Origin of the sequence: Prochlorococcus marinus str. MIT 0918 (genome assembly GCF_027359415.1) — a bacterium.
GTDB classification, from domain to species: Bacteria; Cyanobacteriota; Cyanobacteriia; order PCC-6307; family Cyanobiaceae; genus Prochlorococcus_E; species Prochlorococcus_E marinus_C.
This window is the reverse complement of sequence record NZ_CP114780.1, coordinates 1,025,734-1,140,414: the sequence shown is the minus strand read 5'-3', so window position 1 is coordinate 1,140,414 and position 114,681 is coordinate 1,025,734. Positions and strand designations below refer to the sequence as shown.

Annotated in this window: 124 protein-coding genes, 5 tRNA genes, 1 other RNA gene and 1 riboswitch (1 of these 131 only partly in view); of the genes, 92 read left to right on the top strand and 38 right to left on the bottom strand. The window is 37.1% G+C overall.

Features of this window, described 5'->3' with window-relative positions:
* On the bottom strand, nt 1-405 hold the 5' portion of the coding sequence (locus O5636_RS06320) for an alpha/beta fold hydrolase (protein WP_269621966.1). 507 nt of this gene lie to the left of the window's left edge; 405 of the gene's 912 nt are visible here — the first part of the coding sequence; the start codon lies at nt 403-405; its stop codon lies beyond the left edge, outside the window.
* On the opposite strand from O5636_RS06320, the gene mutT reads away from it, so the two are divergent.
* Together mutT and O5636_RS06310 are read left to right on the top strand one after the other, a co-directional pair.
* On the top strand, nt 385-1,566 hold the full coding sequence (gene mutT / locus O5636_RS06315; RefSeq protein WP_269621965.1) for an 8-oxo-dGTP diphosphatase MutT: 1,182 nt from the start codon (nt 385-387) through the stop codon (nt 1,564-1,566). The genes O5636_RS06320 and mutT overlap by 21 nt on opposite strands.
* A gap of 67 nt (nt 1,567-1,633) precedes the next feature.
* Complete coding sequence (locus tag O5636_RS06310; RefSeq protein WP_269621964.1) at nt 1,634-2,635, top strand: carbohydrate kinase family protein; 1,002 nt, start codon at nt 1,634-1,636, stop codon at nt 2,633-2,635.
* Here O5636_RS06310 and tsaE read toward each other — a convergent pair.
* Nucleotides 2,599-3,105, bottom strand: coding sequence for a tRNA (adenosine(37)-N6)-threonylcarbamoyltransferase complex ATPase subunit type 1 TsaE (tsaE, locus tag O5636_RS06305; protein WP_269621963.1), 507 nt, complete (start codon nt 3,103-3,105; stop codon nt 2,599-2,601). The two genes, O5636_RS06310 and tsaE, sit on opposite strands and share 37 nt — an antisense overlap.
* 35 nt (nt 3,106-3,140) lie before the next feature.
* On the opposite strand from tsaE, the gene ahcY reads away from it, so the two are divergent.
* Together ahcY and O5636_RS06295 are read left to right on the top strand one after the other, a co-directional pair.
* Complete coding sequence (gene ahcY, locus O5636_RS06300; protein WP_269621962.1) at nt 3,141-4,571, top strand: adenosylhomocysteinase; 1,431 nt, start codon at nt 3,141-3,143, stop codon at nt 4,569-4,571.
* Between the two features lie 37 nt (nt 4,572-4,608).
* Nucleotides 4,609-5,265, top strand: coding sequence for a DedA family protein (locus O5636_RS06295; protein WP_269621961.1), 657 nt, complete (start codon nt 4,609-4,611; stop codon nt 5,263-5,265).
* On the opposite strand, the gene O5636_RS06290 is transcribed toward O5636_RS06295, so the two are convergent.
* Entirely contained in the window at nt 5,262-5,651 is a 390-nt protein-coding gene (locus O5636_RS06290; protein WP_269621960.1) for a single-stranded DNA-binding protein, read from the bottom strand. The two genes, O5636_RS06295 and O5636_RS06290, sit on opposite strands and share 4 nt — an antisense overlap.
* 129 nt (nt 5,652-5,780) lie before the next feature.
* Between O5636_RS06290 and O5636_RS06285 the strand changes: the two genes are divergently transcribed.
* The 6 genes from O5636_RS06285 to O5636_RS06260 all read left to right on the top strand — a co-directional run bounded on the left by O5636_RS06285 (nt 5,781) and on the right by O5636_RS06260 (nt 11,052).
* Nucleotides 5,781-6,833: a rod shape-determining protein gene (locus O5636_RS06285; protein WP_269621959.1), complete on the top strand. Its 1,053-nt coding sequence runs from the start codon at nt 5,781-5,783 to the stop codon at nt 6,831-6,833.
* Between the two features lie 4 nt (nt 6,834-6,837).
* The gene (mreC, locus tag O5636_RS06280) at nt 6,838-7,581 is read left to right on the top strand and encodes a rod shape-determining protein MreC (protein ID WP_269621958.1); all 744 of its coding nucleotides are present in this window, start codon (nt 6,838-6,840) and stop codon (nt 7,579-7,581) included.
* Entirely contained in the window at nt 7,581-8,114 is a 534-nt protein-coding gene (locus O5636_RS06275) for a rod shape-determining protein MreD (RefSeq protein WP_269621957.1), read from the top strand. The genes mreC and O5636_RS06275 overlap by 1 nt, the downstream gene beginning before the upstream one ends.
* Nucleotides 8,115-8,388: 274 nt before the next feature.
* Nucleotides 8,389-9,150 carry a response regulator transcription factor RpaB gene (gene rpaB, locus O5636_RS06270; RefSeq protein ID WP_269623539.1) on the top strand — a complete coding sequence of 254 codons (762 nt, stop codon included), beginning with the start codon at nt 8,389-8,391 and terminating at the stop codon, nt 9,148-9,150.
* A gap of 71 nt (nt 9,151-9,221) precedes the next feature.
* Nucleotides 9,222-10,733 (top strand): lysine--tRNA ligase, encoded by a 1,512-nt coding sequence (gene lysS / locus O5636_RS06265; protein ID WP_269621956.1) that lies wholly within the window; start codon nt 9,222-9,224, stop codon nt 10,731-10,733.
* A 55-nt stretch (nt 10,734-10,788) separates the two neighbouring features.
* Nucleotides 10,789-11,052, top strand: a complete 264-nt coding sequence (locus tag O5636_RS06260) for a hypothetical protein (RefSeq protein ID WP_269621955.1) — start codon at nt 10,789-10,791, stop codon at nt 11,050-11,052.
* A gap of 135 nt (nt 11,053-11,187) precedes the next feature.
* Here O5636_RS06260 and O5636_RS06255 read toward each other — a convergent pair whose 3' ends face one another.
* Nucleotides 11,188-11,430 carry a hercynine metabolism small protein gene (locus O5636_RS06255; RefSeq protein ID WP_269621954.1) on the bottom strand — a complete coding sequence of 81 codons (243 nt, stop codon included), beginning with the start codon at nt 11,428-11,430 and terminating at the stop codon, nt 11,188-11,190.
* Between the two features lie 30 nt (nt 11,431-11,460).
* Nucleotides 11,461-11,958, bottom strand: a complete 498-nt coding sequence (gene smpB, locus O5636_RS06250) for an SsrA-binding protein SmpB (protein ID WP_269621953.1) — start codon at nt 11,956-11,958, stop codon at nt 11,461-11,463.
* Between the two features lie 51 nt (nt 11,959-12,009).
* On the opposite strand from smpB, the gene ruvB reads away from it, so the two are divergent.
* From ruvB to thiC, 5 genes are all read left to right on the top strand, one after another.
* Nucleotides 12,010-13,077, top strand: a complete 1,068-nt coding sequence (gene ruvB / locus O5636_RS06245; RefSeq protein WP_269621952.1) for a Holliday junction branch migration DNA helicase RuvB — start codon at nt 12,010-12,012, stop codon at nt 13,075-13,077.
* Entirely contained in the window at nt 13,058-13,867 is an 810-nt protein-coding gene (locus O5636_RS06240) for a tetratricopeptide repeat protein (RefSeq protein ID WP_269621951.1), read from the top strand. Before ruvB ends, O5636_RS06240 begins: the two co-directional genes overlap by 20 nt.
* Nucleotides 13,864-15,051 carry an amidohydrolase gene (locus O5636_RS06235; protein ID WP_269621950.1) on the top strand — a complete coding sequence of 396 codons (1,188 nt, stop codon included), beginning with the start codon at nt 13,864-13,866 and terminating at the stop codon, nt 15,049-15,051. Before O5636_RS06240 ends, O5636_RS06235 begins: the two co-directional genes overlap by 4 nt.
* 6 nt (nt 15,052-15,057) lie before the next feature.
* Entirely contained in the window at nt 15,058-15,276 is a 219-nt protein-coding gene (locus O5636_RS06230; RefSeq protein ID WP_269621949.1) for a DUF3188 domain-containing protein, read from the top strand.
* 52 nt (nt 15,277-15,328) lie between these two features.
* Nucleotides 15,329-15,430: riboswitch (TPP riboswitch) on the top strand.
* Nucleotides 15,431-15,477: 47 nt separating this feature from the next.
* A complete protein-coding gene (thiC, locus tag O5636_RS06225; protein ID WP_269621948.1) occupies nt 15,478-16,857 on the top strand; it encodes a phosphomethylpyrimidine synthase ThiC in 1,380 nt (459 codons plus the stop codon).
* A 34-nt stretch (nt 16,858-16,891) separates the two neighbouring features.
* Here thiC and tkt read toward each other — a convergent pair whose 3' ends face one another.
* Genes tkt through acpP form a run of 3 tightly spaced genes read right to left on the bottom strand, consistent with a single transcriptional unit; the run spans nt 16,892 to nt 20,458 of the window.
* On the bottom strand, nt 16,892-18,904 hold the full coding sequence (gene tkt / locus O5636_RS06220; protein WP_269621947.1) for a transketolase: 2,013 nt from the start codon (nt 18,902-18,904) through the stop codon (nt 16,892-16,894).
* Between the two features lie 55 nt (nt 18,905-18,959).
* A complete protein-coding gene (gene fabF / locus O5636_RS06215; protein ID WP_269621946.1) occupies nt 18,960-20,207 on the bottom strand; it encodes a beta-ketoacyl-ACP synthase II in 1,248 nt (415 codons plus the stop codon).
* A gap of 8 nt (nt 20,208-20,215) precedes the next feature.
* Nucleotides 20,216-20,458, bottom strand: coding sequence for an acyl carrier protein (gene acpP, locus O5636_RS06210; protein WP_269621945.1), 243 nt, complete (start codon nt 20,456-20,458; stop codon nt 20,216-20,218).
* Nucleotides 20,459-20,591: 133 nt separating this feature from the next.
* Here acpP and psaC point away from each other — a divergent pair, with 133 nt between their 5' ends.
* Nucleotides 20,592-20,837 carry a photosystem I iron-sulfur center protein PsaC gene (gene psaC / locus O5636_RS06205; protein ID WP_006850103.1) on the top strand — a complete coding sequence of 82 codons (246 nt, stop codon included), beginning with the start codon at nt 20,592-20,594 and terminating at the stop codon, nt 20,835-20,837.
* A gap of 79 nt (nt 20,838-20,916) precedes the next feature.
* A complete protein-coding gene (gene glmS, locus O5636_RS06200; RefSeq protein ID WP_269621944.1) occupies nt 20,917-22,821 on the top strand; it encodes a glutamine--fructose-6-phosphate transaminase (isomerizing) in 1,905 nt (634 codons plus the stop codon).
* A gap of 15 nt (nt 22,822-22,836) precedes the next feature.
* Here the strand turns inward: glmS and O5636_RS06195 are convergent, their stop codons facing one another.
* The gene (locus O5636_RS06195; protein ID WP_420063757.1) at nt 22,837-24,270 is read right to left on the bottom strand and encodes a mannose-1-phosphate guanylyltransferase/mannose-6-phosphate isomerase; all 1,434 of its coding nucleotides are present in this window, start codon (nt 24,268-24,270) and stop codon (nt 22,837-22,839) included.
* A gap of 42 nt (nt 24,271-24,312) precedes the next feature.
* Nucleotides 24,313-24,843, bottom strand: coding sequence for a ribosome maturation factor RimM (gene rimM, locus O5636_RS06190; RefSeq protein ID WP_269621942.1), 531 nt, complete (start codon nt 24,841-24,843; stop codon nt 24,313-24,315).
* Nucleotides 24,844-24,888: 45 nt separating this feature from the next.
* Between rimM and O5636_RS06185 the strand changes: the two genes are divergently transcribed.
* On the top strand, nt 24,889-25,074 hold the full coding sequence (locus O5636_RS06185) for an NAD(P)H dehydrogenase subunit NdhS (protein WP_269621941.1): 186 nt from the start codon (nt 24,889-24,891) through the stop codon (nt 25,072-25,074).
* On the opposite strand, the gene rnc is transcribed toward O5636_RS06185, so the two are convergent.
* Together rnc and rnpB are read right to left on the bottom strand one after the other, a co-directional pair.
* Nucleotides 25,071-25,796 (bottom strand): ribonuclease III, encoded by a 726-nt coding sequence (gene rnc, locus O5636_RS06180; protein ID WP_269621940.1) that lies wholly within the window; start codon nt 25,794-25,796, stop codon nt 25,071-25,073. The genes O5636_RS06185 and rnc overlap by 4 nt on opposite strands.
* A 47-nt stretch (nt 25,797-25,843) precedes the next feature.
* An RNA gene (gene rnpB / locus O5636_RS06175) (RNase P RNA component class A) lies at nt 25,844-26,259 on the bottom strand.
* A 38-nt stretch (nt 26,260-26,297) separates the two neighbouring features.
* Between rnpB and O5636_RS06170 the strand changes: the two genes are divergently transcribed.
* From O5636_RS06170 to O5636_RS06160, 3 genes are all read left to right on the top strand, one after another.
* Nucleotides 26,298-26,371: transfer RNA gene (locus O5636_RS06170), tRNA-Arg, on the top strand.
* A gap of 91 nt (nt 26,372-26,462) precedes the next feature.
* Nucleotides 26,463-26,759 carry a hypothetical protein gene (locus O5636_RS06165; RefSeq protein WP_269621939.1) on the top strand — a complete coding sequence of 99 codons (297 nt, stop codon included), beginning with the start codon at nt 26,463-26,465 and terminating at the stop codon, nt 26,757-26,759.
* A gap of 72 nt (nt 26,760-26,831) precedes the next feature.
* A complete protein-coding gene (locus O5636_RS06160; RefSeq protein ID WP_269623538.1) occupies nt 26,832-27,290 on the top strand; it encodes a hypothetical protein in 459 nt (152 codons plus the stop codon).
* On the opposite strand, the gene O5636_RS06155 is transcribed toward O5636_RS06160, so the two are convergent.
* Nucleotides 27,291-29,813: a glycogen/starch/alpha-glucan phosphorylase gene (locus tag O5636_RS06155; protein WP_269621938.1), complete on the bottom strand. Its 2,523-nt coding sequence runs from the start codon at nt 29,811-29,813 to the stop codon at nt 27,291-27,293.
* Nucleotides 29,814-29,975: 162 nt separating this feature from the next.
* Between O5636_RS06155 and O5636_RS06150 the strand changes: the two genes are divergently transcribed.
* The 6 genes from O5636_RS06150 (at nt 29,976) to O5636_RS06125 (ending at nt 37,717) form a co-directional block, all read left to right on the top strand.
* Complete coding sequence (locus O5636_RS06150) at nt 29,976-31,349, top strand: cation:proton antiporter (protein ID WP_269623537.1); 1,374 nt, start codon at nt 29,976-29,978, stop codon at nt 31,347-31,349.
* Nucleotides 31,350-31,477: 128 nt separating this feature from the next.
* Entirely contained in the window at nt 31,478-32,431 is a 954-nt protein-coding gene (locus O5636_RS06145; protein ID WP_269621937.1) for an alpha/beta fold hydrolase, read from the top strand.
* A 5-nt stretch (nt 32,432-32,436) separates the two neighbouring features.
* A complete protein-coding gene (locus O5636_RS06140) occupies nt 32,437-33,297 on the top strand; it encodes a galactose mutarotase (protein WP_269621936.1) in 861 nt (286 codons plus the stop codon).
* Between the two features lie 18 nt (nt 33,298-33,315).
* Complete coding sequence (gene dld, locus O5636_RS06135; RefSeq protein ID WP_269621935.1) at nt 33,316-35,016, top strand: D-lactate dehydrogenase; 1,701 nt, start codon at nt 33,316-33,318, stop codon at nt 35,014-35,016.
* Nucleotides 35,017-35,133: 117 nt separating this feature from the next.
* Entirely contained in the window at nt 35,134-36,324 is a 1,191-nt protein-coding gene (locus tag O5636_RS06130) for an alpha-hydroxy acid oxidase (protein WP_269621934.1), read from the top strand.
* Between the two features lie 43 nt (nt 36,325-36,367).
* Nucleotides 36,368-37,717, top strand: coding sequence for a four-carbon acid sugar kinase family protein (locus tag O5636_RS06125; RefSeq protein WP_269621933.1), 1,350 nt, complete (start codon nt 36,368-36,370; stop codon nt 37,715-37,717).
* Between the two features lie 18 nt (nt 37,718-37,735).
* On the opposite strand, the gene O5636_RS06120 is transcribed toward O5636_RS06125, so the two are convergent.
* On the bottom strand, nt 37,736-39,160 hold the full coding sequence (locus O5636_RS06120; protein ID WP_269621932.1) for an NADP-dependent isocitrate dehydrogenase: 1,425 nt from the start codon (nt 39,158-39,160) through the stop codon (nt 37,736-37,738).
* A gap of 160 nt (nt 39,161-39,320) precedes the next feature.
* On the opposite strand from O5636_RS06120, the gene O5636_RS06115 reads away from it, so the two are divergent.
* The 5 genes from O5636_RS06115 to O5636_RS06095 all read left to right on the top strand — a co-directional run bounded on the left by O5636_RS06115 (nt 39,321) and on the right by O5636_RS06095 (nt 42,703).
* Nucleotides 39,321-39,743, top strand: coding sequence for a hypothetical protein (locus O5636_RS06115; protein ID WP_269621931.1), 423 nt, complete (start codon nt 39,321-39,323; stop codon nt 39,741-39,743).
* A gap of 88 nt (nt 39,744-39,831) precedes the next feature.
* A complete protein-coding gene (locus O5636_RS06110; protein WP_269621930.1) occupies nt 39,832-40,545 on the top strand; it encodes a heme oxygenase (biliverdin-producing) in 714 nt (237 codons plus the stop codon).
* A gap of 103 nt (nt 40,546-40,648) precedes the next feature.
* Entirely contained in the window at nt 40,649-41,350 is a 702-nt protein-coding gene (locus tag O5636_RS06105) for a 15,16-dihydrobiliverdin:ferredoxin oxidoreductase (protein ID WP_269621929.1), read from the top strand.
* An 11-nt stretch (nt 41,351-41,361) separates the two neighbouring features.
* On the top strand, nt 41,362-42,141 hold the full coding sequence (locus O5636_RS06100; protein WP_269621928.1) for a phycoerythrobilin:ferredoxin oxidoreductase: 780 nt from the start codon (nt 41,362-41,364) through the stop codon (nt 42,139-42,141).
* Nucleotides 42,142-42,226: 85 nt separating this feature from the next.
* Nucleotides 42,227-42,703, top strand: coding sequence for a low molecular weight protein-tyrosine-phosphatase (locus O5636_RS06095; protein WP_269621927.1), 477 nt, complete (start codon nt 42,227-42,229; stop codon nt 42,701-42,703).
* Here the strand turns inward: O5636_RS06095 and O5636_RS06090 are convergent.
* On the bottom strand, nt 42,690-44,249 hold the full coding sequence (locus O5636_RS06090) for a bifunctional pantoate--beta-alanine ligase/(d)CMP kinase (RefSeq protein ID WP_269621926.1): 1,560 nt from the start codon (nt 44,247-44,249) through the stop codon (nt 42,690-42,692). The genes O5636_RS06095 and O5636_RS06090 overlap by 14 nt on opposite strands.
* 132 nt (nt 44,250-44,381) lie before the next feature.
* On the opposite strand from O5636_RS06090, the gene purM reads away from it, so the two are divergent.
* From purM to O5636_RS06075, 3 genes are all read left to right on the top strand, one after another.
* Nucleotides 44,382-45,419, top strand: coding sequence for a phosphoribosylformylglycinamidine cyclo-ligase (purM, locus tag O5636_RS06085; protein ID WP_269621925.1), 1,038 nt, complete (start codon nt 44,382-44,384; stop codon nt 45,417-45,419).
* Between the two features lie 141 nt (nt 45,420-45,560).
* On the top strand, nt 45,561-46,172 hold the full coding sequence (locus tag O5636_RS06080; protein WP_269621924.1) for a histidine phosphotransferase: 612 nt from the start codon (nt 45,561-45,563) through the stop codon (nt 46,170-46,172).
* Nucleotides 46,173-46,964: 792 nt separating this feature from the next.
* Complete coding sequence (locus O5636_RS06075; RefSeq protein WP_269621923.1) at nt 46,965-47,090, top strand: hypothetical protein; 126 nt, start codon at nt 46,965-46,967, stop codon at nt 47,088-47,090.
* A gap of 178 nt (nt 47,091-47,268) precedes the next feature.
* Here the strand turns inward: O5636_RS06075 and O5636_RS06070 are convergent.
* Nucleotides 47,269-47,339: transfer RNA gene (locus O5636_RS06070), tRNA-Cys, on the bottom strand.
* Between the two features lie 6 nt (nt 47,340-47,345).
* On the opposite strand from O5636_RS06070, the gene O5636_RS06065 reads away from it, so the two are divergent.
* A complete protein-coding gene (locus O5636_RS06065; RefSeq protein ID WP_269621922.1) occupies nt 47,346-48,626 on the top strand; it encodes a lipid-A-disaccharide synthase-related protein in 1,281 nt (426 codons plus the stop codon).
* 45 nt (nt 48,627-48,671) lie between these two features.
* The gene (locus O5636_RS06060) at nt 48,672-48,941 is read left to right on the top strand and encodes a hypothetical protein (RefSeq protein WP_269621921.1); all 270 of its coding nucleotides are present in this window, start codon (nt 48,672-48,674) and stop codon (nt 48,939-48,941) included.
* A 10-nt stretch (nt 48,942-48,951) separates the two neighbouring features.
* Here O5636_RS06060 and O5636_RS06055 read toward each other — a convergent pair whose 3' ends face one another.
* Nucleotides 48,952-49,596, bottom strand: coding sequence for a ribonuclease D (locus O5636_RS06055; protein WP_269621920.1), 645 nt, complete (start codon nt 49,594-49,596; stop codon nt 48,952-48,954).
* A 121-nt stretch (nt 49,597-49,717) separates the two neighbouring features.
* Here O5636_RS06055 and O5636_RS06050 point away from each other — a divergent pair, with 121 nt between their 5' ends.
* Together O5636_RS06050 and O5636_RS06045 are read left to right on the top strand one after the other, a co-directional pair.
* Nucleotides 49,718-50,272: a cofactor assembly of complex C subunit B gene (locus O5636_RS06050; RefSeq protein WP_269621919.1), complete on the top strand. Its 555-nt coding sequence runs from the start codon at nt 49,718-49,720 to the stop codon at nt 50,270-50,272.
* Between the two features lie 92 nt (nt 50,273-50,364).
* Nucleotides 50,365-51,102 carry an N-acetylmuramoyl-L-alanine amidase gene (locus tag O5636_RS06045; protein WP_269621918.1) on the top strand — a complete coding sequence of 246 codons (738 nt, stop codon included), beginning with the start codon at nt 50,365-50,367 and terminating at the stop codon, nt 51,100-51,102.
* Here O5636_RS06045 and hemF read toward each other — a convergent pair.
* The gene (hemF, locus tag O5636_RS06040; protein WP_269621917.1) at nt 51,050-52,093 is read right to left on the bottom strand and encodes an oxygen-dependent coproporphyrinogen oxidase; all 1,044 of its coding nucleotides are present in this window, start codon (nt 52,091-52,093) and stop codon (nt 51,050-51,052) included. The two genes, O5636_RS06045 and hemF, sit on opposite strands and share 53 nt — an antisense overlap.
* 76 nt (nt 52,094-52,169) lie before the next feature.
* On the opposite strand from hemF, the gene O5636_RS06035 reads away from it, so the two are divergent.
* The 8 genes from O5636_RS06035 to O5636_RS06000 all read left to right on the top strand — a co-directional run bounded on the left by O5636_RS06035 (nt 52,170) and on the right by O5636_RS06000 (nt 62,642).
* Entirely contained in the window at nt 52,170-53,246 is a 1,077-nt protein-coding gene (locus O5636_RS06035; protein ID WP_269621916.1) for an Mrp/NBP35 family ATP-binding protein, read from the top strand.
* Between the two features lie 51 nt (nt 53,247-53,297).
* Nucleotides 53,298-54,533, top strand: coding sequence for a rod shape-determining protein RodA (gene rodA / locus O5636_RS06030; RefSeq protein ID WP_269621915.1), 1,236 nt, complete (start codon nt 53,298-53,300; stop codon nt 54,531-54,533).
* Nucleotides 54,533-55,912 (top strand): sensor histidine kinase, encoded by a 1,380-nt coding sequence (locus tag O5636_RS06025; RefSeq protein WP_269621914.1) that lies wholly within the window; start codon nt 54,533-54,535, stop codon nt 55,910-55,912. The genes rodA and O5636_RS06025 overlap by 1 nt, the downstream gene beginning before the upstream one ends.
* Before the next feature lie 107 nt (nt 55,913-56,019).
* Nucleotides 56,020-56,445, top strand: a complete 426-nt coding sequence (locus tag O5636_RS06020; protein WP_269621913.1) for a photosystem I reaction center subunit II PsaD — start codon at nt 56,020-56,022, stop codon at nt 56,443-56,445.
* Nucleotides 56,446-56,496: 51 nt separating this feature from the next.
* On the top strand, nt 56,497-58,014 hold the full coding sequence (locus O5636_RS06015; RefSeq protein WP_269621912.1) for an anthranilate synthase component I family protein: 1,518 nt from the start codon (nt 56,497-56,499) through the stop codon (nt 58,012-58,014).
* A gap of 3 nt (nt 58,015-58,017) precedes the next feature.
* The gene (gene gshA, locus O5636_RS06010; protein WP_269621911.1) at nt 58,018-59,163 is read left to right on the top strand and encodes a glutamate--cysteine ligase; all 1,146 of its coding nucleotides are present in this window, start codon (nt 58,018-58,020) and stop codon (nt 59,161-59,163) included.
* A complete protein-coding gene (gene ppc, locus O5636_RS06005; protein WP_269621910.1) occupies nt 59,160-62,189 on the top strand; it encodes a phosphoenolpyruvate carboxylase in 3,030 nt (1,009 codons plus the stop codon). Before gshA ends, ppc begins: the two co-directional genes overlap by 4 nt.
* A gap of 3 nt (nt 62,190-62,192) precedes the next feature.
* On the top strand, nt 62,193-62,642 hold the full coding sequence (locus O5636_RS06000; protein WP_269621909.1) for an N-acetyltransferase: 450 nt from the start codon (nt 62,193-62,195) through the stop codon (nt 62,640-62,642).
* An 18-nt stretch (nt 62,643-62,660) separates the two neighbouring features.
* On the opposite strand, the gene O5636_RS05995 is transcribed toward O5636_RS06000, so the two are convergent.
* A tRNA-Arg gene (locus O5636_RS05995) sits at nt 62,661-62,734 on the bottom strand.
* Between the two features lie 80 nt (nt 62,735-62,814).
* Between O5636_RS05995 and recF the strand changes: the two genes are divergently transcribed.
* Nucleotides 62,815-63,933 carry a DNA replication/repair protein RecF gene (gene recF / locus O5636_RS05990; RefSeq protein ID WP_269623536.1) on the top strand — a complete coding sequence of 373 codons (1,119 nt, stop codon included), beginning with the start codon at nt 62,815-62,817 and terminating at the stop codon, nt 63,931-63,933.
* A 59-nt stretch (nt 63,934-63,992) separates the two neighbouring features.
* Nucleotides 63,993-64,421 carry an adenosylmethionine decarboxylase gene (gene speD, locus O5636_RS05985; RefSeq protein ID WP_269621908.1) on the top strand — a complete coding sequence of 143 codons (429 nt, stop codon included), beginning with the start codon at nt 63,993-63,995 and terminating at the stop codon, nt 64,419-64,421.
* A 17-nt stretch (nt 64,422-64,438) separates the two neighbouring features.
* On the opposite strand, the gene larE is transcribed toward speD, so the two are convergent.
* Nucleotides 64,439-65,284, bottom strand: a complete 846-nt coding sequence (larE, locus tag O5636_RS05980; protein ID WP_420063790.1) for an ATP-dependent sacrificial sulfur transferase LarE — start codon at nt 65,282-65,284, stop codon at nt 64,439-64,441.
* A gap of 94 nt (nt 65,285-65,378) precedes the next feature.
* Between larE and O5636_RS05975 the strand changes: the two genes are divergently transcribed.
* Complete coding sequence (locus O5636_RS05975; RefSeq protein WP_269623535.1) at nt 65,379-66,566, top strand: cob(I)yrinic acid a,c-diamide adenosyltransferase; 1,188 nt, start codon at nt 65,379-65,381, stop codon at nt 66,564-66,566.
* Here O5636_RS05975 and moeB read toward each other — a convergent pair.
* Nucleotides 66,563-67,723: a molybdopterin-synthase adenylyltransferase MoeB gene (gene moeB, locus O5636_RS05970; RefSeq protein ID WP_269621906.1), complete on the bottom strand. Its 1,161-nt coding sequence runs from the start codon at nt 67,721-67,723 to the stop codon at nt 66,563-66,565. The genes O5636_RS05975 and moeB overlap by 4 nt on opposite strands.
* A 27-nt stretch (nt 67,724-67,750) precedes the next feature.
* Nucleotides 67,751-68,260 (bottom strand): M67 family metallopeptidase, encoded by a 510-nt coding sequence (locus tag O5636_RS05965; RefSeq protein ID WP_269621905.1) that lies wholly within the window; start codon nt 68,258-68,260, stop codon nt 67,751-67,753.
* A gap of 121 nt (nt 68,261-68,381) precedes the next feature.
* Between O5636_RS05965 and O5636_RS05960 the strand changes: the two genes are divergently transcribed.
* Entirely contained in the window at nt 68,382-68,747 is a 366-nt protein-coding gene (locus O5636_RS05960; protein WP_269621904.1) for a CAAD domain-containing protein, read from the top strand.
* 24 nt (nt 68,748-68,771) lie between these two features.
* Here O5636_RS05960 and O5636_RS05955 read toward each other — a convergent pair whose 3' ends face one another.
* A complete protein-coding gene (locus O5636_RS05955) occupies nt 68,772-69,656 on the bottom strand; it encodes a fructosamine kinase family protein (protein WP_269621903.1) in 885 nt (294 codons plus the stop codon).
* 38 nt (nt 69,657-69,694) lie between these two features.
* On the opposite strand from O5636_RS05955, the gene crtD reads away from it, so the two are divergent.
* Nucleotides 69,695-71,206: a C-3',4' desaturase CrtD gene (crtD, locus tag O5636_RS05950; RefSeq protein WP_269621902.1), complete on the top strand. Its 1,512-nt coding sequence runs from the start codon at nt 69,695-69,697 to the stop codon at nt 71,204-71,206.
* Nucleotides 71,207-71,210: 4 nt separating this feature from the next.
* Here the strand turns inward: crtD and O5636_RS05945 are convergent, their stop codons facing one another.
* On the bottom strand, nt 71,211-72,062 hold the full coding sequence (locus O5636_RS05945; protein WP_269621901.1) for a prephenate/arogenate dehydrogenase: 852 nt from the start codon (nt 72,060-72,062) through the stop codon (nt 71,211-71,213).
* Nucleotides 72,063-72,143: 81 nt separating this feature from the next.
* On the opposite strand from O5636_RS05945, the gene O5636_RS05940 reads away from it, so the two are divergent.
* Together O5636_RS05940 and O5636_RS05935 are read left to right on the top strand one after the other, a co-directional pair.
* Complete coding sequence (locus O5636_RS05940; protein ID WP_269621900.1) at nt 72,144-73,574, top strand: helicase; 1,431 nt, start codon at nt 72,144-72,146, stop codon at nt 73,572-73,574.
* Nucleotides 73,575-73,644: 70 nt separating this feature from the next.
* Nucleotides 73,645-73,890: a DUF2839 domain-containing protein gene (locus O5636_RS05935; protein ID WP_269621899.1), complete on the top strand. Its 246-nt coding sequence runs from the start codon at nt 73,645-73,647 to the stop codon at nt 73,888-73,890.
* Nucleotides 73,891-73,913: 23 nt separating this feature from the next.
* On the opposite strand, the gene recA is transcribed toward O5636_RS05935, so the two are convergent.
* The 5 genes from recA to ndhN all read right to left on the bottom strand — a co-directional run bounded on the left by recA (nt 73,914) and on the right by ndhN (nt 77,679).
* Nucleotides 73,914-75,053 carry a recombinase RecA gene (recA, locus tag O5636_RS05930; protein WP_269621898.1) on the bottom strand — a complete coding sequence of 380 codons (1,140 nt, stop codon included), beginning with the start codon at nt 75,051-75,053 and terminating at the stop codon, nt 73,914-73,916.
* 112 nt (nt 75,054-75,165) lie between these two features.
* Nucleotides 75,166-75,939 carry an HAD family hydrolase gene (locus O5636_RS05925; RefSeq protein ID WP_269621897.1) on the bottom strand — a complete coding sequence of 258 codons (774 nt, stop codon included), beginning with the start codon at nt 75,937-75,939 and terminating at the stop codon, nt 75,166-75,168.
* 16 nt (nt 75,940-75,955) lie between these two features.
* Nucleotides 75,956-76,027: transfer RNA gene (locus O5636_RS05920), tRNA-Gln, on the bottom strand.
* Nucleotides 76,028-76,178: 151 nt separating this feature from the next.
* Complete coding sequence (locus tag O5636_RS05915; protein ID WP_269623534.1) at nt 76,179-77,207, bottom strand: LdpA C-terminal domain-containing domain; 1,029 nt, start codon at nt 77,205-77,207, stop codon at nt 76,179-76,181.
* A gap of 10 nt (nt 77,208-77,217) precedes the next feature.
* The gene (gene ndhN / locus O5636_RS05910; protein WP_269621896.1) at nt 77,218-77,679 is read right to left on the bottom strand and encodes an NAD(P)H-quinone oxidoreductase subunit N; all 462 of its coding nucleotides are present in this window, start codon (nt 77,677-77,679) and stop codon (nt 77,218-77,220) included.
* Nucleotides 77,680-78,081: 402 nt separating this feature from the next.
* Between ndhN and rplC the strand changes: the two genes are divergently transcribed.
* From rplC to prfA, 30 genes are all read left to right on the top strand, one after another.
* The gene (gene rplC / locus O5636_RS05905) at nt 78,082-78,741 is read left to right on the top strand and encodes a 50S ribosomal protein L3 (protein WP_269621895.1); all 660 of its coding nucleotides are present in this window, start codon (nt 78,082-78,084) and stop codon (nt 78,739-78,741) included.
* Nucleotides 78,738-79,373 (top strand): 50S ribosomal protein L4, encoded by a 636-nt coding sequence (gene rplD / locus O5636_RS05900; protein WP_269621893.1) that lies wholly within the window; start codon nt 78,738-78,740, stop codon nt 79,371-79,373. The genes rplC and rplD overlap by 4 nt, the downstream gene beginning before the upstream one ends.
* Nucleotides 79,366-79,674 carry a 50S ribosomal protein L23 gene (locus O5636_RS05895; protein WP_269621892.1) on the top strand — a complete coding sequence of 103 codons (309 nt, stop codon included), beginning with the start codon at nt 79,366-79,368 and terminating at the stop codon, nt 79,672-79,674. The genes rplD and O5636_RS05895 overlap by 8 nt, the downstream gene beginning before the upstream one ends.
* 2 nt (nt 79,675-79,676) lie before the next feature.
* A complete protein-coding gene (rplB, locus tag O5636_RS05890) occupies nt 79,677-80,540 on the top strand; it encodes a 50S ribosomal protein L2 (RefSeq protein WP_269621891.1) in 864 nt (287 codons plus the stop codon).
* A gap of 35 nt (nt 80,541-80,575) precedes the next feature.
* A complete protein-coding gene (gene rpsS, locus O5636_RS05885) occupies nt 80,576-80,851 on the top strand; it encodes a 30S ribosomal protein S19 (protein WP_269621890.1) in 276 nt (91 codons plus the stop codon).
* A gap of 2 nt (nt 80,852-80,853) precedes the next feature.
* Nucleotides 80,854-81,234 (top strand): 50S ribosomal protein L22, encoded by a 381-nt coding sequence (gene rplV, locus O5636_RS05880; protein WP_420063789.1) that lies wholly within the window; start codon nt 80,854-80,856, stop codon nt 81,232-81,234.
* The gene (gene rpsC / locus O5636_RS05875) at nt 81,234-81,965 is read left to right on the top strand and encodes a 30S ribosomal protein S3 (protein WP_269621888.1); all 732 of its coding nucleotides are present in this window, start codon (nt 81,234-81,236) and stop codon (nt 81,963-81,965) included. Before rplV ends, rpsC begins: the two co-directional genes overlap by 1 nt.
* Nucleotides 81,966-81,977: 12 nt before the next feature.
* Nucleotides 81,978-82,523, top strand: coding sequence for a 50S ribosomal protein L16 (gene rplP / locus O5636_RS05870; protein ID WP_269621887.1), 546 nt, complete (start codon nt 81,978-81,980; stop codon nt 82,521-82,523).
* Nucleotides 82,524-82,527: 4 nt separating this feature from the next.
* Entirely contained in the window at nt 82,528-82,740 is a 213-nt protein-coding gene (rpmC, locus tag O5636_RS05865; RefSeq protein ID WP_269621886.1) for a 50S ribosomal protein L29, read from the top strand.
* Between the two features lie 14 nt (nt 82,741-82,754).
* Nucleotides 82,755-83,021 carry a 30S ribosomal protein S17 gene (gene rpsQ / locus O5636_RS05860; protein ID WP_269621885.1) on the top strand — a complete coding sequence of 89 codons (267 nt, stop codon included), beginning with the start codon at nt 82,755-82,757 and terminating at the stop codon, nt 83,019-83,021.
* Nucleotides 83,018-83,383, top strand: a complete 366-nt coding sequence (rplN, locus tag O5636_RS05855) for a 50S ribosomal protein L14 (protein ID WP_269621884.1) — start codon at nt 83,018-83,020, stop codon at nt 83,381-83,383. The genes rpsQ and rplN overlap by 4 nt, the downstream gene beginning before the upstream one ends.
* Before the next feature lie 45 nt (nt 83,384-83,428).
* The gene (gene rplX / locus O5636_RS05850; RefSeq protein ID WP_269623533.1) at nt 83,429-83,740 is read left to right on the top strand and encodes a 50S ribosomal protein L24; all 312 of its coding nucleotides are present in this window, start codon (nt 83,429-83,431) and stop codon (nt 83,738-83,740) included.
* Nucleotides 83,741-83,824: 84 nt separating this feature from the next.
* Nucleotides 83,825-84,364, top strand: a complete 540-nt coding sequence (gene rplE, locus O5636_RS05845; protein WP_269621883.1) for a 50S ribosomal protein L5 — start codon at nt 83,825-83,827, stop codon at nt 84,362-84,364.
* 2 nt (nt 84,365-84,366) lie between these two features.
* Entirely contained in the window at nt 84,367-84,768 is a 402-nt protein-coding gene (gene rpsH, locus O5636_RS05840) for a 30S ribosomal protein S8 (protein ID WP_269621882.1), read from the top strand.
* Nucleotides 84,769-84,784: 16 nt separating this feature from the next.
* Nucleotides 84,785-85,324, top strand: a complete 540-nt coding sequence (gene rplF, locus O5636_RS05835; RefSeq protein WP_269621881.1) for a 50S ribosomal protein L6 — start codon at nt 84,785-84,787, stop codon at nt 85,322-85,324.
* A gap of 30 nt (nt 85,325-85,354) precedes the next feature.
* Nucleotides 85,355-85,723, top strand: a complete 369-nt coding sequence (gene rplR / locus O5636_RS05830; protein WP_269621880.1) for a 50S ribosomal protein L18 — start codon at nt 85,355-85,357, stop codon at nt 85,721-85,723.
* 14 nt (nt 85,724-85,737) lie between these two features.
* Nucleotides 85,738-86,364, top strand: coding sequence for a 30S ribosomal protein S5 (gene rpsE, locus O5636_RS05825; RefSeq protein WP_269621879.1), 627 nt, complete (start codon nt 85,738-85,740; stop codon nt 86,362-86,364).
* Between the two features lie 5 nt (nt 86,365-86,369).
* Entirely contained in the window at nt 86,370-86,819 is a 450-nt protein-coding gene (gene rplO / locus O5636_RS05820) for a 50S ribosomal protein L15 (RefSeq protein WP_269621878.1), read from the top strand.
* A 71-nt stretch (nt 86,820-86,890) separates the two neighbouring features.
* On the top strand, nt 86,891-88,210 hold the full coding sequence (gene secY / locus O5636_RS05815) for a preprotein translocase subunit SecY (protein WP_269621877.1): 1,320 nt from the start codon (nt 86,891-86,893) through the stop codon (nt 88,208-88,210).
* A 37-nt stretch (nt 88,211-88,247) separates the two neighbouring features.
* Nucleotides 88,248-88,796 carry an adenylate kinase gene (locus tag O5636_RS05810; RefSeq protein ID WP_269621876.1) on the top strand — a complete coding sequence of 183 codons (549 nt, stop codon included), beginning with the start codon at nt 88,248-88,250 and terminating at the stop codon, nt 88,794-88,796.
* Between the two features lie 46 nt (nt 88,797-88,842).
* The gene (gene rpmJ, locus O5636_RS05805) at nt 88,843-88,959 is read left to right on the top strand and encodes a 50S ribosomal protein L36 (protein WP_011125841.1); all 117 of its coding nucleotides are present in this window, start codon (nt 88,843-88,845) and stop codon (nt 88,957-88,959) included.
* Nucleotides 88,960-89,077: 118 nt separating this feature from the next.
* Nucleotides 89,078-89,443, top strand: coding sequence for a 30S ribosomal protein S13 (gene rpsM, locus O5636_RS05800; RefSeq protein WP_269621875.1), 366 nt, complete (start codon nt 89,078-89,080; stop codon nt 89,441-89,443).
* A gap of 71 nt (nt 89,444-89,514) precedes the next feature.
* Nucleotides 89,515-89,907 (top strand): 30S ribosomal protein S11, encoded by a 393-nt coding sequence (rpsK, locus tag O5636_RS05795; RefSeq protein WP_269621874.1) that lies wholly within the window; start codon nt 89,515-89,517, stop codon nt 89,905-89,907.
* Nucleotides 89,908-89,959: 52 nt separating this feature from the next.
* Nucleotides 89,960-90,898 (top strand): DNA-directed RNA polymerase subunit alpha, encoded by a 939-nt coding sequence (locus O5636_RS05790; RefSeq protein ID WP_269621873.1) that lies wholly within the window; start codon nt 89,960-89,962, stop codon nt 90,896-90,898.
* A gap of 37 nt (nt 90,899-90,935) precedes the next feature.
* Nucleotides 90,936-91,286 (top strand): 50S ribosomal protein L17, encoded by a 351-nt coding sequence (gene rplQ / locus O5636_RS05785; protein WP_269621872.1) that lies wholly within the window; start codon nt 90,936-90,938, stop codon nt 91,284-91,286.
* A gap of 58 nt (nt 91,287-91,344) precedes the next feature.
* Nucleotides 91,345-92,187 (top strand): tRNA pseudouridine(38-40) synthase TruA, encoded by an 843-nt coding sequence (gene truA / locus O5636_RS05780; RefSeq protein ID WP_269621871.1) that lies wholly within the window; start codon nt 91,345-91,347, stop codon nt 92,185-92,187.
* A 194-nt stretch (nt 92,188-92,381) separates the two neighbouring features.
* On the top strand, nt 92,382-92,828 hold the full coding sequence (gene rplM / locus O5636_RS05775; protein ID WP_269621870.1) for a 50S ribosomal protein L13: 447 nt from the start codon (nt 92,382-92,384) through the stop codon (nt 92,826-92,828).
* Nucleotides 92,829-92,832: 4 nt separating this feature from the next.
* The gene (rpsI, locus tag O5636_RS05770) at nt 92,833-93,243 is read left to right on the top strand and encodes a 30S ribosomal protein S9 (RefSeq protein WP_269621869.1); all 411 of its coding nucleotides are present in this window, start codon (nt 92,833-92,835) and stop codon (nt 93,241-93,243) included.
* A 51-nt stretch (nt 93,244-93,294) separates the two neighbouring features.
* Complete coding sequence (gene rpmE / locus O5636_RS05765) at nt 93,295-93,576, top strand: 50S ribosomal protein L31 (protein ID WP_269621868.1); 282 nt, start codon at nt 93,295-93,297, stop codon at nt 93,574-93,576.
* 31 nt (nt 93,577-93,607) lie between these two features.
* Nucleotides 93,608-94,705 (top strand): peptide chain release factor 1, encoded by a 1,098-nt coding sequence (prfA, locus tag O5636_RS05760; RefSeq protein ID WP_269621867.1) that lies wholly within the window; start codon nt 93,608-93,610, stop codon nt 94,703-94,705.
* Between the two features lie 8 nt (nt 94,706-94,713).
* Here prfA and O5636_RS05755 read toward each other — a convergent pair whose 3' ends face one another.
* On the bottom strand, nt 94,714-95,220 hold the full coding sequence (locus tag O5636_RS05755; protein WP_269621866.1) for an HNH endonuclease: 507 nt from the start codon (nt 95,218-95,220) through the stop codon (nt 94,714-94,716).
* A 76-nt stretch (nt 95,221-95,296) separates the two neighbouring features.
* On the opposite strand from O5636_RS05755, the gene alr reads away from it, so the two are divergent.
* Nucleotides 95,297-96,442 (top strand): alanine racemase, encoded by a 1,146-nt coding sequence (alr, locus tag O5636_RS05750; protein ID WP_269621865.1) that lies wholly within the window; start codon nt 95,297-95,299, stop codon nt 96,440-96,442.
* Between the two features lie 68 nt (nt 96,443-96,510).
* Nucleotides 96,511-96,599: transfer RNA gene (locus O5636_RS05745), tRNA-Ser, on the top strand.
* A 130-nt stretch (nt 96,600-96,729) separates the two neighbouring features.
* On the opposite strand, the gene O5636_RS05740 is transcribed toward O5636_RS05745, so the two are convergent.
* Nucleotides 96,730-97,329 (bottom strand): photosystem I reaction center protein subunit XI, encoded by a 600-nt coding sequence (locus O5636_RS05740; RefSeq protein ID WP_269621864.1) that lies wholly within the window; start codon nt 97,327-97,329, stop codon nt 96,730-96,732.
* A gap of 42 nt (nt 97,330-97,371) precedes the next feature.
* Nucleotides 97,372-97,488, bottom strand: a complete 117-nt coding sequence (locus O5636_RS05735; protein ID WP_011125827.1) for a photosystem I reaction center subunit VIII — start codon at nt 97,486-97,488, stop codon at nt 97,372-97,374.
* Nucleotides 97,489-97,614: 126 nt separating this feature from the next.
* Here O5636_RS05735 and O5636_RS05730 point away from each other — a divergent pair, with 126 nt between their 5' ends.
* A complete protein-coding gene (locus O5636_RS05730) occupies nt 97,615-98,082 on the top strand; it encodes a HEAT repeat domain-containing protein (RefSeq protein WP_269621863.1) in 468 nt (155 codons plus the stop codon).
* Here O5636_RS05730 and O5636_RS05725 read toward each other — a convergent pair.
* Both O5636_RS05725 and O5636_RS05720 read right to left on the bottom strand, forming a co-directional pair.
* A complete protein-coding gene (locus tag O5636_RS05725) occupies nt 98,052-99,002 on the bottom strand; it encodes a glycosyltransferase family 2 protein (protein ID WP_269621862.1) in 951 nt (316 codons plus the stop codon). The two genes, O5636_RS05730 and O5636_RS05725, sit on opposite strands and share 31 nt — an antisense overlap.
* A gap of 32 nt (nt 99,003-99,034) precedes the next feature.
* Nucleotides 99,035-99,778 (bottom strand): C40 family peptidase, encoded by a 744-nt coding sequence (locus O5636_RS05720; protein WP_269621861.1) that lies wholly within the window; start codon nt 99,776-99,778, stop codon nt 99,035-99,037.
* A gap of 16 nt (nt 99,779-99,794) precedes the next feature.
* On the opposite strand from O5636_RS05720, the gene O5636_RS05715 reads away from it, so the two are divergent.
* Nucleotides 99,795-100,691, top strand: a complete 897-nt coding sequence (locus tag O5636_RS05715) for a serine hydrolase (protein WP_269621860.1) — start codon at nt 99,795-99,797, stop codon at nt 100,689-100,691.
* Nucleotides 100,692-100,758: 67 nt separating this feature from the next.
* On the opposite strand, the gene psaB is transcribed toward O5636_RS05715, so the two are convergent.
* Together psaB and psaA are read right to left on the bottom strand one after the other, a co-directional pair.
* Nucleotides 100,759-103,002 carry a photosystem I core protein PsaB gene (gene psaB / locus O5636_RS05710; RefSeq protein WP_269621859.1) on the bottom strand — a complete coding sequence of 748 codons (2,244 nt, stop codon included), beginning with the start codon at nt 103,000-103,002 and terminating at the stop codon, nt 100,759-100,761.
* A 22-nt stretch (nt 103,003-103,024) separates the two neighbouring features.
* Nucleotides 103,025-105,346, bottom strand: coding sequence for a photosystem I core protein PsaA (psaA, locus tag O5636_RS05705; RefSeq protein ID WP_269621858.1), 2,322 nt, complete (start codon nt 105,344-105,346; stop codon nt 103,025-103,027).
* A 372-nt stretch (nt 105,347-105,718) separates the two neighbouring features.
* On the opposite strand from psaA, the gene cobJ reads away from it, so the two are divergent.
* Nucleotides 105,719-107,539: a precorrin-3B C(17)-methyltransferase gene (gene cobJ / locus O5636_RS05700; RefSeq protein WP_269621857.1), complete on the top strand. Its 1,821-nt coding sequence runs from the start codon at nt 105,719-105,721 to the stop codon at nt 107,537-107,539.
* Nucleotides 107,540-107,680: 141 nt separating this feature from the next.
* On the top strand, nt 107,681-108,556 hold the full coding sequence (gene lipA / locus O5636_RS05695) for a lipoyl synthase (protein WP_269621856.1): 876 nt from the start codon (nt 107,681-107,683) through the stop codon (nt 108,554-108,556).
* Here lipA and O5636_RS05690 read toward each other — a convergent pair whose 3' ends face one another.
* Nucleotides 108,557-108,865, bottom strand: a complete 309-nt coding sequence (locus tag O5636_RS05690) for a YciI family protein (protein WP_269621855.1) — start codon at nt 108,863-108,865, stop codon at nt 108,557-108,559.
* A gap of 3 nt (nt 108,866-108,868) precedes the next feature.
* A complete protein-coding gene (gene gltB / locus O5636_RS05685) occupies nt 108,869-113,464 on the bottom strand; it encodes a glutamate synthase large subunit (protein ID WP_269621854.1) in 4,596 nt (1,531 codons plus the stop codon).
* Nucleotides 113,465-113,728: 264 nt separating this feature from the next.
* On the opposite strand from gltB, the gene rpsL reads away from it, so the two are divergent.
* A complete protein-coding gene (gene rpsL / locus O5636_RS05680) occupies nt 113,729-114,103 on the top strand; it encodes a 30S ribosomal protein S12 (protein ID WP_269621853.1) in 375 nt (124 codons plus the stop codon).
* 45 nt (nt 114,104-114,148) lie between these two features.
* Nucleotides 114,149-114,619, top strand: a complete 471-nt coding sequence (rpsG, locus tag O5636_RS05675; protein ID WP_269621852.1) for a 30S ribosomal protein S7 — start codon at nt 114,149-114,151, stop codon at nt 114,617-114,619.
* The last annotated feature ends 62 nt before the right edge of the window (nt 114,620-114,681 follow it).

Here is a 114,681-nt window from a genome sequence, read left to right as displayed (position 1 = left end):
AATGACCCCTTTACATTTTTTGCCCAGTACTTTTGCTGCTTTTAATGCAATCACACCACCAATTGAATTGCCAATTAATAAAACGGGCCTATCAATTATTAGGTTTGAGAAATCGATAATTTGTTGTCCCCAGTTATCAAAGTTATAAAAGAAATTCTTTTGTGTTTTTTCTTCTCCTATTAGTCTTGAAGTAGGTTGGCTACTTTGGCCAAATCCTATTAAATCTATTGCATAGCAAGGGGCAATAGAGGCTAGAACATTTTGATTATTCCTCCAATGATCTTTATTAGCTCCAAAGCCATGAATTAATAAAGTTGCTAAAGGATACTGACTGTCAGCTCCTTTTGCTTGCCATGCAACTTTTAATCCATTCCAATTAAAGAAATGTGTTCTCACGCTTTTCAAGATAAGAACCCCATAGAAGATTTTGAGAATATTGAAAAGATTGAAGATATGAGAATAGCTCTTCTTGCTTGGTTTGAGCTTAATGGAAGGCACTGGATTCCTTGGAAGCTCAAACAAGATAAGAGTATCCCAACATTGAATGAAAACTTACCTGTTTATCCAATTTGGATTGCAGAAGTCATGCTTCAGCAAACGCAATTGGCTGTTGTTTTACCTTATTGGGAAAATTGGATAGCAGAATTTCCATCTTTGCCTGATTTAGCTAATGCTTTACAGCATGATGTTTTACTACATTGGCAAGGTTTAGGTTATTACTCTCGAGCTAAAAGATTACATGACGCTTCTAAACAACTATTGTTCAGAATTAATGAGGCTGATCATTTAGATCCAGAGGCTTGGCCTCTTACTTTAGAAAGTTGGATTTCTTTACCTGGCATTGGGAAAACTACTGCTGCCAGTATTATTTCTTCTGCTTTTAATGCCCCAGCAGCTTTATTGGATGGCAATGTAAAAAGGATTCTTTCAAGATTAATTGGTAGTCAAAAAATATTATCGAAGGATTCAGTTCGACTTTGGAAATTAAGTAATCTTTTGCTTGATCAAAATGCTCCTAGACATTTTAATCAGGCATTAATGGATTTAGGAGCAACTGTTTGTACAACAAATAGTCCTAAATGTTTTTGCTGCCCTTGGAAACTTTATTGCTTCGCTTATTATCATGGGGACCCAACAAATTTTCCTGTTAAAGGTGTTAGAAAGGTGAGAAAAAATTTAGTTATTGGAATTGGTTTGATTATCAATGCTTTGGGGGAGGTTCTTATTGACCAAAGAACTAATAGTCAAACTATGGCTGGGTTATGGGAGTTTCCTGGTGGAAAAAAAGAGGATGGTGAATTAATAGAATATACAATTGTTAGAGAACTTAAAGAGGAATTAGATGTTGATGTAAAATTAGAACAAAAACTTATAGAATTTGATCATTTTTATACTAATAAAAAACTTCATTTTGTTGTTTATATTTGTAAATTAGTTTCTGGAAAACCTAAACCTTTATCTAGCTTGCAAGTTGAATGGGTTCAACCTATTGATTTGATTAATTATCCTTTTCCAGCAGCTAATCATAAAATCATTTCTGCATTAAACGATTATCTATCTTTATAAAAGAGATAAGATTCCTAGCGTTAAATTTACATCTTAGATAATTATAGGGTTAATACATAGTTTTGATATGAACAGTCCAAATGTCATTTGTTTAGGAGAAGCATTGGTGGATCGTTTAGGTCCTCTTGGCGGAGGTCTTGAGACTTTAAATTCTCATCATGATTATCTGGGAGGAGCTCCGGCTAACGTTGCTTGTGGCTTAGCCAAGCTAGGTTTCAATGTAGGTTTTATTGGTTGCGTTGGGGATGATTCTATTGGAACTCAATTTCAAGATTTATTTATCTCATGTGGGGTCAATATTTCCGCATTACAAATTCATGAAACTCTTTTAACAAGAGTTGTACTTGTTAAAAGAGATAGCAATGGTGAAAGAAGTTTTGGCGGTTTTAAAGGAAATAAAAAAAATATGTTTGCTGATCAGGCTTTAAATTTAAAAAATTTGCAAAGTAAATGGCCTGCACTCTCAATTAATGCAAATTGGTTGGTAATGGGAACAATTCTTTTGGCGGGAGATAATTCCAGAGAGGTCGTTGAATGGATCATTGACCAATCTGTCCAACAAGGTATTCAAATAGCAATTGATTTGAATTGGAGACCAACTTTTTGGGATCAAACACTTTCTCCTGAAAGCGGTCCTAGTAATCAATTCTCTTCTTTGATTGAACCATTTTTGGCAAGAGCTTCATTAATTAAGCTCGCTAAAGAAGAAGCGATATGGTTTTTTAATAACGACGATCCAGTATTTATTTCAGGCTCTCTTCCTCAGAGACCAAGTGTCATTATCACCGATGGAGCTAATCCTATTTGCTGGAAAATTGGTTCCTATCACGGAACCACAGAACCTTTGGCTCCTTCATTAGTAGTGGATACCACTGGAGCAGGGGATGCTTTTATGGCAGGAATGCTATCTCAAGTTTTAATTAACTCTTTAAATCCTATAACTAATAATCTTGCAGAACAAATGGTTAAGTTTTCAGCTGCATGCGGAGCATTGGTCTGTAAGGGTTCAGGAGCAATTGATCCACAGCCTCATTATCCAGAGGTAGAAAAGTTTTTATCATTAGGTTGAGCAGTTATCAGGTTAATCTGTCTCCCACCATTAGATAAATATCTAATTTGTATTAAGTAGGAATCATTTATTTTCAGGCTTAATTTTGATGGCCATTCGATCACCATTAACCCTCCTAGTTGATTTGTAGTTTCTTCTTCTTGAAGAAATAATTCATCAGCGGCCATTGGATTGTCTAATCTATAAAGGTCTAAATGAATCAGTGCTCTTTTTCCATTTAGATAATGATGAGCTAATGCAAAAGTTGGACTTGTAATTGGTTCTTGAATTGCTAGACCTTTAGCAAGACCTTTGACTAAAGATGTTTTCCCGGCCCCCAGTGGTCCATCTAGTAAAAGGATTTGAATGTCCTTTAGATTGTGAACGAATGATTCGCCAAATTTAATTGTGGCGTCATGATTTTCAAGGAACCAGCTTGATTGGTTAGAGTTGTCTGAGATTTGATTAGGAACCTGGATTTTTTTTTGCACGTTCCTTCTAGCTTCCTTTCTATTAAAAAGTAATTATGGTTGCTTCAACATTATCAACTTCACAAGTAGATGGAGATAGAACTTATGAAGTTGCAGATATAGCACTCGCCGACTTTGGACGTAAAGAGCTATCTATAGCTGAAACTGAGATGCCTGGTTTAATGGCTCTTAGACAAAAATTTGCTAACGAACAGCCTTTGAAAGGTTCTCGAATTGCTGGTAGTTTGCATATGACAATACAAACTGGTGTATTAATTGAGACTTTGGTTGCTTTAGGTGCAGAGGTTCGATGGGCATCATGCAATATTTTTTCAACACAAGATCATGCAGCAGCAGCTATAGCAAAAGCTGGTATTTCTGTTTTTGCTAAAAAAGGTGAATCATTAAATGAATACTGGGATTACACTCATCGAATTCTTGAATGGGGTTCTTCTGAAGGACCAAATATGATTTTGGACGATGGAGGAGATGCTACAGGATTAGTCATTCTTGGAAGTAAGGCTGAAAAGGATATTTCAGTTCTGGAGAATCCTTCAAATGAAGAGGAGATTGCTTTATTTGCTTCTATTAAAAAGAAATTGTCGCAAGATAAATCTTTTTATTCTCGAATTAAAGAACTTATTCTAGGAGTTACTGAAGAAACCACTACTGGCGTAGCCAGGCTTTATCAAATGCAAAAAAATGGGGACTTACCTTTCCCAGCAATTAACGTTAACGACTCGGTTACTAAGAGTAAATTTGATAATCTGTATGGATGTAGAGAATCCTTGGTAGATGGAATAAAGAGAGCAACTGATGTAATGATTGCGGGAAAAGTAGCTTTAGTAATTGGATATGGAGATGTAGGGAAAGGGTCAGCACAGTCTTTAAGAGGACTGGGGGCAACTGTAATGATTTCCGAGGTTGATCCTATTTGTGCGCTTCAAGCAGCAATGGAAGGTTATAGAGTAGTTAGATTAGATGATGTTGTAGAAGATATAGATATTTTTGTTACAGCCACAGGTAATTTCAATGTTATTTGTAATAAGCATCTTATTAAGATGAAAGATGAGGCAATTGTTTGCAATATTGGTCATTTTGATAATGAGATTGATGTTTCTTCTTTAAAGTCATATAAGTGGGAAAATATTAAGCCTCAAGTAGATCATGTGACTTTGCCTAATGGAAATAAAATTATTCTTTTAGCAGAAGGACGATTGGTTAACTTGGGTTGTGCTACAGGTCATCCAAGTTTCGTTATGAGTAATTCTTTTACAAATCAAGTATTAGCTCAAATTGAGATATTTACACAGAAAGATAAATATCAAAATCAAGTTTACGTTCTTCCCAAACATCTTGATGAAATGGTTGCTCGACTTCATTTAGAAAAGATTGGGGCCAAGTTAACTGAATTATCTAAAGAACAATCAGATTATTTAAATGTTCCTATTGAAGGTCCTTATAAGCCGGATCATTATCGCTATTAGTTAGATAGATATATGCTAAATTATTTTATAATTAAAAATGGTAATAATAGATTTTTTATTTAATATACCAAGTTTAATTGGTAATGCTGTAGAGGCTAACCAATGGATTGGTTATATAACAATTTTGTTAGCTATGTTTTTGGAGAATATATTCCCTCCAATTCCTTCTGAGTTAATAATGCCTCTTGGTGGATTTTATGTTTATCAAGGACAATTAAATTTTTTTCCAGTAGTTCTTGCTGGATTAATTGGAACTCTTTTAGGTGCTTTTCCTTGGTATGGAATTGGAAGACTAGTTAATGAAAAAAGATTAGAAAACTGGTTAAATAACTATGGTAAATGGCTTGGAATTAGTTCTAATGAATTTGTAAGGACTAGAACTTGGTTTGGGAGATATGGTAAAGCTTTAGTGTTTTGGGGAAGGTTGATTCCAGGAATTAGAACTTTGATTTCTGTTCCTGCAGGTATAGAGATGATGCCATTAATTCCATTTACAATATGGACTACAGCAGGCAGTTTGATTTGGGTAATTTTTTTGACACTTGCAGGGATATTTCTAGGTGATAGCTATAGCAAAGTAGAACTTTGGATTGAGCCTGTTTCAAAAGCAATAAAAATTTTATTAGGATTTAGTTTATTGATTGGACTGTTATTTATTCTAATAAGATCTTTTCTTACTAAAAATAGAAATTAGAAAGGAATATTATTATTTTCTTGATAATTATTTTTCGTTTGATTGTTGTTTAGTCCTTCTTCATAAGAATCTTTTCTAGAACCTAATAAATCAAGTCTATCTACTCTAATGACTGGTTTTGATTTTGCTTCTCCAGTTGCTTTGTCATTCCATTGATCTAGTTTAAAGCTACCAGTTATTCCAATGAGAGAACCTTTTTTTACATAATCTGCCGCTACTTGTGCTTGCTTACCCCAAATTTCTAAATTAAACCAATCAGGCTCATCATTTCTACTACGACGATTTACAGCCATAGTAAAGTTTGCAACTATTGTTCCCGACTCAAAATACCTTACTTCTGGATCGCGCCCTACTCTTCCTACAAGATTTACTGAATTAATACTCATTATTTGGTGTGTGCTTTTTTAATTATAGCTGGGTTAATTTGCTATTTCTCGAAAAGCTATTATTTTTTTGCGTCAATAATGTTTTTTTAAGAGATTTCATTATTCTTAGATATTACTGATAGGAACATCGTGTTTTTAAGACGTTTCAGATTTTCTCGTGATATTGGTATAGATCTTGGTACTGCAAATACTTTGATCTATGTTCAGGGCAAAGGAATTGTTTTAGAGGAGCCATCTGTAGTAGCAATGGATTTAGAGGAAGGAGAACCATTGGCTGTAGGTGATGATGCCAAGATGATGCTTGGTCGTACACCTGGGAACATTCGTGCGGTGAGACCATTAAGAGATGGAGTGATTGCAGATTTTGATGCTGCCGAGCAAATGCTTAAGACTTTTATAGAGAAGTGCAATGAAGGACGAGGGATACTGGCTCCACGATTGGTTGTAGGTATTCCAAGCGGAGTAACTAGTGTCGAAAGAAGGGCAGTGCGTGAAGCTGGTTTAGCTGGTGCTAGAGAAGTTCATTTGATTGATGAACCTGTAGCTGCAGCGATAGGTGCGCATCTTCCAGTTACGGAACCTATAGGAACAATGATTGTTGATATTGGTGGTGGGACAACAGAAGTTGCTGTACTTAGTTTGGGTGGAACTGTATTAAGTGAATCAGTTCGTGTGGCTGGGGATGAAATTAATGATTCAATTGCGTTGTATTTAAAGAAGGTTCATAACCTTGTTGTTGGAGAAAGAACTGCAGAAGAAATTAAGATTCGAATTGGTTCTGCGTTTCCTGATAATGATTTTGACTTGCAGTCAATGGAAGTTCGAGGTTTGCATTTACTTTCAGGTTTACCACGTTCAATTACTTTGCAAGCGGGTGATTTGCGAGAGGCAATGTCAGAGCCTCTGAATAAAATAGTTGATGCAGTTAAAAGAGTTTTAGAACGGACCCCACCTGAATTAGCTGCAGATATTGTTGATAGAGGAATAATGCTGGCTGGTGGAGGTGCTTTGGTTAGAGGAATTAGTGATCTATTAAGTCATGAAACAGGAATTTTCACGCATGTCGCGGAGGATCCTTTGCTTTGTGTTGTTAATGGTTGTGGTCAAGTTTTGGATAACTTTAAACGTTTAAAGCGTGTAGTTGATACTCCAGAATTTGCAAGAAATGCAGTAAGAGATTAAATCGATGGCAATTAACCAACGAAAAGGTGTTTTTCGTTGGTGGTATAGGAAAGGTGTGCTTTATTGGATGCTGATTTTTTTATTTTTTCTTTTTATTCGTGTCTCAAAAGGAGCAATATTGCTTGATGTATTTTCAGTGATATCTAGACCATTTTGGCCTGGAAGTGGCCAGAAAGAATGGATAACAAAAAGTATGGATTTGGAGCAAAAAATTAGACTTGATATGCTTGAAAAGGATAATCATCGTTTGCGTAGTTTATTAAAGCTAAAAACTTCTTCTAAGGAAAATTTCATATCAGCTGTAGTTATTTCTAGAAGGCCTAATGATTTTTGGCAGCAATTAGAACTTAGCAAAGGTAAAAATGCTGGAATTAGTAAAGGAGATGTAGTGCTTGGCCCTGGAGGCTTATTAGGACTTATTGATAGCGTTACTCCTCTAACTTCCAGAGTAATGTTAATCACTGCACCTTCTAGTAATTTAGGGGTTTGGATAGAGCGTACAAAGGTACATGGGGTTTTAGAGGGTATTGGCACTCACCGTCCTCAATTGACTTTTCTTGATAAAAAACCTAATGCTTTATCTGGCGATATAATTACTACCTCTCCTGCCAGTACTTTATTGCCCCCAAATTTGCCAGTGGGAGTCATACAACAAATAAATCATGATAACTTGCCTTCTCCTTCTGCTTTTGTTCAGTTGTTGGCATCACCAGAAGCAATTGATTGGGTTCAGATTGTTAAGCGTTAATGAGAAAACTTAAAAAGAAAATTGTTTATCAATTTCTGGCTTTCTTAGTTCCATTATTTACTTTCCTTTCTCCACCGTGGTTATTAATTTCAGGAATTGGACCTAGATGGGCTCAATTATGGCTATTGCCTTGGGCACTTGAAGAAGGACCAGTCTCTGGAGCTTTTGCAGGTTTGTATTTAGGTTTGGTTCTAGATGGAATGAATTTGGCAGGATCAACTCAAATTCCTGCTTTAATTTTGTTGGGCTTGTGGTGGGGCAGATTAGGAAGAAAAGAAAACTATGTTTATAAAAAATTTAGTCTAGGATTTTTTGCATGGCTTGGTGTTTTTGTTAGTGGATTAAGTATTTGGCTTCAAACAATATTCTTTGTTCAAAAAAATTTATTTTTTATATTTAATGCTTGGTTTTTGCACAATTTATTTGCAGGGGCAATTCTTAATGCTTTAATAGCGCCATTATTATGCCCATTAATTATGAAATATTTTTTAAGAGAAAAACAGGAAAGATATGCAAGAAATATTCATCATTAGTGTAATTAAATTATAATATTAAGAAGATTTCTTTTAGTTATTTAAATAACTAAAAGGGTTGCTAGTTTCCAAGAACAAGTTTAACAAAATAGGTATTATTGCCTAGGCAATAGTACCTCCCAAATATTAAAAAAAATGGAAAAATTCATAATTTGGGCTTCTACTATTTGCCTTTGGATGGGGGTGGAAGGTTATGGTTGCATTTCTCAATGAGGAAATGTCAATGCCTGAGGAAGGTTCATCCATTCTTCAGAAGAGCACTGATGGACCGCCTATGACTAAGGTCTCATCACATACTAATGCCACTATTCTGGTTGTAGACGATGAACCTGCGGTTCTTAAAGTCTTGGTTACTAGGCTGGAATTATCCGGTTATACCGTTGTTTCAGCAAAAGATGGTGAAGAGGCGTTAGATGTTTTCCATCAAGAATGTCCAGACCTTGTTGTTTTGGACGTTATGTTGCCGAAACTTGATGGCTTTGCTGTATGTAGAAGGTTAAGAGCAGAATCCATTGTCCCAATTATTTTTCTTAGTGCTCTAGAAGCTATTTCTGAACGTGTTGCTGGATTGGATTTAGGAGCTGATGATTATATATCTAAGCCATTTAGTCCAAAAGAACTTGAAGCACGCATAGCAACTATTTTAAGAAGGATGGGGCCAGGAGCGGCTGTCGCTGAGCCTAGAGAAATTCCTGCTGGTCAAGGGGTTATGAAATTAGGAGAGTTAGTGGTAGATACTAATAGAAGACAAGTAAGTAGAGGTGGAGAGAGAATAGGATTGACTTATACAGAGTTTAGTTTGCTTGAACTGCTTTTCCGAGATCCAGGAAAAGTTGTCCCTAGAGCTGAGATTTTAGAACAATTATGGGGATATCCTCCTAGACGCGCAGCAGACCTAAGAGTTGTCGATGTATATGTTGCTCGTTTACGTGGCAAATTAGAGCCTGATCCACGCAACCCAGAGTTAATTTTGACAGTTAGAGGCATTGGTTATTCCTCGCAAAGGCTGGGTGATTTTCCCCCAGTTGCTTCTTAAACACAAAAAATGAATTGTTTTATTTGCTTGTTTATCTACTCTCTAGATAAATAGATTGTTTTTGTTTTCTTTTGTCTGAACTTAGAGAAACTCGTTTAGGAAAAGCAGCTGCTTTGAGGAAAGTAGGTAAAACTCCTTATGCAACAGATTTTCACCCCACTCATACTACCTCTCAATTGCAGGTTGATCATCAAGATTTACCTAATGGTCAAGAGAGGCTATTAGAAGTTTCTGTGGCTGGAAGAATAATGGCTCGCAGAGTAATGGGAAAGCTTGCTTTTTTTACTTTGTCTGATGAATTAGGCTCTATTCAACTTTTTTTAGAGAAATCCACTCTTGAGAAGTTTGAGCCTTCTGTCGATTCAGACTCAGGTTCTTTTAAGCAGATGACCGATTTAGTTGATACAGGAGATTGGATTGGTGTAAAGGGGATTTTGAGAAGAACTGATCGTGGTGAATTGTCTGTTAAGGTTCATTTTTGGTCAATGTTGTCTAAATGTCTGCAACCTCTTCCTGATAAATGGCATGGATTAGCAGATGTAGAGAAACGTTATAGACAGAGATATTTGGATTTAATTGTTAATCCTGATTCAAGAAATACTTTTCGTAAAAGGGCATTGATGGTTAGTTCAATTCGCCGTTGGTTAGATGATCATAGGTTTTTGGAAATAGAGACTCCTGTTCTGCAGGCAGAAGCTGGTGGCGCTGATGCAAGACCTTTCGTTACTCATCACAACACTTTTGATGTTCCTCTGTATTTAAGGATTGCTACGGAACTTCATTTGAAAAGGCTTGTAGTGGGGGGGTTTCAGAGGGTATACGAACTTGGAAGGATTTTTAGAAATGAAGGTATCAGTACTCGTCATAATCCTGAATTCACATCAGTTGAGATTTACCAAGCTTTCGCTGATTACAACGCCATGATGGATTTAACAGAGGAACTTGTTACCTCAATTTTTCAAGAGATCCATGGATCTCTTGAAATTCCTTATCAAGGGACCCTTCTTAATTTGACTCGTCCATGGCGCAGAGCATCTATGCATGATCTTGTTTTGGAATCAACAGGATTAGATTTTGTGGCTTTTAACGATGACAGAGAGCAAGCGGCTTTTTCGATGAAGAATGCTGGTTTAGAAGTTCCAGCTAAAGCAAATAGTGTTGGAAGACTTTTGAATGAAGCTTTTGAACAAGCCGTAGAACCTAATCTTTTGCAGCCTACTTTTGTGATGGATTATCCAATCGAAATTTCTCCTTTAGCTAGAAAACATCGAACTAAAAAAGGTCTTGTTGAGAGATTTGAATTGTTTATTGCTGGGCGAGAGACTGCCAATGCATTTAGTGAATTAATTGATCCTATTGATCAGCGAGAAAGACTTACAGAGCAGCAGTCACGTAAAAAAGCGGGTGATTTGGAAGCACATTCTTTAGATGAAGATTTTCTTAATGCTTTGGAAGTGGGTATGCCTCCTACAGGTGGCTTGGGTATTGGAATTGATCGATTGGTAATGCTTTTGACAGATAGTCCTTCAATTAGAGATGTAATTGCTTTTCCTTTACTTCGACCAGAGTCCGGTTCTCAGTAATCGGAAATAGGCCCATCAAAGTGGATAATAGATCTAAGTATCAAGTCGTCTAGGGATGAGCGGAGAGCGCGTTGGTTTCAGGTTTAAGCACACTGATGCTGTGGTTAAGCGCAATCCTCAAGGCCGGTCTAGGCGAGGTTGGGTAATGGAGCCTGTTGAACAAACAACAAGTCGTGGCACCAAAATGCCTGCTTATCGCATTAGATGGCGGGATAGTGAGCGTCCAGAAATTGTTTTGCAACATATGTTGATTGCAGATCCTGATCCAACTCCTCCACCAGAAAACGTGAGCCTTGAGCCTCCTTCTTCTGAAAAATAGGACTTAACTTTTTTATTATTAGTTGGGAATTTAGCGATCATTCCTAAAATAAAAAATCATTTTTTCCTCTTAATCTGACGCTCAATGTGTCTGGGTTTCCTGACATTGCCATGATGCTTTTAGGGTAGGGGTCATTTAACTTTTCTCTTGCTTTTGATTTGGTGATTGTGTAATTATTGGCTTTTCAATTTCTTTTTCTAATGGTTTCATAGCTTCTGAACGAGATAAAAGAAACGCTTGTGAGAGTTTTGCTATTGATCCTTCTTCAATATTGAGGCAACTAAGTTCATTAAATGCGATTTGATAAGCTTCTTCAAGCATTTGAATTAGCTTTTCCCTCTGGAATTTGATTTTGATTCTTTTTTCTTCTCTTTCCATTGTTATTCATATTTTAAATACTGATCAATCCTAATATCTATCAAGGGCTGATTTTACTTCTCTTTGAGATTGTTTTCTTTTTTCACTTTCTCTTTTATCGTGTAACTTTTTACCTCTTCCAAGCCCAATAGTTATTTTTATCCATGATCCTTTTAAATACATGTTAAGAGGAATCAGAGTTAACCCTTTTTTATTAATTTGATTTTCTAATTTATTAATTTCTTTTTGATGTGCTAATAATTTTCTAACTCTTAATGGATCATGATTGAAGTAATTGCTTGCATTTTTAAAGCCAGATATATGAACATTGTGTAATAAAAGGTTGCCTTGACGAATAAGACAGAAACCATCTCTCAAATTTGTGTTGCCTGCTCTTATTGATTTAACTTCAGTACCTAGTAGTTCAATACCAGCTTCTAGCGTCTCTAAAATTTCATATTGGTATTTTGCATAGCGATTGTCGGCTAAGCGTCTAAGTGACTTAGTTTGAGATGGTTTAGATTTTTGTTTAGTTTTCCCTTTAGACATTTTCTGTCACTACTCTTTTGAGAGTACACAAGAGTCCTTATCCTTATAAATATGGCAATTGTGTCCTCTGGTTTTGAGAAATCACCATCTCCTAATATAAATAGGAAGATTAGATTATTGGATCCAACACTGCTTGAGGAGGATACAAAAACAAAAAAAGAAGATTCTTTAAGACCAAACTCTTGGCATGAGTTTATAGGTCAGTCAGCATTGAAAGAAGTTCTGTCTATTTCGGTAAAAGCTGCATTATCTAGACAAGAAGCTTTAGATCATGTCTTGTTATATGGACCGCCGGGATTAGGGAAAACCACAATGGCTTTGGTTTTAGCTAATGAGCTTGGGGTGAAGTGTCGTATTACTAGTGCTCCAGCACTAGAAAGACAAAGAGACATTATTGGTTTATTGCTGAATTTGCAGGAAAATGAAGTTTTGTTTGTTGATGAGATTCATAGATTAACAAAAGTAGCAGAAGAACTTCTTTATCCTGCATTGGAAGATTTCCGTTTGGATCTGACTGTTGGTAGAGGTACGACTGCTCGTACTAGAGAAATTACTCTTCCTCGCTTTACACTAGTTGGTGCTACTACTAGACCAGCTGCTATAAGCTCTCCTTTGCGAGATCGTTTTGGAATTACACAACGATTAAATTTTTATAATTTGCAAGATCTCGAGATGATCATTCAGAGAACAGCCAAATTATTTAATTTATCTCTTGATGTTGAGGCTGGTCTAGAAATAGCTCGTCGTTGTAGAGGTACGCCCCGTATTGCCAATCGCTTACTACGTAGAGTCAGAGATTATGCAACCGTTAAAAATAAGATAGATCTAGTAGATAAATCATTAGTGGATGATTCTTTGAAATTACATCAAGTTGATGAACGTGGTTTAGATCAATCTGATAGACGTTTATTGTCGTTTATTTGTGATAATCATAATGGTGGTCCTGTTGGGTTAGAAACCCTTGCAGCAGCCTTGGGAGAAGAGACTGCAACGTTGGAGGCTGTTGTTGAACCTTTTCTTATGCAAATTGGTTTTCTTAAGAGAACTCCTCGAGGAAGGGTTGTCACACCTGAGGCGATTAACCATCTTAATTTTCATTATGGAACAGATACCAATTAGTTATATGAGAAAAAAAATATTTTTTTGCTTATCGCTTTGTTTTTTAGTTCTGTTATTGCATCCTATGGATGCGTTAGCGAATCATTCAGTTCCTTTGGACTTTGAAAAGGCTCTAAATGAAAGTAGAGCCGGAAATTTTAAAGAAGCTTTGGGGTATTGGGATAATGTGATCGATTTATATCCAACAAATGGTGTTGCATTGAGTAATCGTGGAAATGTGCGTCTTGCTTTGGGTGATTTTGATGGTGCGATTGTTGATCAAGACCGTGCTATCGAAATGCTTCCAGATGAGATTGACCCTCATCTTAATCGAGGTATTGCTGAAGAAGCTTTAAAGCGATGGAATGAGGCCATTGAAGATTACGAATGGGTTCTGACTAGAGATCCAGATAATGCTTCGGCTTTATATAATTTAGGAAATGTCAAGGTGAGTCAGGGGGATTGGCTTCAGTCAAAATTGCTATTTAATAAAGCAACATTAGTGAATCCTGATTTTGCCATTGCTCTTTCTAGTAAAGCCTTAGCAAATTACCAATTAAATGAATTAGATGCTGCTGAAGAACAGCTTCGTGCATTGATAAAGACCTATCCCATGTTTGCTGATGGAAGAGCTGCTTTAAGTGCACTTTTATGGCATAAAGGTGTCTTGGGAGAAGCACAAAGTCATTGGGCTGCTGCTTTTGGTTTAGATAATCGATATACAGAAGAAGATTGGCTCTTAAATATCCGTCGCTGGCCTCCTGAACCTACAAAAGATTTGATGGAATTTTTAGATAAGAAATCAGTATGAGTTTATTACCCACTAATAACAATTTGCAGTCTTTCTTGCCTGAGTTGATACAACTTAGGAGGCATTTACATGCTCATCCCGAGTTAAGTGGAGCCGAGCATCAGACAGCTGCTTTGGTTGCAGGTGAGTTAAAAAAATATGGATGGAATGTAACTGAGTCAGTTGGCAAAACAGGGTTGATTGCAGAATTAGGAAATACCAGTGGAGCTATTGTTGGATTGAGAGTTGATATGGATGCTTTACCTGTAGAAGAAAAAACAGGCTTAGCTTATTCCTCTTTGACGCAAGGTGTAATGCATGCATGTGGTCATGATATTCATACATGCATTGGCATTGGAGTGGCAAAACTTTTAGCTGAAAACAAGAGCCTTTTAACTGGTGTTCGTTTGTTATTTCAACCTGCTGAAGAAATTGCTGCTGGTGCAAGATGGATGAAGAATGACGGAGCTATAAAAGGTTTAAATGCTCTTTTTGGCGTTCATGTTTATCCGGAATTACCCAGTGGTTATATTGGAATTCGTAATGGAACTTTGACTGCAGCAGCAGGTAAATTAGAAATCGAGGTTATAGGTGATGGTGGTCATGGGGCGAGGCCTCATCAGGCTGTTGATGCTATTTGGATATCATCACGGATCATAAGTGGCATTCAGGAGGCAATTAGTAGGCAATTGGATGCATTAATGCCTGTTGTTGTCAGCTTTGGAAAAATTGAAGGCGGAAAGGCATTTAATATAATTGCGGATCGAGTCAAATTAATCGGAACAGTTCGTTGTTTAGATTCAGAGCTTTATGAGAGGCTTCCAGCTTGGTTGGAAAAGAAAATCAATTCCATAGCAAATAGCTTAGGGGCAGAAGTAATAGTAAAATATACCTCTATTGCTCCACCAGTTTTTAACGATCCAGCTCTCACTGATTTAGTCGAAAATTGTGCAAAATCTTTACTTGGTCCAGAGAAGGTAAAGAGATTAGGTTTACCGTCTTTAGGAGCAGAAGATTTTGCCGAGTATTTAATAGATGTTCCTGGAACTATGTTTCGTTTAGGAGTGGCCCCTCCTGAAGGATGCGCACCATTGCATAATGGTGCTTTTGCTCCTGATGAAGAAAGTCTTTCAATTGGAATAAAAATATTATATTCAACTCTTTTAACATGGATGGAAAAACACCAATCTTTGCTTCATAGCTAAACTTTTATGAGATTTAAGAACAACTCTTGGCTTTCTTTTGCGGCACCACTCTTAGTTTTTATTGCAATATTTGGTTTTCTTAATCGCAAAGGTAATGATCGAATTCAAGCTGTACCAGCTTTATTGATAGGTATCGGTTTGAGTTGTTCTAGTGCTATTGGTAGGAATATTCGACGTAAAAAATTATTGACTGAAATTCTGCATATAAAGAATCATGAGAATTAGGTATTTGCTTTCAAAGATTTAAGGCCTTTTGTGTGAAAAATCGCTAGCTTACAAATATCACTAGGGGTGCCAAAAAGTTATTTTTGGCTGAGATCACACCCTCTGAACCTGCTCCATTAAATCTAATGGAGAAGGAAAGTGAAAGAGAGTGATCAAAGCTTTAAAAAAGACACCCCTTAGTTTTTCTATACTTTTTGAGTTATGCGCAATTCATGGGTTGCTCCACGTAGAGGACAGAGCAATGTCTCTCAAATGTATTTTGCTCGCAGGGATATAATAACGGAAGAAATGTCTTTTGTTGCTAAGAGAGAAAACTTGCCAGAATCTTTGATTATGGAAGAAGTTGCTCGAGGAAGAATGATTATACCTTCCAATATTAATCATTTAAATTTAGAACCTATGGCGATAGGAATCGCTTCTCGTTGCAAAGTGAACGCGAACATTGGTGCTTCTCCTAATGCAAGTGATGTTCAAGAAGAATTGAAAAAGCTCCAACTTGCTGTCAAATATGGTGCTGATACCGTTATGGATCTTTCCACAGGCGGAGTAAATCTCGATGAGGTTAGGACGGCTATTATTCAAGCTTCACCAGTACCTATAGGAACAGTCCCTGTCTATCAAGCATTGGAAAGTGTTCATGGATCAATAGAAAAGTTATCTGAAGATGATTTTTTGCACATAATCGAAAAGCATTGTCAGCAGGGAGTTGATTATCAAACTATTCATGCTGGATTATTGATAGAGCATTTGCCTAAGGTCAAAGGAAGACTTACAGGAATTGTTAGTCGTGGTGGAGGAATTCTTGCTCAATGGATGTTATATCACCATAAGCAAAACCCATTGTTTAATCGCTTTGATGATATCTGTGAGATTTTTAAGCGATATGACTGTAGTTTTTCTTTGGGAGATTCTTTAAGACCAGGCTGTTTGCATGATGCTTCTGATGAGGCTCAATTAGCTGAGCTGAAAACTTTAGGGCAACTAACCAGACGTGCTTGGGATCATGATGTCCAAGTAATGGTTGAGGGGCCTGGGCATGTTCCGATGGATCAAATCGAATTTAATGTACGTAAGCAAATGGAAGATTGTTTAGAAGCACCTTTTTATGTTTTAGGTCCCTTAGTAACTGATATAGCTCCTGGTTATGACCATATAACTAGTGCTATAGGAGCGGCAATGGCAGGTTGGTATGGCACTGCAATGCTTTGTTATGTCACTCCCAAAGAACATTTAGGCTTGCCAAATCCTGAAGATGTTCGTGAAGGCTTAATAGCTTATAAGATAGCCGCTCATGCAGCTGATATAGCTAGACATCGTTCAGGAGCACGAGATAGAGATGATGAATTAAGTAAAGCGAGATATGCATTTGATTGGAATAAACAGTTTGAATTATCTCTTGATCCTGAAAGGGCGCAAGAATATCATGATGAGACACTTCCTGCTGATATCTATAAACAAGCAGAATTTTGTTCAATGTGCGGACCAAAGCATTGTCCAATGCAAACAAAGATCACTGATAAGGATCTAGAAGATTTGCAGGAGGTACTTTCTTCGAAAGGTGAAAAAAATTTAAACCTATAAATTAAAGTAGTTTAAATTCTCTTCTTACTGCGCTTTATTCACCAAGAAGTTTATTTGCTTTATCTAATACATTTTCTACTGTAAATCCAAATTTATTCATACATGTTCCTCCAGGGGCTGATGCTCCGAAACTATGCATTGTTACGCTGTCTCCATCGAGACCAATATATTTATGCCACCCAAATGCCTGTGCAGCTTCGACTACTATTCTTTTCCTTACATTAGATGGGAGAACTTCTTCTTTATAAGAATTGCTTTGCTCTTCAAATAGTTCCACACATGGCATAGAAACAACTCTGATTTTTTTACCTTTACCTGTTAATTCTTTAGCCGCTTCAACACAAAGATTTAATTCAGTACCTGTGCCAATAAAGATTAAATCTGGTAAACCTTCGCAATCTTCTAGAATGTATCCTCCTAGAGCTACTTTTTCGCTCGATGAATTTGCTTGGTTAGGCATTCCTTGCCTGCTTAAACATAAAGAGCTAGGACGTTTTCGATTTTCTATTGCGACTTTATAACTCCCAGAAGTTTCATTGCCATCACCAGGGCGAAACACCAACATGTTTGGTATAGCTCGTAATGAAGGAATTGTTTCAATTGGTTGATGCGTAGGCCCATCTTCTCCCACTCCAATTGAGTCATGCGTCAGAACATAAATAACTCCAAGCTCACTCAGTGCAGATAATCTCATGGAACCTCTCATGTAATCAGCAAAAACAAGAAATGTTCCTCCGTAAGGAATTAGTCCACTGTTGTGATAGGCAATTCCATTTAATATTGCTGCCATTCCATGCTCTCTAACCCCAAAGTGTAAATAACGTTTTTCTGGGGTTTCTGGCTGAAAAGATCCAGTTTCTCCTTTGATATCTGTGTAGTTAGAATGAGTTAAATCTGCTGAACCACCAATTAATTCAGGAAGATTGGGACCAAGTGCTCCTAAACATATTTGAGAATGTTTTCTAGTGGCTAGTCCGCTGTCATCTGATGAATAACTTGGCAAGTCTTTATCCCAATTATTTGGTAGCTCCCCTCGCAACATTCGTTCAAACTCATTTGCTTCAATAGGATATTTGCTTCTATAAGTTGATAATAGTTGATTCCATTCTTTTTCTAGTTTTTCTCCACGACCAATCGCTTTTTGGTATTCGCTATAAACCTCTTGCGGAATTTCAAATGGACCATAGGACCAATCCAATTGCTTCCTTGTAAGTTCTGTCTCTTCTTCGCCTAGAGGAGCACCATGAACACCTGCGGTGTCGCTTTTATTAGGAGCTCCATAGCCAATTGTTGTTGTAACTTTGATTAAAGAAGGTTTGTTTTTAACTTCTTTGGCTAAATGAATTGCTTTAGCAATTGCATCAACATCATTGTTTCCATCTGGCACGTGTTGAACATGCCAGCCATAAGCTTCATATCTCTTTAGTACATCCTCTGTAAAAGAAACGTCAGTCTTCCCATCAATTGTGATGTGATTATCGTCGTATAAGGCAATTAATTTACCTAATTTGAGATGCCCTGCAAGTGAGCAAGCTTCTGATGAAACTCCTTCTTGATTGCATCCATCACCCATTACAACGTATGTGTAGTGATCAACTAGCTCTGCATCGGCTTTATTGAATTTGGCGGCAAGATGGGCTTCTGCAATAGCAAGTCCTACAGCATTTGAAATACCTGCTCCTAGAGGACCTGTTGTTACTTCTACGCCAGCAGTCTCAAAAGTTTCTGGATGTCCAGGGGTTCTTGCACCCCATTGGCGAAATTGTTTGATGTCTTCAATTGTTACTGATTCATAACCCGTTAAATGTAAAAGTGCATATAACAACATGCACCCATGGCCTGCAGAAAGCACAAAACGATCTCTATTGAACCATTTAGGATTTTTGGGGTTATGACGAAGAAACTTATCCCATAAGGTATATCCCATAGGAGCGCATCCCATTGGCAGACCTGGATGTCCACTTTTGGATTTATTTATTGCATCTACAGCAAGCATCCGGATGCTGTTAATGCAGAGTGATTCAAGGGAAGCGGGCGCAGCGACCATTTTGTTCTTTGGTGATTAAAAGATTATGACTGATTGAGTGCTTTATTGAATTCGTTTAGTTCATTTTTCGGAATGCAAGGCATACATTATGTCCTCCGAAACCAAACGAGTTAGAAAGTACAACATTTAATTTGAGTTCTCTAGCAGTGTTAGGAACATAATCTAGATCACAGTCAGGATCTGGATTGGAATAATTAATTGTTGGTGGAACTACTCCATTTTTGATGGAAAGTACACATGCTACGGCCTCAATGCCACCAGATCCACCTAGCAGATGTCCTGTCATGGATTTTGTTGAGCTAATAGGGATTTGTAGGGCTCTGTTGCCTAGTGCTGTTTTTATAGCTGAAGTTTCATTGCGGTCATTTGCTGGAGTGCTTGTTCCGTGAGCATTAATATAATCAATCTGATTTGTTTCTACTTTCGCATCTTTTATTGTTTCTTTTATAGCTTCTGCTCCTCCTATACCACCTGGAGATGGCGCCGTTATGTGATGAGCATCACATGTAGTTCCATAACCAATTAACTCTGCATAGATATCTGCATCCCTTTTTAGTGCATGTTCAAGTGTTTCAAGAACGAGGATTCCTGAACCTTCTCCTATAACAAATCCATCCCGTTCTGAATCAAAAGGACGACTTGCTGAAGCAGGATCATCATTTCTAAATGATAGAGCCTTTGCACTTGAGAATCCAGCTACACCAAGAGGAGTAATGCTTGCTTCTGCTCCGCCACAAATCATTGCATCTGCTTTGCCAAGCTGCAGCAGCCTAAAAGAATCTCCTATTGCATTAGATCCTGCAGCACAAGCAGTTGCTACTGCTGAACTGGGACCTTTTGCTCCAAGAGCAATTGCTGCTAATCCTGATGCCATGTTTGGAATCATCATGGGCACAGTAAATGGACTCACTCTCCCAGGGCCTTTGTTATTAAGCACTTGGGCTTGTGTTTCCATGGTTAATAAGCCGCCAACACCAGAACCAATGATGACTCCAACGCGTGAAGCGTTAGTTTCATTAATCTTGAGTCCCGCGTCTGCAATCGCTTGTTTAGCAGCTATAACACCAAACTTTGAGAATCGATCCCATCGTTTCGATTCTTTTGGCTCTAAGAATCCAGTTGGATCAAAGTTTTTCACTTCCGCAGCAAAGCGACATGCATGTTTAGATGCATCAAAAAGTGTTATTGGTCCAACACCATTTTGGCCAGATTGCAAGCCATAGAAATAATCTTCGACGGTATTGCCAATAGGCGTAATAGCGCCAAGACCAGTAATAACAACTCGATGGAGGTTCTCCATCATTTAGATCCTCAAGACTGCTTTTCTTCTATATATTTAACAGCATCTCCAACAGTGGTAATGCTCTCGGCAGCTTCGTCTGGTATTTCAATGTCAAAAGCCTCTTCAAGTGCCATGACTAATTCAACAGTGTCAAGTGAGTCTGCTCCAAGATCATTTTGGAAGTTTGAGTCGGGCTTGATTTCAGCTGAATCAACAGTGAGCTGCTCTGCGACGATGGAGCGCACTTTTTCGAGAATTGCTTCCTGAGACATAATTCTGAGTATTTGAACGTATCCTACGGTTAATGGTAACTAGTTAACAAGAGTGAAGCCTCTTGCATGAATCAATATATCGTGAACCAAATTGAGTAAAGTTTTTTACATGCAACGTTATCTATAGGGCTTTATGTCCCACGCAGTAAAGATCTACGACACATGCATTGGATGCACACAATGCGTAAGAGCTTGTCCTCTAGATGTTCTCGAGATGGTTCCTTGGGATGGCTGTAAAGCCGGTCAAATAGCCTCATCTCCTCGCACTGAAGATTGTGTGGGATGTAAGCGGTGTGAAACTGCATGCCCTACAGATTTCTTAAGTATTAGGGTCTACCTAGGAGATGAAACTACTAGGAGTATGGGTTTGGCCTATTGAATTTATTTGTTTGAATCAAATATTGGGCTAGGTTGAGTAAACCAAAAAAACATAACCTTATAAGTTCATAATTTTATATATGTGTGGCATAGTTGCTTTAGTTGGTTCTCGTGAGGCGTCCCCTCTTCTTCTTGAGGGTTTAAAAAAACTTGAATATAGAGGTTATGATTCGGCTGGTTTAGCAACAGTTAGAGCAATAGAAGGTAATAGTAAAGGTCAAATGACTTGTAAAAGAGCTAAAGGTAAATTAGTTAATTTACTTAATTTATTGAAAAATAGTGGGGCACCTGGTTGTTTAGGTATTGGTCATACAAGATGGGCAACTCATGGTAAGCCTGATGAGCACAATGCTCATCCCCATAGGGATTTGGCAGGTCAAGTGGCTGTTGTTCAAAATGGCATTATTGAAAACCATAATTTTTTGCGGCAAAAACTTGAATCGACTGGCATTAAATTTCGATCAGATACAGATACAGAAGTGATTCCGCATCTGATATCAGAAGAATTAAAAGGCTTGAAGAAACAAGGAATTGATTCATCAGGTTCACTTCTTTTACTTGCTGTTCAAAATGTTTTAAAACTTTTAGAAGGCTCATATGCTCTTGCGGTTATCTGGACCGACGCTCCTGATTCTTTGATTGTGGCCAAAAGTAAGGCTCCTCTACTGATAGGCTTTGGAGAAGGAGAATTCCTTTGCGCAAGTGATACCCCAGCATTCGCTGGCTTTACTAGGACTGTTTTGCCTTTGGAAGATAAGGAGGTTGCTTTATTAACTCCGCTAGGGATAGAAATTTATGATTCGAAGGGGACACGTCAACATAGGTCTCCTTCATTAATCACTGGTTATGAAACGGACGGAGATAAAGGACGTTTTCGTCATTTCATGCTTAAGGAGATTTTTGAACAACCTGAGACAGCTGCTTTATGGATTTCTAGATATTTACCTGATGGATTATCGACTCAAACCCCAGTTGCTTTTCCGTTTGAGCATAATTTCTATGACTCTATTGAACGTGTTCAGATTTTAGCTTGTGGAACCAGTAGACATGCTGCCATGGTAGGTGCATATCTTTTAGAGCAATTTGCTGGTCTTTCATCCAATGTTTTCTTTGCAAGTGAATTTCGTTATGCACCGCCTCCTTTAGAACCTCATACACTTACAATTGGAGTTACACAATCGGGTGAGACAGCAGATACGCTTGCGGCATTAGCCATGGAAAATGAGCGACGTTCCGCATTAAATGATCCTAATTTTGCTTCTTTACAATTAGGTATAACCAATAGAATAGAAAGTTCTTTGGCTCGTCAAGTCCCTAATGTAATTGATATTTGTTCAGGTTTAGAAGTTGGTGTTGCTGCTACAAAGACTTTTCTGGGACAGTTATTAACTTTTTATGGTTTAGCGATAATGTTTGCAGCTAGAAGGAAGACACGTTCAGAGAAAGAAATCATTGATTTATGTAACCAATTAAAGTTAATACCAACAATCTTAAGAGAATTAATATCACAACATAATAATTTAACTGAAGAATTATCTCATCATTTTACAGAGACAAAAGATGTTATTTTTTTAGGGCGAGGTATTAATTATCCAATTGCACTTGAAGCAGCATTAAAACTTAAAGAGATAAGTTATATTCATGCAGAGGGATATCCAGCAGGAGAAATGAAGCATGGTCCGATTGCTTTATTAGATCAGAGAGTTCCAGTTATATCTATAGCAAATAAGGGCGTTGTTTTTGATAAAGTTTTGAGTAATGCACAAGAAGCAAAAGCAAGAGATGCAAATTTAATTGGGATTGCTCCTAGAAGTCCTGATACTAAAATCTTTGATCATTTGCTTCCAATTCCTGAAGTTAATGAATTAATTAGCCCTTTATTAACAGTCATTCCTATGCAACTATTGAGTTATCATATTGCAGCTCATCGAGGATTAGATGTTGATCAGCCAAGAAATTTAGCTAAAAGTGTCACAGTAGAATAGGTTTGAAAATCTGATTTAATTTTTCCTACCATATTTATCTTCAAATCTAACAATATCATCTTCTCCAATATAGGCCCCACTTTGAATTTCTATTAACTCTAAAGTCATTTTGCCAGGATTGGAAAGTCTATGTGTACAACCTAGGGGTATATATGTACTTTGATTTTCTCCTAATATTTCTTCTATACCATCTTTTTCAATTAAGGCAGTGCCACGTACCACAACCCAATGTTCTGCTCTATGGTGGTGCATTTGTAGAGAAAGACTTGCTCCTGGATTAACTTCAATTCTTTTTACTTGCCATCTCTTTCCTTCAATGATCGAAGTGTAATGCCCCCAAGGCCGATAAATTTTTGAATGGGTTAGTGCCTGAGAAGTATTATCTTTTTCAAGTTTTTTAACTATATCTTTAACCAGTTGAGATTCTTCACGATCTGCTATGAGGATTGCATCATCAGTTTCTACTATTACTAAATCTTGCACCCCCAGTCCAACAACCAGACGTTGTTCACTACGGAAATAGCAGTTTTGACTTGATTGTGCAATTACCTTGCCTCTTATAACATTCCCATTTTCGTCTTTATCGGCTGTCTCCCAAAGGGTTTTCCAGCTTCCAATATCACTCCAGCCAGCATTTAGAGGCAGGACAGAACCTAGTTTAGTTTTTTCCATAACTGCTACATCAATCGAGATTTTTGGACATTGATTAAATGATTTTTTCTCTAGTCTGAGAAAATCCAGATCTTTCATTTCTCTTGATAATGCTTGTTTGCAACAAGAAACTATTTCAGGTGCGAACTTTTCCAGTTCTTTTAGAATCACACTTGTTTTAAATAAAAACATTCCGCTATTCCATGTAAAACGCTTGTCTTGTAAAAACTTTTCGGCAGTTAGTTTATCGGGCTTTTCGACAAATCTCTTAATTGACTTTGCTATTAATGGATTGTTGCTTGTTTGTTCTTCGGCTTCTATATATCCATATCCAGTTTCTGGACTAGTTGGGCATATACCAAAAGTTACTAATCTACCTGCTTCTGCTGCACTTGAACCTGCTTGGATAGCTTCAATTAGCTTTCCTTCATTCATAATTTGATGATCTGCTGATAGAACAAGTAATAAAGGATCTTGTTCTTCTTCATTAGCTTTGAGGGCTGCAATTGTTATTGCAGCAGCAGTGTCTCTTCCAGTTGGCTCAAGAAATATCGCTCCAGTCTTCACATTTATTTCTCTCATCTGTTCTGCAACTATGAATCTATGATCTTCATTGCAAATTAGATAAGGGTCATGTATTCCTTTGATGCTCTGAAGACGCAGTTGAGTTTCTTGCAATAAGGTTTTCTTGCTATTGAGCGCCCAAAACTGTTTTGGATAACTAGCTCGTGACAAAGGCCATAACCTTGTCCCTGTCCCTCCACACAGAATTACTGGTATTAATTTTTTGTTAGTCACTTTTTTGTTATCTAAGTTATACATCTATAGTTGAATGAATTTTTAAAGGTCTAATAGACCTTTAGGAGGAGAAATTATTAACCAGCCTTCCTTAATATGGATTTCTGGAACAATTTCTTTTACAAAAGGAATTAAGACTTTTTTCCCTTCTAGTAATTTTACTTCTAATAGATCATTTCCAGCACTGGATAAATTAATTACTTCTCCTATTTCATTTTCTTTATTACTTAACTTAACTTTTAATCCAATTAGGTCCAGAAAGTGAAATTCACCTTGTGCAAGCTTAGGCCTTTGATTTGATTTCACTAGAAATTTATGTCCTACTAAGTCCTTTGCTTTATTTCTGTCGTCTATTCCTGAGAAAGAAACTATGTATATAGATTTTCCTGGAATACGTTTTCCTGAAACTAATTGTATTTTGTAAGGTTTTTCCTTGCCTTTTTGCAACCACCTTTCTCCTTGTTCGATAAACCTTTCTGGAAAATCACTTCTGGGGTTGATTCTTACTTGACCATGGAGACCTTGTGGGGCAACAACTTCTCCTACTGTTAACCATAGATTTTTTTCACACATGCTTAGTTTGCAACGGATTAGACTATTAATGATTTGATTTATGCCGTGAAAAATACAGACGGAATCATTCTGCCAGGTTCATCTGTCATAGTGAACAATTCTAGTTCCATTTACAATGGATATAAGGGATTTGTTCAACGTATAACTAAAAAAAAAGCTGCTGTACTATTTGAAGGAGGTAATTGGGACAAGTTATTAACCTTTCCTATTACTGATTTGGAACTGATTTAAGTATTAAGTTTGTTTAGAGAAGCTTTTGCGGCTTCTTTTGCTGCTTTTTTTCTTGAACTACCCCAACCTTCTCCCATCAGTTTTTCCTTTATATGAACTTTGCAATAGAACCTTTTTAAATCACCATGTAGTTTGGAAACTTCTTTTATTGTGTACATAGGCTTATTTAATCCTTGACCTTGACTCCATTCTTGAAGAGCAGATTTTGGATTTTGTTTATATGGATCTTCCAGTACTTTCTTGCTTTCTTGATCCCAATGAGGAGCGAGCCACGATTGGATCGAATCGATATTCCTTAAACATTCATACATTGCTCCTATTAAGGCTTCTGTTGCTTCTGCACAAATAGTTTTGGTAGCTGAACTATCTTTAAGAACTTTTGGGGCAATCAGCATGATGTCTTTAATATTGATTTGCGATCCAATTTTTGCAAGCCATTCATCACTTACCATTTGCGATCTTAATGCTGATCTTTCACCAACAGATAATGTAGGGAAGTTGTTTTGAATATATTCTGAAGCAGCAAGTCTTAATACTGCATCTCCTTGAAATTCTAATCTTTCATGATTTTTTTTAGGGTTAACAGATGAGTGAGTTAAGGCCTCATTAAGAATTTCTAAATTTAAGGGTTCATTTTTTTTGATTAATTTAATATCTGAATCTTTTAATTTAATTTTGTTAAGTAAAAAATAAATCTGATCCTCTCTTTTTTTTGAAATCATTCTTATTGCAAGGCAATTTTGTTATTTATATGTTTATATTTAAGATTAAATGAAAGCAGGGCGTAAGCCGGGTTCTGTTCACTATCCATAAATTAGGTTAGTGGGTGATCATCTGTCTGGGACTATCGTCTCCGATAGCCTCTAGCGGTTTTTTTTTAGGAAATAGGCAAAAATGGTCGACCTAGATCCTTTCCCTTGCACCCAGCCGGGGTTTACCAAGCCAGTACCTCTCGATACTGCTGGTGCGCTCTTACCGCACCTTTGCACCCTTACCTGTTCTTCAAGCAAGGAAATTGCCTTGTAGAAGTCATCGGCGGTGTGTTTCTGTGGCACTATCCTCACGGTCGCCCGCACTGGGAGTTACCCAGCAAGCTTGACCATTAGGGAGCCCGGACTTTCCTCAATCAACAAATTATTGTGGTAATAGCCACAAATGTTGATTGCGATCACCTCTCCTGCTTTCTAATTCCATAATGCCTTGAAGGAGGTATTTCTTCCAGTGGGGCTGTAGCTCAGTCGGATAGAGCGACGGTTTCCTAAACCGTAGGTCGTGGGTTCGAATCCCGCCAGCCCCGTTAAGATTTTAAAAAAGTTGCATAAGCTACATGTAGTGGGTGGCCAAAACCTGAACTCTTTCGCTAGCGTGTGAATGCAGCACGACAATAGATGACACAACTTCACGATTTAAGACTTCGTTTATTGGTGCAACAGGAGAGTGAGCAAATTGCTAAATCTCAGCCAACAGACTTAGATCTTTCAATTGTTCAAGCTAGGTGTTTGTGTTGGTTGGCTTTATTGGCAGAGACCCATGAAGATCAGGCAACTGAGGCGGAATCTAGAGGGGATGCAGAGCAAGCTATGGGTTGGTTTGCAGATTCAATGAGGTTAAGAGATGTAATTCAGGTTGTTACCAGCATCGAAGTCCCTATCCCAGAAAGTTCTGATGAAGCAGAGCAGGTTTAAATATATTTAGTTGCTTTTCCCTCGAAGGTCCTTCATGATGTCATGATGGTTCTATAGCTATATGTGACTAAGGTGCCCGAAGAGCCTTGTCAATGTGATGACTGCCTCAGGTTCTATAGAGAACATGATCGATTGGTTCGCGAATATCCGACCCTTGGTCAACAGCAAGAGTTGAATTGGGCAGCTTTGCAATCTTTTAGAACTTTGTCTGGCAAAGTGTTGGAGGTTTTACAGAAACAATACGGTTCCAAAGATAATGAAGATAATCCTTTAGAAAATTTAGATGAAAAGGAAGCAGAAGATTTGCAACAAGCACTAGTTGAACTGGAAAATATTAATGCACATCTTTTTTCTATTGAAGTATTAATGGAAAAAATATTTGATGTGAAAGTGCCAGAAAATATAGAGGATAAATTTAAGGAGATGGCTGGTGAATTAGCCCCGGATCCATTAAATCCAGATCGATTAAGATTAAATCGTTTATTGCATCAGACGCCAGATTTACCGGATAAAAATTCTAATCTTACTTAGTTAATTAAGATTACAAGTTATTTCTACATTTAATGGATTTACTTTCCAAATTGATTGACAATACTCTCTGATTGATCTGTCTGATGAAAAATAACCAGATCTAGCAGTATTAAGAAGAGCCATTCGATTCCATTCTTTAGGATTGTGCCAAGCCTTATTTACATCATCTTGAGCCCGAAGGTAATCAGTAAAGTCTGCCATTACAAAAAATGGATCATTTCCACTAAGGCTATTAATTAATGGTAGGAAAAGTTCACTGTCACCATTACTAAAATGTCCTAATTCAATTAATCTCATTGCTTCAGATAATTCTTGACAATTTTCTATATATTTTTTAGGCGAATAACCATTTTCTCTAAGTTTCATTATTTCATTTTCTGTATGACCAAACAAAAAGAAATTTTCTAAGCCAACTTGATCTCTAATTTCTACATTTGCCCCATCAAGTGTACCAATTGTAAGTGCACCATTCATTGCAAACTTCATATTTCCTGTCCCTGAAGCTTCTTTTCCTGCTGTAGATATTTGTTCCGATAAGTCAGTTGCAGGATATACTTGCTCGCCAAGCTTTACATTATAATCAGGAAGAAATACCACTCTTAGTTGACCATCCATATCTGGATCAGCATTGACAACATCAGCAATACCGTTAATGAATCTGATCATTAATTTTGCCATGAAATATCCAGGTGCTGCTTTACCCCCAAAGATTACAGTTCTGGGAGCAATATTTTTAGCCGTGCCATTTTTTATACGGAGGTATTGTGCAATTATTTGCAATGCATTTAAGTGTTGACGTTTATATTGATGGATCCTTTTTACTTGGACATCAAACAGGCTTGATGGGTCCACTAGTACACCAGTTTGCCGATGAATATATCCAGCCAGTTTTCGTTTCCCTGAAAGTTTTGTTTGGGAAAATAACTCAAGAAATTCAGTATCATTTTCCTTCTCTTCAAGTTTTTTTAGTAATTCCATATTGGTAATCCAATCTTTTCCTACTTCTTTATCAAGTAGTGAGGAAAGTTCTGGATTAGATAACCCTACCCATCTTCTTGGAGTTACACCATTAGTTATATTTGTAAATTTTTCAGGCCATAATTCTGAGAATTCAGGCATTAATTGTCTTTTTATTAGATCAGAATGTAATGCAGCAACACCATTAACATGATGTGCTCCAATTGTTGCTAAATGAGCCATCCTTATTGCTTTACCACCTTCTTCATCAATTATTGATAGTTTTCTTAAAATCGCATCATTCCCTGGGTAACGTAGGCGAACTTTTTGTAAAAACCTTCTGTTTATTTCGTATATTAGTTCTAGGTGCCTTGGTAAAAGACTTTTAAATAAATTTAAGTCCCATTTTTCCAGTGCTTCTGGTAATAAAGTGTGATTGGTATAAGCAACTGAATTGATAGTTATATTCCAAGCATTTTCCCATTCCAAATGATAAATATCAATTAGTAATCGTAGTAACTCAGCAACTGCAATGGCAGGGTGTGTATCGTTTAATTGGACTGTCCAATGTTCTGAGAAATCTTCAACATTAATTCCTCTTTTATCAAGGCTCCTCAACATATCCTGTAGAGAACAACTAACAAAAAAGTGCTGTTGTTTTAGTCTTAAGCGCCTACCTTCATCTGTTCCATCATTTGGATATAGAACTTTGGATAATGTTTCGGAAGCTACTTTTTCTTCAACAGCTCCATAATAGTCACCGATATTAAATGCATAAAAATCAAAGCTTTCAGTCGCATCTGCTCGCCAGAGACGGAGGCGATCACAATTATTTACCCTATATCCAAGTATTGGAACATCATGAGGCACTCCAATGGCATGTTCAGAAGGAATCCATCTAGAGCGATAATTCCCTTTGTCATCCATATAATTTTCTGTACGTCCTCCAAATCCTACGAAGCAGGATTCATCGGGTTGGGGCAATTCCCAAGGCCAACCACCTTTTAGCCATTTATCTGTAACCTCAACTTGCCAACCATCACGAATTAATTGATTAAAAATACCAAATTCATAACGAATTCCGTATCCAATTGCTGGCACTTGCAAGCTTGCAAGGGATTCCATATAACAGGCTGCAAGTCTTCCTAATCCACCATTACCTAGGCCTGGTTCTTCCTCTACTTCTAAAATATGGCTTAATGATTCTATGCCAAATCTTTTTACTGCTTCTTCTGCTTCGTTTGTTATTCCAAGATTCAGTAAATTATTATTGAGTTGAGGCCCTATTAAGAATTCCGCCGAAAAATATGCAACAGTTTTTTGTGGCTTTGCTCTTATAGCTTCTTGAGAAGCAAGATATCTTGTCATTAATCTGTCTCTGACGGCATAGCTCAATGCCATATAAAGATCTCTGAGACTTGCTGTAGTTGCTAGTTTTCCAAGGGTAAAGAATAGATGCTCGGTCATTCCATCGAAGACTGCATCTGCATCAATACCTGCTTTTATTGGGTCTGCATAGCACCCTGGAGTGGGCAGACGCAGATCTTGAGGCTGTGAACTGCTCATATAAGGTGTCTTTTATATTGACGGACATTAGCCAAAACTTTTGGTTTGATATCTTCAGTACCTTCAGATCAACACTTGCTTTTAAATTTTTTATTAAGGAATGGTTTTAAACTTGGTCATCTAATAATTTATGCTTTTTAAAAATAATTGAATATTTTTATGATGTTTTGTTCACCAGTAATTGCTGTATTAAGTACTCACGATATTGAAGTTGCAGAAACCTTGATTGGAGTTATTAGATTTCTTTTGATTTTTGTAGCCGCAAGAGCTTTAGCAGAAGTCTTAGTGAGACTGAGTTTGCCGACTATTGTAGGAGAGCTTTTGGCTGGGGTTTTGATCGGGGCTTCTGGCCTGCATTTATTGATTCCCCCTACTGCCCATGTCGCTTTGAATCAATCCTTGGTTAATGTCATTAGTTCTTTGGCATCTATACCAAAAGAAGCAGTACCTGATTTATATTTTGAGACGTTTCCTTCGTTGCAAGCAGTTGCAACACTTGGTTTATATGCATTGCTATTTTTAACAGGATTAGAAAGTGAATTAGAAGAATTAGTTGCTGTTGGAGCTCAAGCTTTCACTGTCGCAATGGCAGGAGTGATTTTGCCTTTTGCTTTTGGCACTGTTGGACTGATGTTTATCTTTCATGTTGATTTGATTCCAGCTATTTTTGCAGGTGCTTCAATGACGGCTACCAGTATTGGTATTACGGCAAGTGTATTTGGTGAACTAGGTTATCTCAAAACGAGAGAAGGGCAGATAGTTATCGGAGCAGCTGTTTTAGATGACATTCTTGGCATTGTTATTCTTGCTGTTGTAGTTGCCTTGGCGACAGGTGGATCCTTAGAAATAGCTCCTATTGTCAAATTGGTTTTAGCAGCAACTGTTTTTGTAATTGCTGCCATAGCATTAAGCAGAACAGCAGCACCAGCTTTTGATTGGCTATTAGAGCGACTTAAAGCTCCTGGTGCAGTAGTAGTAGCTTCGTTTGTAATTCTTGTCTTAAGTTGTTTTGTTGCCACAGCTATTGGGTTAGAAGCAGCTCTTGGTGCTTTTGCAGCTGGCTTAATATTGAGTAGTTCCAAAAATAATCATGCTATTCAGCAGTCTGTTCTCCCTTTAGTTTCTTTATTTGCAACAATTTTCTTTGTTTTGGTTGGTGCTGGAATGGATCTTTCAGTAATCAATCCTTTAGATCCAGCGAGTCGTTCAGCTTTAGTTGTTGCAGGATTCCTTTTAGTTGTAGCAATTATTGGAAAGATAGCCTCAGGATGGTCTTTTGTTATTGATAAGCCTACTAATCGTTTAGTTGTTGGATTAGGGATGATGCCTAGAGGAGAAGTGGGTTTGATTTTTTTAGGCCTGGGAACTAGTGCAGGATTGCTAACACCTTCCTTAGAAGCGGCAATTTTGCTGATGGTAATTGGTACTACTTTTCTTGCTCCAGTTCTTCTAAGAATTGTGCTGAAAGATAAAAAACCTGGAGGGGGTAATTCAATTCCTGATGATGTGGCGGCTGATCCGGTTGGGCTTATTTAGAATTTCTTATTACCTTAAAGAAGATATTTCTTTGACTAAGAGCAAATGAACATAAATAATAAACAAACAATTGATACACCCTGAACATCTATTCACCCTAGATCGTTCTTCTTTAAACCTAACTTTTGATGTCTGCTTTAGCTGCTAAACCAAATGCTCCTTGGAGCCATTTAGGTCACAACGTTTATTCAGTAAGTAGCAATTCTATTGATGTATCTAACAACATAATCTCCAAGCAAAACCCAGTTGTCTTACTTGTGCATGGTTTTGGAGCTTCAACAGATCATTGGAGGTATAACATTCCTGAACTTGCTAAAAGTCATGAGGTACATGCTATTGATTTACTTGGCTTTGGCCGTAGCGCTAAGCCCTCAGAATTAGATTATGGTGGTGAGCTTTGGAAAGAACAAATAGTTGCATATGTTCAAGAGCGTATTCAGAAACCAACTGTCATTATTGGCAATTCATTAGGCGGCTATGCAGCTCTTGCTGCTGGAGCCTCCTTAGCATCTCAATCAGCTGGAGTAGTTTTACTTAATGCCGCTGGATATTTTAGTGATGAGAACTTTGTTGCCGAATCACAAGATTTGGGCACTAAAATTAGGCAGGAGATTGGTAAGGGGATTTCTCGAGATTTTTTATTTAAAGGTTTAATTTATCCATTAATGCAGAGATTGATTTTTGAGAATTTGCGTAGACCAGGTGTTATTCGAAATACATTAAAACAAGTTTATATTGATCCAACTAATGTAGATGATTATTTAATTGAGTCGATTAGACGACCTTCCTTAGACCCAGGAGCTTTTCAAGTTTTTCGTAAAGTATTTCAGGCACGAGGTCTTAAAGGTAAACCGATAGATGAATTGTTTAAGGATTTGCAATCACCACTTTTGTTGTTGTGGGGTAGCAGTGACCCTTGGTTGAGAAATGCAAAAGCAAAACAAGAAAAATTCCGCCTATTTGCTCAAAAGGCTTCTTTAGAAGTTACAGAGGTGCTTTTAAATGCAGGACATTGTCCTCATGATGAAGTTCCAGATAGGGTTAATTCAGAAGTATTGAGTTGGCTGCAAAAATATAATTAAATTATATGTGCCTAACATTAGCTAAAAAATATTTACCGTATCAACATTGGGAAATTAGAAATGTAGAAACTGATGATAGTTTAAAAATTGTTCCAGATCGTGGGGGCTTGATTACTAGTTGGATTTGTAATGATAGAGAAATGTTGTATTTTGATGAGCCTCGCTTTAAAGATGCTTCAAAGAGTGTTAGAGGAGGGATACCTATTCTTTTCCCTATATGTGGAGATTTACCAGGAGATAAATATAATTTAAAAAATAAGGAGTATTATATTAAACAGCATGGTTTTGCAAGAGATTCTTGTTGGCAAATAAATCTAACTGATACTAAAAAATCAATTATTCTCCAATTAAATCAAAATAAGTCTACACTTATTTCCTATCCATTCGAATTTAATTTAGAAATGGAAATTAGCTTAATTAAGAATTCATTACAAGTACTTACGAGAGTAAAAAATAATAGCAAGATTATCATGCCATTTTCCTTTGGATTGCATCCTTATTTTTTAGTTAAAGATCTTTCTAAGGTAATTATAAAAGGTTTGCATGGACAATGTATTAATCATCAAGATATGAGTTCTAGTAACACTAATTCTCAGTTGAATAACCTTTCAAAAGGAGTAGACTTTATTTCTGATTCAATTGGCTCTACTACTACTACTCTTGTTGATAATGCTAATAATATATCTATAGAATTAAAAGCAGAGGATCCGTTCAATTTTGTTGTAATTTGGACTGATCCTCCTAGGGATATGATTTGTTTAGAGCCATGGACTAGCCCAAGAAATTCTTTCATTAATGGTAATAAAATTGTCTTGCTTTCTCCTGGGGAAATAAAAAGGATTAAATGTTCTTTTTTAATTAATTAATATTTTATATACAAAATAATGAAAAATTATCGTCTGTTAGATTTATATGAGGAGATAGTTGCTATTGTTGGCAAGAAGAAAATATTAACAGATGAAAAGCGAACTCATTTTTATAGAACTGGAATAAGATTTGGTAATGGTCAAGCTTGTATGGTTGTATTACCTGAGAACTTGGTACAGTTTTGGAAAGTCCTAGTAGCCTGTATATCTTTTCAAAAAATAATCATAGTTCAAGCTGCTAATACAGGTTTGACTGGTGGTTCTACTCCATGTGGAGATGATTACGATCGAGATGTAATTATTATCAATACCTTGAAGATCAATCAGTTAATTATTATTAATAATGGATCTCAAACTATTTCTTTTCCAGGTACTACTTTATATCAATTAGAGGAAAAATTATTACCTTTAGGGAGAGGCCCTCATTCTAAGATTGGATCTTCTTGTATAGGAGCATCAGTGGTTGGTGGGGTATGTAATAATTCTGGAGGAAATCTAGTTAACCGTGGCCCTGCTTATACAGAACTATCGTTATTTGCAAGGTTAAATCAACGTGGCCAGTTGGAGTTAATAAATCACTTGGGTATTGATTTAGGAAATTCTCCTGAAGAGATTTTGCGAAATCTTGAATCAATTAATTTTAATAATCATCATGTTGAAAGTTCTGACAAGATAGCTTCTGATATAGAGTATAAAACCCGTGTAAGAGATGTTAATTCAGATTCTCCTGCAAGATTCAATGCAGATTCCCGTCGACTATATGAGGCTAGTGGGTGTGCTGGTAAGATAGCTGTTTTTGCAGTTAGACTTGATACTTTCCCACTTCCAAAACAAGAACAGGTTTTTTTTGTAGGTACAAATAGCCCAGATAATTTTAATGATTTACGTCATAAAATTCTTTTAGGACATGATTATTTGCCTGATATGGGTGAATACATGCATAGAAGTTATTTTGATGGTGCAGATAAATACTGTAAGGATAACTTCCTATTTATTAAGTATTTTGGAACTAAATTTTTACCAAAAGTACTTTACTTTAAAAGATTAATTGATGAATTTACAAATCAATTTAATTTTTTACCAAAGTATTTAACTGATAAATTTTTGCAATTTTTTGCTAGTAAGCTTCCTGATCATATCCCGAATAGAATTCGATCTTACCGAAATAGGTTTGAACATTATATGTTATTTCTATCTAGTGATCAATCTATAGAGTTAATGGAAAAACTTTTAATTGATGAAACTTTTGAGAAAGAAGATTATGAATATATAAAATGTACAAAAAGAGAAGGGGATGATGCCCTTTTGCATCGTTATGTGGCAGGATCAGCCCCATCTAGGTATAAAAAAATTCATTCTTCCAAATCAGGTGAACTTCTTGCTTTGGATGTTGCTTTGCCTAGGAATTGCAAATCATGGTATGAAATATTACCTCAAGAAATACTTTCTCAAATGGCAGAGACTTTTCAAATGGGACATTTCTTATGTATGGTTTTCCATTGGGATTTTGTTTTGAAGGATGGTGCTGATATTATTTTAATTAAGGAAAAGATATTTTCTATTTTAGATCAAAATAATGCCAAATATCCAGCAGAACATAATGTTGGACATTTATATAAGGCAGAAAATGATCTAGATAGATTCTATCGTAAACTTGATCCAACTAATACTTTTAACTCTGGGATTGGTCAAACTTCGAAGAAAAAAAACTATGAATAGTTGTATATCAGTGGAATGATTGTTTAGAGTAAAGATCTATTGCGAGAAAATTCTTATTCTTCAATTACTTTATAAATCCAGATACTTCATATCTTAGAATATATACATAGATATAAAATGAACAGTCTTTTTCATATGTTAGTTAATGTTTCTTCTCCAAATGTAGTAAATATAAGTGACCTTCGGGTATTAGCTAAGGCGAGGCTTCCACGAATGGTGTTTGATTATATAGATAGTGGTGCCGATAGAGAGCAAACACTATCAGAGAATTGCACTGCATTTAATAAAATTTTATTTAGGCCTCGTTGTGCTGTAGCAACTCCCTCATGCGATCTCACTACTTCAGTTATCAATCAAGAATTTCAATTGCCTTTTTTGCTTGCTCCTGTAGGAAGTAGTCGTTTATTCTTCCCTCAAGGAGAAGTTGTTGCGGCTAAAGAAGCGGGTATTGCAGGTACAGGATATACGCTTTCTACTTTATCTGGATGTCGATTAGAAGATGTTAAGCAAGCAACTAATTATCCTGCCTGGTATCAATTGTATTTACTTGGCGGAAGAGATGTTGCCTTGAAAACAATCGAAAGAGCTAAGCGAGCAGGTTTTTCAGCAATAGTTGTAACGATAGATACTCCTGTCTCAGGCTTGCGAGAGCGCGATTTACGTAATGGTACAAAAGAATTGCTATCAAGAAATCCAATAAAGATGTGGCCATACCTTTCTCAAATACTAATTAAGCCTTGTTGGATGACTCAATGGTTGGGCGATGGAGGCTTAATGAGTTTCCCTAATGTTGAACTTGATGATGGCCCAATGGGTTATACAGAAATTGGACCTGCTTTAGAAGCATCAGTTGTCACTTGGGATGATCTTCAATGGATTAGAGAAGCATGGGGAGGAAAAATAGTTGTAAAGGGTGTCCATATTGGTGATGATGCAAAAAAAGCTGTTGACTTAGGTGTAGATGCTCTTGTGGTTTCTAATCATGGTGCACGACAGTTAGATAGTGTAGCTCCTACTATTCAAGTTTTACCTGAGATAGTACAAGCTGTTAATGCTCAGGTAGATGTGTTATTAGATGGTGGAATTAGACGAGGAAGTGATGTTGTAAAAGCTTTATGTCTAGGGGCTAAGGGAGTATTAATTGGTAGAGCTTATGCTTATGGATTGGGAGCTGCGGGGGGTGCAGGAGTGGCGAGAGCAATTGAAATTATTAAAACAGATGTTTTGCGCACAATGAAACTATTAGGGTGTGATTCTGTGAAGAAGTTGGATAGTTCTTATGTTAGTATTCCTAGTGATTGGCAGTAGTTATTTGTTAGACATTTGTTGAAAATGGCCTCATAGTTTATTGATGAAGATTGTTATATTCGATGATGACCCTACAGGTTCTCAAACAGTTTACGGTTGTAATCTGCTCTTTCAATGGGATCAAAACACCCTGAAAGAGGAACTTAAAAACCCTTCTCAATTATTATTCTTACTCACAAATACCAGATCATTACCTTCTAATCTTGTCGAGAAGAGAGTTAGACATGTTTGTAGACAATTAAAGCAGGTAATTAATAAGAGTAGTATTAACTGGGAAGATATTATTTTTGTTAGCAGGGGAGATTCTACATTGAGAGGTTATGGAGTACTAGAACCGAAATTAATTAATGAAGAATTAGGTCCTTTTGATGCAACTTTTCATGTACCTGCATTTTTTGAAGGTGGTAGAAACACTATTGACGGAACACACTTTTTAAATGGAATACCAGTGCACCAAACAGCCTATGCTAAGGATAGATTGTTTGGATATTCAACAAGCAAATTAGCTGATTGGTTACAGGAAAAAAGTAATGGACAGATTAAAGCAAGTAGTGTTTCTTTAATTGGAATTCAACAGTTAGAAAATGCTAGCAAAAGCAAAGAAGGAATGAACACTTTAATTGATTACTTATTACAATTATCTGGGAATAAATTTGTTGTTGTTGATGCAACAAGCTCTGATCATTTAGATTCATTTTCATTTGCAATTAAATCTTTATTAAAACGAAAACGATTTCTCTTCCGCTCTGCCGCAAGTTTAATTAATTCGCTGTCATGTATTCACTCTAAATATAATCCAATAAATGATTTTTCTAGATTGAGTTTGAAAGATAAATCAGGTATAAGTTTTCCTGGGCTTGTTGTTGTTGGTTCGCATGTAAAACTAGCTGATGATCAGTTAAGTTGTTTATTAGCTCAAGAATCTTGTTTAGGACTAGAATTAAATGTTTCTAAACTTCTTAAGATACTAAATAGAGATATGCAGGAAGAAATTTCTATTTTAGAGTTAAATTATGTTCAAGAAATTAGAGATATTTTAGCTTTAAATAAAACCCCAGTTTTGTATACAAGTAGAGGAGAGATCTCTTTTGAGACTAATATAAAAAGAATGGAATTTGGAATTATCTTAGCAAGATTAATGGCTCGCTTAGCATGTAAATTTTCAGATAAGATTGGATATATTATAAGTAAAGGTGGTATTACTACGCATATTCTTTTATCAGAGGGTTTGAAATTGAAATCCGTATGCTTAAAAGGACAAATTTTGCCTGGTTTATCAGTAGTTTGTTCAAATGATAATGATAAAGAACAGTTACCTGTTATTACTTTTCCAGGTAATTTGGGAGATAGAACAACTCTTGTTCAAGTATGGAAAATGATGGAAATGCGTTAATTTAATAAAAAACTTCTTTTAGAATCTTTCAATTATGGCATTCGAAAATTCGCTACACTTCAACGATTTAACTGGAGGGTCCAGAAGCCTTGCGAGATCATAAGTTACTTTTTTATCTAGAATAGATTGCCTTAATCCTTTCGTAATTAATTCAGCCGCTTCTTGCCAACCTAGATATTCGAGCATCATTACACCACTTAAAATTAATGAGCCAGGATTGATACGGTCTAAACCTGCATGCTTTGGAGCAGTTCCATGAGTCGCTTCAAATATTGCAGCTTTATCTCCAATGTTTGCTCCTGGAGCCATCCCTAAACCTCCAACAATTGCAGCTGCAGCATCTGAAATATAGTCTCCATTTAAATTTAGTGTTGCCAGGATAGAATACTCATGAGGCCTTGTTTGAATTTGTTGAAAAATACTATCTGCAATTCTGTCATCTATTAGAACCATCTTTTTCCAATTACCGTTGCCATGAGTTTGTTGAATTTTATTGATTACTAATTGCACTTCTTTACAAATAATCTCTTTTTTTTCAATAGTTAAAGCAGAAAATCCAGGGTCAATCATTTTTGCATTATTTTCAATATTTAATTCAGGATTATTTTCTATATTTTGAAGAATCCAACTTTCTCTTTCAGTAATACAATTCTGACGAAATTCAGTAGTTGCTAATTCATATCCCCAGTCACGAAATGCACCTTCTGTGAATTTCATAATATTACCTTTATGCACTAATGTTACATGTCGTTTTTTTTCATTAAGTTTCAAGGCGTGCTGTATTGCTTTTCTAATATGTCTTTGACTTCCCTTTTTACTTACAGGCTTAATACCAATGCCAGAGCCTTCTGGTATTTTACGGTTTTTGATTGATGAACTGGAGGGTATAATTTTTTGATTCAGATTTTCTATCAAATTGATTCCAATAGGATCATTTGCTTCCCATTCAATTCCGATATAAATATCTTCAGTATTTTCTCTATATACAATTACATCAAGGTCTTCAGGATGTTTATGAGGACTGGGTGTCCCTTGGTAGTAACGGCATGGACGAACACAACTATATAAATCAAATATTTGCCTTAAAGCAACATTTAAAGATCTAATACCACCCCCTACAGGTGTTGTTAATGGACCTTTTATTGCAACACCATATTCACTTATTGCCTCAATGGTGTCATTTGGTAGATATTGGTAGGCCCCATATAATTCGCAAGCTTCGTCCCCTGCAAAAATTTTTAACCATTCTATTTTTTTTTGTTCTCCATAGGCTTTTTTGACTGCTTGATCAATAACTTTTTGTGTTGCAGGCCAAATATCTACCCCAGTTCCATCGCCTCTTATAAATGGAATAATTGGATTGTTAGGAACAATAGGGAGACCATTTATAAATTGGATTTTCTCACCTTTATTTGGTACCGAGATTTTTTCAAATTTACTCATTGCCTTTGACTTTGAATCTATGCACTATCTATAGAGAATATGACTTTTTTGCTCGTCTTTGACAAAGTTTGCATTTCAGAACGGATATTAATAGTTGCAATTGATACGTGCAATTTAGCGATTGGCATGTCATCTTCAGTTCTAATTAGGGACTTTTTACTTGAATGCTGCGGACAAGGTAACCACTTTGGGTTGTGCACAAGCTCTTGCTTCTGTAGGAGGGCTTGTGAAGAATTACTTCCCTTCTGCTTCTATTAACTTCAGTCCTTGGAGGGATGATCCTTATACCAAATTTTGGTTTGAAGAGGATAGCCTGGACTTTGCATTATATTTCCCTGGATGGAGCCCTCCTCTTCAATGCAGGAGTCTTTTGATACAACTAAAAGTTGTCAAAGATGAATCATCAGCCTTGCCTAAATTGTTAGGTGTAATTATGAGAGGAATGAACTTTGATGGAGAAAAATGGCGTTTAGCAACAGTAGGTGATTGGAAAGCTACTGGATCTCATTTGCCAGAATCTTTTGTTATGTCACAGTTGCATTCAATATGCCGTGAATTATTTATTCTTTTTCCTTTAGATTGAGTTTAAATAATTCTCCCTCTAATTTTTTCTTTCAAAAGCTCATTAGAGTAAAGAAGTTCTTTTCATCAATTCTCTTGCAAGTTTCCCAATGACAGTAGCTCTTGCATCACAACTTAGAGAGGGGACAAAAAAGTCTCATACGATGGCAGAGAATACTGGCTTTGTAAGTTGTTTTTTAAAAGGTGTAGTCGATAAGGCTACGTATAGAGAGTTGATTGCAGATTTGTATTTTGTTTATTCTGCAATGGAAGATGAAATAAGTCGGCTTTCTAAGGAGGGTCACCCTGTTATTTCTTTAATTGGTTTTAAGGAACTTAATCGACGTGAAACGCTTGAACAAGATTTAGCCTTTTATTTTGGGCAAGACTGGTTAAATGTATTTAAGGTTTCTTCTTCTGCTAAGGCTTATGGCGAAAGGATAAGGTTTATAGCCAATACACAGCCTGAATTATTAATAGGCCATCATTACACTAGATACATAGGGGATCTGTCAGGAGGTCAAATTCTCCGTAGAATTGCTCAAAAAGCTATGAACATAACTGGTGAAAATGGTTTAAAATTTTATGATTTTGATCAAATAAATGATCAAAAAGAATTTAAATTAAAGTATAGTCAGACTCTTAATTTGTTACCAATAGATCAAGAAACAGCTGATTTAATTGTTGAAGAAGCTAATCTTGCTTTTAAGTATAATATGGATATGTTTCAGGAGCTTGAAGGTAGTCTTATTGCAGCGATTGGTAAGTTATTATTTTCTTTTTTCACACAAAAGTCACGTCGAGGAAGTACGGAAAGTGTTTGAATTTTGTTATGATTATAATTTTTATGTTTGAAATTTAAATGAAGGATTTTGCATTAACTCTTTATTACCTTTGGAAGCAATATTATACAGTAGGTAGATTATAATGTTTGATCAACTTTTGAAACAGCTTGATAAAAGTATTCTTTTACATGGTGGTAAATCAGTTGATGTGCCAAATGGTTTCGAAGAATGTTTTTCTAAAAGAAAAGAAGCAGTTATAAGAAGTTGGCTTTGGGATGTTCCTGGATTTAGAAGATGGAGAGTTACCAGAATGGATGCAGGTGAAAAATTGCAGGTTCTAAATTCAGTGGCTTATCCAGAGTATATAAATGATCAACCAATTCTCGGTATGGATTTGCTTTGGTTTGGGGTAAAACAAAAGTTAGTAGCAGTATTAGATTTTCAACCTTTAGTTCAAAATGATAAATATTTTTTGAGATATTTACAAGGTCTCAAATCTTTAAAAAATGATTTAAAGGAATTTAATCAAAAACATAATATGCATATTTACGATTCAAATAAGTTTTTTTCTCCATGGGTACTTTTATATAGTGGTTGTTCTGATAGCTTGAAAATATCTTTACCAAATACCTTAGACCTTTTTTTAGAAATGTATTGGAATATAAATACAAATATAGTTGAGAATTATATTCCACTTAGTTCTACAGAAGTTGAGTATTGTCATTCTAATTATGATAAATATAATGCAGAAAGAGACCCTGCTCATGGATTATTTAAGAGTTATTTTGGAGAGGAGTGGGCAGACGAATTTGTAAAAAATTTTCTTTTCCCTAAAAGTATTTAGTTTTAAAATAGATGCAAGAAATCCGTGTTAATAGTTTGTCACCATTACATTTACCTCAATGGAGGTGGGCTCCTTTTTTAAGTCATTTGGAACAAGAATTATCTGTACTTGATATAGAACCTTATCCAATCCCCAAAGACTTTTTATATAGAAAAGTTCTAACTGGCACGAAATTAAACCCATTTGAAGTTACTACTTCGACTTGGGCCTCTAAAACAAAAAAGATTAGATTAATTCGAGCAGCTTGTTTGCAAGCAGGCAAAGGGAGTGATATATCTGTTTTTAATTTGCTTATAAACCCTTTTCATCAATATGACTTGCCATTTTTTGGGGCTGATTTTGTAACTTTGCCTAATGGACATTTATTGGCGTTAGATTTGCAACCTGCACTAAAGATGGATGATTTACATACAAGGAATGTATGGCCTCGTTTAATTCCGCTGCATGAACGATGGCAGTCATTACTTCCAGATGGTGGTCCTTTACCGAAAGATGCTGAACCATTTTTCTCGCCTGGTTTTTTATGGACAAGACTACCTTTGGATCAAGAAAGTGATCTAATAATATCTAATATTCTTCAAAGAGCATTTAAAGAATATCTTTCTCTTTATTTGGAATTAATTCAAGAAGCTGAAATTGTATCGGAAGATCGCTCTCGTATTATTTTTAAAGGTCAAAAGTCATATTTTGATTATAGAGCTACTAAGGATCCTGCTAGAAGTATGTTGACACGTTTTTATGGTAAGAAATGGACCGAGGAATATATTCATCAAGTCCTTTTTAAAATATAGAGCATTAAATTCAAATCCAATCTAAATTTATGTAATACTTCTCTTATATGATGCAATAGTTAGTTTAATTTATTCTATTAGAGCAATGAAAAAAAAACTTTTATTTGTTTGTTTAGGAAATATATGCCGTTCCCCAGCAGCAGAAGCAATTTGTTCTTATAAACTGAAAAAATATCAATTAAACAACTATTGTGAAGTTGATTCTGCTGGTACTGGTGCTTGGCATGTCGGGAAAAAATCAGATTCGAGAATGCGATCAGCAGCATTAAGTAGAGGAATTATTATTGAAAGTAGAGCTAGACAAATAACATTAGATGATTTTAATGCCTTTGATTTAATTTTAACTATGGATAATTCAAATTTCGCCGATGTTGAGTCTCTCTCAAGGGAGTTAAAGATGCCTTTTAAAGCAAAGATTCAACCTTTACTTCAATATTCAAACAATACAGATTCTCTGGAAGTTCCAGACCCATATTATGGCGGAGAAAAAGGTTTTGAGGATGTTTTGGACCTTCTTGATGATGCGATTGAACAATTACTTGTAGAGCTTAGAAAGTTTTAGTTGACCATACTTCTTCTGGTATTTCTTCTCTAAACATAGATATTAAGGTCTCTATAACTTCATCAACATTCATTCCATCAGTTTTTAATTCTTGTGCATCCTTAGCTTTAAGCAATGGTGCTATTGCTCTTGTGCTATCAAGTTTATCCCTTTCTTTAATTTGCTCTTCTAAATCTAATAAATTTGGCACTTCAAAACCTTGATTTTTTAAGTCATGAGCTCTTCTTTTTGCTCTTTCTTTAGGACTTGCTGTTAGAAAAACTTTTAACTCGGCATCTGGGAATACTGCTGTTCCAATATCTCTGCCTTCGGCTACAAGGCCTCCTTTTTGGCCTAATTTTTGTTGTTGCTTGGTTAATTTATTTCTGATTTCTTTATTTGCAGCTATTAAAGAAACTTGTGAAGTAATTTTTGGAGAACGAATTTCATGAGTAATATCTTCATTATTTAGCAAAACATGCTGTGCGCCAGATTGAGATAGGTGAATGTCAAGATTTATATTCTCTAGAGCCATTACCAGATCTTTATGGTTTCCAATATCTATGTTTTCTTTCTGGATAAACCATGTAACTGCACGATACATTGCGCCCGTATCTAAATAAATTAAACCTAATTGTTTTGCAAATGCTTTAGTGACTGTGCTTTTGCCTGCTCCTGCTGGCCCATCAATAGCAACAATAGGATTTCTTTTCATTAAAAATGTGTGGTCTATTAATCGCGTGCTTCCTGATTGGATAGCTGCAGCCAATAAGCAAAGCTTACTTTCACGATGATTCACTTTAGTAAGATTTTTGCAATTTACTGTTTCTATATATTCAACTTTTAAATTATTTTGTTCTAAATATGACTTCATCTGGTTGAGGTCAATCGATATATTAGATTTAAAATCTCTAGATGCTTTTGCCATCAATGAAGGTAAAAGCAAGGCGTTTGCTCTTTCTTGTTGACTTAGGTATAAATTGCGAGAACTAAATGGAAGCCCATCTTCCTCTCTAATGGTTGGAATTGATTTGATTTTCACTTCTAAGTCAAGATCAGATATTAATTGGCGTAAAACTAATAGTTGTTGCCAATCTTTTTCACCTAGAAAAAGCATTTTTGGCTTTATAAGTTTTAAAAGTCTTAGTACTACTGTTGCGACTCCATCAAAATGATTCTCTCTATAGGCACCACATAATTGTTTGTGTAGCTTTAAAGGTGCTTTTATTGTGAAATGAGATTCTTTTCCTCCTGGAAAAATATCTTCTAAAGATGGAGCCCAAATAATATTTGCTCCAGCCTCATATGCCAATTCACAGTCATGATCAAGATTTCTGGGATATTTGGTAAAGTCTTCGTTAATTCCAAATTGAAGAGGATTAACAAATATACTTAACAATACCTGAGTATTGATTTGTTTCTCAGAATAATTTTTGGCGGATTTAATTAATTCTTGGTGACCTTTGTGTAATCCTCCCATCGTAGGAACGAAGTTAATTCCAAGATTGTTGTCTTTTTGCCAATCTTGTAAATCCTTATTGCTGCGTAAGATGGTTAAGTTCTCCACGATTTAATACCAATAATTTGTAATCTCCTTTTCGCAGTCTCTTTTGAAAGCAAAGTATTTGTGAGACACTGGCTAAATCTTTGACTAGCAATGAAGATCAGAGATCAAGCAAAAGCATAATTTATTAAAACCATGGATTACAAATCTGCAGGTGTCAATGTTGAGGCAGGAAGAGATTTTGTTCATCGAATTAAATCAAGTGTAGATAAAACTTCTAGATCTGAGGTTATTGGAGGAATAGGTGGTTTTGGAGGATTCATGCGTTTACCGAAAGGTTTTGATCAACCTGTTTTGGTTTCTGGTACAGACGGAGTTGGCACGAAACTTGAATTAGCTCAAGAAGAGCATTCTCATTTTGGAGTTGGAGTCGATTTGGTGGCAATGTGTGTCAATGATGTCATTACTAGTGGTGCAGAACCATTGTTTTTTCTTGACTATGTCGCTACTGGTAAATTGTGCCCTGAAGCTCTAGTAGAGGTAATAGGTGGGATTTCGGAAGGATGTAAGCAGGCTAATTGTTCTTTATTGGGTGGTGAAACAGCTGAGATGCCAGGTTTCTACCCAGATGGAAGATATGACTTGGCAGGGTTTTGTGTAGGAGTAGTTGAAGAAAAGAAAATTGTGGATGGCAAATATATCAAGCCAGGTGATTGTCTTGTGGGAATTGCAAGCTCTGGCGTTCATAGCAATGGTTTTAGCCTAGTTCGAAAGGTCTTGTCCATGACTGAATTTGACAAAAATATGCCTTTTGGTCCCGATAAAATTTCTCTGATTGATTTTTTGCTTCAACCCACTTTGATTTATGTTCGTTTAATTCAATCCATATTTCAAGAAAAAATACCTCTTAATGGCATGGCTCATATAACTGGAGGAGGTCTGCCAGAAAATTTGCCGAGAATTCTACCTAAAGGATTAAAAGCCGCAATTAATCGAAACTCATGGGAAATTCCTTATTTTTATCAATGGTTACAAAACAAAGGTCAGATTCCAGAAGCTGATTTATGGAATACCTTTAATTTAGGTATTGGCTTTTGTTTAATTGTTTCACCTGACTACCTAAAAGGAATCCTGGATATTTGTCATGACAATGGCTTTTCTGCATGGCATATCGGCCAAATAGAAGAGGAAAGACGTAATGAAGAATCTGTAATTAGAGGAGTGCCTATTTAATTTGTATGTGGAAAAGTTTTTTTGCCTTATTAAAAAACAATTACTCTTGACCTAATGTTTAAGATGTTAGATACTAAAATTCTAATAATGCAAACCGAATATTCTTTCGGAAGCTGCGAAGTTAGATCTTGAATTAGTTCAATGTCATCTGAAAATCAACCTCGTTTAACACGTAGACGTAGTTCTGCAGGGCCTGTCCCTCCTAGAAGGCCTTTAGGCGGAAGCACTTCTCAAATGGATAATAGACAAGGCCCAAGGCCTACATTTTTAACATTGAGGGATCATGGGAAGGTATATGTTGCTGATTTACCTAATCTCTCTGATGGCCAATTGGCCCATATTTTTAAAGAGGCTGAGGAGGTTCTAGATAGTCTTGAAAGAAGAATTAATGATTTAGAAGGTGAGAATGCAAATAAAGATAATGACACTTTGATAAAAGCATCAACTAAGCATGAAGTTACACTCAGATTTATTAGAGCAATTGAAGGTGAACAAGAACATAGAAGGAATAATCCAGCTTTAAAAGATGCTGCTACAGAATCTTTGCCTAGAACATTCCTTGAGATTGCTAGACATAGACTTCCAGGTGCTACTTTTGATTCTTTATTAAGAGAGGCTCTGGAAGCATGTGCTAAAGAAGAAATTGAAAAAAATTCACCCTCTAAAGAACCACCAAGAGAGAGTTCACTCCCTTTGCAAATAGTTGATTTACCACCTTCTTCTAATTCAGCATCAGTGGTTACTACTGATTAATTTCGATAATGAATGATTCTCTTTTCGATTCATTAAATAATAATAAAAATAATATATGTAAATTGAATTTAGACAAAGAAATAGAAATAAATAAAATACTATGTATCCATTGCAAAAGAACTAAAATTAATAGAGTAGCTTGTATTGGTAAGTGTGTTGCTGATAGTGAATATTAAATATAAAACTCAAAATAATGCACTTCCTTCCCTACGGATTTCCAGTTATCAATTCTAATTTGGATCCTTTAATTTGCAAAAGGAAAGAATACTTTTTCAAAGCCTATTAGTGCTCCGAGGGAAGCTATGATAATCGCAGAAATTTGAACGACCCAGAAAAGAGAGTATAGAAATGACTGGGGTTGTGTTTTTTCCATTGATTCAATAGATTTTTTAATTTGATAACTTTATAATCTTGTTGAAAAGAACGCTAAACATCTTAATAATTGTAAGACTTAAGATTTTTATTTTATATTGCATTTAATTTTTATTAGAGATTGGTATTTTTTCCGATTTTCGCGGTTTTCAACTAGTCCCCTATAGGTTCTTTGAAATGGTGCAAGGTTTCTTTTTGCTAAGAAACAAGTTAATGCGGCAAGTCTTTTTAAGAATTTCCTGAAAAGTCTTTTTCTTGGTATAGAGTGATAAAGGACACTCCTCACACACTTGTCCAATAGGGCGCTGCTCGTTGAGGGCGCCTTTTTTTTATTCGATTCTTGGATGAAAGCTCATATTTTCGGTTGATTAGGTTAATCATGATTGGGCTGCTATCACTTCAAAGAAAGGATTTCTGTCAATGTCTTTTGAATCATTCTTGTCAGATTTCCAACGTGAATACATGCAGTGTTCCACTATATTTCTTCTGACTCTTGAAGATGATCCATTAGTTGGGATAACTGGTGATGATTGTTTAAAGAGGTAATTTCAGATGAAACTCAAATCCCATGTGGCATCTTGGTCGGTAATTGACACAATCAAAGAAGGGGATGCAAGCAAAGGCATCGAAGTGTCCCTGATATCGACCAGTCACCGATCAACGTGAATGCGTAAGAGAGACCTGATAATTGAGTTCCTGCAACTGATGTTCAGGAAAGGTAAGAAGGCGGCACCCAGATTCGAACTGGGGATAAAGGATTTGCAATCCTCTGCCTTACCGCTTGGCCATGCCGCCGAGGGTGTGAGAAAAACCTCACCTTTGGATCGTATCAGTCAGCAGAGTAAAAAAGTTTTAGTTCTTTCCAATGGTCATGGAGAAGACCTTATTGCTTTAAGAATTCTAGAGTCTCTTCATGAATTACGACCAGAATTAAGGCTGCAAATTTTGCCTTTAGTAGGAGAAGGGAAAACTTTTTCAGAGGCGATCTCAAAACGGTGGTTGGTCAAAATAGGCACTTCTTTACGCTTGCCTAGTGGCGGCTTTAGTAATCAAAGTTTTAGAGGTTTTGTAGCAGATATTCTTGCAGGCCTTTTGTGCGTTACTTGGCGAAATTGGATATCTGTAAAGAATGCTGCGAAGAGTGGGAGTTTTATTTTTGCTGTAGGCGATTTACTGCCTCTTGTTTTTGCATGGAGTAGTGGAGGCTCTTTTGGATTTATGGGGACTCCAAAAAGTGATTACACATGGAAAACATATCCAAAGTCTTTTGTTGGTGATTTGTATCATCGAATAAAGGGGACAGAATGGGATCCTTGGGAGATGCTCTTAATGAGATCACCTCGATCCAAAATTATTGTTGTTAGAGATAAATTAACGGCTCGTTCTCTAGCTAAAAATCATATAAAAGCCTTAGCACCTGGTAATCCAATGATGGATGGCTTTGAAAGTAAGCAAATGCCTTCTACTTTGATTGGATATAGACGCTTACTATTACTTTGTGGAAGTAGAATGCCTGAATCTTTGAGTAATTTCAAAAGATTACTCAGTTCTCTTGAACTTATTGAAAGTAAAATTCCTTTAGCAATATTGGTAGCGATTGGCTCCGAACCTTCTATTGATGATCTTGAGCAGTATTTAATTAATGCAGGGTTTACAAAGAAATTGTTTGCTAAGCAAGAATTTTTAGCCAATGCTTTGTTTGAAAAAGATTCGATGAAAATCTTTATTGGAATAGGAAAGTTTTATCAATGGGCACAATTTGCTGAGGTTGGCCTCGCAAATGCAGGGACTGCAACTGAGCAGCTTGTAGGACTTGGTGTGCCTTGTGTTTCATTGCCAGGGAATGGACCTCAGTTTAAAAAGGGTTTTGCCCTGAGACAGAGTAGATTGCTTGGTGGAGCTGTAATTCCTTGCAAAAACAGCAAGAACTTTTCTCAAATAGTGACTTTATTGCTTCAAAATGTTCGGCTTAGGGATTCATTAGCTCATATAGGAAAAAAGCGCATGGGGGATGCCGGGGGAAGTGCAGCCATTGCTAATTTAATTTCAGAATTATTGTTTAGAGAAGATTTCAAGATTTGAGCTTGGTTGCAAGAAGAGAGATACTTAAGCTTTAGTCTTTTCCGTATGTCAGGTATCAAAGAACATGATTATTTAAAAGTTTGTGCTGAATTGGCTTCTTGTCTCAGTATCAGTATCTCTGCTGCAAAAAAGAAAATAGATCTTGTAGCTGCTTCTAAAGGTGCTAAGGATCTTTCTTCTAGAAAAGATGTGGCAATAAATCTTTTAAATGAAATTCGTTCAGTTTCTGAAATAGAAGGAAAAACAAGAAATAATCAGTTGGACAATTTATTGGAGGCTCTTGCAGATGAAGAAAATTTTATGGTGGAGGATTGAAAGTTGATTTTTAATGTTCAAAAATATTATGGAAGCGCATTTGATCTAAATCACAAATCACTGGGATACATTGAAAACATCTTTGCGTTAGTTCCCATCTTTTTTCTCGAATTAACATTTTTTCAAGTTGATTTCTAGCTGAAAGCAAATAGCGAACATCATTAGCGGCATATGCAAGTTGTTTCTCAGAGAGGTCTTCTGTTCGTCCCCAATCACTGCTTTGAGCTTGTTTGTCAAGTTCTACTCCAACAAGTTCTAAAATTACTTCTTTTAAGCCATGCCTGGGAGAATAAGTTCTACCAATTTTACTGGCAATTTTTGTACAGAATATAGGGTTTACTGATATGCGAAGATTACTTGCAAGTGCAGCGACATCAAACCTTGCGAAATGAAATACCTTTTCAATACAACTATTTTCCAAGAGTTCTTTTAGATTAGGAGCACTTTTTTGCCCTTGATCGATTTTTATACAAGCGACGTTATCTTCATCATCACAAATTTGGACTAAGCATAGCCTGTCTCGACCATGTATTAATCCCATAGCTTCTGTATCGATAGCTAGGGCACCTTTTTTCGAAAAATTCTGCTTGGTTTCTTCGTTTAGATCTTGTTTAAAGACTCTAAAACTTGCAGGTTTTTTATCCACGCTTGTCATACGTTCAAAAAGTAGATTAGAATCAATGAGATAGAAAAATGCTTTTTATTGATTAAATAGCTCTATTTAATCAATAAAAATTTTAGATTATTTACACTCAAACCTTTTCATTATTGTATAGATGCAATCTTCATATTATTCAACATTTATTTTAACAATTTTATTGGCTATTGGTCTAGGCTTCTTTTTGCGTGCAGCTAGTAAAGACAGGACAACAGTTGTAGATGTTTCTTCACCTTTGCCTCCAATAGATGTGTTAAATGGAATTAGTGATTGGTTAGAAAAAAGAGGTTGGAGAAGAGATGGAGGTGATGCAGAAAAACAAGTGCTGAGATTTAATGGAAATGTTTCATATAGTAGAGTATTAGCTGTATTTTTATCAATACTTTGTGGACTTGGAGGTTGTTGTTTAGGACTTGTTATTTGCCAACTTTATTCTAACGTAGGTTGGTGGCCATTGATGTTTATAACTATAGGACCTTTGGCAGGCTTATATTATCGAAGTAGAGCTTCTAGAATTGAATATTTAGAGATAAAACTAATAGATTCTGTTAATCAAGCAGGAAGTCTGTTACGAGTAAGAGCTCATAGAGATGAGTTGATTGCTATAGATCTAGAGCTTTCTAATAGTCTTAAATTAACTACTGATGGTTCATTAACTTCTTCCCCAATTTAATCAATATGAATAGTAGAAGTTTTTTTCTAATTAAGAAATTTACTTTTGCAAATTTTTATTTTTTATTTTTTATTTTTTTATCAATTTTTTCTTTGCATTTATTTTCTATTGCTGAACCATTAGACATTTTTCTTGGCCCACGATTTCATAAAAAAACTATTTGGAAAGGTAATCGAACTGTATCGAGTTCTATACCCATTTTAGTTATGGCTGGTCATGCAGATTCACAAGGTATTGAAGGGTCTGGTACTCCAGGGGAGGCAGTAGGTGTAAATGGCTTGCCTCCTATGGATAATTCAGTCAGTGATGAGTTGTTTTGGAATTTAAAAGTTATGAAAGCTGTAGTTAGATTAGGTAAAAAAAAAGGCTTAAACATTAGTTCTTATGATTCGAGGGTTAGGACAATAGTCGATGAAAATGATTTCAATACTAATTGGTCGGTAGGCTCAAAATTCGCGGCTAAAGGAGGATATGTTTTGGAGATACATTTTGATTCTTATGGAGCATATGGTTTAGGTTCAGGTTTAATTCCTCCTTTGTCGAAAAAACTAAATAATATTGATGAATCACTTGCACGAACTTTTGGTCGTTATCCTCTTTTTTTTCGAGGAGGTTTAGGAGCTCCAAGAAGAAATATTAGGATTTTAGAGATAGGTAAATTAGAAGGGGAACTTGAGAAGAACTTGAGAAATATTGATTCTAGAGATCAAACAATAGAAAAAATTGCAGAATATATTGTTAATGCATTTTTGGAAGGTATAAATTCCAGGAATTCATTTAATCCACAGCTGAAAGAGGACTACATTTTTCTTCAAGACTCTTATCAGTAAACCAATCTTGTGGCTGTGTAAATACTTCGGTTAATAGTGCTTCTCTTGATTCCGGTGGTGCTTTAAACCCATATTCCCATCTTGCTAGAGGTGGCAGAGACATCAGGATTGATTCAGTTCTTCCATTAGTTTGCAACCCGAAAATAGTTCCTCTATCCCAGACTAAATTAAATTCTACGTATCTTCCTCTTCGATAAAGTTGGAATTCTCTTTCACGGTCACCATATGTTTGATGATGTCGCTTTTCAATGATTGGAATAAATGCTGGTAAAAATGATTCTCCACAGGCCTTAGCTAAAGAAAACAATTTTTCCCATGTAAGGCTTTGCTCTCCTATTTCTTTTGAAGTAATTGCAGCTTTGCTATCTGTATTTTGGCCTTTATACAGCAGTCCTGAGCCATCTTGATAATCGAAAAAAATCCCTCCTACTCCTCTACTCTCATTTCGATGCTTTAAGTAAAAATATTCATCACACCAAGGTTTAAAAACTTTATGAAGAGATGGATTAATAGAATCGCAGGCTTCTTGATGAATTTTATGAAAATGACGAGTGTCATTTAAGTAAGGATAATAAGGAGTTAAATCAGCCCCCCCTCCAAACCACCAAACAGGACCAGCTTCAAAGTAGCGATAATTTAAATGAACCGTTGGTATATAAGGGTTCTGTGGATGTAGAACCATAGAAGTTCCAGTTGCAAACCAATTGTGCCCTTTAGCTTCTGGTCTCTGATTAATTATTGATGGAGGCAATTCTTCTCCTTGTACTTCCGAAAAGTTCACTCCACCTTGTTCAAATATTCTCCCTTCACGCATAACTCTTGATCTGCCTCCTCCACCTTCTTCTCTTTCCCAAGATTCTTCTTGAAACTTTCCTTCCGCATCTATTTGCTCTAATCCATTGCAAATTTTGTCTTGTAAACCTAATAATAAAGCTTTAGCTCTCTCTCTGGAATCTGAAGGAGGTTGAGCGGTTTTTATCTTAGATGCCACAGCTTTTTTTATTTTTCTCTAAGAGGCTAATTCATTGGATTACCCTCTTAAGATTAGTGAAAGATGATTTAAAATTATGCTGACTGAAGAGAGAGTTATTCATGAATTGTCTTCCATTAAGGATTCTGGAAGTAATCATTCAATAGTAGAACTTAAATGGATTGATCAAGTTCGAGTAATTCCACCAAAAGCAATTGTTAGATTAAATTTGCCAGGCTTTGCTCAAAGTCAAAGAGAGAGAATTGCTAATGAAATTAAAATCATTGTTGAGAATTTTAATGAAATTTCAGAAGTTCAGATTGAATTAAGCAATACAGCTTCTAGTAATTCAGAAATTGGCAGTGCTGGTCATGGACAAATGGCACCATTGCAAAGAATTCCAGGAGTTAAGAATGTTATTGCAGTGAGTAGTGGAAAAGGTGGTGTTGGTAAAAGTACAGTTGCTGTAAACCTTGCATGTTCTTTGGCTAATAATGGATATACAGTTGGTTTATTAGATGCAGATATATATGGTCCTAATACTCCAATCATGCTTGGAGTTACGGAGAAGACACCAGAAGTTATTGGTAGTGGTGCAGATCAGAAAATTATTCCGATTGAGATATATGGAATTGGAATGGTTTCTATGGGATTACTAATTGATGAGAATCAGCCAGTTATTTGGCGTGGTCCAATGTTGAATGGGATTATTAGACAATTTTTATATCAAGCAAATTGGGGAGAAAAAGATTTTCTGATCGTTGATTTACCGCCTGGGACTGGAGATGCTCAGCTTTCTCTCGCGCAAGCAGTACCGATGAGTGGAGTGTTAATAGTAACAACACCTCAGAAAGTATCACTACAAGATTCTAGAAGAGGCTTAGCTATGTTTAAGCAAATGAATGTACCAATACTTGGCGTAATAGAAAACATGTCTATTTTTATCACTCCTGATGAACCAAGACGTCAATATGAGTTGTTTGGAAATGGCGGGGGGGAAACTTTGGCGACAGAAAACTGTGTTCCCTTATTGGCAAAACTGCCTCTTGAAATAAACTCTTTAGAGAATCCACAAGAAGGAATTCCGATCGTTATTCAGTATCCAAATTCTGAGACCTCAAAAGCTTTTAATAATCTTGTACGCTCCTTCTTACAAAATTTTAAAGAACTATAGGGATTAATGTCTAATGTTTTTTATTCATGCTTCAAAAACCAAAGACTATCAATGAGAACCAGATTTAGTGGGAAACAATTCAAAGATTTTAATTCAGTATTATTAATAGCTCCTATTAGCTTAGTCGTTTTATCGAGTGTCTTGATTGCAAGTACACAACGACAGTTAGCTTTTGTAGCATGGTACCAACATTTAATTACAGCTGGTGTTGGAATTCTGCTTGCATTGATAATTTCTCAAATACATCTAGCAAGATTGCGCTATTTATTATTGCCTTTATATACCTTGAGTATTTTAAGCCTGATAGCTGTACGGTTTTTAGGAGTATCAGCTTTAGGAGCTCAGCGATGGTTAAGTATTGGAGGCGTAAATATTCAGCCATCTGAAATTGCAAAACTTATTGTGATCCTTGTTCTTGCGTCAATTCTTGAGCGTCAAAAATTTCATACTCCAAAGCAGCTCTGGAAGCCTTTTGGCGTGATTGCAATTCCATGGTTCTTGGTCTTTATTCAGCCTGATTTGGGAACATCTTTAGTTTTTGGCGCAGTCCTTTTAGTGATGCTTTTTTGGGCAGGTATGCCTCTGGAATGGCTCTTGCTTTTTTTATCAGGAATTTTTACAGCTATTTTGGTAGGAATTTGGAATTTTGGCCTGTTTTTATGGATTCCAATTATGGGATTTTTGGCGTATCGCTCATTACCAAAAAAATATTTTAGTGCTTTTTTTACAGTGAGTAGTCTAACTGTAATTGCATGGGTTACTCCTTGGCTTTGGATGAATGCTTTAAAGGATTACCAAAGAGATAGGTTGATTTTATTTTTAAACCCTGCGCAGGATCCTCTTGGTGGGGGTTATCATCTTATTCAAAGTACTATTGGTATCGGATCAGGCGGGCTTTTTGGCACTGGATTACTACAAGGGCAATTAACAAAATTACGATTTATACCAGAGCAACATACGGATTTTATTTTTAGTGCTTTGGGAGAAGAAACTGGATTTATTGGTACTATGTTTGTTTCTGGTGTGTTCTTTTTGTTAATTTTTAGCCTTTTAAAAATTGCTAGAAATGCATACACAAGGTTTGAGTCTTTAGTAGTAATAGGAGTCGCGACTATGATTATGTTTCAAATGGTAATTAATATTTTTATGACTATTGGACTGGGTCCAATAACAGGAATTCCATTACCATTTATGAGTTATGGGAGAACAGCATTGTTAGTTAGTTTTATGGCTTTGGGGCTTTGTCTTTCTGTAGAGCGTAGATCAAGATCTTTTAACAAGAATTAGTGGTAAATCAGTTCACAATTAGTTCAATCCAACAGCGAATGGCTGAAGGTGTTCCTGTTGGAAGAGTGGATGAGGAAATTGTTAGAAGATTATGGTGGGCTGCTTTGGATACGCTTCAAGATGAGATTTTGTTACCCATGAATCTTAAGAAAGGTTTGTGGCTTGCTTCTCCATTGCCAGCTCTTTATGAACCTAAGTTGTTAAATAGATTAAAGGGATGGGTATGGGCTCCTGATGAATTATCAAGATTAAACTTTCTTAATACAGCATTACTACCTCCGGCTTCTTTGAGATCAATTGCTGCCGAAAATGTTTCCGTCTCACCTCATTTCACTAGGTTGCCTTTACTTCAAGAAGATGGTCATGATCCTTTGTTAATCGTAATCACTCCAGATGTACAGATAGCACTTGCTTTACAAGGAAAGCCTGGTGAAAGAAACCTTTTGATGAGATCAGATCCGGAAACTTTGACTGATGTATTAAATATTTTGGACCATAGGTTGAATTTTGAAAAGCCTCAATTTTCGAAACAAATTCGTGATTCGTTAGCAGATTTAGGGAGTTTGAAAAGTAATGAAGATATTTCAAAAATCTTTTGGCCGCTTATTTCTTCAAGACTTGCTGGCATTGCACCAAGCCTAAATATTCAGACATATAGAGATATAGAACAAGAAGGAAATTTAAACAATCAAACGAATGGTGAGATCTCTTTATTAGAAGCTTTGACACATGAGATTCGTACTCCTTTAGCAACTATAAGAACCTTAATTCGTTCTCTTCTTCGCAAAGAGGATTTGTCAAAGGTAGTTCTTTCAAGATTAAAGCAAATAGATGATGAATGCACTGAGCAAATTGATAGGTTTGGGTTGATTTTCAATGCGGTAGAACTTGAAAGGAATCAAACTAAAAAATCCAATTTAGCTAGTACTGATTTAGGAAAAATATTAAAAATCCTTTTTCCAGTTTGGGAAAAACAGCTTGAGCGTAGAGGAGTGAATCTTTGTTTAAATATCACACCTGACTTGCCACATGTATTAAGTGACCCTGAACGACTGGAATTGATGTTAGGCGGACTAATAGATCGAAATACTCGAGGAATTCCTCCTGGAGGAACCCTTTATTTAGAGCTGCAACCAGCTGGACATCGTTTGAAATTGAAAATCACAAGTAATTCTTCTAATTCTAGGGAGCTTGGAAAAATTGGAATGAATAACAATTCTGACTTAGGTACTGTTCTAAGTTGGAATCCAAATACAGGTAGTTTGCAGTTGAGCCAAGCAGCTACTCAAAGGTTATTGGCTAGTCTTGGAGGCAGGTTGACAAGCAGAAAAGATAGTGGAATAACTGTCTTTTTTCCTATAGCTGAAACACAGCAATAATCACATGAATGTTGACTCGTGTGAAGGTTCTACCAACGAAGTGATAAAAGGTACAAAAGATAGTGCTACTTTCAACAAGTAATTGATTGCCGAATTGCAAAAGATCAATGACAGAAGTTTTAAAAGGTACCCTTCCTCAAAACATCGGCAGTACCGGTGGTTTACTTAATTCTGCTGAGACAGAAGAAAAATACGCCATAACCTGGACCAGCAAGAAATCTCAAGCCTTTGAGCTTCCTACAGGGGGAGCAGCAAAGATGAATGAGGGCGAAAACATAATGTATTTCGCGCGTAAAGAGCAATGCTTAGCGCTTGGTACTCAATTAAGAGGATTTAAACCAAGAATAGAAGATTATAAAATTTATCGAATTTTCCCTGGTGGAGATACAGAGTATCTTCATCCTAAAGATGGAGTGTTTCCTGAAAAAGTTAATGAGGGACGTTCAATAATCAATCATAACGCTAGGAGAATTGGTCAAAATCCAAATCCAGCAAGTATTAAATTTACTGGAAAAAATACTTTCGACTCCTGAAGAAAAAAGTTTTTACTATCTTTTCTTTTCTAGGGCTGCAATGATAAGTGAATGTCTATATCTGATCGTGAGTCTTTCATAGGAGCTGCTTCAAGAGGTTTAACCTATATACCACTAGTTGGTAGTTGGCCTGCTGACCTTGAGACGCCTCTTAGTACATGGCTGAAAATTGGAGAAGGTAAGCCCCCAGGCGTCTTACTGGAGTCTGTTGAAGGTGGAGATACACTAGGACGTTGGAGTGTAGTGGCTTCAGATCCGTTATGGGTAGTAACTGTAAGAGGAGATAAAATTACTAGAACTTGGAGAAACTCTGTTATTGAAGAATTTACTGGTAATCCTTTTTCTTTATTAAGGAGTTTTTTATCTCCATATCACTCTGAGGTTATTCCTGGCTTGCCATCTTTAGGCCAACTTTATGGAATGTGGGGTTATGAGTTGATCAAATGGATAGAACCAAAAGTATCTGTTCATTCTCGTAATGAAAATAAACTTCCAGATGGCATTTGGATGTTTATGGATAGGCTTGTGCTTTTTGATCAAGTAAAAAGGCTTATTACAGCAATTTCTTATGGGGATTTAACTAGTGAGAAATCAGTAGACAGTGCCTATGACCAAGCATTGTCTGGCATGAAAGAAATTCAGAGGCGTATGTCAGAATCTTTACCATCTATGGAACCTTTGAAATGGAACCCTCCAACTAATATTCCAGACTCTGTAAAAAGTAATTGGGCCAAAAAAGATTTTGAAGGTGCTGTGAAAAAAACTAAAGAATATATTGCTCAAGGAGATGTCTTTCAACTTGTTTTAAGTCAAAAATTCAGCGCTAAAGTAAAGCATGCACCTTTGGATTTGTATAGAAGTTTGAGGATTGTTAATCCTTCACCTTTTATGGCTTTTTATGATTTCGGTGATTGGCAACTTATAGGTTCAAGTCCAGAAGTCATGGTCCAAGCAAAACCGGTTGGGAATCAGATATTAGCTACTGTGAGACCAATTGCAGGGACAAGACCGAGAGGAAATACCGAGCAAGAAGATTTCAAATTAGAAAAGGACTTGTTGGCTGACCCCAAGGAACTTGCAGAGCATGTAATGCTTGTTGATTTAGGGCGAAATGATTTGGGCAGAGTATGTCAATCTGGAACTGTTTCTGTGAAAGACTTGATGTGTATAGAAAAATATTCGCATGTAATGCATATCGTTAGTGAGGTAGAAGGATTATTAAATTCTGAAATGGATGTTTGGGATTTGTTGATGGCAACATTTCCTGCTGGCACTGTCTCTGGAGCTCCAAAGATAAGAGCAATGCAATTAATTAATGAATTAGAGTCAGATAAAAGAGGCCCTTATTCAGGTGTCTATGGATCTATGGATTTAAATGGAGCATTAAATACTGCAATCACTATTCGTACTATGATAGTAAATCGACAATCAAACGGAGAATATAGAGTGGAAGTTCAGGCTGGTGCAGGAGTTGTTGCAGATTCTATTCCTTCCAATGAATTTAAAGAAACTGTCAACAAAGCTAAAGGAATGCTTACAGCTTTGGGATGTTTAGACGCTTTAATTTGATTTATGAATCTATTTTTACTTAAAGGTTTTGAAGTTGAACTATTTACTGGTTTATACACAGGTAAACATATAGGTGTTTCCGAACAGGTTGCTAATAACTTCTCTGATTTTGTTAAAGAACCTGATCAAAGGAATTTAGAATATATTACAAAACCAGAAAGAAATTATCAAAGTATTAAAGAATTACTTTTAGAACCTCGTAGAAGATTGCGGAAATGGTTGGCTCAAAAAGATTTAACTATTTTACCTGGAAGTACGTTGTCATTAGGAGATAGTTCGAACTTTGAAAGATCTGATTTGACTAATTCTTATCATGAGTTTATTGAATTGAATTATGGAACCAAAGTAGTTACAGCTAGCATACATATCAATTTGGGGATTGAAGATTTAGATTTAATTTTTTCCGCTTTACGCTTGGTCAGATGTGAAGCGGCACTTTTTTTAGCATTAAGTGCAAGTTCGCCATTCTTAGATGGCTCTGCAACAGGTTTTCATTCACAAAGATGGAACCAATTTCCCAAAACGCCAGCCAAAGTACCTTTGTTTTTAAATCATTTGCATTATGTCGATTGGATAGAAGACCAATTGGGTAAAGGGGTTATGTGTAATGAACGCCATTTGTGGACAGCTGTCCGGCCAAATGGTGTTAGGAGGCCTTATGAATTAAACCGTTTAGAACTTCGCATTTGCGATTTGATCACTAATTGTGATTTGCTCTTAGCTATTACAGCATTGCTTGAATTAAGAGTAATTAGCCTAATTAACAATCCTGAAAAATTAGATCCGTTGAAAGGAAGTACGCTTACCCCCGATGAACTTTCTGATTTAAGTGATATTAATGAGCAAGAGGTAGCAAAGAATAGTTTGAATGCAACATTGCATGATTGGCAGACAGGTAAAACGGTTTTTTGTCGTGATTGGATCGAAGAATTAATCTTAGAAGTGACACCATTAGCAATTGAACTGAATGTGCTCTATTTACTTGAACCGATTAAAGAAGTGCTGAACAAAGGTAACCAGTCAATGAGATGGCTTAATGGTTATACGAATGGAATTTCTTTATCTGATCTTTTGCAACAAACTATTCAAGAAATGGAGGCTGAAGAAAAAGAAAACTTTGTGAACAGTATTTCTGTGAATTATCCATGATTATGACTAAATCGACTAAAGACAATTTATCAATTAAAGCGGATTCTCAAGCCTCTGCTCAGAATGATTCTAATCAGATTTTAGCTGATCATTTTTCTGGAAGATTATTAAAGGAGCGTTTGGAATTAGTTGAAGACCTATGGGAAACCGTTGTTCGTAGTGAGTGTCCTCTAGAGCAGGCTGAAAGGCTTCTGCAACTTAAAAAATTTAGTAATCCTAGTTTTGTAAAAGGTGGAGAAGTAACTAATCAAATCAATGAGATTGTCAATTTGATTAGTGAAATGGATTTAGCAGAAGCCATTTCTGCAGCAAGAGCATTTTCGCTTTATTTTCAATTGGTTAATATTCTTGAACAAAGAATTGAGGAAGACAGTTATTTACAAAGCATTAGCAGTGGAAAAACGGAAAAAAATACTAGGAGCATAGATCCTTTTGAACCTCCTTTAGCCAGTCAATCAGCCCCAGCGACTTTTAGTGAATTGTTTGATCGGCTTCGGCATCTAAATGTACCTCCTGGCCAACTGGAAGATTTATTAAGAGAAATGGATATACGCCTAGTCTTTACAGCACATCCAACAGAAATTGTGAGGCATACAGTTCGGCATAAACAAAGACGTGTGGCTAGTTTGTTGCAACAACTACAGTCAGATCAAATAATTGCAGCATCTGATAGGGATAGTCTTCGATTACATCTCGAGGAAGAAATAAGACTCTGGTGGCGTACTGATGAATTACATCAATTCAAGCCAACTGTATTGGATGAAGTTGATTATGCATTGCATTACTTTCAACAAGTTTTATTTGATGCAATGCCACAATTGCGTCGCCGACTTTGCTCTGCTTTATCAACTCATTATCCAGATGTAGATGTTCCTCAAGAAGCATTTTGTACATTTGGTTCTTGGGTCGGTTCTGATAGAGATGGAAATCCATCTGTAACTCCTGAGATTACCTGGCGCACAGCTTGTTATCAGAGGCAATTGATGTTGGAGCGTTATATTCATTCGGTTCAAGAATTAAGAGATCAATTGAGTATTTCTATGCAATGGAGTCAAGTTAGTTCTCAATTGCTGGAATCTTTAGAGATGGATAGAGTAAGATTTCCCAATGTGTATGAAGAAAGAGCAGCTAGATATAGATTAGAGCCTTATAGATTAAAACTTAGTTATACTCTTGAGAGACTACGTTTTACCCAAGAACGAAATCAAGAACTAGCTGATGTTGGTTGGGAGACATCTTTAGAAAGAACGAATTCATCAAATAATTTAAATCAGTCTTTTGAAGGCCTCCATTATTGTTCCATTGATGAATTTAGAAATGATCTGGAACTTATTAGGGATAGCTTGGTTGCAACTAATTTGAGCTGTGAACATCTTGATACTCTTTTAACTCAGGTTCATATTTTTGGTTTTTCTCTTGCGAGTCTTGATATACGACAGGAAAGTATTAGGCATAGTGACGCAATAGATGAATTAACTAAATACTTGAATCTGTCTAGGTCTTATTCAGATATGACAGAAGAGGAAAAAGTGGACTGGTTAAAGGAGGAGTTGCAAACATTAAGACCATTAATTCCTTCTGGAGTTAGATGGTCGCCAGCGACTCAAGAAACATTTTCTGTATTTAGAATGCTTGATCGTTTGCAGAAAGAATTTGGAAGTCGTATATGTCGTTCCTATGTGATTTCGATGAGTCATACAGTTTCTGATTTATTGGAAGTTCTCTTATTGGCTAAAGAGACTGGACTTGTCGACATTGCTTTAGAGTCAGCAACCTTTGACTTTTTGGTTGTTCCATTATTTGAGACTGTAGAAGATCTTCAACATGCACCATCTGTGATGGAGGAGCTTTTCAATTTGAAGATATATAGGAAATCTATGCCTCGAGTAGGTGAAAAGCTCTTGCCATTGCAAGAGCTTATGCTTGGCTATTCAGATAGCAATAAAGATTCTGGGTTTTTATCAAGTAATTGGGAAATTCATCAAGCTCAGATTGCTCTCCAAAACCTTGCTAGTAATAATGGTATTGCGTTGCGCATATTTCATGGTCGAGGTGGGTCTGTTGGGAGAGGAGGAGGACCTGCGTATCAAGCAATACTTGCTCAGCCAAGTGGTACTTTAAAAGGCCGAATAAAAATTACTGAGCAAGGAGAAGTTCTTGCTTCTAAATATAGTCTTCCTGAACTTGCATTATATAATCTTGAGACTGTAACAACTGCTGTTCTTCAGAATAGCTTAGTAACCAATCAATTAGATGCTACACCTAAGTGGAATCAGTTAATGAGTCGTTTGGCTGCACGCTCAAGGCAGCATTATCGTGCACTTGTTCATGACAATCCAGATCTTGTTGCCTTTTTTCAAGAGGTAACACCAATAGAAGAAATTAGTAAATTACAAATATCTAGTCGTCCTGCAAGAAGAAAAGCAGGTGCTAAAGATCTTTCTAGTTTGCGAGCTATTCCATGGGTCTTTGGTTGGACACAAAGTCGCTTTCTTTTGCCTAGTTGGTTTGGAGTTGGGACAGCTTTAGAAGAAGAGCTTAATACTTCCCCAGAACAAATTGAATTATTAAGAATGCTGCATCAGCGTTGGCCATTTTTTCGCATGTTAATTTCTAAAGTCGAGATGACTCTTTCTAAGGTTGACTTGCAGGTAGCCCACCATTATATGACTAGTTTGGGTAGTGATCAAAATCGAGCAGCTTTTAAAGTGATTTTTGAAATCATTGCTAAAGAATATCAATTAACAAAAAAGTTAGTCTTAGAAATAACTGGCAAATCAAGATTATTAAGTGCTGATCCTGCATTGCAATTGTCCGTTGGCTTAAGAAATCGAACAATAGTACCTTTAGGCTTTATTCAAGTTGCATTATTACGCAGGCTTCGTGATCAAAATCGTCAGCCACCAATTAGTGAGACGTTATTAACACAAGGGGATTCTGAACGTACTTATAGTCGTAGTGAGTTACTTAGAGGAGCCTTATTAACTATCAATGGCATTGCAGCAGGTATGAGAAATACAGGTTAAATTTTGTTTACATTTCATAATACAAAATCTTACCAACTTCCTTTAGGCTTTCTTTTGGAAAAGGAACAGCCTCCTTCGCCTAAGGAGCTGAATCGTTTACTTTATAAATGTAATGCAGACATTTATTCGCCTAAAAAATTAGGCAAAGCCTTTGATAATAGTTTTTGTAACTTGTCTATATTGCAAGAAAAGACTTTGAAATTGTCAGGATTCGTTAGGATCACTACTGATCAGGGGTTAAATGCTAATCTTTGGGACCTTGTAGCTGAACCAGGTAAGAATCAACATCACTTGTTAGCCTTTTTAATTAATAGTGCATTGTCAATTATTCGCAAAAATTTGCCTGGATGCAGTATTTCAATTGCATCACCATCTATGGCGATTCAATTATTGGAAGATTCAGGATTTATTATTGATCCAGGTGGGATAAGAACAATGGCTTATAAAATTTAATTGATAAATATCTTTTTACGAGCATGGAGGGACTCGAACCCCCGACTCTCAGAACCGGAATCTGATGCTCTATCCAACTGAGCTACATGCCCACTAATTGGCTGTCTGCCAATCATGAGACCTATTAGAGTCTCAATACACCTAGCTTAGCTAAAGGAGCAAAAGAAAGATTATCCTTCATCAACTAGAACTACAACATTTCCGCAGTTACAAACGGCTACGGCTGAAATTAACTGAACAACGCCTTTTGGTGATTGGTCCTAATGGATCAGGTAAATCGAACCTTTTAGAATCAGTTGAATTATTGGGTAGTTTACGTTCACATCGTTGTAGTAATGATAAGGATTTGATTTCTTGGGGGCAAGATAGTTCATTCATTCGAGCTATTACTAGCGATGAGGAGAAAATTGAATTGCAATTTCAAAATAGTGGAGCAAGAAAAGCATATAGGAATGGGAAATTATTATCTCGACAGTTAGATTTATTGGGAACTATTAAATGTGTTGGTTTTAGTACCTTTGATTTAGCTTTGGTTCGCGGAGAACCTTCTCTTCGAAGAAATTGGCTGGACAGAGTTATTCAGCAACTTGAACCGATTTATGGAGACTTAATAACTCGATTTAATAGGTTATTACGTCAAAGAAATCAATTATGGAGGCAAAGGAATGATGTTTCATATTCAGATCATCATGCCTTATTAGATACTTTTGATTCTCAGATGGCATTAGTGAGTACCCGCATTCATCGTCGTCGGAGTAGAGCACTTAAGCATTTGGAGCCTCATGCATTAAGGTGGCAAAAAAAACTTAGTAAGGAGCGAGAATCTTTAGAATTAAAGTATCTGCCAGGGAGTTTGTTGGAAGGGGAAGAGGAAGAATTTATATGGAGAACATTGATTGAAAAGCAGCTTTTAGAACAAAGGCCAAATGAAGAGAAGTTAGGACTTTGTAAAGTCGGACCGCATCGGGATGAAGTGTGTTTTTTAATTAATGGTCTGCCAGCACGTAAATTTGGCTCGGCTGGTCAGCAGAGAACTCTTGTTTTAGCTTTAAAATTGGCAGAATTAGAACTGGTTAGAGACATTTATAATCAGCCTCCTTTGTTAGTTTTAGATGATGTTTTTGCAGAATTGGATCCTATGAGGCAACTGTTGCTTTTGGAAGCAGTAGGAGAAGATCATCAATGTTTAATTAGTGCTACTCACATAAATGCTTTTGAAGGTGATTGGACCAAAAACTCTCAGTTGATAGATCTACATGATCAACAGAAAGGAGTATGGGAACTCATGTAGTCTAATTACGGTTTAATATCTGATTATTAATCCAACTCTATTGCTACGTATCAAGCTTGATGTCATATAAGAACCTAATAGAAGACTCTCATGTTGGCCCAGATGAAATGCATGGAAAGCATTGTATGCTTGAGTTGTTCCATTGCGACTCGTCACGGTTGAATGATGAATTGTTTATTAGAACCAGTTTGATGCTAGCTGCGCAAGTTGCAGGGGCAAAATTGTTAAATATGATTACTCATAAGTTTCACCCACAAGGTGTTACAGGTTTAGCGCTTTTAGCAGAATCCCATCTTTCTATTCATACTTGGCCAGAAATTAAATATGCAGCAATTGATGTATTTACTTGTGGTCAAGAAACTCTTCCTGAAAAAGCTTGTGAGTTTTTAGTTAAAGAGCTAGGTGCAAGTAATCATGATTTAAAAAGTTTTATCAGAAATACTCCTAAGAAAGTGAATATTATTCCAAGATATCCTTACTCCAAATAATAGTTTCTATTGGTAAATTAATTTTTAAAATAATTCTTATCTCTATTTAATTTTCCACTAACTAATCCTTCAAGATCAATACTAATTGACGTAAATCCGATCGATGAAAAATAGTCGATAAGTTCTTCACGATTTAATTTTAATATTAATTCATCAATTTGCTCAGAGGGTATTTCTATTCTGCCTGCAAAACCTTGAATTCTTACTCTTACATTTCTGAAACCTTTTTCAATTAACCATTGCTCTGCTTTGGCTACTTGTTGTAGCCTTTCGGAACTAATAGTGTCTCCATAGGGGAAGCGAGATGCTAAACAAGGTTGTGAAGGTTTGTCCCACCAAGGGAAGCCAAGTGCTTTTGATATTTCTCGAATGGATTGTTTGTTGATTTTTAGTTCTGCTAGAGGAGAACCTACGCCTGCTAGACGAGCAGCTTCAATACCAGGTCTATAATCCCCTAGGTCATCTAAATTAACTCCATCTATTACTTTTGCTCCTTTAAAAGTTTTAGCAATTTGCGATAAATGAGTATGAAGTTCGTTTTTACATGCAAAACATCGATTGCTTGGATTATTACTGTAGTTAGGATTCTCTAGCTCATGTGTTTGACATTCTTTATGTTTTATACCGATCCACTTTGCTTGTTGGCGAGCTTCTTTTCGTAGATATGGGGCTAATGAAGGAGATACACCTGTAATTGCAATAGCATTAGTATTTAATTGTTCTTGAGCAATTGCAGCAATCAAAGAACTATCGACACCTCCTGAATAAGCAACACAAGCTTTTTTATAGCTTTTAATGAAATCTCTTAAGAGATTCAGTTGTTGAAGGTTTGACTTTTTAAGGTGATCTTGTAGCTTAAGCATCATGATTTAAGCCCTATTGAAGATTATCTTCAATACATGCATTAGTTAACCTCTTTTATGATGGAATTATTCACAGGTGTCAAATAATAACCATTTGAAGGATTCATCTCAACAGCATTCTTCTTCTCGTAAGAGTAAGAATTCTATAGGGATAGTTACAGCTGCTCATAGCAAAGAAAGGATTCATGGCCAATTACATATTTATGATGGTGAGGGGAAGGGAAAGAGTCAGGCCGCATTAGGAGTTGTTTTAAGAACTATTGGCTTAGGAATTTGTGAAAAAAGAAGAACCAGAGTTTTACTTCTTAGGTTTCTTAAAGGTCCTGGCAGATCTTATGACGAAGATCCTGCTATAGAGGCATTACAACAGGGGTTTCCGCATTTAATTGATCAGGTTCGAACAGGGAGAGGAGACTTTTTTACTGCAGAAGAATCAATTGCTTTTGACAAAAGCGAAGCAAAACGAGGTTGGGATATAGCAAAAGGAGCAATAGCGAGTGCTCTTTACTCAGTAGTTGTTCTAGATGAGTTGAATCCTGTTCTAGATTTAGGATTGCTTCCGGTGGCAGAGGTTGTCCAAACTATTGCTTCTAGGCCTGATGGCATGGAGATTATTGTTACAGGCCGTGCTGCCCCCCAACCTCTAATTCAAATAGCAGAATTACATTCTGAAATGAGAGCTCATCGCAGACCAAAAGCTAATGAATTAGAACATTCTCCACCGAGTTTAATTGGTGGTATAGAAATTTATACAGGTGAAGGTAAAGGTAAGTCCACTAGTGCTTTAGGTAAGGCTTTGCAGGCTATTGGTAAAGGCATTAGCCAAGATAAAAGTCATAGAGTTTTAATTTTGCAATGGCTTAAAGGAGGGAATGGATATACAGAAGATGCTGCAATTGCAGCTCTTCGTGAAAGTTATCCTCATTTAGTTGATCATCTTCGTTCAGGTAGGGATGCTATTGTTTGGCGAGGCCAGCAACAGTCAATTGACTATGTTGAAGCAGAACGAGCTTGGGAAATTGCTAGAGCTGCTATTAGTAGTGGTCTTTATAAAACAGTGATTTTGGATGAGCTTAACCCTACAGTTGATTTAGAGCTTATTCCTGTTGAACCCATTGTAGAAACCTTACTTCGTAAACCCACTGAAACAGAAGTCATTATTACAGGTCGGTGTAAAAATCACCCTCCTTATTTTGATTTAGCAAGTGTACATTCTGAGATGGTTTGCCATAAACATTATGCAGAAAAAGGAGTTCATCTTAAAAAAGGAGTAGATTATTAATTAGGAAATTCCTCTTTGCTCCATGCTGAAATACCTCCATCAACATTTATCGCATTTATCCCATATCTTTTTAATAAGAGAATAGCTTTTATCGATCTTGTTCCTTTCTCGCAGTAAATATAGATTTTTTTCTTAGCCGAAAGCTTTTTAATTTTTTCAATATCTTTTCCATTTCTAATATTTTCTAGTGGTATTAAAGTAGATTCTTTAATAGAATTTAATTGGAATTCATGATCTGTTCTGACATCAACTAGAAGAATCTTACTAGGATTTATTTTCAGTTGATGTTTGAGCTCTTTTGCTGAGACTCTTTCAATTATAAAATCTACAGATTCACCTTGATTATGTTTAAGATTGATATCCATTTCTTTATATTCGCTTAGTTTTTTTATAGGCTTTCTTGTATTATCTTTATATAATGTTAGTTCCTTAAATTTCATCCTTAAGGCATCAAATATTACTATTCTTCCATCTAATGGCTCACCTATATTAGTAATAATCTTAATAGTTTCTGTAGCTTGGATTAATCCTATTATGCCTGGAAGTATTCCTAAGACACCTGCTTCACTACATGATGGTAATAAATTATTTGGTGGTGGGCTAGGGAGAAAATCTCTAAGATTAGGGCTATCTTTGGTTAAGTTAAATACTGTTGAATGTCCTTCAAATCTTTGAATTGCACCATAAATATTTGGTTTCCCAAGAATGACACTGGCATCATTAATTAAATATCGACTTTTAAAATTATCTGTGCAATCACAAATAACATCATATGGATCTATAATTTTTAAAGCATTGTCTTGATCAAGAATAGTATTATATATGGTAACTTTACAATTTGGATTGATTAAATGAATTCGCGATTTTGCCGAAAAAGTCTTTTCTTTTCCAATCCAATCTGATCCATGAATGATTTGTCTTTGAAGATTTGATTTTTCTACTAAATCAGAATCAACAAGACCAATATGGCCTACACCAGCTGCTGAAAGGTACATTAATAATGGAGAACCAAGTCCGCCACATCCAATACATAAAACAGAACTACTTTTTAATTTTTCTTGTCCTTTACGACCTATTTCTGGAAGAACAAGATGCCTAGAATACCTTTCTAGGTCATCTGAATTTAGTTCTGAATTAATTGAATTGGTTTTTTCCATTATTTAAGAAAATCTAATTTACGCCGTTTAATTTTTATTCAATAGTGGTATTTGTTTTGGATTAGAATCTTGTGGACTTTTTACCCACCATCCGCTCATTTCATTTTCCCCATTTACGATAATCATTAAATTAGGAGAAAAGATACAGGAAATATCAATTTTTGATGGGATTGTGGAATTGATTGGATGTGAATGCGCAGTACCTAGAACTTTTAACCTTTTAGATCTAGCCCATTTTTGAGCAAAGAGTTGTTCTCTTGGGTCTAAAGCAAATCGGTTCTTTTTGGATAATGTTTTTTGACGCATCTCTTCATATAAAAAAGTTGACTCAAAATTATTATTTATTTTATCTTCCCAGACATTGCAACAGGGCCAAATTAATTGAACTTGATAGATATTTGCTTTTTGATTATGTCTTATTTTCAATGATTTTCCTAGTAATAAGGCGCAACCTTCCTCTGGACTCACCGCTAGAAGGCTGTAAAGAAGAATTTGTTTCAAGTCTTCTTGAAATTCAATATGAGTTGGTATTGTCATTGAACTTTGTTGTGTTCGGTCCTCTCTCTATCAGGGTTCGGCATTATCTCTAAATCAATGTTGGCACTTAAAAGATTATTTAGATACACTCAATTCAACATTCAAATGTAAGAACTTGGTAATGTCTGATGTAAGTCCAGAGTCAAACCAAGACTCAACCACTGATACTACCCCTGATGGGCCAAGTATTTCAGAACGTGCTACTGACTTTATGGGTCAAGCAAATGAAATTCTTGGAAAAGTTGATTGGTCGCAAATGGGTAAATATGGCAAGGCTGCTGGGATTATTGCAGTTGTCATTATTGCTCAAATCATTATTAAGGTTGTAGTTGACACAGTGAATTTCTTCCCTTTATTGCCTGGATTATTAGAACTTTTGGGAATTGTTGTTGTGGGTCAGTGGAGTTGGCAAAATCTGACTACTAGCGAAAAACGGAATGCAGTAGTAGAGAAAGTTCAAAATCTTCGTAAAGAATATATCGATTAATTAGATTAATTTAGTCATTAGTTATTAGAGTATATTATCAAGTCTTTTCAATATTGATAGACACTCATGTTTGTAATAACCACCAAAAAGATTAGCGTGATTGAGTAAATGGTAAAGGTTATATATTTCAATTCTTTGATGAAAAGAAGAACTTAAAGGGAATACTTCTTCGTATGAAGAATAGAATTGCTTCGAAAAACCACCAAATAGTTTAGTCATAGCTATGTCAACTTCTCTATCTGCCCACCAGACAGCTGGGTCGAATAGAACCCCTTCACCTGTTTTATTAGTAGCAGCATTTCCTTTCCATAAATCTCCATGAACCAGTGATGGTAAAGGTTCATGTTCATTCAAAAAATTAGTTATTTTAGATAAGACCTTTTTGTTATCAAAATTTAGGCCCCATTTTGTTGCAATTTTCATTTGTGGTATTAAACGAAGATTGACAAAACATTCTCCCCAAGTTGATTCCCATCCTCCTATTTGAGGATTATTTCCTATAAATCCATCTTCACCCCATCCAAATCCTTCTGTATTATTTTTTGAGGTTTCTTTGTGAAGTAAGGCAAGGCCATGACCTAGTTTTTTTTCATCGCCTTCCAATAAATTAAACCAAGGTAGTATTAGTATTGAAGTATTTTTAATTTCTTGGATAGATAATGGTTTAGGAACTTTTATATAGGATGTATTCACTGCTTGGCTTAATACATCAAGACCTTTTGCTTCAAATTGAAGCATTGATGAGTTTTTGACAGATGTAGTTTTGGCGAATAATTGTCTACCTGTTTCTAAGTCAAGGCACCAAGCATCATGAATACACCCTCCATTTACAGGAATTACATTTGTGACTCTTTCTCCTTTTAGAGGACTTTCTGTGCGAAAAATTTCTTCTATAGTGATTTTTTGCATGTTCTCTTTGCTATTGGTGTATATAGATCATTATTGATATGTCTACTCAATCAGTCATTGTAATTGGTGGGGGTATTGCTGGCTTAACAGCGGGCGCCTTATTGGCTCATGAAGGCCAGAAGGTAATTATTTTAGAAGCTCATTTGCAACCAGGAGGATGTGCTGGAACCTTTAGACGAGGGCCCTATATTTTTGATGTAGGAGCCACACAAGTTGCTGGACTCGAACATGGTGGTATTCATGATCGAATATTTAGATATCTAAAGTCTCCTGCACCTGTTGCGACAATTCTCGATCCAGCATGTGTTGTAAATCTTGGTGATGATAGTGAATCAATTGTGCTTTGGCATAGTCAAAAAAAATGGGAAAACGAACGCGAAAAACACTTTCCCGATAGCCAACTTTTTTGGTCTTTATGTAGTGCATTACATAAGAGTAATTGGTCTTTTGCAGCTAATGACCCTGTATTACCTTGGCAAACTTTTTGGGATTTAAAACAATTTTTTAAGGCTAGCCGATTGATGAATTTCGTGAGTGGAATTTTTAGTAAATCCTCTATGGCTGACCTCCTTTGGCTATGTTCTTGTGCTCATGATCAACGATTAAGAAAATTCTTAGACTTGCAGTTAAAGCTTTATTCACAACAACCTGCAGACTCTACAGCAGCTTTATATGGAGCGACTGTCCTTCAAATGGCTCAGGCCCCTCTTGGTTTATGGCATCTGAAGGGATCTATGCAAAAACTTAGTGACAACTTGTTGACTCCTTTTAGACGAGATGGGGGCAGCTTACTTTTAGGTCATAAGGTTGTAGGGTTAGAATTGAATGCTACTTCAAAGCTATGGCAGGTAGATGTTAGAAAGCATAAAGGCACTACATTGCGTTTTCAAGCGGAACATTTGATTTGTACACTACCGCCTCAGTGCCTTTTGAATTTGATGTCCAGGAACTCATGTTTACCAAAAGAATATGAGCAGAGAATTCAAGAATTATCACAACCTAGTGGAGCGATTGTTTTTTATGGAGCACTTGAGCGTAGGCATCTTCCATTACATCATTCTAGTCATTTGCAATTGATGCTAAATAATCCAGGACCATTGTTTATCTCAATTAGCCAAGATGGAGATGGTCGTGCTCCTTTAGGTCAAGCGACTGTGATTGCCAGTACTTTTGCAGATTCAGATTTTTGGACTTCTTGCATTGATATTGACTACCAAAAACATAAAGAAATTACCTTAAATAATATTCTTCAAGCTTTACATTCAACCTTGAATATTGATCTTCGATGCTGGTTGCATAAGGAGTTGGCGACACCAAAAAGTTTTGCTAGATGGACAGGTCGTCCAAAGGGTATTGTTGGAGGATTAGGTCAAACACCAAGTAATTTTGGCCCTTTTGGTTTATCTAGTCGAACTCCTATGAAGAATCTTTGGCTTTGTGGAGATTCAATTTATCCAGGAGAAGGGACTGCAGGAGTAAGTCAATCATCTTTAATGGTTTGTAGACAATTGATGGCTATGAAAGGTCGAGAATTACATTTACCTCGATAATTATTTAATTAGAAATAAAATCTGGCCTATTTAGTTGAGTGGATTTCAGTTCTTTATATAAAGCTTCCCATTGTTTAGAGTGAATCATTGCTGTCAGTTCCGTAATTGATGAGTTATATGTATGTAGTGCTTCTAGCAGTGATGCAGTATTAGTTTCCGCCATAGCTAAACCAAGTTCAGGGTTCCCCCCTCCGACTCGAGTAGTGTCTGCAAAACCACTTGATGCAATTGATTTAGTTAGTTCCAGTAAAGCAGTATCCTCTTGTCGATTAACAGCTTTTAGTAATGCGGCGCTTATAAATACCGGTAAATGAGAGATGAGGGCTACTGCTTGATCATGTAATTGAGCATCGGCTGTAATCCAGTTACTTCCCAAAGCAAGTGCCAACTTATAGACAACTTCTAATGCTTCTGGATCAGTTGTGCGGTCAGGTGTTGCAATCCAAGGACGATTCTGAAATAAATTTTTCTTACCAGCATTTACGCCAGAATCAGTTGTTCCAGCCATAGGATGGCTGCCGATGAATTTAGGGTGTAACTCTTTCCATGTTGTTATTACAGGTGTCTTCACTGACCCCACATCTGTAATTACTGCATTTGGAGGTAGTGCATGAATTAAGTCTGTTGTTGGTTTGATTAGTTGAGAGAGAGGTAATGCCAGAATTATTAATGAGCAATTAGAAATTATTTGGGGGTCCAGACTGATAAATTGGGCTAAGTTTCTTTTTTTTGCTTGTTCAAGTGTTTGTGATCGATTCACAAGACCATATACTTCATAACCTAATTTTTGAAGATCAAGTCCTATAGAACCTCCAATTAGACCTAGCCCTACTATTCCAACGCGTTCTAACCCCATTATTCTAGAGAGTGCTCCTTTGTCATTTTATTTTCACTTCAATATAGAATGGAATTTTGGTGAATTAGTGGGTGTTGCTCAATGATTGAGGCATATGCTCATAATTTCATAAAAAAACTTCTTAAGAAGGATTCTTTGGTTTGGCCTCATAATTTGACTTTGAGTAGATTAGTGGCAAGAAGCTTGCGGAGAAGAGATCGATCTATATTTAAACTTAAAGTTAATCATCACGATGATTATTGGTTAGGTCTACTTATCCCTCTTTGCTGGTATAGCTCTGATGTTGTCTTGCTTTTAACAGCAAAGCAAAAACAGCGATTATTTCAAGTTGAGATCCCAAGACTAAAAGATGAGGGAGTAAATCTTTCTATATGGGAAGGCAATACCCCCCCATTGGATGGACAGGTTTGGTTGGTTGATCATAAGGAATTATTGACTGCTCATCGTAAAAAATATCTCAAGGGAAAGCAATTAATTATTCCTGAGGCAGAACTGTTAAGTAAGAGATTAAGGGAGGCAATGGCTATGCAAATTTCTTCTGCTAATTGGGATACTCTTCGCAGGGCATATCCCTCCATTTCACTTGCCTTAATTGATTTACATGAACGCTTAACTAGGAAATTATTTGCACAATCTGTTCGATTAGATGGAGTCGTGCGATTGGATTTACAGGATGTTTTTGTGTTGAATGATTTATGTGGTTTAATGGGCCAACCTCCTTCGCCATGGTCGACAGTATTTGATGCTATTGGTCAAGGTTGGGCTAGTTGGACTGAACTTAATCATAAGGTTCTTGATTGGACTTGGCATTTACAACCTCTTGAACCATTGCAAATCCTTAACCAACTTTTTGTAGACAGTTCATTCATTATTTTGAGTGACTCATTATCCAATGAATTTGAGTTTTTATCTGAAATTATTAATGTGAATGTTCAATTAGGCGCTCAAATACATCAAGAACCATTGAAATTATTTGCACCTTTAAGACAACCTTTGCCGAATGCCGAATGTTTTGCAGAACATGTATTAGTTCAATCTCGTCGATTGATTCTAGGAAGACAGGGACTGACCATTATTATCTTGGATGATGATCAATTGCTTAGGAAATTAACTGCTGAGTTGGCTGCAGAATTTGGTAAAAGAGTTATTTATCAATCTACAGCTCCTGATTCTAATGGAGTTATTTGCTGCAGCTCTTATTGGTGGTTGACTTCTCAGGATCAACTACCTTCTCCAGAACAATTAGTAGTTGTTATATTACCAATAAGTAGTTTAGAATCACCTTTAACTTCAGCTAGAGTTGAAGCATTTAAGAAACAAGGATTGGATTGGTTTCGAGATTTGCTTTTACCTGATCTCCTAACGCTTTTGCCAAAATTAGTACTACCAGTTAGAAAAAATCATGGACGTATTGCTATTTTAGATGGACGTTTGCGTGCAAGGGTTTGGGGTGAAAAAGTTTTGGATGCTCTTGAGCCATGGATTCCAGTAGACCGTTTATTGCCTGATTAATAATAATGTTTAATTTTCGTGGTTATAGATAGACTGTTCATATCAATTTTAGATAATTGCAATTATTGACATGGGAGAGGCACGAAGGAGATCTTTTGAGGGACTCCCACCACGAAATACTAAAACAAAAAAAACTAGTAAAAATGACTCTCCACGGATTGTTCCTTGGCTCTCCGTTACAGAGAATCAAAGAACTCAGTTTATAGATTTTACTATTAAAGCTGGTTGGGTAGGTATAGCTATACTAATTTTGATTTGGCTAACAGTACGTATCGTTGGACCTGCAGCCGGATGGTGGATTCCGGCTGATTTGTGACTTATTGGTAGAGATTCGCGCTTTTAGGCAGCGTTAGAAACCTTTTTCATCACTGGTGTTGCTGCTGCTGTACGAGCGGCGGCAGCAAGGGGTCGCATGGAATTAGCGCTAACTTCAGAACCTTCTGTTAGTTTTTGACGGACTAATTTCTCTATGGTTTCTTTTGCGGTTGTATTTTCTTCAAGCCAAATAATTGTATTGTCTCGCCCTTGGCCTATGTTATCACCTTCGTAGCTATACCAAGCACCTTTTCGAGTGACAATATTGGTTTCTTCTGCCATGTCAAGTAAACATCCTAATGTGCTAATTCCTTTTCCAAACAAAATATCAAATTCAGCAATTCTGAAGGGAGGAGCAACTTTGTTTTTGGCAACTTTCACTTTAGCGCGTATGCCATATTCTTCGGTCCCTTTTTTAAGTGTTTGAATTCTGCGAATGTCGAGGCGTACAGAGGCATAAAACTTGAGAGCATTACCTCCTGTTGTTGTTTCGGGGTTCCCATAGGTGACACCTATTTTTAAACGTAGTTGGTTGAGAAAAATTACTGTGCATCCGGATTTACCTATATTCCCAGTAATTTTTCGCATTGCCTGGCTCATCAATCTGGCTTGACTTCCCACTGCATGATCCCCCATTTCCCCTTCAATTTCTGATCTAGGGGTTAGTGCTGCCACAGAATCTACAACAACTAAATCGACAGCTGTTGATCTGATTAATTGGTCAACAATTTCTAGTGCCATCTCCCCTGTGTCGGGTTGCGAGACTAAAAGATTTTCAACATCAACTCCTAAAGAAGCTGCATATACAGGGTCTAAAGCATGTTCAGCATCTACAAAAGCTGCTACACCACCTCGCTTTTGAACTTCCGCTATAGCATGCAAAGTGAGTGTTGTTTTCCCTGAACTTTCTGGCCCATAAATTTCCACAACCCTTCCTTTTGGATATCCTCCGCCTAGTGCTAGATCAAGCGTTAAAGCGCCAGTTGAGATGGTCTCCACACGCATCCTAGAAGCATCTCCAAGTCGCATGATTGACCCTTTGCCAAAATTCCGTTCTATTTGGCCAAGAACGAGGCTTAATGCTTTGTCTCTTTCTCCGGACTGCGTACCATTTGAACGGTAATCAGAACCAGAAGATGTGGTTGTTTTGACTTCAGCTGACATTGTGATTACTTGTGTGAATTAAGAGATAAGTTGTAAATTTGAATGAGAATGGTATACAGAACCATCGATTTTCCATCTACCCCCTCTATTAGTACAGACGTACGCTAATGAGTCAAGGCCAGTTTGCTAATGGGGACATTAAAGTTTTTGTTTTGAGTAAATGGATTCCTGAAGGAAGGTTGATTGAATCATTAGGTTTTAGATACCCCCAATTAGCTAAATAGCAAGGTATTGAATTTATTCCTGGAGTGTTCAAAATTGTTTCTAGAGTCACTCTTCTATCTTCTATGAATCCTTTTATAAGATGTTCTTTAGAAATATGAAATAAGACCTCAGACTTTGTGCCTGATTCGTAACCATATAAAAGTGTAGGGTGCAGGTTTAAATGTATTAATAGTTCTGAAGTAAATGCTGCACTTTTAGTTGTCAAGATAGCAAAAGCAATATTTTCATCTTTGAGGCAATTTAGTCTATCTACTACCCCAGAGAATGCTTTATGACTAGCTAACCATTTCTCTTTGTTATCTTTCAGAGCTTGTTGTCTTACATTATCAAGAGATTTTTGTAATTCTTGTGGATTCCATCCCCATTTGCTGAGGGCATTATCACAATTTTTTTTATATTCATCGGTAAAACTTTTTGCACCATTAATTACTAATGAACTATTTAAGTCCATTAGCTCTGCTGCAAGTAGAACCATTTCCCAACCATGGTTGACCCAAGGCCGTATTTGTTTAAAAGCATTAGGAATATCATGAGGTAATTTAAAGTTATGATTTCCTTCCAGCATTTGCAGGCAGGCCTGTCTAGAACTACTCCAATATTCCAGAAGTCCATCGACAATGACTCCATCAAAGTCGAAAACCAAAATTGGTTGCAGTGTCACAAAAAGATTAATAAAACTGGGGCGCTAGGATTCGAACCTAGGAATGGCGAGACCAAAACCCGCTGCCTTACCGCTTGGCGACGCCCCATTGAGGGTTGAGTCTTTGAGTAAACTCTACTCTCTAGTTATACAAAATAATTGCACATTGTGGATTAACAACGTGCATCTCATCACCACATGATTTTCATCAATTGATTAGCTTGGTTCTGTTTATGGGGCTTTTTGATCAGCCGTGTGAGTTAATGCGTGGTCGAATATTGATTTTTTAGCCATGGGTTTATGAGTTCCTTGGCTAATTTGAGTGCTTTTTCCCAACCCTCTGGCCATTCAATCAGCTTTTTATTTTGAGCTTTAGCTTCTGTTAAGAAAGGTTGAATTAATTTTCTAGCTATTCCACCAAAAGCGATTCCTGCAATTCCATTTTGGTTCTCAAGATAATCAATGGTATATGCATTTGTCCCCCCAGCTAATTGAAGAGGTCCAGGCGGTGCTAATGCATGAATTTTTTTGAATAGTGAAATTGCTGACTTGGCACTGCTACGTCCTAGATCTCCTGTCATAGGTCGTCCATCTAGTTGCCAGAGGGGCTTTTGTTTGTAACGCCTTAAACATTCATGCCTGGACCATAATTCTTGTGAGAGGTCATAGGCTGTAATCCCATGGCCTTCCAAGCCGCAACTAACTGCAATTCTTTTTAAGTCAATATTTGATTGAACAATTGTTTTTACGGCATCCTCAAATTCATTTATTCGCCCTGGAGCAGTATGAATTTCAATGGCATCTGGGTTTGTTTTTGAGATTAGATGGCCCAAGTCTTGAATTTGCAACAGATTATCTTTTTCTTGGATGAGATCTAAAGGACAGACTGGTAAACAACGGCCACAGCCGTAACAACGATCTGGAATGATTCCTTTATCTTCTTCAATTGCGTTAGCTGGGCATACTTTTATGCATGGTTTTGAACATTCTGGGGGACAGGATTCTGGATTAAAAAAAGCTTTTCTAAAATGAAGATCTTTACCATCGCTTATAGAAAGCATTAACCAGGGCTTATTGCCTAATTTAGATTTTGCCCATTCCAGTCCTTCTTTGGCAGCTGTTGCAACTGCTAAATCCGCTGCTACATCTACACAGTTCACTCCTGCAGCTGCATAAATAGCACATAAGTCCGTAATGGAAGGCAGGTCTTCATTGCTTGCCCCACAAATGAGTTTGACCCAGTTCCCATGACGAAGCGCTATTTCATTAGAGCAATAATTTTGGTTCAATTGTTGGGAATTATTGATTGATAAAGTTCCGCATTGATTGCCATTCCAATGCTCTTGCACCTCCCATTTCTACTACCATTTTCAATTTAGAATCTTTTTCACATACATCACATAAGGAAAGCAATTCAGAATCAGATAAGACTTGACCTTCTAGCAACCAAAGTACAACAGGTTGTTTTGTTGCTAGTAATTCATGGACTTGAGGTATAACTTGTTGAACTTCTCCTAATGCCCCATTGCGTCCTACGTTTTGATGCCCTAAATGAGGTGGCCTTATTCCATGTAGTTTCAAGAGAAAAACTTCTGGATCCCCCAAACCTCTTACGGAGAGGATCTGCGTTCGATAGCCAGCTATTTTAAGACGTCTTAATAATCTTGTTTCAGATCCACCTTCTAAGGGGGTTTTTATTGCAAGACAGCCATAAGCCTCAAGTTCTTTTCTAAATTTTTGACCAGTTAGCAAAAGAGGCATTTTATTTAAATGGATTTTATTTATATCTATATATATATAGTTTTGCAGTTATTTGGAAATCTTTAAAGGGGGGCATTGGTGTATCCTAGTTAATCGCAGTATTTTTCTGTGCCCGTATGCTAGCCGGGCCTCCAGTAAATAGTGTGGTTCCAGCGTTTGCGTTGGTTCTATTTGGTTAGAACAGAAAGGTTTACTCCTTGCTGTCGAGAAACTAATCGAATTATTTTTTAATTTGACTAAGTCTCCACCAGTTGGTTTTTTGCTAGCCCTATACGAAGAAGAATTTTAAGTTCCTAATTTTTTAGGCTAATTTTTTAGCTTTTTCCAAGGGTGTGTAATTTAGCCAAATAATCCATTCAATTCTCAATTATGGGAATTTAACCAGCTGGCTTTATTTGTTTTATGTCAATTGGCATCCTAGGTAAAAAGTTGGGAATGTCCCAATTTTTTGATGATACTGGCATGGCTATACCAGTCACTTTGATACAAGCTGGCCCATGTCGCATCACACAAATTAAAACCGCAGCTACTGATGGTTATTCTGCTGTTCAGATTGCTTTTGGTGCTGTTAGAGAAAAGCTTGTAAATAAGCCTTTTCAGGGTCATTTATCAAAATCAGGCCAGGATCTTCTTCGTTATCTCCGTGAATATAGAGTTGAAGATTTGGGTAAATATGAATTAGGAGATCAAATAACAGTGTCTAATTTTGAGACTGGTCAAAAAGTAGATGTTAGTGGAACAAGTATGGGTAGAGGTTTTGCGGGTTATCAAAAAAGGCATGGATTTAGTCGAGGACCAATGAGTCATGGTTCAAAAAATCATCGCCAGCCTGGTTCTACTGGTGCTGGTACAACACCTGGAAGGATTTATCCAGGCAAGCGAATGGCAGGTAGGTATGGAGGGAAAAAGATTACAACGAGAGGCCTTATGATTATGAAAATTGATAGTGATCACAACCTCTTAGTAGTCAAGGGTTCTGTTCCAGGAAAACCTGGTTCTTTACTTAATATTCGGCCTGCAAATCGAGTGGGGTTAAATGTGTCAACAGGAGGTAAGTCATGACCAAGTGTTCGCTTCTCGATTGGCAAGGTAAAGAAACTGGAAAGGCAAGCCTTGATTTGAAAGTTGCAAAAGAAAGTACTGCACGTGATTTGATGCACAGGGCGGTCTTACGTCAACAAGCACATTCTCGCCAAGGTAATGCAAGTACTTTGACTCGTTCTGAGGTTAGAGGAGGTGGCCGCAAGCCTTATAAGCAAAAAGGTACTGGACGAGCTAGGCAAGGTTCGATAAGAACTCCTTTACGCCCAGGAGGTGGAATAATTTTTGGTCCTAAACCAAGAAAATACAATCTTGGTATGAATCGTAAAGAGAGGCGTTTGGCTTTAAGGACTGCTTTAATGGCAAGATTTAATGAGGTCAAAGCTGTTAAAGATTTTGGAGCCGAACTTTCCGTCCCTAAAACTAAGGAAATAAAAGATTTCCTTTTGCGTTTGGGTATTTCTTCTGAGTCGAAAGTGCTGATTATCCTCTATCAACCTTCTGAGATTATTAGACGATCTGTTAGGAACTTAGAAAAAGTTAAGTTGATTTCTGCAGAACATCTAAACGTTTTTGATTTATTAAATGCGAATTCCTTGATTATTGGCGAGGATGCCATAGCAAAAATTCAAGAGGTATATGGAGATGACTGAAATGTTTAATCAAAGACTTGCAGATGTGATTCGTCGTCCGCTGATCACTGAGAAAGCTACCAAAGCTCTGGATATTAATCAGTACACTTTTGAAGTTGATCCACGTGCTGCAAAACCTGATATCAAGGCTGCAATAGAACAGCTTTTTGATGTAAAGGTAATAGGTATTAGTACAATGAATCCCCCAAGACGCAGCCGAAGAGTCGGTCGTTTTTCTGGTAAAAGAGCCCAAATCAAGAAGGCTGTTGTCAGATTGGCTGAAGGTAATTCAATCAAATTATTCCCTGATTCTGAAAGTTAAAAATGGCAATCCGTACTTTCCGTCCCTATACGCCTGGCACCCGTACACGAGTTGTAACCGATTTCAATGAGGTTACTAGTCGAAAGCCCGAACGTTCTTTAGTTGTTTCTAAACATCGTTTGAAAGGAAGAAATAATAGAGGTGTTATTACTTGTCGGCATCGTGGTGGTGGTCATAAGAGGCAATATAGGATCGTTGATTTCCGTAGAAATAAACATGACATAGCGGCCAAGGTGGCAGCTATTCATTATGATCCACATCGCAATGCTCGTTTGGCATTACTATTTTATAGAGATGGTGAAAAAAGATATATACTTGCCCCTGCAGGGATTCTTGTTGGTCAAGAATTAATATCCGGCAAGAAGGTTCCTATAGAAGTAGGGAATGCAATGCCTCTGTCTTCAATTCCTTTAGGATCAAGTGTTCATTGTGTTGAGTTATATCCAGGCAGAGGGGCTCAAATGGTGCGTTCAGCAGGTGCAAGTGCTCAAGTAATGGCAAAAGAAGGCGATTATGTAGCTTTAAAGCTTCCTTCCACAGAAGTTCGGCTTGTTAGATCGGAATGCTATGCAACTCTTGGAGAAGTTGGTAATTCAGAAATTAGGAATACAAGTTTGGGCAAAGCTGGCCGACGACGTTGGCTAGGTAGACGGCCTCAGGTTCGCGGCAGTGTAATGAATCCTTGTGATCACCCACATGGTGGAGGTGAGGGTAGAGCACCAGTTGGTCGAGCTGGTCCTGTAACTCCTTGGGGTAAGCCAGCTCTTGGATTAAAGACCCGCAAGCGTAACAAACCTAGTAATAAGTTTGTTCTAAGGAAACGTCGTCGAGTCTCCAAACGTAGTCGAGGAGGGCGTGATTCTTGATCTTCTTCATCGTCATGTATTTCTCTTAATTCTCCATGGGACGTTCACTTAAAAAAGGCCCTTTCATTGCCGACAGCCTACTTAAAAAGGTTGAAAAACAAAATGATGATAATGACAAATCAGTCATTAAAACTTGGTCAAGATCTTCTACGATTCTTCCAATGATGATAGGTCATACAATTGCTGTACATAACGGCAAAACCCATATACCTGTCTTTATTACGGAACAAATGGTAGGTCACAAATTGGGCGAATTTGCTCCTACTAGGACTTACAGAGGTCATATGAAAGATAAAAAAGGAGGCCGTTAATGATGACTGATTCATCACTTTCTATTTCTAAGGCGCATGGACGTTTCATTCGAGGATCAGTGTCTAAAGTTCGACGAGTTTTAGATCAAATTCGTGGCAGAACTTATCGTGATGCTTTGATAATGCTTGAGTTCATGCCTTATCGTTCTACCGGACCTATTACCAAAGTCCTTAGATCTGCAGTAGCAAATGCTGAGAATAATCTTGGGTTAGATCCTTCATCATTAATTGTTAAAACTGCTTCTGCAGACATGGGACCTTCAATGAAACGTTATCGGCCAAGAGCTCAGGGCAGAGCATTTGCGATTAAAAAACAAACTTGCCATATCAGTATTGTTGTGGCTCCTGCTACTGAATCAATAACCTCGGAGGCTTCAAACTAATGGGACACAAAATTCATCCGAATGGATTGCGTTTAGGAATTACTCAGGAGCATCGTTCTCGTTGGTATGCATCCAGTAAGACTTATCCATTACTTCTACAAGAAGACGATAGGATTAGAGTTTTTATTCAGAAGAAATATGGAGCGGCTGGTATCAGTGATGTTTTAATAGCGCGAAAAGCAGATCAATTGGAAGTTGAATTAAAGACTGCTCGACCAGGTGTAATAGTTGGTAGGCAGGGCAGTGGTATTGAAGAACTCAGGTCTGGAATTCAAAAAACAATTGGTGATCGCAATAGACAGGTTCGAATTAATGTTGTTGAAATTGAGCGAGTTGATGCCGACGCTCATCTCTTGGCTGAATATATAGCTCAACAATTGGAGAAGAGAGTAGCCTTTCGTAGAACTATTCGGATGGCTGTTCAACGAGCTCAAAGGGCAGGCGTGCTAGGACTTAAAATCCAAGTTGGTGGACGTTTAAATGGCGCAGAAATTGCCCGATCGGAATGGACTAGGGAAGGTCGTGTCCCACTTCATACACTAAGAGCTGAGATTGATTATGCCAATAAGACTGCAAATACTACTTATGGAGTTCTTGGAATTAAAGTATGGGTTTTCAAAGGTGAAGTTCTTTCAAAAGAAGAGCAGCCTTTACCTGTTGGCGCAAGTCCTCGCAGGAAAGGTAATCGTAGGCCTCAACAATTTGAGGATAGATCTAATGAAGGTAAATAGGGAGGTATAAACATGCTTAGTCCAAAACGAACTAAATTCCGCAAACAACAACGTGGCCGAATGAGAGGTATTGCTACTAGAGGCAATAAAATTGCTTTTGGTCAGTTTGCTTTGCAAGCCCAAGAATGTGGCTGGATTACTTCTAGACAAATAGAAGCAAGTAGACGAGCGATGACTCGTTATGTAAAAAGGGGAGGTCAGATCTGGATTCGAATTTTTCCAGATAAACCTGTCACCATGAGGGCTGCGGAAACCAGGATGGGCTCTGGTAAAGGTAACCCTGAATTCTGGGTTGCAGTAATTAAGCCTGGACGAATCCTTTTTGAAATGGGTGGAGAGGAAATTACTGAATCAATTGCTAGGGAGGCAATGCGATTAGCACAGTACAAACTTCCAATAAAAACAAAATTTCTGGCTTTGGAAGAAGGTCAAAAACCTTCTCAAATGGGCAAGCCATCTTCTAGCCAAGAAATTTCAACCTCTAATGAAGATATAAAAGCTTCTGAAGAGAGTGTTAATACCCCTGGGAGTACATCAGTTTCTACTTTGGAGTCTTAAATTCATGGCTGAATTAGAAAAATCAGATGTTAATCAGCTTTCTGATAGTGAAATCAAAGAAAAGATTGACCTCACACGACGTGAGCTGTTTGATCTTCGATTTCAGCTTGCTACCAGGCAGTTAACAGAAACTCATCGTTTTAAGAAAGCTCGTGTCCAATTGGCTCAGCTACTAACGATTCAGAGCGAGCGAAGTCGCTCAACATCTAAAACCTAAAATCTTTTAAAACCATGGCTCTTAAGGAAAGGTTAGGCACTGTTGTTAGTGACAAGATGGACAAAACAGTTGTTGTTGCGGTAGTTAATCGCTTCCCTCATCCCATCTATCAAAAAACAGTTAGTAGAACCACTCGGTATAAAGTTCATGATGCTGAAAATAATTGCAAAATTGGTGACAGAGTTCGAATTACTGAAACTCGTCCTCTTAGTGCAACTAAGAGATGGACTGTTGCTGAAGTTGTTAAATCCACTAAGCAAGAACAGGAGGCAGCAAAATGATTCAACAAGAGTCTTATCTTACTGTTGCTGACAATAGTGGAGCAAGACGACTGCAGTGCATTCGTGTGCTTGGCTCCAATCGTCGATATGCTCATGTTGGAGATGTGATAGTTGCTGCGGTGAAGGATGCAGTTCCTAATATGGGCGTTAAAAAATCAGATGTTGTTAAGGCAGTTGTTGTTCGCACAAAAGCAACTCTGCGAAGAAATTCTGGTAACTCTATTCGCTTTGATGATAATGCGGCTGTATTGATTAACGAGGATAAAAATCCTCGGGGAACAAGGGTTTTTGGCCCAGTTGCCCGTGAGTTGCGAGAAAGAAACTTCACGAAAATTGTTTCCCTTGCTCCGGAGGTTATTTAAATGTTCAACGTTAAACAAACCAAAAAACCAGCTTTACCTATCAAGATGCGAATTCGTAAGGGAGATACAGTTCAGGTTATCAATGGTAAAGAGAAAGGAAAAACAGGAGAGGTTTTAAAAACCTTACCGATTCAAAACCGTGTAATTGTTCAAGGTGTGAATTTAAGAACTCGTCATGAGAAGCCAACTCAAGAAGGAGAATCAGGTCGAATCGTGACCGAGGAAGCATCATTGCATGCATCTAACGTCATGGTTTATTCAACTAAGAAAAAAGTCGCTAGTCGTCTTGAAGTTTTTGTTGATAAAGATGGCACAAAAAAAAGGCGACTCAAAAAAACTGGTGAATTGCTTGATTAATTCATCTGTTTGGCCAGTGTGTTTTCTGTTTACACCAAGCTCATCTCAATTCTGACAAAGACCAGAATTAACTACCAATCAATCATGTCACTAAAAAATCGTTATCGAGAAACTATTAGGCCTAAATTATTGAAAGATTTAGGATTTTCTAATATTCATCAAGTCCCTAAGGTTGTCAAAATCAACGTTAATAGAGGCTTAGGTGAAGCTGCTCAAAATTCAAAATCTTTAGAAGCTTCTCTTTCTGAAATGTCAACAATAACCGGGCAGAAAGCTCTTGTGACGAGGGCCAAAAAAGCCATTGCTGGATTTAAGATTCGTCAAGGAATGCCAATCGGCTGTGCGGTTACATTGAGAGGTGAAAGAATGTATGCATTTCTTGAGCGATTGATTAATCTTGCTTTACCAAGAATTAGAGACTTTAGAGGTGTTAGTCCTAGAAGTTTTGATGGGCGTGGAAATTTTTCGATAGGGGTAAAGGAGCAGCTCATCTTCCCTGAAATTTCGTTTGATAAAATAGATGCAATTAGAGGTATGGATATCACGATAGTTACAAGTGCCAATACCGATGAGGAGGGCCGCGCTCTTCTCAAGGAGATGGGAATGCCTTTCAGGAGTAATTGATTATGGCTAATCACGATCCGATTTCAGATATGCTTACTCGTATTAGAAATGCGAGTGAAAAACGACACGAAAACACTCGTGTTCCTGCTTCTAGAATGTCTAGGAGTATTGCAAAAGTCCTTCAGAATGAAGGCTTTATCTCTCAAATTAGTGAAGAAGGAGAAGGTGTGCAGAAACATCTTATTCTCCAATTGAAGTACAGCGGTAAGCATCGTCATCCAACCATTCGTTCGATGAAAAGAGTAAGTAAACCTGGATTGAGAATTTATAAAAATAATCGTGGTTTGCCAAAGGTTTTAGGTGGTTTAGGAGTTGCAATTATTTCTACTTCTAAAGGGGTCATGAGTGATCGAGATGCTCGTAAACAGGGCATTGGCGGAGAAGTTCTCTGCTACGTCTATTAATCAGGAGCTTTTTATTATGTCTCGCATTGGTAAAAAACCCATTCCTGTCCCTGAAAAGGTTGCTGTCACATTAGATGGGCTTTTAGTAACCGTTAAAGGGCCTAAAGGAGAATTAAGTAGAACTCTTCCTGAAGGAGTCCTGATTAGTCAGGATCAAGGCTCTATAGTTGTTTCTGCAGAGAGTGATAAGAGAAAATCTCGCGAACTTCATGGACTTTCTAGAACTTTAATTGCCAATATGGTTGAAGGGGTAAGCAATGGTTATTCAAAGAAGTTAGAGATTGTCGGAGTAGGTTCCAGAGCACAGGTAAAGGGTAAGAATCTTGTTGTGAGTGCAGGGTATAGCCACCCTGTTGAGGTTATTCCTCCTTCTGGAATTACATTTAAAGTTGAAAATAATACTAGTGTATTAATTAGTGGTATCGATAAAGAATTGGTTGGCAATGAAGCTGCCAAAATCCGCAGTATTCGTCCTCCAGAGCCTTATAAAGGTAAAGGAATTAAATATGATGGTGAACGTATTATTAGAAAAGCTGGTAAGTCAGGTAAAAAATAATTTATCTCTATTCCATTTTCTTTTTTAATTATGACAACTCTTTCTAGAAAACAGAAAACTCAAAAGCGGCATAAACGTCTTCGTCGTTTTTTGAGTGGAACAGAGCAGCGTCCTAGGCTTGCTGTTTTTCGTTCTAACAACCATATTTATGCTCAGATTATTGATGATTTAGCTCAAAACACTCTTTGTGCCGCTTCAACACTTGAGAAGGAGCTCCGTGCGGATAGTAAAGTTAATCCAGGTACTTGTGCTGCTTCTTCTTCTGTCGGAAAACTTCTTGCACAGCGTGCTCTCGAAAAGGGTATAAAGCAAGTTGTTTTTGACAGAGGGGGCAGTATTTATCACGGTAGAGTTAAGGCTCTAGCAGAGGCTGCGCGTCAAGCAGGTCTTACATTCTGATTATTGTTTTACAAATGACCGATACTAAATCAAAAGGCAAAACAAAAGAACAAGGTGCTTCAGCCCCTTCTGCTGCAGAAGGACAGCAACAAGAGCAAAGAAAAAGTAATCGTGGAGACCGCAAAGGAAGACGTTCTGACAGGAGGAATCAGGAAAGGGATTCTGAATGGCAGGAAAGAGTTATTCAGATTCGCAGAGTTTCTAAAACTGTTAAAGGTGGTAAAAAGATGAGTTTTAGAGCAATTGTTGTAGTGGGCAATGAAAAAGGTCAAGTAGGAGTTGGAGTAGGAAAGGCAGGAGATGTTATAGGAGCCGTAAGAAAAGGTGTTGCAGATGGAAAAAAGAATCTTGTTAGAGTTCCTTTAACCTCTAGTAGTTCTATCCCTACACTTTCTAATGGAAGAGATGGGGCAGCTAGTGTTTTGATCCGCCCTGCTGCCCCTGGTACAGGTGTTATTGCTGGAGGTTCTATTCGTACAGTTTTAGAACTTGCTGGAATAAAAAATGTTTTAGCTAAGAGATTAGGTAGTAAAACACCTTTGAATAATGCAAGGGCTGCAATGGTTGCATTGGGGGAATTGCGTACTCATAAAGCCACTGCAAAAGAACGGGGTATATCCCTAGAACAGATTTATTCTTGAAAACCATGACTTTTAAACTTGAATCTTTAAAATCAAATAAGGGTGCACGTAAGCCCAAGTTGAGGAAAGGCAGAGGTATTTCTGCTGGACAGGGAGCCAGTTGTGGCTTTGGTATGCGAGGACAAAAATCTAGATCTGGAAGGCCAACTCGACCTGGCTTTGAAGGAGGCCAAATGCCTTTATATAGACGCGTTCCTAAGTTGAAGCACTTTCCTTTAATCAATCCAAAATCCTTTACAATCATTAATGTTTCTGCTTTAAATGATTTAAAAGAAGGAACAGTTGTCAATCTTGACTCTCTAGTTAAAGCAGGTATTGTTACTAGTCCTAAGAATCCATTAAAGGTTTTGGGCAATGGTAATTTGAAAGTGAAATTGACAGTTCAAGCTTCTTCTTTTACTAAATCTGCACAACAAAAAATCGAAGCTGCTGGAGGCTCGTGTGAGAGTTTTTAGCAAATATGGTAAAGATAAACTTTAATTTATTAAAATTATTTTATTAGCTTGAAATTTCCTTAGATCAGTTCATGCTTGTTACAAGAGGTAGAAATCCAAGTGCATCGGAAGTAATTACTCAGTTAATTCTCAATAAGGAGCTTAGAGGGAGAGTATTAATAACTTTAGGCCTTCTTTTTTTTGTGAGACTAGGTATTTATATTCCAGTCCCTGGCATAGATAGGGAAGCTTTTAAAGAATTTATTCAACAAGGAGGACAGCTTATTGGTTTTTTGGACATATTTACTGGAGGAGGTATTTCAACTCTTGGGATTTTTGCGCTTGGAATTCTTCCCTTTATTAATGCTTCGATTATTATTCAGCTTCTTACGGCTGCATTACCTCAGTTGGAAGATTTACAAAAAAATGAAGGGGAAGCTGGTCGGAGAAAAATTTCTCAAATTACTCGTTACTTAGCTTTAGGCTGGGGGCTAATGCAAAGCTTAGTATTTGCATTAATTCTTAGACAATATTCAGTGGAGAATTTGAGTGAGGTTGCATTTGTTGTTCAAACATCAATTGCGCTAGTTACAGGCTCAATGATTGTGATGTGGTTAAGTGAAATTATTACTGAAAAAGGGATTGGTCAGGGAGCTTCCTTAGTAATTTTTTTGAATATTGTGGCTACTTTGCCTAAGGCACTTAGTTCTACGATTGAAAAGGCCCAAACAGGTGATAGAAGTGATGTTTTTGGAATAATTGTTCTTTTAATAGTCTTTTTGATAACCATTGTTGGAATAATTTTTGTTCAGGAGGGAGCTCGAAGACTGCCAATTGTAAGCGCTAAAAGACAAATAGGAGGCAGTGCTTTATTACCCACTCGTCAAAGTTATTTACCTCTTAAACTTAATGCTGGAGGGGTAATGCCCATTATTTTTGCTTCTGCATTGATTTTTTTACCTATTACAATTGCAAATGTTACTAAGAATCCTTTTTTAATAAAAGCTGCTAGTGCATTAAATCCAGGAGCAGCTAATCCTTGGCCTTATGCAATTACCTTCTTTGCTTTAATTCTTGGCTTTGCATATTTTTATGCTTCTTTAACAATCAATCCAATAGATATTGCAGCGAATCTAAAGCGGGGTGGTGTTGCTATACCAGGAGTTCGCCCTGGAAGTGCTACTGCAAAATATCTCTCTGGTGTTCAAAATAGGTTGACTTTATTAGGGGGTGTTTTCTTAGGATCTGTTGCAATTGTTCCTGCTGCTGTTGAACGTGCTACTAATGTTCAAACTTTTCAGGGATTAGGAGCAACATCTTTATTGATTCTCGTTGGTGTTGCTATAGATACAGCGAAACAAGTTCAAACTTATGTGATTTCACAAAGGTATGAGGGTCTTGTTCGTCAATAATCTAATTCAATCTAAACTTTTATCTTGATTTAATAAAATGCAGAACCGACTATTGTTTTTAGGCCCTCCAGGAGCTGGCAAAGGTACTCAGGCAGAATTGCTTTGCAATGATCACGGTTTATTGCATTTATCCACAGGAGAATTGTTACGAGAAGAAGTTTCAGCGGGAACTGACTTGGGTAAAGAGGCTGAATTGATTATGAATAGAGGTGAACTTGTAAGTGATGACATTGTTTTGTCTATAGTTAAGAAAAGGCTTTCAAATTGTAGTCAAGGCTGGTTATTGGATGGTTTTCCTCGGAATCTTGCTCAAGCACAATTATTAGGAGAATTATTAGAAAAGATTGTTCAGCCTATAAAAGCAGTTCTTTTAATAGAAATAGATGATGAGACCCTTACTGATAGATTGCTCTCACGAGGAAGAAAAGATGACAATGCAGAAGTTATAAGAAATAGGTTGAGTATCTATAGGGAAAAAACGGCTCCTTTAATAAATTTCTATCAAAATTTAGGAATTTTAAGATCTGTTGAAGGGTGTGGAAACATAAAAGATGTGAAAAGTCGGATCAGAAACGCATTAAATTGAACGGTGTAGTAAAATTTGTGTTTGCAAATATGGAGGGCCTCACCATATGAAGGTGCGCGCTTCAGTCAAGAAAATGTGTGAAAAATGTCGGGTGATTCGTCGCCACGGCAGAGTAATGGTCATTTGCACTGCTACTCAAAAGCACAAACAGCGTCAAGGCTAAAACCTTGGCTTTATTTCTTAAGAAAATGGTTGCTAGTTTTTAGTTGATCTTTTCCTTTAGATTGTTTAATTAATCACTCTTTGAGTGATTTCACCTTTATCTTCGATTCAAAGTTTAAGTGGCAAGAATCGCTGGCATCGACATACCCCGTGAAAAACGGGTAGAGGTTGCCCTCACCTATATATATGGGATTGGTTTAACCCGAGCCCAGACTATCCTTTCTAAAACAGGGGTAAACCCTGATATACGTGTTAAGGATTTAGATGATGGTGATGTTCAAAAACTAAGAGCAGCAACTGAATCCTTCACTGTTGAAGGTGATTTGCGTCGCCAGGAAGGAATGGCTTTGAAACGATTGCAAGACATAGGATGTCTTCGTGGTCGTCGTCATCGAATGAGCCTTCCTGTTCGAGGTCAACGTACTAGGACAAATGCTCGTACTCGTAGAGGTTCTCGTAAAACAGTTGCAGGTAGAAAGAAATAATTTTTTGCTTCCAAGCCTTAGCTATCTAAGGCTTTCTTTCTCTTATCCACTTCTCCAGCAGGCCCACCCTAATGGCCACTCCAGCAAAGAAAACAGGTTCAAAGAAGAATAAGCGCAATGTCCCTAATGGAGTTGTGCATATTCAAAGCACCTTTAATAACACAATTGTTTCTATAACTGATACTAATGGTGAAGTTATTTCATGGTCATCAGCTGGTGCAAGTGGCTTTAAAGGAGCTAGAAAAGGTACACCATTTGCTGCTCAAACTGCTGCAGAAGCTGCAGCGAGAAGAGCAGTTGATCAAGGCATGCGACAGATTGAGGTCCTTGTTAGAGGACCAGGCTCTGGTCGTGAAACCGCCATTCGCGCTTTGCAAGTGGCTGGTCTAGAGATCACACTAATACGTGACGTGACACCTCTACCTCACAATGGTTGTAGAAGAGCTAAGCGCAGGCGCGTTTAACCTTTTTCAATTATTCTAAATTTCTTTATCCCTCTATTTATTGATTTAGCCCGTGTTGCAATACCAGATTGACCGTATCGATCATCAAGTTTCTAATGATCGCTCCCAAACAGGAATATTCCTAATAGGACCTCTTGATAGAGGTCAAGCAACTACTTTGGGTAATTCTCTTAGAAGAGTTCTTATGGGAGGACTAGAGGGTAGTGCAGTCACAGCAGTACGAATTTCCGGAGTTAATCACGAATATGCCACTGTCCCAGGGGTTCGTGAGGATGTCTTAGATATTTTATTGAATTGTAAAGAGCTCACTGTCAATAGTAGAAGCCAGGAGTTGGAAATAGGTCGTCTTGTGGTAAATGGTCCAGCTGAAGTTAAAGCAAGAGATCTTCAATTCTCATCACAAGTTCAAGTTGTTGATAATGATCGTCCTATAGCAACAGTTCAGTCAGGTCATAGTCTTGAGCTAGAGCTTCATGTTGAAAGAGGTATTGGATATCGCCCTGTAGATCGTAGAAATGAAGAGACAAGTGCAATTGACTTGCTTCAGATAGATGCGGTTTTTATGCCTATCAAAAAAGTTAATTTTACAATTGACGAAACTGCTGTATCTGAAGGTGCATCTTCACGAGAAAGGCTGCGCTTGGAAATTGTTACTGATGGTTCTATTACTCCTGATGACGCAGTAGCTGAAGCGGCTAATCAATTAATAGAGCTTTTTCAGCCTTTAGCAACAGTGACTATGGTTGAAGAAGTTCCAGTAGAACCAGAGCCTCCTTCAGAAGCTCAAATACCTTTAGAAGAATTAAATCTTTCAGTAAGAGCATATAACTGTTTAAAACGAGCTCAAGTTAACTCAGTTTCTGATTTAATGGGATTTAGCTATGAAGATTTACTAGAGATTAAAAACTTTGGTTCTAAATCCGCAGATGAAGTTATTGAAGCTTTGGAAAGAATTGGAATTTCTATTCCTCAGAGCAGAACATCTGCATGAATTTAATTTGTACTAGTTCTTAGGAGGAGTTAAGACTATGCGTCATCAACTACGTGTTCCACAGCTTGGATTGCCAGCTGATCAAAGAAAAGCATTATTGCGTGGATTAACAACGCAGTTAATTCGTGAAGGCAGAGTTACAACTACCAAAGCCCGGGCAAAAGCTCTTCGAGATGAGGTTGAAAGAATGATAACTCTTGCAAAAGATGGAAGTTTGGCTGCCAGAAGAAGAGCAATAGGCTTTATATATGATAAAAAACTTGTGCATTCTTTATTTGAAAAAGCTAAAGAACGTTATGGGGATAGAGCTGGTGGTTATACGAGAATTGTAAGAACAGTTTCTAGAAAAGGTGATAATGCTGAAATGGCAATTATTGAGCTTGTTTAAGGTGAAAATATAATTATTTCCTTATCCTTATTGAGGTTTTTAAGGCTTAATTAATTATATGAAGCTTCGGCGAATAGCATTATTAATTCAATATCAAGGTACATATTTTAATGGTTGGCAAAGACAAAAAGCTGGAGAAACTGTTCAAAAAATTCTTGAAGAAAGTATTTTTTCTTTAGAGCCATTTCATGAGATAAAAGTTGTCGCTGCTGGGAGAACTGATTCTGGAGTACATGCTGCTGGTCAAGTAGTTCATTTTGATTCTGTTGGACAAATACCTGTACACAGATGGCCATCTGCATTAAATGGCAGATTACCTTCGTCAGTTAGGGTTATTGATTGCGTGGAAAAACCATTTGAATGGCATGCTTGTTACTCAGCTATTTATAGAAGATATAAATATATGATTTACAATAGCCTCACTCCTAACCTTTTTTTATCTCCTTGGAGTTGGCATAAATATCAATATAAATTGGATGAAAAATTAATGGGATTTGCATTGAATAGTATTATTGGCTATCATGATTTTTCTGCCTTTCAACGAAGCGGAAGTAATAGAGTTAATGCATTGACAACTATTCAAAAAACTAGCCTTTGGAGAAACGGAGATTTAGTGATTTTAGAAATTCAGGCGAGTGGTTTTTTATATGGAATGGTTAGATTATTAGTTGGACAACTTGTGGCAATAGGAGAGCATAAACTTTCAATAAATGAATTTAATACTAGATGGCAGAAAAAGTTAAGATCAGAAGTAAAAGAAGCTGCACCTGCTAAAGGACTTTGTTTTCTTAGTGCTGGCTATCCAGAGCCAGTTTTCCCTGAGAATAGTCCTTTAGATAGCTTTCCAGATTTTTCTGTTGCAACGAATAATCCACCGCCACAGCCTCCTCTTCTTAATTAAGTTAACAACGCTCATTCTTGTATGGAGTTGCAAATAATCAAGACTTCAGCCTGCTTTTATTAAATTAAAATTTTCAAATTATTCTGTCGAAGTGTAAAATAATTGTTTGAGCTAAAGATCATACTTTTTGGTCTTAGTCTCAGCGAATAAGCCCTGCCTTAGGCAGAGGTATACTCAACCGGCATGCCGGAGAGATGAACAAGACTATTACCCCATCCCTAAATTCCCTCAACCGCCAGTGGTATCTGGTAGACGCAGAGAATCAAACACTAGGAAGACTTGCTACTGAAGTTGCATCAATTCTTCGTGGTAAAAGAAAGCCAAGCTTTACTCCACATTTAGATACTGGAGATTTTGTTGTTGTTGTTAATGCTGAGAAAATTCAGGTTAGTGGCAAAAAAGGCATGCAAAAGCTTTATCGAAGGCATTCAGGTAGACCTGGTGGAATGAAAGTTGAAACTTTTAATGCTCTTCAGGAACGTATACCCGAAAGAATTATTGAAAAAGCAATTAAAGGTATGCTTCCTCATAATGCACTGGGGAGACAATTATTTCGAAAATTAAAAGTCTATAGAGGTTCTGAGCATCCTCATGCTGCTCAAAATCCACAAATTCTTAAACTTAATTCTATTTCTAATTAGTTAAATGAATAATTCACCTAAAAATACTGTTGTCTACTGGGGTACTGGCCGAAGAAAAACTTCTGTGGCCCGTGTTCGCTTAGTTCCTGGTACTGGCAAAGTAACTATTAATGGTAGAGCTGGTGAGCACTATTTAAATTTCAACCCTGCATATCTTTCTGCTGTTAGAGCTCCATTAATAACACTTGGTTTGGCTGATGCATATGATGTTTTGGTCAATGTTTATGGTGGTGGCTTAACAGGTCAATCAGATGCCATTAAGCAAGGTGCAGCAAGAGCTCTTTGTGAATTGTCTGCTGATAATCGTAAGCCATTGAAAAATGAAGGCCATTTGAGTAGAGATCCACGAGCTAAAGAGAGAAGAAAATATGGCTTAAAGAAAGCGCGTAAAGCTCCTCAGTTCTCTAAGCGTTAAACATCTTATTTTTATTTATTATTAATTAATTGATTTTTATTATTTAAAAAAATGCCTAAAAAAGATATACATCCCAAATGGTATCCAGATGCAAAGGTTATTTGTAATGGAGAAGTAGTTATGACTACTGGTTCCACTCAGCCAGAGATTCATGTTGATGTTTGGAGTGGGAATCATCCATTTTATACGGGAACACAAAAGATTTTAGATACAGAAGGTAGAGTGGATCGTTTTATGAGGAAATATGGTATGGAAAATTCAGCTCAGGATTCTAAGAATGAACCATCTAAAAAGACACAATCAGCTGAAGACTCATCTTCTAAAAACTCTTAAATTTTTTCAATATATAGGAAGTTGATGTGGTATGGACACTTCAACCCTTAAAGCAAGATTAGAAACAGCATGTTCAAGTTTTAAAAACTTAGAGCTTCAATTAGCTGATCCTGATGTTGCTTCAGACCCTAAACGACTTGAAACTATAGCCAGAGAAAGATCTCGTTTAGAGCCTTTAGTTTTAGACTATCAGCAGCTTCAATCTACTGAGATTGATCTACTCGAAGCAAAACAGTTCTTGCGGGAAAGTAAGTCTGATAAAGAGATGGAGGAACTTGCTCAGGAAGAGTTACAGAAATTAGAACATATAGAACAGGTTTTGTTGAAGCGTTTAACTATTGCTCTTTTGCCAAAGGATCCTAGAGATGAAAGAAGTGTAATGCTTGAGATTAGGGCTGGAGCTGGAGGTGATGAAGCATGTATATGGGCCGGTGATTTAGCTAGAATGTATGAAAGATATAGCTTGAAAATTGGTTGGTCTGTTAAGCCAATGAGTGCTACTGAAGCAGATCTAGGTGGCTTTAAAGAATTGATTATTTCTGTTAAAGGTGAATCAGTATTTAGTCAATTAAAATTTGAAGCAGGAGTTCACAGGGTGCAACGGGTACCCGCTACTGAATCTCAAGGGAGAGTCCATACTTCCACAGCTACTGTTGCTGTTATGCCAGAGGCAGATCCAGTAGAAGTAAAACTAGATCCTACTGAATTAGAAATTAGTACGGCCAGATCTGGAGGAGCGGGTGGCCAAAATGTAAACAAAGTGGAAACAGCAGTTGATTTATTGCATAAACCCACTGGGATTAGGGTTTTTTGTACTCAAGAAAGATCTCAGTTGCAAAATAGAGAACGAGCTTTGGAAATTTTGAGGGCTAAATTATTAGAGAGAGAAATAGAAGAAGCCAATGCTAAAGAGCGATCTGCCAGATTGGCTCAAGTTGGCACTGGAGATAGAAGTGAAAAAATCAGAACTTATAATTATAAAGACAATCGTACTACTGATCATAGATTGGGAGAAAATTTTCCACTAGAAAACGTTCTTGAAGGACAATTAGATGATTTAATTAGCGCTTGCATTGCTGAAGAGCAAAGATTGAAAATGGAAGAGTTGGGGCAACAATCAGATTTATAGTTTTTTAGTTACCTGCTGTATCCAATAACATATTTACTCCATTCCTTATGAAAGCCCGAATCAATTTGTTTTGTCGCCTCAAAACTTAGATTGCCAAATGGTTTATGAGGCTTTCTTTTTAATGGCATATTTGCTTCTTTGGGGGTACGATTCCCTTTTTTGATATTGCATGAAATACAGGCTGTAGTAACGTTTTGCCAATTATCTTCTCCACCTCTACTTCTAGGCATTACATGATCGATAGATAACTTCTCACCCCGATATCCGCAGTATTGGCAAAAGTAGTTATCTCTTTTAAGAATATTCTTTCTATTCAGTGCTAATTCCCTATAAGGAACTTTAATAAAGTATCTCAGACGTATGACAGTAGGTAGCTTTAGATCATTCCTAATTTGATGATTTGTATCTTCTTCTAAACTTTCGGCTTTACCTTTTAACATCAACACTGTGGCTCTTCGCCAACTAGTGATGTTCAATGGCTCATAGGAGGCATTTAACACTAGAACTTGGCTCATTCCAGTTCCAGCTAATTAATTAAATTCATGTTACTTGCATTAAAAGAATCCTGCTGTTTTATCTATTAATTCTTCTATGCTTTTCGATAAGATTGATCCACGTCAAAGAGCTTGGGTAGAAGTTTTTCCTTCAGCGATTACGCAAAACACATTAGCTATTAAAAGCCTTTTGTCAGATAGCTGTTTGTTGATGGCAGTAGTAAAGGCTGATGGTTATGGTCATGGATCAGAAACAGTTGCATCTGCAGCTTTGAGAGGTGGGGCAGATAGTTTAGGAGTCGCTACTTTGCAGGAAGGGATTGATCTAAGAAAAGTTGGTTTAATTTGTCCGATTCTTGTTTTGGGTAATTTAGTTACTTCTGAAGAGTTAGATATTTGCTTGAAGGCTGATTTAATGCCCACTATCAGCTGTATTCAACAGATAAAGCTATGTCAAAAAATTGCTGAAGCTAATTCTACTAAGTTTAATGTTCATATAAAGATTGATACTGGAATGACCCGATTGGGTTGTGATTTGGCAATTGCTTCGGAGTTAATTTATTTAATTGATAATCTTCCAAATATTATTTTGAAAGGAATTTATAGTCATCTTGCTTTGGCTGATGGAGAATCTGATAATTATGCTGAGAAGTTCACATCTCTTCAAAAAACAAAATTTGAAAAGTTTATTTCTCATGTAGCTGACCGATCTCATTCATGTTGTATACATTTGGCTAATTCAGCAGGTACTTTTCTTGGGAAAGAGCTTCATTTCGATATGGTTCGTATTGGACTTGCTTTATATGGTTATAGTCCATTGAAAAAGTTCCAAAATAATGTTTTTTTACAACCTGCTTTGGCAGTGAGAGCTAAAGTTACTTTAATTCGAGATGTGCCTTCTAATGTTGGTGTGAGTTATGGACATACTTTTAAGACTAAAAGTCCTAGTCGACTAGCTGTTGTTGGAATAGGTTATGCAGATGGTGTTAATAGAGCTCTTTCAGGCAAAATCTCAGTTTTGATTGATGGTAAATTTTATCCTCAAGTTGGATCAATTACTATGGATCAACTTGTTGTTGATATTACTGAAAATCCACATATCAAAGTGGGCAGTGTTGTTACTTTGCTTGGCCCTGATGGAAAGGCATGTATATCCCCATTTCAATGGAGTTCTATCAGTGGATCGATCCCTTGGGAGATTCTTTGTGGTTTTAAATATCGTCTTCCTAGGGTGGTAATTTGATAATTCTGAAGAATCTGGATATTTTCTTGGGATAATTAATCTTGACTTGATAAGGTGTAGTAGCTGCTGGAGAGGTGGCTGAGTGGTTGAAAGCGGCTCCCTGCTAAGGAGTTACAGGAGGCAACTTCTGTCGAGGGTTCGAATCCCTCCCTCTCCGTTGAGAAAAGCTTTGAAAATTGTCCATCGCCTTTCAGCATGTTCTGTTTTTAATTGCTTAAAACTACTAAAAAGGCCTGAGAAATTAAAGAATTCTCAGGCCTTTTTAATTTTAGATGTTCTTTTTTAGCTTATCCAGCAGCCCAAACTCCTTTAACAATTGGCATAATTGTATCTAAATGAAGTGTTCCGCATAGTAACCATGCAAAAACAGCACCTCCACATCCGCCAAGCCAAAAACCACTTGTGAAATCTGCCCATCCTGATCTAGTGAATAAATCATTGGGTGGATTAGAAACGGTGCAATCTTCTGGTTGAACGTTTGGTGCTTTCCCTGGAGCGTTATATAAAACAAATAAAGCTGTCAGAATATGAACTGCACCAATAGTCCCTAATAAACCTGCAGTCAGTGCAAATTCACTATTTCTTAATGGACCAGTCATTGCGTAAGGGCCATAAAGGAGATACCCAAAAGCTGCCCCTACTTCTAAGCCACGAAAATTTGGTGAAAGACCAGCACGGTAGAAGGGAAGATTATTGATGAAAGCTTTTGTGAAATAACCAGTATTAACTGGAGTTTCTAAGTTTCCTACACATGGATCAGCGACTGGGTTGACAGCCCATTGATCACTAATTCCTATGTCGCCAGGACGAACTGTGTCATCAACATATTTTTTGTTGAATTTGACAGGTTCAGCTGACTTTAAAAAAGGGTCTTGGAATTCAGTCATGGGCGTATAAAAAACTTGGTTGACTTAAATAGAAACAATGTTTTAATCGGTTGCTGTGATGTAGCGACCAATGAGAACAATGAAAACTGCTGGTGTAACAAGCCCTATAAGAGGGACAAACACAGCAGGAAGCCAGGTTGCGGCAAACTCGCTAGACATCGGATATACCAAAAGATCCATTAATACTTTATAGAGTTAACGTGTAATAGATACGCAATACCCTCATTGGTGACATAAAAGTTCAATCCATTACGGTTCAATGACTCATCTATCACCCTTAAACCAATGAATCAGTTTTTCGCTGCTGGAGCAGCTTTAGTACTTGCCTTCACTCTCTGGGGATTTGGAAAAAAGCCTAAAAACCTTTTTAGGACAAGGGATCCTGAAGGTTTAGCTTTGAGCCAAGTGTCTTTAGTGGAGCCTTCATTGACCGCTGTAAAAAACCAATCTAGATCTAAGCAACTTGAATTGAATGATTATTTACCAAATAAATCTCAACAACGAATTCTTCTTCTTAAACAACTAAAAAAATTAATTTCTTGTGGTCCTGACGAAAGATTGTTGGCGGTCCAATTAGCTAGTGAATGGGGTCACCCATCAGTTATTCCTATTTTAAAAAGAGGTTTAAGAGATATAGATAGTCGTGTAGTTATTAAATCTGCTGAGGGGATTGCTAAGTTTCGAGGCTCTTCGAAAACTGTTTTACAAAAACCTTTAAAAAGTTATCCTCTTAATATTTCTCGTATGCGGTAAATAGGACGGCCTTGACTTTCATGGTAAGTGCGGATTTGTAATTCACCCAGGAGTCCAAAACAAAATAACTGTACGCCTGCAATCCCAAGAATTAATGCAAAAATTAATAGTGGCCTATCACCGATATCATTCCCTGATAATTTGACAAATAAAAGATAAAAACATGTAAAAAAACTACTTAGAATTGCAATAATTCCTCCAAAACCAAAAACATACATAGGCCTTGTAAGGAATCTATTTAAAAACCAAATAGTAAGTAAATCCATCATCACTCTAAATGTTCTATCAATTCCATACTTACTTTTCCCATATTTTCTTCGCCTATGATTAACTTTGATTTCCGTAATTCTACCCCCTTCAATATTTGCTAAGACTGGAAGAAACCTATGTAACTCTCCATATAGTTTCATATCAGACAGAACTTCGCGTCTGTAGGCTTTAAGAGAGCAACCATAATCATTTAGCTCAACACCTGTTACTTTGCCAATAATTTTATTTGCAATTTTTGAGGGTAGTTTTCTTGTTATTTCAGCATCTTTGCGATCATGACGCCATCCACTTACCAAGTCAAAACCTTCTTTTAACTTATTTATTAAAATGGGTATATCTGATGGATCATTTTGCAAGTCTCCATCAAGACTAACAATAATTTTCCCATTTGAGATATCAAAACCTGCTGCCATAGCAGCTGTTTGACCATAATTTTTTCTAAGTAAAATAGAGGTTAATTCTGGAATATTTTGGCTAAGTCTTGATAAAACTTCTGCACTATTATCAATTGATCCATCATTGATAACAATTACTTCAAAACTTTCATTAGTTTCTCTCATGGTATTGATTACTTCTTTAATAAGTTGTTGAATACTTTCTTCTTCATTAAAGATTGGGATGACAATAGATATGTCTATTTGATTGTCCATGTAAAAAATTTAACTATGGATTTTTTTCATGATCAGGTTAGTGAGCTCCCATCATGACAAGATTCAACTCTACCTGCACCTCGGAATATTGATAGATAATAAGAAGAAATAGTATTTTTGGTTATAGGTTGGAGAGTATCTATCCCAATGCCATTATGCCCATGTTGTTTTCCAGAGCTATGCCAATATGAGCTGCCTCCTTTATAAATGGCAACATGAGAACACTTGTATTTAGTCCCAAAGAATAAAAGATCTCCTGGGTGAATTTCTTTTAAAGTATTTTGATCAAATTTTAAACTTGTACAAAATCTTTCTTGTTGATATGCATCACGAGGCAGCCAAATTCCTTCTATAGAAAAAGCTCTTTGAATTAATCCTGAGCAATCAAAGTTTGGGCCTACAGTTCCTCCCCATAAATAATGATTAGGGATATTGTATGATTTTTCAATCCAATTGAGAATATTTGGTAATTTCTTTTTGATTTGCTCCTTACTTAAAGTTGTTGGTCTCCATCTATTTATAGGTTCTATATGGTCAATAATATCTTTTAATTCAAACCAACAATCATAAGAATCTTCTAGAAGTCTAACCCTAAGTCTTGTTCCATTATAGGTTCTTTGAATATTATGCTTTATTTCAAATTTTCTTCCTGAAATTACCTCAGTAGCTAATTCATTACTTTTAATATTTTTAAAGCCATTAACATTAGTATTAAGTTTCCACAAGCTTCCAGAAATGAGTTTTTCTTCGCTGCAAGCAATATTTATTCTAGACATTGAGGGATAAAAATCGATGAGTTTCTATAGTCATGATCCTGCAATGGGATCTTATATACGAAAGTTAATTGAGAAATTTGAAACAGAATTTAGATTTGATCTTAAAAATAATATTTCTATTACTTGGGTTTGTTATCAAGATCAGAATCCAAAACCATTAAGTGGGAAAGGAGCTGGATGGATAGAAAAAAGGCTTTTCTATCCTGCAAGTATCGTTAAGTTGTTTTATGCATGTGCGATAGAAAGTTGGTTGCTGAAAGATTTGATTCTTGATTCTTCAGAGCTTCAAAGAGCTCTATCAGAAATGATTATCAATTCAAGTAATGATGCCACTAGCTACATTGTGGATCTTTTAACAGCCACAACAAGTGGACCTTCTTTAAAAGGACAAAAATGGATGGTTTGGAAAAAACAGAGAAATTGTATTAATGATTGGTTGAAAAGCTTTCCATGGGATGAGTTCCAAAATCTTAATTGTTGTCAAAAAACTTGGAGTGATGGACCTTTTGGCCGTGATAAGGATTTTTATGGAGAATCTTTGCAAAATCGTAATGCACTTACAACCCTTGGAACAGCAAGACTAATTGAATCTTTAATGACAGGAGATTTGTTACCACCTCAAGCAACTAGGAAACTTAAATCACTTCTTTTTAGATCTTTAGATCATATTAAAAGGAAGGAAAATCCAGAAAATCAAGTAGATGGCTTTTTAGGAGAGGGATTACCTATTTCATCTCAATTATGGAGTAAAGCAGGGCTTATGTCTGAAGTAAGACATGACGCTGCTTGGTTTCTTACTCCCAATGGGCAAAAAATGTTGCTGATAATTTTTTCTCAAGGGGAAGCTCTTGCAAAAAACAATTTCTTGTTACCTGCATTTGCTGAAGAATTTAGTAAATGGAAAATGCAATAAAAAAACCCCGTCAATTAGATTGACGGGGTTTTTTCCTTTCCTTCTTGGTTTGATTAGATGAGTGAACCTATCCGAATTTTCCTGAAGTTGAGGCAATTACAAAAGCACCAAAGGTAACAAAGTTACCAACCGTGAAATGCGTCAAGCCTACAAGTCGCGCTTGTACGATGGAAAGTGCAACTGGTTTGTCTCTCCAGCCAACAAGATTGGCAATTGGGGTACGTTGATGAGCCCAAACAAGAGTTTCAATTAACTCTTGCCAGTAACCTCTCCATGAAATTAGGAACATGAAACCTGTAGCCCAGATTAAATGACCAAAGAGGAACATCCATGCCCAAGGAGATAAAGCATTAACTCCAAAGGGGTTGTATCCATTGATTAGCTGAGAGCTATTGAGCCACAGATAATCTCTAAACCATCCCATTAGATAAGTACCTGACTCGTTGAATTGAGCCACATTCCCTTGCCATATTGTTAAATGTTTCCAGTGCCAATAGAAGGTAACCCAAGCAATTGTGTTTAATGCCCAGAACATTGCAAGGTAAGTTGCGTCCCAAGCTGAACTATCACAAGTACCACCTCTACCAGGGCCATCACAAGGGAAGGCGTAGCCAAAGTCTTTTTTATCTGGAATTAATTTAGTACCTCTTGCATCAAGTGCACCTTTGATGAGTATGAGTGCAGTTGTATGAAGACCAAGTGCAATAGCATGGTGAACCAAGAAATCTGCTGGGCCAATAGGTAGGAAGTTGGTTAAAGCATCCTGTCTATTAATCATGTCCATCCAATAATGATTCCCTGGCATGCTATTAGCTGCCAAAGTTGCTGAGCTATTTGCATTAGCTAAAAGTGCGTCAATTCCATACATCACTTTTCCGCTGAATGCCTGAATTGCTTGAGCAAAAACTGGTTCAACTAAGATTTGCTTTTCTGGGTTACCAAAAGCTACAACAACATCGTTGTGTACATAGATACCAAGTGTATGGAATCCAAGAAGCATAGTTACCCAACTAAGGTGGCTAATTAAAGCTTCTTTTGTACTTAGAACTCTTGCAAGTACATTGTCTTTATTAAGCTCAGGATCATAGTCGCGAACAAAGAAGATTGCGCCATGTGAGAAAGCTCCAACCATCAAGAACATTGCAATGTACTGATGATGTGTATAAAGAGCAGATTGAGTTGTGTAGTCCCTAGCAATGAATGCATAAGATGGCAGTGCACCCATATGTTGAGCTACCAAGCTGCATGCAGCGCCAAGAGAAGCAAGTGCTAAACCAAGTTGAAAATGGAGAGAGTTGTTAACTGTCTCAAAAATTCCATTGTGATTAACACCAAAATGACGCCCATCCTTGGCAGTGGTATGAGGATCATTTGGATTATCAGTGTTATGTACCTCTGTGATCTCTTTAAGTGTATGACCAATACCAAATGTGTTGCGGTACATATGGCCAGCAACGATAAACATCACACCAATTGCTAAATGATGATGAGATATATCAGTTAGCCAGAGTGATTCACTTTGGGGATGTAAACCTCCTAAGAAAGTGAATATTGCAGTTCCAGCTCCTTGGGATGTACCGAAAACTGCGTCTACTGAGTCAGGATTCTGAGCGTATGCTCCCCAATTCAAAGAGAAGAATGGAGCTAAGCCTTCTGGATGTGGTAAAACAGTTAGCCAGTTATCCCATCCAACATGTTGACCTCTTGATTCAGGTATAGCAACGTGAACAAGATGTCCTGTCCAAGCAATACTACTAAAGCCAAATAAAACAGCTAAATGATGATTTAACTGAGCTTCAGCGTTTTTGAACCATGCTAAAGAGGGTCTGAATTTGGGTTGAAGATGCAACCATCCAGCAAACAATAACCAGCAAACAAGAATGTTTATAAAAATTGCACCTTGAAAAAGCTGTGCATTGGTTCTCATACCGATGGTGTACCACCAATGGTATAGGCCTGAATAGGCAATATTTACAGGTGAGGTTGCTCCAGCTTGAGTCAATGCATCTGTAATGCCTTGACCAAAATGTGGATCCCAAATTGCATGAGCAATTGGGCGTATATGCAGTGGGTCGGTAACCCACTGTTCAAAGTTGCCCTGCCAGGCGATATGGAACAGGTTCCCTGCAACCCATAAGCCAATTATGGCTAAATGACCGAAATGTGTTGCGAACAGCTTTTGATAAAGCTGTTCTTCAGTCATTCCGTCATGACTTTCAAAGTCATGAGCGGTTGCAATGCCGTACCAAATACGACGGGTTGTAGGGTCCTGTGCCAGACCCTGGCTGAACGATGGAAATTTCGTTGCCATTGAGGGAGAGGTTCAGGAAAGGTTAGCCGAGCCCAATAAGGCGGGCGTGGAAGAAAGCCCAGGTGGTGGCTATTCCACCTAGAAGGAAATGAGCAACACCTACAGCACGGCCTTGAGTAATTGAAAGAGCACGTGGCTGAATAGTTGGAGCTAGTTTTAGTTTGTTATGTGCCCATATTATGGACTCAAATAGTTCCTGCCAGTAGCCTCTGCCACTGAATAGGAACATGAGGCTGAAAGCCCAAACGAAATGAGCTGCTAGGAACATCAGGCCATACATGCTTATGGCTTGACCATAGCTAGTGAGAACTTGGGAAGATTGTGCCCAAAGGAAGTCACGTAACCAACCATTAATAGTGATAGAACTTTGTGCAAAGTTTCCACCGGTTAGTCCCCATACATCACTTTGCATCTTCCATGAGAAATGGAAGATAACTACAGAGATGCCGTTGTACATCCAGAAAAGACCAAGGAAAACGTGGTCCCAAGAAGATACCTGACATGTACCCCCTCTTCCTGGACCATCACATGGGAAACGGAAACCAAGTTGAGCTTTATCAGGAATTAGCCTTGAACTTCTTGCATAAAGAACACCCTTTAGAAGAATTAGCAGTGTTACATGAATAGTGAATGCATGAACATGATGAATCATCAAGTCAGCAGTACCTAGGGGAATTGGACCTATGGCAACTTTGCCACCGACCTCAACTACATTCCCGTTAAAAACTTCACTTAGAACACTGCCAGGTAAATTACCAGCACCTACTAAATTTCCTGTTCCTACAGCACTTTGTTGAAGATTTTGAACCCATTGGGCCAAAAATGGTTGTAATTGAATGCCTGTATCGCTGAACATATCTTGCGGTCTACCAAGAGCACGCATTACATCATTATGAACATAAAGTCCAAAACTATGGAATCCAAGCCACATGCAAACCCAATTCAAGTGACTGATAATTGCATCACGTGCTTTTAGTATGCGATCAAGAACATTATCTATATGGATTGCTGGGTCATAATCTCTAATCATTGCTATTCCAGCATGAGCTGCAGCTCCACATATAAATAGTCCACCTATCCACATGTGATGAGTAAACAGTCCTAAAACTGTTGGGTAATCAATTGCAAGATAAGGATATGGTGGCAAAGCATACATGTGATGAGCAACAACAATGCTCGCAGAACCAACCATTGCAAGGTTGATACTTAGTTGACCATGCCAACTATTGCTGAGAAATTCAAAGATCCCTTCATGTCCTTTTGGAGCAGGGAAAAGCACTGGATCGCCTTTATGGACATCCATAATTTCTTTCATGCTGTGACCAACACCATGAACATTGTTCCGCCACATATGACCGCCAAATATGGCAAAGACACCAAAAGCAAGGTGATGGTGTGAGATATCTGTCATCCAAAGGCTTCCTGTAACAGGGTTTAAGCCACCTTTGTTTGTAAGAATATCTGTGAAGGCCCACCAGTTAAGTGTGAAGAAGTTTTCTACTGTTCGTCCAGCAAGACTTGGGAAAATTTGACTGGCAACAGAAGGATCACAAAGTCGGGGAGCAAGATTAGTTACATCTGCTGCACTAGCAATAGAGACGCCATCCACAACTAGTGGATTACCTGCATCTATCGCATCTAAAAGTGCTGCGACTGGCGCGCCTATGTGAATTAAGTGTCCGGCCCATGCAATAGAACCTAAGCCAATCAGAGCAATCTGATGATGCTGAAGCATAGGTTCGATTTTTTGGAACCATTCAAGTTTTGGAGCAGCCTTGTGATAATGGTAAATACCGCCGTGAAGCATTAATGCAGCCATAATCACACCACCAATGGCTAAAGCCATTAGTTGGACTTCGCTGGTAATACCCCAAGCTCTCCACATTTGGAAAATACCTGAAGTGATTTGAAGGCCTTGATAATTGCCTCCTAAATCAGCATTGAGTATTTCTTGACCTACAACTGGCCAAACAACCTGAGCTCCAGGCTTTACATTTGCAGGGTCGGCTAGCCAACCAGTGTAGTTAGAGAAGCGTGCTCCATGGAAAAAGGCAGCACTCATCCAAATAAAGACGACTGCTAAATGTCCAAAATGAGCAGAAAAGATTTTTCTACTTGTCTCTTCTAGGTCACCTAGATGAGTGTCAAAGTCGTGAGCGTCAGCGTGGAGGTTCCAAATCCATGTAGTGGTTTTGGGACCTTTTGAAAGCTTTGAAGACCAGAACCCAGGTTTATTGAGTTTTTCATAGTCGATAGGAGCATGATCTCTATCGACTGGCTGGTCATAAGGGGTGGGTGCTCCCCCTTTAGCTTTCTCCCCACGTTCTGGTGGGCTAATGGTCATCGAGATTTTTCCTCGAGGAATGGGTTCTTGGTGGGTTTCCACCTGGTTTGCAATTTTGAAATAGAGCAATGATCTACTTCAAAATTGAATAAAGGATCCCTATTTAAAGGATCTGATTTAAAGAGCATAGATCCGAGAGCTAGTTACTACCTATTCAAGTAACAAATGTTCTACCCAGATTTTTCTTTTTTCTTTTTGCCAAAATCTAAATTCTTTTTTTCAATAGATCTGGAAATAGGCCTCTATACTGGGTTTTCCTTAGATGATTGTCACGATGGATGGAAATATTAAGATCAAGCTATTCAAAAAAACTAATTTTTTTATAAACGAGACACTCTCAAATTCTTTACAAATCAGCCAGATTTTTCTCAATTGAAACCTAACAAAAGAATTGCTCTTGGGTTTTCTTCTTCTGCATTTAGCTTATTGCAGAGAATTAAAACACGGGGCCACGCAGAAATCATTGCTTTGACCCCTGGCGCAGTATCTCAAATAGATATTAGATCAGAGGAAATCTTGATCGACAGGCCTGAGAAGCTTTTTCAACGATTTTGGGGACCAGATACAACTTTTATTGTGATAGGTGCAATTGGAGCTGTTATTAGAATAATTGCACCTCTATTAACTGAAAAAACTAAGGATCCAGCTGTACTTGTAATGGATTCCCGGGCAAAGAATATAGTGCCAATACTAGGAGGTCATAAAGCTGGAGCTGAAGAATTAGCTTGCCATTTATCTGAAGACTTTGGAGCTCAATCTATTTTTACTGGCTTTTCTAGAACAGAGAATTTTTTGTCAATAGATAGTTTTGGTGATACTTGGGGTTGGAAGCGTTCTGGATCGATTGCTGATTGGAATAATTTGATGATGCACATCTCGAAAAAACTTTCCATATCTTTTGAGCAAAATGTTGGATCGACTTTATGGAACTCCTCAGAAGGTGCACTTAATCTTTTCTCTAAGAAATCTAATACTGAAAATAATTCTCTAAATACTCCTCTTTTTCATATTTGTTCAGAGGCTCTGAATAAGTGTTGTTGGCATCCTCCAATGTTGTGGGTGGGTATAGGATGTGAAAAAAATACTAGTGAAAGCCTTATAGAAAGATCATTAACAAAGGCTTTTGCTGAAGCAGGCTTGGCAAAAGAAGCTATTGCAGGTTTGGCAACTATTGATATCAAATCAAATGAAATAGGAATAAAATCTCTTCAATTAAAAGCAGAATTGCCAATCCGTTTTTATACCGCTGAAGAATTGGCAAAGGTCTCTGTACCTAATCCATCAAAGATAGTGCAATTAGAGGTAGATACTCATTCAGTTGCAGAAGCATCCTCTTTATTGGCTGCTGGTAAGGGAGGTTCTCTTAAGTTCCCTAAACATATCTATAAGTCACTTGAAAATGAAATAGGTGCAGTGACAATAGCAATCTCTCAATCTAAGGAGCCTTTTGCTCCGCAGAGAGGTGAGCTGCATTTGATTGGTACTGGTCCTGGAGAGATTAGCTTTTTAACAAATGATTCTAGATATGCACTTTCAAGAAGTGCGATTTGGATTGGATATAAACGATATTTAGATCTAATAGAACCTTTAAGAAGATTTGATCAAGTGCGTATTGATAGTTCTTTAACTAATGAAAAAGAACGTTGTTCTGAAGCATTGCGACTTGCAACCCAAGGAGTATGTGTCGCACTGATTTCATCTGGGGATAGTGGTATCTATGGAATGGCAGGTTTGGCTTTGGAACTTTGGTTGGCAAAAACTAAAGCTGAAAGACCTGATTTCCAAGTTCACCCAGGTATTAGTGCTCTACAGGTTGCTGCTTCTAAGATAGGCGCTCCCTTAATGCACGATTTTTGTGCAATTAGCCTGAGTGATTGCTTAACTCCTTGGGGGCAAATTGAAGAGAGAATTAAAGCAGCCTCTGATTCTGACTTTGTAATTGCTTTTTATAATCCTCGGTCTAAAGAGCGTAGTTGGCAACTGCAGAAAGCACTTAATATTTTGATGACAAATCGTTCAAGAAAAACACCTGTCGTTTTCGCTTATCAAGTTGGTAGATCTGAAGAAGAAGTGAAAGTTTATACTCTTGAATCTGTTCCTATAGATAGAGTTAATATGCTGACAGTATTGTTAGTTGGTAATAGTGATAGCTTTGTTAACGATGGATATGTAGTAACCCCTCGTGGCTACTAATTCTTATATTGCTTAAATACAGTAGATTTTACTTTCAAAAATGATTTCTTTGCTTTTTTGAGATAATCCCTTGATCTATTTTCTGAATCAAGAAAAGATCAATGCAGTTGTTAATTTTTTATTACTTGAATTTTGAAACGAATGGATACTAACAAACCTCAGTGGTTAAGAGTTAAAGCACCTCAGTATGAAAGGGTTGGATATGTATCCGAATTATTGTCAGATTTAAATTTAAATACAGTATGCCAAGAAGCTAGTTGTCCAAATATAGGTGAATGTTTTGCAGGCGGGACGGCTACCTTTTTAATTATGGGACCTGGTTGTACGAGAGCTTGTCCTTATTGTGATATTGATTTTGATAAAAGCGTAAGAGGTTTGGACCCTTCTGAACCAGAACGCCTTGGTGAAGCAGTTAAAAGACTTGGTTTAAAACATGTGGTTATTACTTCAGTAAATCGAGATGATTTAAATGATGGAGGTGCAAGTCAATTTATAAAGTGCATTGATGCTGTGCGATTTAGTTCTCCTCAAACAACTATTGAACTGTTAATTCCTGATTTTTGTGGTAATTGGGATGCGTTGAGAATGGTTATGCATGCTTCTCCAAATGTTCTTAATCATAATATTGAAACAGTACCCAGATTATATAAGAAGGCTAGGCCTCAAGGAATATATAAACGTTCTTTGGAGTTATTATTACGCGTTAAAGAACATTCTTCAAAGGTTTATTCTAAGTCAGGTTTAATGGTTGGCCTTGGTGAGACAGATGATGAAGTTTTTCAAGTTCTTTCTGATCTTAATGATCATAAAGTAGATATCGTTACAATAGGTCAGTATCTTTCGCCAGGGCCTAAGCATTTACCAGTTGATAGGTTTGTTCAACCTAATCAATTTGATACCTATAGAAAACAAAGTGAGACGAATTTAAATTTTTTACAGATAATTAGTTCGCCTTTAACACGTAGTAGTTATCATGCTGGAGAAGTGAGAAAATTAATGGAAATGTATCCACGATAATTAATAAATAGCTTTGCCAGCAACTTGGATCCATTCTTGTAGATCCCAATTTACTAAATTATTAATTATCATTGGATCTTGGATAATAATTAGCCTTGCTTCTTCAAAGTTTTTAGCTTCTAGTAATAATATTCCTCCACCACCAGGATTTCCCTCGTTATTTATTAGATAACCAGATGAAAGATTATGACCTGAATCTCTTAACTTTTGAACCCATTTCTTATGCTCTAGAATATATTTCTGCTTCTCTTTAGAGGATAGAGTTAAAATTTTTTCATTAAATTGTTCTTTTTTTATAAAAAAAGACATTGTTTAATGAACATTATTTTCGTCTACTAAAAGCCCCATTCTTATTTTCTCGCTTGGGGGAATTAAAACTTTAAATTGTTTTTTAAATGTTTGCCAATTTTTTAAAATCTTTTTGCATTTAGCACTTTTTGTATGGATGAAATGTTTTTCAATTAAGGGCTTTAGAAGATTTTCTTGTTCTTTAGTTTTTAAATCATGTATTTCAACAATTTCTTGGTTGGTAAGGTGCTCAGATTGTTGTTTTTCATCAAGTAAAAAGGCTATGCCACCTGTCATTCCCGCTCCAATATTTCGACCCGTTTCTCCTAAAACAACAATTGTTCCACCAGTCATATATTCACAGCAATGATCTCCTGCTCCTTCAATAACGGCTTCTACCCCACTATTTCTTACAGCAAAGCGTTCTCCAGCTTTTCCAAGAGCAAATAATTGCCCTCCCGTCCCTCCATATAGACATGTATTCCCTAGAATGACTTGATTGGATGAATTTTCTTTTAAATGCTGCGGCACTAAGGTGATTGTCCCTCCGTTAATTCCTTTACCTACATAATCATTAGCTTCTCCTACAAGAACAATATTCATGCCTTGTAGCAAGAAAGCGCCAAAACTTTGCCCTGCAGAGCCTTTGAATGTGAGATTCAGCTTTCCACTGAAACCTTTGTTCCCATGTATTTCAGCAATATGGCCTGCAATACGAGCGCATACACTTCGATCTGTATTTAATATTTGGATTGTTCGTGAAATAGAGCCATGAGAGATAATTGCATTAGAAATTTCTTTGTCTTCTAGTAGTTCATTCTCTAGAACATTTCCATTCCCATGTGCTTCTTTTTGATGAATTAGCCATGATCTATCATGAGCATCTTTTTTGCTTGAGTTGAGTAAAGAACTCAGATCAATGGAGTTAGTTTTTGAAAGATTTATCTTACGAGGTTCAAGCAAGTCATTTCTTCCAATGATTTCTTCTAAAGATGAGTAACCTAATTCACTTAAGATATGCCTTATTTCTTCAGCAATAAATAAGAAGAAATTAACTACATGTTCAGGAAGTCCAGGGAAACGCTTTCGCAAAGATTCTTGTTGAGTAGCTACCCCTACAGGACATTTATTTGTATGACATATTCTTGCCATAATACAGCCTTCAGCAATCATTGCGATTGATCCAAATCCATATTCTTCTGCTCCAAGCATTGCTGCGATAACAACATCCCACCCAGTTTTCAACCCTCCATCTGCTCTTAACAAGACTCGATCTCTTAATCCATTTTCTAATAGGGATTTATGAACTTCAGTCAAGCCTAATTCCCATGGTAAGCCTGCATGTTTAATTGAACTTAGAGGTGAGGCCCCAGTTCCTCCATCATGTCCAGAAATTTGTATTACATCTGCATTTGCTTTTGCAACTCCAGCTGCAATAGTTCCTATCCCTATCTCTGCGACTAATTTGACGCTTACTTTTGCTTTCTCATGAATTTGGTGAAGATCATGAATCAGCTGAGCCAAATCTTCTATGGAATAAATGTCGTGATGAGGAGGAGGAGAAATTAGTGCAACGCCAGGCTTGCTATTTCTAAGTTTTGCAATATAGGTATCCACTTTCGGGCCTGGTAATTGACCTCCTTCTCCAGGCTTGGCGCCTTGGGCTACTTTTATTTCTAGCTGTTTTCCACTTCTTATATATTCTGGAGTAACTCCAAATCTTCCAGAAGCAATTTGTTTAATAGCTGAACATGCAGTATCTCCATTTTTCAGACCTTTTAGATTAGGCAAAATGTTCGAGACGCCATCTGTATTTACATCATCAAGAATTTTGAACCTTTGAGGGTCTTCACCTCCTTCTCCACTATTGCTTTTCCCTCCTATTCGGTTCATTGCAATTGCAAGCACTTCATGCGCCTCTCTTGAAAGAGCACCAAGACTCATTCCACCTGTGCAAAATCTTTTGCAAATACTTTCCACACTTTCAACTTGTTCGATAGGAAGAGACCGTTTGTTTTTGCTGAATTTGACTAAGTCGCGCAAAGCCGTAGGTGGTCTTGATTCAAGAAGTGATTGATAGGTTGAAAAATGATTGTAATTTGAGCCTTGCTTTACTGCCTCATGCAATGCCTTTGACATTGCTGGGTTATTTAAATGGAACTCTCCTCCACTGCGATATTGAACAAATCCAAAGAAGTCAAGTTTTTTTCGTTCAAGATTAGGATATGCCTGTGTATGGAATAAGAGTATTTCGTTCGATAATTCTTTTAAAGATAAACCAGCTATTCTGCTAGTAGTACCTTTAAAAGCAACATTTATAATGTCAGAACCAATTCCAACAGCTTCAAAAATTTGAGCACCGTTATAACTAGCTAATAGAGAGATGCCTATTTTAGAAAGTATTTTACGTAAACCATCTTCTAATGCTTTTTTCAAATTATATTGTGCTTGTTCAATATTTAGTGAGGGTATTTTTTTACTTTCAATTAATTTCTGAGTCTTAGCACTTAAAAACCAATGTCTAGTTGTTTCCCAGGTGAGCCAAGGGCAAATTGCACTTGCACCATAGCCAATTAGACATGCAACATGGTGCGTGCTCCAGCATTGAGCAGTATCAATAATTATTGATGCATTAAGTCTTATTTGTTTATTTAATAAATGATGATGGACAGCTCCAACTGCTAATAAAGGGGGTATATATGTTTGATTTTGATTAATACCACGATCTGAAAGTATTAATATTTTTGTTCCTTCCTTAACTGCTATTTCTGCATCATTACAGATTTGATTTAGAGTATCTTTAAGGCCTGTAAAATTACCATCAATTGGAATTAGTGTTGATAATGTTTTCGTTAATAAATCTTGATTTGTTATATAAGTCAGATCACTTTCATTGAGGATTGGAGATTCAAGGCTAATTACAGAGAATGTATTTTCTTTAGGTAAAAGAGGAGAACCTCTTTTACCTAAATGCATCTCAAGACTCATTACAAGCTTTTCGCGTAATGGGTCTATAGGAGGGTTTGTTACCTGGGCAAATCGTTGTTTAAAATAATCGTAAAGTAGATGCGGTTTGTTAGAGAGAATTGCTAGCGGAATATCATCTCCCATACAGTATGTAGGCTCTTTACTATTGCTTGCCATTGATTCAATTATTATATCTAAATCTTCTACTGAAAATCCAAATGCTGTTTGCTGCTGTAAAAGATCTAATTTATCTAATATTGTATCTTTAGACCAAGGTTGCACATGAAATTTGAATTGATTTTTAGTGAGCCATTTTTTATAGGGATATCTATTCGCAGCTTCTTTTTTTACTTCCCAATTACGTAATAATCTCTTGTTTACAAGATCAACTGCCAACATTTGGCCAGGGCCTAATCTACCTTTTTCTATGATGTTACTTTCTTCAATATCAACGACACCAGTCTCGGAACCCATAATCACAAAATTATCTTTAGTGATGCAGTACCTAGCAGGGCGAAGGCCATTTCTATCTAGTGTTGCACCTATGAAACAACCATCTGAGAAAACAAGTAATGCTGGTCCATCCCATGCTTCTTGTGTGCAAGCCGAATATTCATAAAAAGCTTCTATGCTTTCTTGGGTTTTCAACTCAGGTTGATTACGAAAAGCTTCAGGGACTAGGGTTAGTAAGCTATCTGTAATCGGCCTACCGCTTCGAACGAATATTTCTAGAGTTGCATCTAGATTGGCTGAGTCGCTAAAGGCCTCATTAATAATTGGTTTTAAATCTTTTGCTGATTCAGACCAAATTTCATTTAGATGAGTTTCAGATGCTTTTGCCCAATTTAAATTTCCCAGCAAAGTATTAATCTCACCATTATGACCAAGCAACCGCATAGGTTGAGCTAAAGGCCATCGAGGGAGTGTATTTGTGCTGAACCTTCTATGGTAAATAGCAAAAGAAATTTCAAAGTTTTGGTTTTGTAGATCTAGATAAAATTCATCTAAGACTTCTGATCTAACCATCCCTTTATAGACAACTGTTTTATTGCTCAACGAAGCAAGATATACTTCTTCCTTATTTGTTAGTGATTTATCTGAAACACTGTTTTGTATACGTTTTCTTAATCTAAATAGGAGATTTTCTATGTTTTGTTCTTGTTCTTTTTCAGTGGTTTCTACAAGCCATTGCTGAATAAATGGAGATGTTTGTCGGGCTAGTGGACCAAGAACAGAAGAATTAACGGGGACATCTCGCCAGCCTTTAGATCGTAAGCCAAGCTTTAAAGCTTCTGATTCAAAAATATCTTTAGCTTTGTTTCTTTGTTCTGGATCATTTGGTAGAAAAACCATCCCTAAGCCAGTTGCAGACTTTTTGCAGAGATTTGCTTCTGGCCAGATACCGTTCAAAAATTTCCAAGGGATAGCACATAAGATCCCTGCTCCATCGCCCGAGTCTCCATCGCCACCACAACCTCCTCTATGCTCCATACAGGCAAGGCCTTTTAGGGCTTGCTGTAAAACCCAAAAACTATTTTCCCCGTCTATTTGAGCTAAAAAGCCAACTCCGCAAGCGTCCTTTTCACCTGATAAGGCTTTTGGGGAACTGCTGTCACAGTAAGGCCAAGTATTAATATGAGATTTGTTAGGCATGAACGAAGCCAATTTGTTTTTTGCCTGAGTAAAGCTTGAAAAGCAGTTGGAGAGGTATCAAATGATTCTAGAGGACTTTATTTAATAGATTTAAAACAAGAAGCGTGATAAATCAATTATTTGAGTCCTTATTTATTTATATAGCTTCTTTTACTAATGATTATCAATAAATGCTTTTAAAAAAAATCTTATAGATGCGCTCGACAGAGTAGAATAAAAGATTATGGATTTGGTTCCTAACCTAATTGATCTAGCCACTCTTCGATGCCAACCATCCAACAGCTAATTAGAACAGAGCGTCAACGACTTACTCGTAAAACAAAGTCGCCTGCCTTGCGCTCTTGCCCGGAGAGGAGGGGTGTATGTACAAGGGTATATACATCAACACCTAAAAAACCTAATTCTGCCTTACGCAAAGTAGCTCGTGTTCGTCTTACTTCTGGATTTGAAGTAACTGCTTATATTCCAGGTATAGGACATAATCTACAAGAACACTCTGTTGTTTTATTGCGTGGTGGTCGTGTTAAAGATCTTCCAGGTGTTCGATATCACATAATTCGTGGAACTCTTGATACCGCTGGAGTTAAAGATCGAAGCCAATCTCGTTCCAAGTATGGCGCTAAAGCATCTAAATCATAAAAAAAACTCTTTATTAATTATTTAAATCATTATTAATTAAATCTTATGTCTAGACGAAATGCGGCAGAAAAAAGACCAGTTTTACCTGACCCTCAATTTAATAATCGTCTTGCATCTATGATGGTTGCAAGACTAATGAAGCATGGAAAGAAATCAACTGCTCAAAGAATTTTGTCTCAAGCCTTTGGACTCATAAATGAGAGGACTGGAAGCGATCCTGTAGAGCTCTTTGAAACTGCAATAAAGAATGCAACACCTCTTGTAGAAGTTCGTGCCAGAAGGGTTGGTGGGGCAACATATCAAGTGCCTATGGAAGTTCGTCAGGAAAGAGGTACTGCAATGGCCCTGAGATGGCTTGTAAACTTTTCAAGAGCAAGAAATGGCAGGAGTATGGCTCATAAGCTGGCTGGAGAATTAATGGATGCTGCTAATGAAGCCGGTAGCGCAGTTAGGAAGCGTGAGGAAACTCATAAAATGGCCGAAGCAAATAAAGCTTTTGCTCATTATCGGTATTGATTTTTTAGCAAAAAAAGAGAAAACGTTTCACTTTTTACCTGTTGACCTGTAGAGTCACATCC

Coding starts and splice junctions, on each gene's coding strand:
- O5636_RS05940 (WP_269621900.1), top strand. CDS start 72,144: ATGATTGAGGCATATGCTCATAATTTCATAAAAAAACTTCTTAAGAAG.
- O5636_RS06310 (WP_269621964.1), top strand. CDS start 1,634: ATGAACAGTCCAAATGTCATTTGTTTAGGAGAAGCATTGGTGGATCGT.
- O5636_RS05730 (WP_269621863.1), top strand. CDS start 97,615: ATGAATCAGTTTTTCGCTGCTGGAGCAGCTTTAGTACTTGCCTTCACT.
- O5636_RS06110 (WP_269621930.1), top strand. CDS start 39,832: ATGACAGTAGCTCTTGCATCACAACTTAGAGAGGGGACAAAAAAGTCT.
- O5636_RS06105 (WP_269621929.1), top strand. CDS start 40,649: ATGTTTGATCAACTTTTGAAACAGCTTGATAAAAGTATTCTTTTACAT.
- O5636_RS05935 (WP_269621899.1), top strand. CDS start 73,645: ATGGGAGAGGCACGAAGGAGATCTTTTGAGGGACTCCCACCACGAAAT.
- dld (WP_269621935.1), top strand. CDS start 33,316: ATGAAAAATTATCGTCTGTTAGATTTATATGAGGAGATAGTTGCTATT.
- ndhN (WP_269621896.1), bottom strand. CDS start 77,679: ATGCCTCTTTTGCTAACTGGTCAAAAATTTAGAAAAGAACTTGAGGCT.
- O5636_RS06080 (WP_269621924.1), top strand. CDS start 45,561: ATGTCATCTGAAAATCAACCTCGTTTAACACGTAGACGTAGTTCTGCA.
- rplE (WP_269621883.1), top strand. CDS start 83,825: ATGTCACTAAAAAATCGTTATCGAGAAACTATTAGGCCTAAATTATTG.
- rpsL (WP_269621853.1), top strand. CDS start 113,729: ATGCCAACCATCCAACAGCTAATTAGAACAGAGCGTCAACGACTTACT.
- rplD (WP_269621893.1), top strand. CDS start 78,738: ATGACCAAGTGTTCGCTTCTCGATTGGCAAGGTAAAGAAACTGGAAAG.
- gshA (WP_269621911.1), top strand. CDS start 58,018: ATGAATCTATTTTTACTTAAAGGTTTTGAAGTTGAACTATTTACTGGT.
- O5636_RS06155 (WP_269621938.1), bottom strand. CDS start 29,813: ATGAGCAGTTCACAGCCTCAAGATCTGCGTCTGCCCACTCCAGGGTGC.
- O5636_RS06260 (WP_269621955.1), top strand. CDS start 10,789: ATGAGCGGAGAGCGCGTTGGTTTCAGGTTTAAGCACACTGATGCTGTG.
- rpmJ (WP_011125841.1), top strand. CDS start 88,843: ATGAAGGTGCGCGCTTCAGTCAAGAAAATGTGTGAAAAATGTCGGGTG.
- rplV (WP_420063789.1), top strand. CDS start 80,854: ATGACTGATTCATCACTTTCTATTTCTAAGGCGCATGGACGTTTCATT.
- O5636_RS06095 (WP_269621927.1), top strand. CDS start 42,227: ATGAAAAAAAAACTTTTATTTGTTTGTTTAGGAAATATATGCCGTTCC.
- O5636_RS06055 (WP_269621920.1), bottom strand. CDS start 49,596: ATGACAAGCGTGGATAAAAAACCTGCAAGTTTTAGAGTCTTTAAACAA.
- rpsE (WP_269621879.1), top strand. CDS start 85,738: ATGACCGATACTAAATCAAAAGGCAAAACAAAAGAACAAGGTGCTTCA.
- moeB (WP_269621906.1), bottom strand. CDS start 67,723: ATGGAAAAAACCAATTCAATTAATTCAGAACTAAATTCAGATGACCTA.
- larE (WP_420063790.1), bottom strand. CDS start 65,284: ATGCTTAAGCTACAAGATCACCTTAAAAAGTCAAACCTTCAACAACTG.
- O5636_RS06035 (WP_269621916.1), top strand. CDS start 52,170: ATGCTGACTGAAGAGAGAGTTATTCATGAATTGTCTTCCATTAAGGAT.
- O5636_RS05945 (WP_269621901.1), bottom strand. CDS start 72,062: ATGGGGTTAGAACGCGTTGGAATAGTAGGGCTAGGTCTAATTGGAGGT.
- purM (WP_269621925.1), top strand. CDS start 44,382: ATGGATTACAAATCTGCAGGTGTCAATGTTGAGGCAGGAAGAGATTTT.
- rplF (WP_269621881.1), top strand. CDS start 84,785: ATGTCTCGCATTGGTAAAAAACCCATTCCTGTCCCTGAAAAGGTTGCT.
- O5636_RS06125 (WP_269621933.1), top strand. CDS start 36,368: ATGAAGATTGTTATATTCGATGATGACCCTACAGGTTCTCAAACAGTT.
- O5636_RS05895 (WP_269621892.1), top strand. CDS start 79,366: ATGACTGAAATGTTTAATCAAAGACTTGCAGATGTGATTCGTCGTCCG.
- acpP (WP_269621945.1), bottom strand. CDS start 20,458: ATGTCTCAGGAAGCAATTCTCGAAAAAGTGCGCTCCATCGTCGCAGAG.
- ppc (WP_269621910.1), top strand. CDS start 59,160: ATGATTATGACTAAATCGACTAAAGACAATTTATCAATTAAAGCGGAT.
- rpmE (WP_269621868.1), top strand. CDS start 93,295: ATGCCTAAAAAAGATATACATCCCAAATGGTATCCAGATGCAAAGGTT.
- O5636_RS06240 (WP_269621951.1), top strand. CDS start 13,058: ATGGAACAGATACCAATTAGTTATATGAGAAAAAAAATATTTTTTTGC.
- rpsI (WP_269621869.1), top strand. CDS start 92,833: ATGAATAATTCACCTAAAAATACTGTTGTCTACTGGGGTACTGGCCGA.
- rplM (WP_269621870.1), top strand. CDS start 92,382: ATGAACAAGACTATTACCCCATCCCTAAATTCCCTCAACCGCCAGTGG.
- O5636_RS06075 (WP_269621923.1), top strand. CDS start 46,965: ATGTCTTTTGAATCATTCTTGTCAGATTTCCAACGTGAATACATGCAG.
- O5636_RS06230 (WP_269621949.1), top strand. CDS start 15,058: ATGAGATTTAAGAACAACTCTTGGCTTTCTTTTGCGGCACCACTCTTA.
- rpsQ (WP_269621885.1), top strand. CDS start 82,755: ATGGCTCTTAAGGAAAGGTTAGGCACTGTTGTTAGTGACAAGATGGAC.
- crtD (WP_269621902.1), top strand. CDS start 69,695: ATGTCTACTCAATCAGTCATTGTAATTGGTGGGGGTATTGCTGGCTTA.
- O5636_RS06165 (WP_269621939.1), top strand. CDS start 26,463: ATGACACAACTTCACGATTTAAGACTTCGTTTATTGGTGCAACAGGAG.
- O5636_RS06290 (WP_269621960.1), bottom strand. CDS start 5,651: ATGAGTATTAATTCAGTAAATCTTGTAGGAAGAGTAGGGCGCGATCCA.
- O5636_RS06100 (WP_269621928.1), top strand. CDS start 41,362: ATGCAAGAAATCCGTGTTAATAGTTTGTCACCATTACATTTACCTCAA.
- rplO (WP_269621878.1), top strand. CDS start 86,370: ATGACTTTTAAACTTGAATCTTTAAAATCAAATAAGGGTGCACGTAAG.
- lipA (WP_269621856.1), top strand. CDS start 107,681: ATGGATACTAACAAACCTCAGTGGTTAAGAGTTAAAGCACCTCAGTAT.
- O5636_RS06255 (WP_269621954.1), bottom strand. CDS start 11,430: ATGGAAAGAGAAGAAAAAAGAATCAAAATCAAATTCCAGAGGGAAAAG.
- rpaB (WP_269623539.1), top strand. CDS start 8,389: ATGACTAAGGTCTCATCACATACTAATGCCACTATTCTGGTTGTAGAC.
- rplX (WP_269623533.1), top strand. CDS start 83,429: ATGCGAATTCGTAAGGGAGATACAGTTCAGGTTATCAATGGTAAAGAG.
- rnc (WP_269621940.1), bottom strand. CDS start 25,796: ATGATTTCAAAAAAAAGAGAGGATCAGATTTATTTTTTACTTAACAAA.
- ruvB (WP_269621952.1), top strand. CDS start 12,010: ATGGCAATTGTGTCCTCTGGTTTTGAGAAATCACCATCTCCTAATATA.
- O5636_RS06020 (WP_269621913.1), top strand. CDS start 56,020: ATGACAGAAGTTTTAAAAGGTACCCTTCCTCAAAACATCGGCAGTACC.
- O5636_RS06130 (WP_269621934.1), top strand. CDS start 35,134: ATGAACAGTCTTTTTCATATGTTAGTTAATGTTTCTTCTCCAAATGTA.
- O5636_RS06060 (WP_269621921.1), top strand. CDS start 48,672: ATGTCAGGTATCAAAGAACATGATTATTTAAAAGTTTGTGCTGAATTG.
- psaB (WP_269621859.1), bottom strand. CDS start 103,002: ATGGCAACGAAATTTCCATCGTTCAGCCAGGGTCTGGCACAGGACCCT.
- psaA (WP_269621858.1), bottom strand. CDS start 105,346: ATGACCATTAGCCCACCAGAACGTGGGGAGAAAGCTAAAGGGGGAGCA.
- rplQ (WP_269621872.1), top strand. CDS start 90,936: ATGCGTCATCAACTACGTGTTCCACAGCTTGGATTGCCAGCTGATCAA.
- O5636_RS06150 (WP_269623537.1), top strand. CDS start 29,976: ATGTTTTGTTCACCAGTAATTGCTGTATTAAGTACTCACGATATTGAA.
- O5636_RS05690 (WP_269621855.1), bottom strand. CDS start 108,865: ATGTCTTTTTTTATAAAAAAAGAACAATTTAATGAAAAAATTTTAACT.
- O5636_RS05740 (WP_269621864.1), bottom strand. CDS start 97,329: ATGACTGAATTCCAAGACCCTTTTTTAAAGTCAGCTGAACCTGTCAAA.
- rplN (WP_269621884.1), top strand. CDS start 83,018: ATGATTCAACAAGAGTCTTATCTTACTGTTGCTGACAATAGTGGAGCA.
- O5636_RS06295 (WP_269621961.1), top strand. CDS start 4,609: ATGGTAATAATAGATTTTTTATTTAATATACCAAGTTTAATTGGTAAT.
- O5636_RS06235 (WP_269621950.1), top strand. CDS start 13,864: ATGAGTTTATTACCCACTAATAACAATTTGCAGTCTTTCTTGCCTGAG.
- rplR (WP_269621880.1), top strand. CDS start 85,355: ATGACAACTCTTTCTAGAAAACAGAAAACTCAAAAGCGGCATAAACGT.
- O5636_RS06120 (WP_269621932.1), bottom strand. CDS start 39,160: ATGAGTAAATTTGAAAAAATCTCGGTACCAAATAAAGGTGAGAAAATC.
- O5636_RS05955 (WP_269621903.1), bottom strand. CDS start 69,656: ATGCAAAAAATCACTATAGAAGAAATTTTTCGCACAGAAAGTCCTCTA.
- ahcY (WP_269621962.1), top strand. CDS start 3,141: ATGGTTGCTTCAACATTATCAACTTCACAAGTAGATGGAGATAGAACT.
- rimM (WP_269621942.1), bottom strand. CDS start 24,843: ATGTGTGAAAAAAATCTATGGTTAACAGTAGGAGAAGTTGTTGCCCCA.
- truA (WP_269621871.1), top strand. CDS start 91,345: ATGAAGCTTCGGCGAATAGCATTATTAATTCAATATCAAGGTACATAT.
- O5636_RS06050 (WP_269621919.1), top strand. CDS start 49,718: ATGCAATCTTCATATTATTCAACATTTATTTTAACAATTTTATTGGCT.
- secY (WP_269621877.1), top strand. CDS start 86,891: ATGCTTGTTACAAGAGGTAGAAATCCAAGTGCATCGGAAGTAATTACT.
- mutT (WP_269621965.1), top strand. CDS start 385: ATGTGTTCTCACGCTTTTCAAGATAAGAACCCCATAGAAGATTTTGAG.
- recA (WP_269621898.1), bottom strand. CDS start 75,053: ATGTCAGCTGAAGTCAAAACAACCACATCTTCTGGTTCTGATTACCGT.
- rplP (WP_269621887.1), top strand. CDS start 81,978: ATGCTTAGTCCAAAACGAACTAAATTCCGCAAACAACAACGTGGCCGA.
- prfA (WP_269621867.1), top strand. CDS start 93,608: ATGGACACTTCAACCCTTAAAGCAAGATTAGAAACAGCATGTTCAAGT.
- rodA (WP_269621915.1), top strand. CDS start 53,298: ATGAGAACCAGATTTAGTGGGAAACAATTCAAAGATTTTAATTCAGTA.
- O5636_RS06015 (WP_269621912.1), top strand. CDS start 56,497: ATGTCTATATCTGATCGTGAGTCTTTCATAGGAGCTGCTTCAAGAGGT.
- O5636_RS05720 (WP_269621861.1), bottom strand. CDS start 99,778: ATGTCTAGAATAAATATTGCTTGCAGCGAAGAAAAACTCATTTCTGGA.
- O5636_RS06145 (WP_269621937.1), top strand. CDS start 31,478: ATGTCTGCTTTAGCTGCTAAACCAAATGCTCCTTGGAGCCATTTAGGT.
- alr (WP_269621865.1), top strand. CDS start 95,297: ATGCTTTTCGATAAGATTGATCCACGTCAAAGAGCTTGGGTAGAAGTT.
- O5636_RS05755 (WP_269621866.1), bottom strand. CDS start 95,220: ATGAGCCAAGTTCTAGTGTTAAATGCCTCCTATGAGCCATTGAACATC.
- rpsS (WP_269621890.1), top strand. CDS start 80,576: ATGGGACGTTCACTTAAAAAAGGCCCTTTCATTGCCGACAGCCTACTT.
- O5636_RS05725 (WP_269621862.1), bottom strand. CDS start 99,002: ATGGACAATCAAATAGACATATCTATTGTCATCCCAATCTTTAATGAA.
- gltB (WP_269621854.1), bottom strand. CDS start 113,464: ATGCCTAACAAATCTCATATTAATACTTGGCCTTACTGTGACAGCAGT.
- rpsK (WP_269621874.1), top strand. CDS start 89,515: ATGGCCACTCCAGCAAAGAAAACAGGTTCAAAGAAGAATAAGCGCAAT.
- speD (WP_269621908.1), top strand. CDS start 63,993: ATGTCATATAAGAACCTAATAGAAGACTCTCATGTTGGCCCAGATGAA.
- rpsG (WP_269621852.1), top strand. CDS start 114,149: ATGTCTAGACGAAATGCGGCAGAAAAAAGACCAGTTTTACCTGACCCT.
- rplC (WP_269621895.1), top strand. CDS start 78,082: ATGTCAATTGGCATCCTAGGTAAAAAGTTGGGAATGTCCCAATTTTTT.
- fabF (WP_269621946.1), bottom strand. CDS start 20,207: ATGATGGAGAACCTCCATCGAGTTGTTATTACTGGTCTTGGCGCTATT.
- O5636_RS05965 (WP_269621905.1), bottom strand. CDS start 68,260: ATGACAATACCAACTCATATTGAATTTCAAGAAGACTTGAAACAAATT.
- O5636_RS05960 (WP_269621904.1), top strand. CDS start 68,382: ATGTCTGATGTAAGTCCAGAGTCAAACCAAGACTCAACCACTGATACT.
- smpB (WP_269621953.1), bottom strand. CDS start 11,958: ATGTCTAAAGGGAAAACTAAACAAAAATCTAAACCATCTCAAACTAAG.
- glmS (WP_269621944.1), top strand. CDS start 20,917: ATGTGTGGCATAGTTGCTTTAGTTGGTTCTCGTGAGGCGTCCCCTCTT.
- O5636_RS05810 (WP_269621876.1), top strand. CDS start 88,248: ATGCAGAACCGACTATTGTTTTTAGGCCCTCCAGGAGCTGGCAAAGGT.
- rpmC (WP_269621886.1), top strand. CDS start 82,528: ATGGCTGAATTAGAAAAATCAGATGTTAATCAGCTTTCTGATAGTGAA.
- O5636_RS06275 (WP_269621957.1), top strand. CDS start 7,581: ATGAGAAAACTTAAAAAGAAAATTGTTTATCAATTTCTGGCTTTCTTA.
- rpsH (WP_269621882.1), top strand. CDS start 84,367: ATGGCTAATCACGATCCGATTTCAGATATGCTTACTCGTATTAGAAAT.
- O5636_RS05715 (WP_269621860.1), top strand. CDS start 99,795: ATGAGTTTCTATAGTCATGATCCTGCAATGGGATCTTATATACGAAAG.
- mreC (WP_269621958.1), top strand. CDS start 6,838: ATGGCAATTAACCAACGAAAAGGTGTTTTTCGTTGGTGGTATAGGAAA.
- O5636_RS06140 (WP_269621936.1), top strand. CDS start 32,437: ATGTGCCTAACATTAGCTAAAAAATATTTACCGTATCAACATTGGGAA.
- tkt (WP_269621947.1), bottom strand. CDS start 18,904: ATGGTCGCTGCGCCCGCTTCCCTTGAATCACTCTGCATTAACAGCATC.
- rplB (WP_269621891.1), top strand. CDS start 79,677: ATGGCAATCCGTACTTTCCGTCCCTATACGCCTGGCACCCGTACACGA.
- rpsC (WP_269621888.1), top strand. CDS start 81,234: ATGGGACACAAAATTCATCCGAATGGATTGCGTTTAGGAATTACTCAG.
- thiC (WP_269621948.1), top strand. CDS start 15,478: ATGCGCAATTCATGGGTTGCTCCACGTAGAGGACAGAGCAATGTCTCT.
- O5636_RS05735 (WP_011125827.1), bottom strand. CDS start 97,488: ATGTCTAGCGAGTTTGCCGCAACCTGGCTTCCTGCTGTGTTTGTCCCT.
- psaC (WP_006850103.1), top strand. CDS start 20,592: ATGTCCCACGCAGTAAAGATCTACGACACATGCATTGGATGCACACAA.